Source organism: Streptomyces sp. NPDC096079 (assembly GCF_040303145.1).
Taxonomy (GTDB): Bacteria; Actinomycetota; Actinomycetes; order Streptomycetales; family Streptomycetaceae; genus Streptomyces.
The window spans coordinates 227,572-341,903 of the sequence record NZ_JBEOST010000005.1 but is presented as its reverse complement, the minus strand read 5'-3'; the positions used below and the strand labels follow the sequence as shown (position 1 = coordinate 341,903).

The 114,332-nt window shown below is 72.7% G+C and carries 96 protein-coding genes, 1 tRNA gene and 1 pseudogene (2 of these 98 only partly in view); 40 read left to right on the top strand and 58 right to left on the bottom strand.

The genetic code is table 11. The annotated features are described in order from the left end of the window. From pgi to uvrC, 12 genes are all read right to left on the bottom strand, one after another. Positions 1-674, bottom strand: the start of a protein-coding gene (gene pgi / locus ABTY59_RS13915; RefSeq protein WP_403535134.1) for a glucose-6-phosphate isomerase. Its footprint begins 988 nt before the window's first position; 674 of the gene's 1,662 nt are visible here — the first part of the coding sequence; it begins with the start codon at positions 672-674; the stop codon falls past the left edge of the window. 48 nt (positions 675-722) lie between these two features. Next, positions 723-1,940, bottom strand: a complete 1,218-nt coding sequence (locus tag ABTY59_RS13910; protein WP_352019138.1) for an MFS transporter — start codon at positions 1,938-1,940, stop codon at positions 723-725. A 135-nt stretch (positions 1,941-2,075) separates the two neighbouring features. Further along, positions 2,076-2,411 carry an RNA polymerase-binding protein RbpA gene (locus tag ABTY59_RS13905; RefSeq protein WP_078908267.1) on the bottom strand — a complete coding sequence of 112 codons (336 nt, stop codon included), beginning with the start codon at positions 2,409-2,411 and terminating at the stop codon, positions 2,076-2,078. 77 nt (positions 2,412-2,488) lie between these two features. Next, complete coding sequence (gene secG / locus ABTY59_RS13900) at positions 2,489-2,719, bottom strand: preprotein translocase subunit SecG (RefSeq protein ID WP_030205174.1); 231 nt, start codon at positions 2,717-2,719, stop codon at positions 2,489-2,491. Between the two features lie 97 nt (positions 2,720-2,816). After that, a complete protein-coding gene (gene tpiA / locus ABTY59_RS13895; RefSeq protein ID WP_352019137.1) occupies positions 2,817-3,593 on the bottom strand; it encodes a triose-phosphate isomerase in 777 nt (258 codons plus the stop codon). Positions 3,594-3,600: 7 nt separating this feature from the next. Continuing rightward, on the bottom strand, positions 3,601-4,812 hold the full coding sequence (locus ABTY59_RS13890; RefSeq protein WP_352019136.1) for a phosphoglycerate kinase: 1,212 nt from the start codon (positions 4,810-4,812) through the stop codon (positions 3,601-3,603). Positions 4,813-4,918: 106 nt separating this feature from the next. Next, positions 4,919-5,929: a type I glyceraldehyde-3-phosphate dehydrogenase gene (gap, locus tag ABTY59_RS13885; RefSeq protein WP_352019135.1), complete on the bottom strand. Its 1,011-nt coding sequence runs from the start codon at positions 5,927-5,929 to the stop codon at positions 4,919-4,921. Positions 5,930-6,146: 217 nt separating this feature from the next. Next, complete coding sequence (locus ABTY59_RS13880) at positions 6,147-9,095, bottom strand: M14 family metallopeptidase (protein WP_352019134.1); 2,949 nt, start codon at positions 9,093-9,095, stop codon at positions 6,147-6,149. 167 nt (positions 9,096-9,262) lie between these two features. After that, the gene (gene whiA, locus ABTY59_RS13875) at positions 9,263-10,252 is read right to left on the bottom strand and encodes a DNA-binding protein WhiA (RefSeq protein ID WP_030205188.1); all 990 of its coding nucleotides are present in this window, start codon (positions 10,250-10,252) and stop codon (positions 9,263-9,265) included. Further along, positions 10,243-11,277 carry a gluconeogenesis factor YvcK family protein gene (locus ABTY59_RS13870; protein WP_352019133.1) on the bottom strand — a complete coding sequence of 345 codons (1,035 nt, stop codon included), beginning with the start codon at positions 11,275-11,277 and terminating at the stop codon, positions 10,243-10,245. Before ABTY59_RS13870 ends, whiA begins: the two co-directional genes overlap by 10 nt. Beyond that, on the bottom strand, positions 11,274-12,236 hold the full coding sequence (gene rapZ, locus ABTY59_RS13865; protein WP_352019132.1) for an RNase adapter RapZ: 963 nt from the start codon (positions 12,234-12,236) through the stop codon (positions 11,274-11,276). The genes ABTY59_RS13870 and rapZ overlap by 4 nt, the downstream gene beginning before the upstream one ends. After that, positions 12,233-14,233, bottom strand: a complete 2,001-nt coding sequence (gene uvrC, locus ABTY59_RS13860; RefSeq protein WP_352019131.1) for an excinuclease ABC subunit UvrC — start codon at positions 14,231-14,233, stop codon at positions 12,233-12,235. The genes rapZ and uvrC overlap by 4 nt, the downstream gene beginning before the upstream one ends. A 58-nt stretch (positions 14,234-14,291) precedes the next feature. On the opposite strand from uvrC, the gene ABTY59_RS13855 reads away from it, so the two are divergent. Further along, a complete protein-coding gene (locus ABTY59_RS13855) occupies positions 14,292-15,044 on the top strand; it encodes an SDR family NAD(P)-dependent oxidoreductase (protein WP_352019130.1) in 753 nt (250 codons plus the stop codon). 27 nt (positions 15,045-15,071) lie between these two features. Here ABTY59_RS13855 and ABTY59_RS13850 read toward each other — a convergent pair whose 3' ends face one another. Further along, positions 15,072-15,836 (bottom strand): hypothetical protein, encoded by a 765-nt coding sequence (locus ABTY59_RS13850; protein WP_502995363.1) that lies wholly within the window; start codon positions 15,834-15,836, stop codon positions 15,072-15,074. Continuing rightward, complete coding sequence (locus ABTY59_RS13845) at positions 15,833-16,450, bottom strand: papain-like cysteine protease family protein (RefSeq protein WP_352019129.1); 618 nt, start codon at positions 16,448-16,450, stop codon at positions 15,833-15,835. Before ABTY59_RS13845 ends, ABTY59_RS13850 begins: the two co-directional genes overlap by 4 nt. 237 nt (positions 16,451-16,687) lie before the next feature. Here ABTY59_RS13845 and ABTY59_RS13840 point away from each other — a divergent pair, with 237 nt between their 5' ends. Continuing rightward, the gene (locus tag ABTY59_RS13840; protein ID WP_352019128.1) at positions 16,688-17,614 is read left to right on the top strand and encodes a hypothetical protein; all 927 of its coding nucleotides are present in this window, start codon (positions 16,688-16,690) and stop codon (positions 17,612-17,614) included. 157 nt (positions 17,615-17,771) lie between these two features. Here ABTY59_RS13840 and ABTY59_RS13835 read toward each other — a convergent pair whose 3' ends face one another. Together ABTY59_RS13835 and uvrA are read right to left on the bottom strand one after the other, a co-directional pair. Then, positions 17,772-18,212 carry a Rieske (2Fe-2S) protein gene (locus ABTY59_RS13835; RefSeq protein WP_352019127.1) on the bottom strand — a complete coding sequence of 147 codons (441 nt, stop codon included), beginning with the start codon at positions 18,210-18,212 and terminating at the stop codon, positions 17,772-17,774. A 157-nt stretch (positions 18,213-18,369) separates the two neighbouring features. Further along, positions 18,370-21,417: an excinuclease ABC subunit UvrA gene (gene uvrA / locus ABTY59_RS13830; protein WP_352019126.1), complete on the bottom strand. Its 3,048-nt coding sequence runs from the start codon at positions 21,415-21,417 to the stop codon at positions 18,370-18,372. Between the two features lie 213 nt (positions 21,418-21,630). Here uvrA and ABTY59_RS13825 point away from each other — a divergent pair, with 213 nt between their 5' ends. From ABTY59_RS13825 to ABTY59_RS13815, 3 genes are all read left to right on the top strand, one after another. Then, positions 21,631-22,320: a maleylpyruvate isomerase family mycothiol-dependent enzyme gene (locus ABTY59_RS13825; protein WP_352019125.1), complete on the top strand. Its 690-nt coding sequence runs from the start codon at positions 21,631-21,633 to the stop codon at positions 22,318-22,320. A gap of 35 nt (positions 22,321-22,355) precedes the next feature. After that, positions 22,356-23,012 carry an MBL fold metallo-hydrolase gene (locus ABTY59_RS13820; RefSeq protein WP_352019124.1) on the top strand — a complete coding sequence of 219 codons (657 nt, stop codon included), beginning with the start codon at positions 22,356-22,358 and terminating at the stop codon, positions 23,010-23,012. 129 nt (positions 23,013-23,141) lie between these two features. After that, the gene (locus ABTY59_RS13815) at positions 23,142-24,428 is read left to right on the top strand and encodes an MFS transporter (RefSeq protein WP_352019123.1); all 1,287 of its coding nucleotides are present in this window, start codon (positions 23,142-23,144) and stop codon (positions 24,426-24,428) included. A 103-nt stretch (positions 24,429-24,531) separates the two neighbouring features. On the opposite strand, the gene ABTY59_RS13810 is transcribed toward ABTY59_RS13815, so the two are convergent. From ABTY59_RS13810 to ABTY59_RS13790, 5 genes are all read right to left on the bottom strand, one after another. Then, positions 24,532-25,539, bottom strand: a complete 1,008-nt coding sequence (locus tag ABTY59_RS13810; RefSeq protein WP_352019122.1) for a TerC family protein — start codon at positions 25,537-25,539, stop codon at positions 24,532-24,534. A gap of 231 nt (positions 25,540-25,770) precedes the next feature. Then, on the bottom strand, positions 25,771-27,747 hold the full coding sequence (locus ABTY59_RS13805) for a TerD family protein (RefSeq protein WP_352019218.1): 1,977 nt from the start codon (positions 27,745-27,747) through the stop codon (positions 25,771-25,773). Positions 27,748-27,850: 103 nt separating this feature from the next. Beyond that, on the bottom strand, positions 27,851-28,429 hold the full coding sequence (locus ABTY59_RS13800) for a TerD family protein (protein ID WP_352019121.1): 579 nt from the start codon (positions 28,427-28,429) through the stop codon (positions 27,851-27,853). A gap of 152 nt (positions 28,430-28,581) precedes the next feature. Then, a complete protein-coding gene (gene uvrB, locus ABTY59_RS13795; RefSeq protein ID WP_352019120.1) occupies positions 28,582-30,720 on the bottom strand; it encodes an excinuclease ABC subunit UvrB in 2,139 nt (712 codons plus the stop codon). Between the two features lie 71 nt (positions 30,721-30,791). Beyond that, positions 30,792-31,715, bottom strand: coding sequence for an MHYT domain-containing protein (locus tag ABTY59_RS13790; protein WP_352019119.1), 924 nt, complete (start codon positions 31,713-31,715; stop codon positions 30,792-30,794). Between the two features lie 256 nt (positions 31,716-31,971). On the opposite strand from ABTY59_RS13790, the gene ABTY59_RS13785 reads away from it, so the two are divergent. Together ABTY59_RS13785 and ABTY59_RS13780 are read left to right on the top strand one after the other, a co-directional pair. Then, positions 31,972-32,550: a methylated-DNA--[protein]-cysteine S-methyltransferase gene (locus ABTY59_RS13785; RefSeq protein ID WP_352019118.1), complete on the top strand. Its 579-nt coding sequence runs from the start codon at positions 31,972-31,974 to the stop codon at positions 32,548-32,550. Between the two features lie 84 nt (positions 32,551-32,634). Beyond that, complete coding sequence (locus tag ABTY59_RS13780) at positions 32,635-33,924, top strand: MFS transporter (protein ID WP_352019117.1); 1,290 nt, start codon at positions 32,635-32,637, stop codon at positions 33,922-33,924. 82 nt (positions 33,925-34,006) lie between these two features. Here ABTY59_RS13780 and ABTY59_RS13775 read toward each other — a convergent pair whose 3' ends face one another. The 4 genes from ABTY59_RS13775 to ABTY59_RS13760 all read right to left on the bottom strand — a co-directional run bounded on the left by ABTY59_RS13775 (position 34,007) and on the right by ABTY59_RS13760 (position 38,248). Then, positions 34,007-34,987, bottom strand: coding sequence for a hypothetical protein (locus tag ABTY59_RS13775; RefSeq protein WP_352019116.1), 981 nt, complete (start codon positions 34,985-34,987; stop codon positions 34,007-34,009). Beyond that, entirely contained in the window at positions 34,984-36,249 is a 1,266-nt protein-coding gene (locus tag ABTY59_RS13770) for an MFS transporter (protein ID WP_352019115.1), read from the bottom strand. The genes ABTY59_RS13775 and ABTY59_RS13770 overlap by 4 nt, the downstream gene beginning before the upstream one ends. Then, on the bottom strand, positions 36,249-37,586 hold the full coding sequence (locus ABTY59_RS13765) for a discoidin domain-containing protein (RefSeq protein WP_352019114.1): 1,338 nt from the start codon (positions 37,584-37,586) through the stop codon (positions 36,249-36,251). Before ABTY59_RS13765 ends, ABTY59_RS13770 begins: the two co-directional genes overlap by 1 nt. Positions 37,587-37,891: 305 nt before the next feature. After that, positions 37,892-38,248 carry a cupin domain-containing protein gene (locus tag ABTY59_RS13760; protein WP_352019113.1) on the bottom strand — a complete coding sequence of 119 codons (357 nt, stop codon included), beginning with the start codon at positions 38,246-38,248 and terminating at the stop codon, positions 37,892-37,894. Positions 38,249-38,523: 275 nt separating this feature from the next. Between ABTY59_RS13760 and ABTY59_RS13755 the strand changes: the two genes are divergently transcribed. Together ABTY59_RS13755 and ABTY59_RS13750 are read left to right on the top strand one after the other, a co-directional pair. Further along, a complete protein-coding gene (locus ABTY59_RS13755; RefSeq protein ID WP_352019112.1) occupies positions 38,524-39,450 on the top strand; it encodes a pseudouridine-5'-phosphate glycosidase in 927 nt (308 codons plus the stop codon). Next, entirely contained in the window at positions 39,447-40,487 is a 1,041-nt protein-coding gene (locus ABTY59_RS13750) for a carbohydrate kinase family protein (RefSeq protein ID WP_352019111.1), read from the top strand. The genes ABTY59_RS13755 and ABTY59_RS13750 overlap by 4 nt, the downstream gene beginning before the upstream one ends. Here the strand turns inward: ABTY59_RS13750 and ABTY59_RS13745 are convergent. Further along, complete coding sequence (locus tag ABTY59_RS13745) at positions 40,484-41,119, bottom strand: nucleoside/nucleotide kinase family protein (protein ID WP_352019217.1); 636 nt, start codon at positions 41,117-41,119, stop codon at positions 40,484-40,486. The genes ABTY59_RS13750 and ABTY59_RS13745 overlap by 4 nt on opposite strands. A 106-nt stretch (positions 41,120-41,225) precedes the next feature. On the opposite strand from ABTY59_RS13745, the gene ABTY59_RS13740 reads away from it, so the two are divergent. The 3 genes from ABTY59_RS13740 to ABTY59_RS13730 are packed head-to-tail and all read left to right on the top strand — an operon-like array spanning position 41,226 to position 42,825. Further along, positions 41,226-41,642 carry a VOC family protein gene (locus tag ABTY59_RS13740; protein WP_352019110.1) on the top strand — a complete coding sequence of 139 codons (417 nt, stop codon included), beginning with the start codon at positions 41,226-41,228 and terminating at the stop codon, positions 41,640-41,642. Positions 41,643-41,695: 53 nt separating this feature from the next. Then, a complete protein-coding gene (locus ABTY59_RS13735; RefSeq protein ID WP_352019109.1) occupies positions 41,696-42,448 on the top strand; it encodes an SDR family NAD(P)-dependent oxidoreductase in 753 nt (250 codons plus the stop codon). 26 nt (positions 42,449-42,474) lie between these two features. Beyond that, on the top strand, positions 42,475-42,825 hold the full coding sequence (locus tag ABTY59_RS13730) for a MerR family transcriptional regulator (RefSeq protein WP_352019108.1): 351 nt from the start codon (positions 42,475-42,477) through the stop codon (positions 42,823-42,825). Between the two features lie 44 nt (positions 42,826-42,869). On the opposite strand, the gene ABTY59_RS13725 is transcribed toward ABTY59_RS13730, so the two are convergent. Continuing rightward, positions 42,870-43,499, bottom strand: coding sequence for a winged helix-turn-helix transcriptional regulator (locus tag ABTY59_RS13725; protein WP_352019107.1), 630 nt, complete (start codon positions 43,497-43,499; stop codon positions 42,870-42,872). A gap of 91 nt (positions 43,500-43,590) precedes the next feature. On the opposite strand from ABTY59_RS13725, the gene ABTY59_RS13720 reads away from it, so the two are divergent. From ABTY59_RS13720 to ABTY59_RS13710, 3 genes are all read left to right on the top strand, one after another. Then, positions 43,591-44,802, top strand: a complete 1,212-nt coding sequence (locus ABTY59_RS13720) for a pyridoxal phosphate-dependent aminotransferase (RefSeq protein WP_352019106.1) — start codon at positions 43,591-43,593, stop codon at positions 44,800-44,802. 68 nt (positions 44,803-44,870) lie between these two features. Further along, positions 44,871-45,329: a plasmid transfer protein KilB gene (gene kilB, locus ABTY59_RS13715; protein ID WP_352019105.1), complete on the top strand. Its 459-nt coding sequence runs from the start codon at positions 44,871-44,873 to the stop codon at positions 45,327-45,329. Between the two features lie 13 nt (positions 45,330-45,342). Further along, entirely contained in the window at positions 45,343-46,005 is a 663-nt protein-coding gene (locus tag ABTY59_RS13710; RefSeq protein WP_352019104.1) for a DUF2293 domain-containing protein, read from the top strand. An 84-nt stretch (positions 46,006-46,089) separates the two neighbouring features. On the opposite strand, the gene ABTY59_RS13705 is transcribed toward ABTY59_RS13710, so the two are convergent. From ABTY59_RS13705 to ABTY59_RS13695, 3 genes are all read right to left on the bottom strand, one after another. Then, positions 46,090-46,887 carry a chaplin gene (locus ABTY59_RS13705; protein WP_352019103.1) on the bottom strand — a complete coding sequence of 266 codons (798 nt, stop codon included), beginning with the start codon at positions 46,885-46,887 and terminating at the stop codon, positions 46,090-46,092. Positions 46,888-47,025: 138 nt separating this feature from the next. Then, complete coding sequence (locus ABTY59_RS13700; protein ID WP_352019102.1) at positions 47,026-48,306, bottom strand: SWIM zinc finger family protein; 1,281 nt, start codon at positions 48,304-48,306, stop codon at positions 47,026-47,028. Next, the gene (locus ABTY59_RS13695) at positions 48,303-51,164 is read right to left on the bottom strand and encodes an SCO1167/SCO6262 family helicase (protein ID WP_352019101.1); all 2,862 of its coding nucleotides are present in this window, start codon (positions 51,162-51,164) and stop codon (positions 48,303-48,305) included. The genes ABTY59_RS13700 and ABTY59_RS13695 overlap by 4 nt, the downstream gene beginning before the upstream one ends. A 170-nt stretch (positions 51,165-51,334) precedes the next feature. Here ABTY59_RS13695 and ABTY59_RS13690 point away from each other — a divergent pair, with 170 nt between their 5' ends. Together ABTY59_RS13690 and ABTY59_RS13685 are read left to right on the top strand one after the other, a co-directional pair. Continuing rightward, the gene (locus tag ABTY59_RS13690; RefSeq protein WP_352019100.1) at positions 51,335-51,670 is read left to right on the top strand and encodes a hypothetical protein; all 336 of its coding nucleotides are present in this window, start codon (positions 51,335-51,337) and stop codon (positions 51,668-51,670) included. 95 nt (positions 51,671-51,765) lie between these two features. Beyond that, the gene (locus tag ABTY59_RS13685; protein WP_352019099.1) at positions 51,766-52,035 is read left to right on the top strand and encodes a DUF6343 family protein; all 270 of its coding nucleotides are present in this window, start codon (positions 51,766-51,768) and stop codon (positions 52,033-52,035) included. A gap of 11 nt (positions 52,036-52,046) precedes the next feature. Here the strand turns inward: ABTY59_RS13685 and ABTY59_RS13680 are convergent, their stop codons facing one another. The 3 genes from ABTY59_RS13680 to ABTY59_RS13670 form a co-directional block, all read right to left on the bottom strand. Further along, on the bottom strand, positions 52,047-52,415 hold the full coding sequence (locus ABTY59_RS13680; RefSeq protein ID WP_352019098.1) for a tetratricopeptide repeat protein: 369 nt from the start codon (positions 52,413-52,415) through the stop codon (positions 52,047-52,049). 68 nt (positions 52,416-52,483) lie between these two features. After that, positions 52,484-53,089: a dephospho-CoA kinase gene (gene coaE, locus ABTY59_RS13675; protein ID WP_352019097.1), complete on the bottom strand. Its 606-nt coding sequence runs from the start codon at positions 53,087-53,089 to the stop codon at positions 52,484-52,486. 31 nt (positions 53,090-53,120) lie between these two features. Continuing rightward, a complete protein-coding gene (locus ABTY59_RS13670) occupies positions 53,121-54,059 on the bottom strand; it encodes a PAC2 family protein (protein WP_352019096.1) in 939 nt (312 codons plus the stop codon). Positions 54,060-54,302: 243 nt separating this feature from the next. Here ABTY59_RS13670 and ABTY59_RS13665 point away from each other — a divergent pair, with 243 nt between their 5' ends. Beyond that, entirely contained in the window at positions 54,303-55,250 is a 948-nt protein-coding gene (locus tag ABTY59_RS13665) for a right-handed parallel beta-helix repeat-containing protein (RefSeq protein WP_352019095.1), read from the top strand. An 87-nt stretch (positions 55,251-55,337) separates the two neighbouring features. Here the strand turns inward: ABTY59_RS13665 and rpsA are convergent, their stop codons facing one another. After that, positions 55,338-56,843 (bottom strand): 30S ribosomal protein S1, encoded by a 1,506-nt coding sequence (gene rpsA, locus ABTY59_RS13660; protein ID WP_030692649.1) that lies wholly within the window; start codon positions 56,841-56,843, stop codon positions 55,338-55,340. A gap of 345 nt (positions 56,844-57,188) precedes the next feature. On the opposite strand from rpsA, the gene ABTY59_RS13655 reads away from it, so the two are divergent. Together ABTY59_RS13655 and hrpB are read left to right on the top strand one after the other, a co-directional pair. Then, positions 57,189-58,028, top strand: a complete 840-nt coding sequence (locus tag ABTY59_RS13655; RefSeq protein WP_352019094.1) for a class I SAM-dependent methyltransferase — start codon at positions 57,189-57,191, stop codon at positions 58,026-58,028. A 137-nt stretch (positions 58,029-58,165) separates the two neighbouring features. Further along, positions 58,166-60,712, top strand: coding sequence for an ATP-dependent helicase HrpB (gene hrpB, locus ABTY59_RS13650; protein WP_352019093.1), 2,547 nt, complete (start codon positions 58,166-58,168; stop codon positions 60,710-60,712). Here the strand turns inward: hrpB and pgfA are convergent. The 3 genes from pgfA to ABTY59_RS13635 all read right to left on the bottom strand — a co-directional run bounded on the left by pgfA (position 60,696) and on the right by ABTY59_RS13635 (position 63,915). Further along, positions 60,696-61,691, bottom strand: coding sequence for a cell envelope lipid trafficking protein PgfA (gene pgfA, locus ABTY59_RS13645; RefSeq protein WP_352019092.1), 996 nt, complete (start codon positions 61,689-61,691; stop codon positions 60,696-60,698). The genes hrpB and pgfA overlap by 17 nt on opposite strands. A gap of 10 nt (positions 61,692-61,701) precedes the next feature. Further along, on the bottom strand, positions 61,702-61,842 hold the full coding sequence (locus tag ABTY59_RS13640; protein WP_107072740.1) for an SPW_0924 family protein: 141 nt from the start codon (positions 61,840-61,842) through the stop codon (positions 61,702-61,704). 264 nt (positions 61,843-62,106) lie between these two features. Beyond that, the gene (locus ABTY59_RS13635) at positions 62,107-63,915 is read right to left on the bottom strand and encodes a lytic transglycosylase domain-containing protein (protein ID WP_352019091.1); all 1,809 of its coding nucleotides are present in this window, start codon (positions 63,913-63,915) and stop codon (positions 62,107-62,109) included. A 230-nt stretch (positions 63,916-64,145) separates the two neighbouring features. Between ABTY59_RS13635 and ABTY59_RS13630 the strand changes: the two genes are divergently transcribed. Further along, a complete protein-coding gene (locus tag ABTY59_RS13630; RefSeq protein ID WP_352019090.1) occupies positions 64,146-65,042 on the top strand; it encodes a DUF4184 family protein in 897 nt (298 codons plus the stop codon). Positions 65,043-65,433: 391 nt separating this feature from the next. Here the strand turns inward: ABTY59_RS13630 and ABTY59_RS13625 are convergent. Beyond that, positions 65,434-65,763 (bottom strand): annotated as a pseudogene (locus ABTY59_RS13625) (serine hydrolase); the annotation flags it as partial. A gap of 497 nt (positions 65,764-66,260) precedes the next feature. Continuing rightward, the gene (gene polA, locus ABTY59_RS13620; RefSeq protein ID WP_352019089.1) at positions 66,261-68,972 is read right to left on the bottom strand and encodes a DNA polymerase I; all 2,712 of its coding nucleotides are present in this window, start codon (positions 68,970-68,972) and stop codon (positions 66,261-66,263) included. Positions 68,973-69,095: 123 nt separating this feature from the next. Between polA and ABTY59_RS13615 the strand changes: the two genes are divergently transcribed. The 7 genes from ABTY59_RS13615 (at position 69,096) to ABTY59_RS13585 (ending at position 78,476) form a co-directional block, all read left to right on the top strand. After that, positions 69,096-71,378: an FdhF/YdeP family oxidoreductase gene (locus ABTY59_RS13615; protein WP_352019088.1), complete on the top strand. Its 2,283-nt coding sequence runs from the start codon at positions 69,096-69,098 to the stop codon at positions 71,376-71,378. 63 nt (positions 71,379-71,441) lie between these two features. Further along, a complete protein-coding gene (locus ABTY59_RS13610) occupies positions 71,442-71,939 on the top strand; it encodes a PaaI family thioesterase (RefSeq protein WP_352019087.1) in 498 nt (165 codons plus the stop codon). A gap of 536 nt (positions 71,940-72,475) precedes the next feature. After that, positions 72,476-73,708: a branched-chain amino acid ABC transporter substrate-binding protein gene (locus ABTY59_RS13605; protein ID WP_352019086.1), complete on the top strand. Its 1,233-nt coding sequence runs from the start codon at positions 72,476-72,478 to the stop codon at positions 73,706-73,708. 129 nt (positions 73,709-73,837) lie between these two features. Next, entirely contained in the window at positions 73,838-74,767 is a 930-nt protein-coding gene (locus tag ABTY59_RS13600; protein ID WP_329856596.1) for a branched-chain amino acid ABC transporter permease, read from the top strand. Positions 74,768-74,772: 5 nt separating this feature from the next. After that, positions 74,773-76,605, top strand: a complete 1,833-nt coding sequence (locus tag ABTY59_RS13595; protein ID WP_352019085.1) for a branched-chain amino acid ABC transporter permease — start codon at positions 74,773-74,775, stop codon at positions 76,603-76,605. 3 nt (positions 76,606-76,608) lie between these two features. Next, the gene (locus ABTY59_RS13590) at positions 76,609-77,763 is read left to right on the top strand and encodes an ABC transporter ATP-binding protein (RefSeq protein ID WP_352019084.1); all 1,155 of its coding nucleotides are present in this window, start codon (positions 76,609-76,611) and stop codon (positions 77,761-77,763) included. Then, positions 77,760-78,476: an ABC transporter ATP-binding protein gene (locus ABTY59_RS13585; RefSeq protein WP_352019083.1), complete on the top strand. Its 717-nt coding sequence runs from the start codon at positions 77,760-77,762 to the stop codon at positions 78,474-78,476. The genes ABTY59_RS13590 and ABTY59_RS13585 overlap by 4 nt, the downstream gene beginning before the upstream one ends. A gap of 72 nt (positions 78,477-78,548) precedes the next feature. Here the strand turns inward: ABTY59_RS13585 and ABTY59_RS13580 are convergent, their stop codons facing one another. Beyond that, positions 78,549-79,202: an ANTAR domain-containing response regulator gene (locus tag ABTY59_RS13580; RefSeq protein WP_352019082.1), complete on the bottom strand. Its 654-nt coding sequence runs from the start codon at positions 79,200-79,202 to the stop codon at positions 78,549-78,551. A gap of 98 nt (positions 79,203-79,300) precedes the next feature. Here ABTY59_RS13580 and ABTY59_RS13575 point away from each other — a divergent pair. Both ABTY59_RS13575 and ABTY59_RS13570 read left to right on the top strand, forming a co-directional pair. Continuing rightward, positions 79,301-79,375 (top strand) — tRNA-Leu (locus ABTY59_RS13575). A gap of 110 nt (positions 79,376-79,485) precedes the next feature. After that, positions 79,486-80,271: a helix-turn-helix domain-containing protein gene (locus ABTY59_RS13570; RefSeq protein ID WP_352019081.1), complete on the top strand. Its 786-nt coding sequence runs from the start codon at positions 79,486-79,488 to the stop codon at positions 80,269-80,271. Between the two features lie 3 nt (positions 80,272-80,274). Here the strand turns inward: ABTY59_RS13570 and pyk are convergent, their stop codons facing one another. Together pyk and ABTY59_RS13560 are read right to left on the bottom strand one after the other, a co-directional pair. Beyond that, on the bottom strand, positions 80,275-81,702 hold the full coding sequence (pyk, locus tag ABTY59_RS13565) for a pyruvate kinase (RefSeq protein ID WP_352019080.1): 1,428 nt from the start codon (positions 81,700-81,702) through the stop codon (positions 80,275-80,277). Positions 81,703-81,848: 146 nt separating this feature from the next. Next, entirely contained in the window at positions 81,849-82,532 is a 684-nt protein-coding gene (locus ABTY59_RS13560; RefSeq protein ID WP_352019079.1) for an SIMPL domain-containing protein, read from the bottom strand. A 113-nt stretch (positions 82,533-82,645) separates the two neighbouring features. On the opposite strand from ABTY59_RS13560, the gene ABTY59_RS13555 reads away from it, so the two are divergent. Continuing rightward, on the top strand, positions 82,646-84,442 hold the full coding sequence (locus ABTY59_RS13555; RefSeq protein ID WP_352019078.1) for a bifunctional metallophosphatase/5'-nucleotidase: 1,797 nt from the start codon (positions 82,646-82,648) through the stop codon (positions 84,440-84,442). Between the two features lie 3 nt (positions 84,443-84,445). Here ABTY59_RS13555 and ABTY59_RS13550 read toward each other — a convergent pair whose 3' ends face one another. The 6 genes from ABTY59_RS13550 to ABTY59_RS13525 form a co-directional block, all read right to left on the bottom strand. Further along, entirely contained in the window at positions 84,446-85,861 is a 1,416-nt protein-coding gene (locus tag ABTY59_RS13550) for a lysine N(6)-hydroxylase/L-ornithine N(5)-oxygenase family protein (RefSeq protein WP_352019077.1), read from the bottom strand. Beyond that, positions 85,858-87,228 carry a pyridoxal phosphate-dependent decarboxylase family protein gene (locus ABTY59_RS13545; protein WP_352019076.1) on the bottom strand — a complete coding sequence of 457 codons (1,371 nt, stop codon included), beginning with the start codon at positions 87,226-87,228 and terminating at the stop codon, positions 85,858-85,860. The genes ABTY59_RS13550 and ABTY59_RS13545 overlap by 4 nt, the downstream gene beginning before the upstream one ends. A 140-nt stretch (positions 87,229-87,368) precedes the next feature. Further along, a complete protein-coding gene (gene pepN, locus ABTY59_RS13540) occupies positions 87,369-89,852 on the bottom strand; it encodes an aminopeptidase N (RefSeq protein ID WP_352019075.1) in 2,484 nt (827 codons plus the stop codon). A gap of 51 nt (positions 89,853-89,903) precedes the next feature. Continuing rightward, positions 89,904-90,890 carry an asparaginase gene (locus tag ABTY59_RS13535; protein WP_352019074.1) on the bottom strand — a complete coding sequence of 329 codons (987 nt, stop codon included), beginning with the start codon at positions 90,888-90,890 and terminating at the stop codon, positions 89,904-89,906. Then, positions 90,890-91,204, bottom strand: a complete 315-nt coding sequence (locus ABTY59_RS13530) for a chorismate mutase (protein WP_352019073.1) — start codon at positions 91,202-91,204, stop codon at positions 90,890-90,892. Before ABTY59_RS13530 ends, ABTY59_RS13535 begins: the two co-directional genes overlap by 1 nt. A gap of 11 nt (positions 91,205-91,215) precedes the next feature. Further along, positions 91,216-92,103 carry a helix-turn-helix domain-containing protein gene (locus ABTY59_RS13525; protein WP_352019072.1) on the bottom strand — a complete coding sequence of 296 codons (888 nt, stop codon included), beginning with the start codon at positions 92,101-92,103 and terminating at the stop codon, positions 91,216-91,218. Between the two features lie 82 nt (positions 92,104-92,185). Here ABTY59_RS13525 and ABTY59_RS13520 point away from each other — a divergent pair, with 82 nt between their 5' ends. Further along, positions 92,186-93,940 (top strand): glycoside hydrolase family 35 protein, encoded by a 1,755-nt coding sequence (locus tag ABTY59_RS13520; protein ID WP_352019071.1) that lies wholly within the window; start codon positions 92,186-92,188, stop codon positions 93,938-93,940. Between the two features lie 269 nt (positions 93,941-94,209). Here ABTY59_RS13520 and ABTY59_RS13515 read toward each other — a convergent pair whose 3' ends face one another. Then, positions 94,210-94,980, bottom strand: a complete 771-nt coding sequence (locus tag ABTY59_RS13515; RefSeq protein WP_352019216.1) for a S1 family peptidase — start codon at positions 94,978-94,980, stop codon at positions 94,210-94,212. 203 nt (positions 94,981-95,183) lie between these two features. Between ABTY59_RS13515 and ABTY59_RS13510 the strand changes: the two genes are divergently transcribed. Together ABTY59_RS13510 and ABTY59_RS13505 are read left to right on the top strand one after the other, a co-directional pair. After that, positions 95,184-96,068, top strand: a complete 885-nt coding sequence (locus tag ABTY59_RS13510) for a hypothetical protein (protein WP_352019070.1) — start codon at positions 95,184-95,186, stop codon at positions 96,066-96,068. 55 nt (positions 96,069-96,123) lie between these two features. Then, positions 96,124-97,593, top strand: a complete 1,470-nt coding sequence (locus tag ABTY59_RS13505; RefSeq protein WP_352019069.1) for an ankyrin repeat domain-containing protein — start codon at positions 96,124-96,126, stop codon at positions 97,591-97,593. An 11-nt stretch (positions 97,594-97,604) separates the two neighbouring features. Here ABTY59_RS13505 and ABTY59_RS13500 read toward each other — a convergent pair whose 3' ends face one another. Together ABTY59_RS13500 and ABTY59_RS13495 are read right to left on the bottom strand one after the other, a co-directional pair. Further along, positions 97,605-98,030 carry a ribonuclease domain-containing protein gene (locus tag ABTY59_RS13500; protein WP_352019068.1) on the bottom strand — a complete coding sequence of 142 codons (426 nt, stop codon included), beginning with the start codon at positions 98,028-98,030 and terminating at the stop codon, positions 97,605-97,607. 164 nt (positions 98,031-98,194) lie between these two features. Then, positions 98,195-99,577, bottom strand: coding sequence for an MFS transporter (locus ABTY59_RS13495; protein WP_352019067.1), 1,383 nt, complete (start codon positions 99,575-99,577; stop codon positions 98,195-98,197). 127 nt (positions 99,578-99,704) lie between these two features. Between ABTY59_RS13495 and ABTY59_RS13490 the strand changes: the two genes are divergently transcribed. Both ABTY59_RS13490 and ABTY59_RS13485 read left to right on the top strand, forming a co-directional pair. Continuing rightward, on the top strand, positions 99,705-100,172 hold the full coding sequence (locus tag ABTY59_RS13490) for a MarR family winged helix-turn-helix transcriptional regulator (RefSeq protein WP_352019066.1): 468 nt from the start codon (positions 99,705-99,707) through the stop codon (positions 100,170-100,172). 286 nt (positions 100,173-100,458) lie between these two features. Then, entirely contained in the window at positions 100,459-101,367 is a 909-nt protein-coding gene (locus ABTY59_RS13485; protein ID WP_352019065.1) for a tyrosine-protein phosphatase, read from the top strand. Here ABTY59_RS13485 and ABTY59_RS13480 read toward each other — a convergent pair. The 6 genes from ABTY59_RS13480 to ABTY59_RS13455 all read right to left on the bottom strand — a co-directional run bounded on the left by ABTY59_RS13480 (position 101,292) and on the right by ABTY59_RS13455 (position 106,392). Next, entirely contained in the window at positions 101,292-103,028 is a 1,737-nt protein-coding gene (locus ABTY59_RS13480; protein ID WP_352019064.1) for a DEAD/DEAH box helicase, read from the bottom strand. The two genes, ABTY59_RS13485 and ABTY59_RS13480, sit on opposite strands and share 76 nt — an antisense overlap. A gap of 273 nt (positions 103,029-103,301) precedes the next feature. Next, complete coding sequence (locus tag ABTY59_RS13475; RefSeq protein ID WP_352019063.1) at positions 103,302-103,931, bottom strand: TetR/AcrR family transcriptional regulator; 630 nt, start codon at positions 103,929-103,931, stop codon at positions 103,302-103,304. Positions 103,932-103,964: 33 nt separating this feature from the next. Beyond that, complete coding sequence (locus ABTY59_RS13470) at positions 103,965-104,486, bottom strand: pyridoxamine 5'-phosphate oxidase family protein (protein ID WP_352019062.1); 522 nt, start codon at positions 104,484-104,486, stop codon at positions 103,965-103,967. Positions 104,487-104,549: 63 nt separating this feature from the next. Then, positions 104,550-104,930, bottom strand: coding sequence for a VOC family protein (locus tag ABTY59_RS13465; RefSeq protein ID WP_352019061.1), 381 nt, complete (start codon positions 104,928-104,930; stop codon positions 104,550-104,552). Positions 104,931-105,058: 128 nt separating this feature from the next. Next, entirely contained in the window at positions 105,059-105,778 is a 720-nt protein-coding gene (locus ABTY59_RS13460; RefSeq protein WP_352019060.1) for a VWA domain-containing protein, read from the bottom strand. Further along, a complete protein-coding gene (locus ABTY59_RS13455) occupies positions 105,769-106,392 on the bottom strand; it encodes a helix-turn-helix transcriptional regulator (RefSeq protein WP_403542417.1) in 624 nt (207 codons plus the stop codon). The genes ABTY59_RS13460 and ABTY59_RS13455 overlap by 10 nt, the downstream gene beginning before the upstream one ends. Before the next feature lie 58 nt (positions 106,393-106,450). Between ABTY59_RS13455 and ABTY59_RS13450 the strand changes: the two genes are divergently transcribed. The 4 genes from ABTY59_RS13450 (at position 106,451) to ABTY59_RS13435 (ending at position 113,622) form a co-directional block, all read left to right on the top strand. Beyond that, positions 106,451-107,575, top strand: coding sequence for an LLM class flavin-dependent oxidoreductase (locus ABTY59_RS13450; RefSeq protein ID WP_352019058.1), 1,125 nt, complete (start codon positions 106,451-106,453; stop codon positions 107,573-107,575). A gap of 124 nt (positions 107,576-107,699) precedes the next feature. Beyond that, positions 107,700-112,841 (top strand): HD domain-containing protein, encoded by a 5,142-nt coding sequence (locus ABTY59_RS13445; protein ID WP_352019057.1) that lies wholly within the window; start codon positions 107,700-107,702, stop codon positions 112,839-112,841. Further along, positions 112,838-113,167: a hypothetical protein gene (locus tag ABTY59_RS13440; protein WP_352019056.1), complete on the top strand. Its 330-nt coding sequence runs from the start codon at positions 112,838-112,840 to the stop codon at positions 113,165-113,167. Before ABTY59_RS13445 ends, ABTY59_RS13440 begins: the two co-directional genes overlap by 4 nt. Then, a complete protein-coding gene (locus ABTY59_RS13435) occupies positions 113,164-113,622 on the top strand; it encodes a hypothetical protein (protein ID WP_352019055.1) in 459 nt (152 codons plus the stop codon). Before ABTY59_RS13440 ends, ABTY59_RS13435 begins: the two co-directional genes overlap by 4 nt. 97 nt (positions 113,623-113,719) lie before the next feature. On the opposite strand, the gene ABTY59_RS13430 is transcribed toward ABTY59_RS13435, so the two are convergent. After that, a protein-coding gene (locus ABTY59_RS13430) for a glutamate synthase subunit beta (protein WP_352019054.1) crosses the window boundary here: on the bottom strand, positions 113,720-114,332 show its end. Its footprint extends 848 nt past the window's final position; the window shows 613 of its 1,461 coding nt (coding positions 849-1,461); its start codon lies off the right edge, out of view; it ends in the stop codon at positions 113,720-113,722.

Here is a 114,332-nt window from a genome sequence, read left to right as displayed (position 1 = left end):
GCGTTGGTGATCGTCTCGATGGTGGTGAAGGTCTTCGAGGCGACGATGAAGAGCGTCTCGGCGGGGTCGAGGTCGCGGACCGCCTCGTGCAGGTCCGCGCCGTCGACGTTGGAGACGAAACGGAACGTCAGATCCCGTCGGGTGTAGGAGCGCAGGACCTCGTAGGCCATGGCGGGGCCGAGGTCGGAGCCGCCGATGCCGATGTTCACGACGTTCTTGACGGGCTTGCCGGTGTGGCCGGTCCACTCGCCCGCGCGCAGCTTGTCGGCGAAGGCTCCCATCTTGTCGAGGACGGCGTGGACGCCGGGGATCACGTTCTCCCCGTCGACCTCGACGACGGCTCCGCGGGGGGCGCGCAGCGCGGTGTGGAGGACCGCCCGGTCCTCGGTGGTGTTGATCTTCTCGCCACGGAACATGGCGTCGCGGAGCTCGGCGACGCCGGTGACGGCGGCGAGTTCACGCAGCAGGGTCAGCGTCTCGTCGGTGACGAGGTGCTTGGAGTAGTCCAGGTGGAGGTCGCCGACGCGCAGGGTGTCGCGGGTGCCCCGCTCGGGGTCTGCGGCGAACAGTTCGCGCAGATGGGTGTCGCCCAGCTGCTCACGGTGCTTGCCGAGGGCCGCCCACTCGGGCAGCCGGTTGAGCCTGGTACGGCCTTCGCTTGTCATCTCGGACATCGCCCACTTCTTCTCAATACTGCTTGTCTGCCCCGCTGCACCTCCAACCTAATTGATCAGGGGCGTCAACGACGCGACGGCGAGCGCGAACAGCGCCGCCGCGAGGAGGGCGGGTGTGTGCGGTCCCGGGCCGGCGGCCGCGGCGCCGCCGAGGAGGGCCCCGAGCGGGGCGCCCGCGACGGCGAGGGTGCGGAAGGCCGCCGCGATGCGGCCGAGCATGCCCTCGGGGGCACGCTCCTGCATGAGGGTCGTCTGCTGGACGTTCCACACCGTCCCCATCAGGCCGAACACCGCCATGGCCCCGATCGAGACGGCGAGGGTGGTCGCCGTCCCCATGAGGACCAGGCAGCCGGCCTGGACGGTCCCGGCGAGGAACACGGCGCGTATCCGCCCGGTCCGCTCGGCGATCCACCGGGCGAGGAGCCCTCCGGCGACGGCTCCGAGGGCGTAGGCGGTGAGGGTGGCGGCGTATCCGGCGTTCCCCGCGTGGAGGCCGTCGGTGACGTGGACGACGAGGGTCGCGATGAGGGCGCCCATGCCCACGTTGCAGAGGGTGGTGGCGACGCAGAGCCACCACAGGTGCCGGTCCGCGCGCAGGGCGGCGAGACCCTCGGCCGTCTCGGCGCGCAGCGTGGACCCGGCCGGGCGGGGCGGCCGCTCGGGGGCCCCGGTCCGCAGGGAGGCGATGAGGAGGGCGGCCAGGACGTAGGTGACGGCGTCGGCCGCGTACGGGACGGCGGGCCCGGCGAGCAGCAGGACGGGCACCGCGGGTCCGGCGAGGAGTCCGCCGGCGAGCTGCTGACCGGTCATCAGCCGGGCGTTGGCCCCGGCGAGGGTCTCGGTGGGGACGAGGGCGGGCAGCAGGGAGGTGGCCGCGTTGTCGAAGAGGGTCCCCAGGGCGGTGAGGGCGAAGGCGAGGAGCAGCAGCAGGGCGATCGTGGCGTGTCCGAGGGCGACGACGGCGGCGAAGGCGGCCACGAGTCCGCCGCGGACGAGGTCGACGGCCCACATGGCCCGCCGCTGGTCGACGCGGTCGGCGACGGCCCCGCCGAGCAGTCCGAAGAGCAGCCAGGGCAGGAAGCCGCAGGCGGTGACGGAGGCGATGAGGAGGGGGTCGTCGGTGAGCGAGGCGGCGAGCAGCGGCAGCGCGGCGGTGCGCAGCGAGTCCCCGAAGCGGGAGACCACGGCCGCGGTCCACAGGCGTCCGAAGCCGCCCCGCCAGGCGGGCGCGGCCCTGGTGCCGCCCACGGACTCCGTCGTCGCCACGGCGCCCCCTCCGGTCCGTCGGTCCCTGTCCGCACGACAGTAGGGGAGGCCACTGACAGTCCGGCGCGCGAACGGGCCCTGCCCGCGAACCGAGTTCGCGGGCAGGGCCCGTTCGTCACACCGTCACACCACGCTTCAGATCTCGCCGCGCAGTTTGGCGAGCGCCTCGGCGAGGATGGCCTCGCCGTCGGCGTCGCTGCGCCGCTCACGCACATAGGCGAGGTGGGTCTTGTACGGCTCCGTGCGCGGCGGGTCCGGCGGGTTGTCCCGGTCCTGACCTGCCGGGAAGCCGCAGCGCGGGCAGTCCCAGGTATCCGGGACCGCCGCGTCGCTGGCGAAGCTCGGCTGCGTCTCGTGCCCGTTCGAGCACCAGAAGGAGATGCGGAGGCGCGGCGCCGACTCGCCCCGCTCGGCCTCCCCCATCGGCCCCGCTCCGACCCGGCTTCCCCGGATCGCGTTGCCACTTGCCACGGTCGTAACTCCCTGCGTGATGGTGCTCGAAGATGCCCCAGTCTACGTAAGGCCCAACGCGCGTCCAGTGATTGGAGTTACCCGTCCAACTTCATCAGGAGACCAAGTACCACAATGCAGGCGAACCAGAGCAGACCGACCACGACCGTGATCCGGTCCAGGTTCCGCTCGGCGACCGAGGAGCCGCCGACGGAGGACTGCATGCCGCCTCCGAACATGTCGGAGAGGCCGCCGCCCTTCCCCTTGTGCATCAGCACGAGCAGCATCAGCAGCGCGCTGAAGACGATCAGGGCGATCGAGAACCCCATAACCACGGCTGGACCAACTTCCTCGGACTTATACGGACGGGGGCCGGGCACCTGCCCGACCCCCGCAAGGGTACGACGTAACTCCGCTACCGCATACTCACTGGTCGCGGAAGCGCGCGATCTTGACGAACTCGTCGGCGTCCAGCGCCGCGCCGCCCACCAGGGCGCCGTCGACATCCGGCTGCGCCATGATCGCGGCCACGTTGCCGGCCTTGACGGAGCCGCCGTACTGGATGCGGACCTTGTCGGCCAGCTCCTGCGAGTACAGCTCCGCGAGACGGCCGCGGATCGCCCCGCAGACCTCCTGGGCGTCCTCGGGGGTGGCGACCTCGCCGGTGCCGATCGCCCAGACGGGCTCGTACGCGATCACGATGGTCTCGGCCTGCTCGGCCGGGACGTCCTTCAGACCGCCGTCGATCTGCGCGAGGGTGTACGCGACCTGATCGCCCGCCTTGCGGATGTCCAGGCCCTCGCCGACGCAGAGGATCGGGGTGACGCCGTGCTTGAAGGCGGCCTTCACCTTGGCGTTGCAGACCTCGTCGTTCTCGGCGTGGTACTGGCGGCGCTCGGAGTGGCCGACGGCGACGTATGCGGCCTTCAGCTTGGACAGCATCAGGCCCGAGATCTCGCCGGTGTAGGCGCCGGAGTCGTGCGCCGAGATGTCCTGGGCGCCGTACTTGATCTTGAGCTTGTCGCCGTCGACCAGGGTCTGGACGGACCGCAGGTCGGTGAAGGGGACGAGGACGGCGACCTCACAGGCGTCGTAGTCCTTGTCCGTCAGGGCGAAGGCGAGCTTCTGGACGTGGGCGATGGCCTCCAGGTGGTTGAGGTTCATCTTCCAGTTGCCCGCCATCAGCGGGGTGCGGGTGGTCATAAGGGGGTCAGTCCTCCAGTGCGACGAGGCCGGGGAGCTTCTTGCCCTCGAGGTATTCGAGGGAGGCGCCGCCGCCGGTCGAGATGTGTCCGAATGCCTTCTCGTCGAAGCCCAGGGTGCGCACGGCCGCGGCGGAGTCGCCACCGCCGACCACCGTGAAGGCCGGGGAGTCGACGAGCGCCTGGGCGACGGCCTTGGTGCCCTCGGCGTAGTCGGGGTGCTCGAAGACGCCCATGGGCCCGTTCCAGAAGACGGTGCCGGCGTCGGCGAGCTTCGAGGCGTAGAGCTTACGGGTCTCCGGACCGATGTCCAGGCCCTCCTGGTCCGCCGGGATGGCCTCCGCGGCGACCGTGGTGGGGTGGGCCGGGGCCTTGGTCTTCAGGTCGGGGAACTCGGCCGAGACCAGGACGTCGACGGGGAGGACGAACTCCACGCCGCGCTCCTTGGCCCGCTCCAGGTAGCCGAGGACCGCCGGGATCTGGTCCTCCTGGAGCAGCGAGATGCCGACCTCGTGGCCCAGGGCCTTGAGGAAGGTGTACGCCATGCCGCCGCCGATGAGGATGCGGTCGGCCTTCTCCAGGAGGTGGTCGATCACGCCGAGCTTGTCGGAGACCTTGGCGCCGCCGAGCACGACCGCGTAGGGCCGCCGGACGTCGTCCGTGAGCTTCTTCAGGACGCCGACCTCGGTGGCGATGAGGTAGCCGGCGGCGTGCGGGAGGCGCGCCGGGAGGTCGAAGACCGAGGCGTGCTTGCGGTGCACGGCGCCGAAGCCGTCGCCGACGTACAGGCCGGCGAGGGCCGCCAGCTGGTCCGCGAAGGCGCCGCGCTCGGCGTCGTCCTTCGAGGTCTCGCCGGCGTTGAAGCGGAGGTTCTCGACGACGGCCACCCGGCCGTCGGCGAGGCCCGCGACGGTCGCCTGCGCGGACTCGCCGACCGTGTCGGTCGCGAAGGCCACGTCGGCGCCGAGGAGTTCACCGAGCCGCGCGGCGGCCGGGGCGAGCGAGAAGGCCGGGTCCGGGGCGCCCTTGGGACGGCCCAGGTGCGAGGCGACCACGACGCGGGCGCCCGCGTCGGCCAGCGCCTTGACCGTGGGGACGACGGCGCGGATGCGTCCGTCGTCGGTGATCCTGGTGCCTTCGAGGGGCACGTTGAGGTCGGCACGCACGAACACGCGCTTGCCTGCGACGCCGGCTTCGAGAAGCTCGTCGATCGTCTTCATCTGTTAACAGACTCCTTGGTACGCGGTGGAGCACACAAACAGGGCTCGCACAGCGCACCGTTGCGCTGCCCGAGCCCTGCTCCCATCGAAAAACCCGCCCTGAAGCTTAGAGCTGGCCGCCGACGAAGACGGTGAGGTCGACGAGACGGTTGGAGTAGCCCCACTCGTTGTCGTACCAGCCGAGGATCTTGACCGTGTTGCCTTCCTGGACCATCGTCAGGGAGGCGTCGAAGGTGCACGACGCCGGGTCGCTGACGATGTCCGAGGAGACGATCGGGTCCTCGGTGTAGAACAGGATGCCCTTCAGGTCGCCGTCGTCGGCGGCCTTCTTGAACGCGGCGTTGACCTCGTCCTTGGTGACCTCGCGGTCGAGGGTGACGACGAGGTCGGTGGCCGAACCGGTCGGGACCGGGACGCGCATCGCGATGCCGTCGAGCTTGCCCTTGAGCTGCGGCAGGACCAGGGCGGTGGCCTTGGCGGCGCCCGTCGTGGTCGGGATGATGTTCTCCGCGGCGGCGCGGGCGCGGCGCAGGTCCTTGTGCGGGAAGTCCAGGATGCGCTGGTCGTTGGTGTACGCGTGGACCGTCGTCATGAGGCCCTTGACGATGCCGAAGTTCTCGTCGAGGACCTTGGCCATCGGCGCGACGCAGTTCGTGGTGCAGGACGCGTTCGAGATGACGTCGTGCTTCGCCGGCTCGTACTTGTCCTGGTTGACGCCCATGACGATGGTGATGTCCTCGTCGGTGGCCGGAGCCGAGATGAGGACCTTCTTGGCGCCGCCGGCGAGGTGCTTCGCGGCATCGGCCTTCTTGGTGAAGATGCCGGTCGACTCGATGACGATGTCGACGCCCAGGTCGCCCCAGGGGATGTCGGCCGGGTCGCGCTCGGACAGCACCTTGATGGTGTGACCGTCGACGGTGATGGTGTCGGCGGTGTGGGACACCTCGGCCTTGAGGCGGCCCAGGATGGTGTCGTACTTCAGCAGGTGGGCCGTGGTCGCGGTGTCACCCAGGTCGTTGACGGCCACGACCTCGATCGCCGCACCCTGCTCAAGGAGCGCGCGGAAATAGTTCCGGCCGATGCGGCCAAAGCCGTTGATGCCTACGCGGATCGTCACGAACCGATCTCCTCGTTAGGAACGCCGGTGTATCGACGCCGGCGAGATTTTTGTTTTTTGGGATGTCCCCGACCGCTTACGACCCTACCTCCCCGGCCGCCCCCGGGTGACATCCCGCGCAGCCGGACGAGCCCGGAAAGTGAGGGAGAACGGCCGGCGACCCGCACCTACCAACGGGTACGGGCCGCCATGGGACCTTTGTCCCCACTACTCTCCGTCAGCGCCGGAGCACCGCGAGGGCGCGGCCGAGGAGCCGTGCGCGCTCCGCCGTGCCGGGCACGTGCTCCAGGCCGAAGCCGAGGAGGACGGTGTCGCGGGTGGTGACCGCCGCCTGGGAGTGGAAGAGCGCTCCGGAGCGCGTCCAGTCGGTGGTGTTGCCGGGGCTGCCGGCCGGGGCGCCCGGCGTGGACCAGGCGCCGAGGGAGGTCTCGAAGCCCTCGGACTCGGTGCCGGTCCCGGTGACGAGCCGGGTGTCGTCGACGAAGGCGCCCATCTCTCCCGTGCCGGGGTCGGAGACGTACGAGAGGGCGAGCTCGACCTTCCGGCCGGCCCAGGGGCTCAGGTCGACGGAGGCCTGCCGCCAGCCGTTGGAGGGGCCGGTGAAGGCGTTCCAGGAGCCGGTGGTGCCGGTGGGCGCGCAGCCGTCCTCGCCGACGGTGAGGTAGTGGGCGAGGAAGGGGTGGCCGCGGACGTAGTAGCCCTCTCCGCAGTCGGCCGGGGGCGTGGCGGAGGTGCCGCCGTTGAGGTCGGGCAGGGTGGTCCAGTCGTCCTGGCCGACGGTGTGCGCCTCGATGACGAGGTTGTCGTAGCCGGGCTCGGTGTCGTAGCTGACCTGGAAGTCCAGGCGCGGCCCCGAAGCGGCGGCGACGCCGGTGAGGTCGACGGTCCTGGCGAGCCGGGCCCAGGTGTCGTCGGCGTGCTTGACGGCCGCGAAGGTGGAGCCCTCGGCGGGTTCGAAGGGGGTGCGGACGCCCGGGTAGTCGCCGGCGGAGGCGCTGCTCGCGAACTGCGGGAAGTCCTTCGGCTTCAGGGTGTCCGAGGTGACGGTGTACGCGCCCGCGTTGTCCAGCGGGTTGGCGTCGGCGGCGCCGAGGCTCGCGCCGGTGCCCGCGAACGCGCCCGTGCCGCTGAAGGCGGGCGGGTTCTTGAGGCCCGCGCGGTGGTAGGCGCCGAGGTAGTACTGGGCGAAGTCGTTGGTCTCCGCGAGTCCGACCTCGGTGAGTCCGCCGGACTTCTCGCCGGCGTTGACGAGCTTGCCGCCCTCGTTGAGGTAGGCGCGGACGGCCAGCTGGGCGGCGCCGTCGGGGCGCTCGGCGCCGGTGTACCAGACGACGGTGCGGAAGTGGGAGAGCACGCCGAGGGCGTCCGGGGCGCCCTGGGTGGCGACGTCCCACACGGCGGCCCCGCGCTTGTTGTCGGCGAGCGCCTTCACGTACGCGGCGGTGTGCCGGGCGGCGGTGGTGCCGCCCTCGTCGGCGAGGACGAGCACGTCGCCGCGCGGGCGCTCGGCCACCTTGTACGTGAAGGGGGCGGAGGCGGTGGCCCGGCCCTCCCGGGTGCGGGCGGTGAACCAGACCTCGACGGAGTCGCCCGGACGGGCGCCCTCGACCTCGGCCCGGTACTCGTCGAAGTAGAGGTTGTCGTCGCCGCCGTAGGTCTCGCCGCCCTTCCAGGCCTCCAGGCCCTCGCTGTGGGTGCGGCCGCCGTTGATCCGGTACTTCAGGGTCTTGGCGCGCAGCGACTTGCGGGCGGTGACGGCGACCTCCTGCTCCTCGCCGCGGGCGTAGGAGGTGGCGAAGGTCTTGGGGGTGAGGTCGGGGGCGTCGATGCCGACCGGGGAGACGGGCCGGTCCGGGTGGGCGGTGGTCTCGGCGACGGCGAGCGCGAAGGGGACGTTCTTGGCGAACTCGGCCTGGATCAGCTTCTCGTCGTCCGGGAAGGTGAAGACGGAGGCGCAGTCGCCCGGGTTCCACGCGTCGTTCGGGTCGACGCGGGAGGCGGTGGCGCAGGTCGACATCTCCGGGGTGAACATCTGCATCCCGTTGACGTTGGCGGCGTGTCCGTCCGCCTCGCCGTTGGTGATGTACAGCTCCGAGGAGACCTGCGGGCGGTAGCCGGGCACGGCGGAGTTCTGCGGGGTGCCGGCGAGGGCCTTGAGGGCCACGTCGTCGGGGGTGTCGGTGGCGACCTGCCAGCCCACGCCGTACAGCAACAGCTGCGCGGCCGAGTGGTAGTTGACGCCGTACGCGAAGCCGATGCGCTTCTGGAAGGCGTCCAGGGCCCTGGTCTCGGGCTCCGACATGGCGGTCTTGCCGCGGAAGGTCTCGTCCGCCGGGTCGGGGGACGAGCCCTCGTTGTCGTAGCCCCACTTGTAGGCGAAGTTGCGGTTGAGGTCGACGCCGTCGCCGTCGCCGATCTTCCCGTCGCCGTCGTTGTCGCGGAGGTTCTTCCGCCACTGCCGGTGGGCGGGGTCGGCGTGCGTGTAGTCGTAGCCGTCGGGGTTGGCGGAGAGCACGAACCACAGCTCGGTCGTGTCGACGATCCGGGTGATCCGCGGGTCCTTGCCGTAGTTGTCGAGGAAGTGGTGCATCAGCCGGCGGGTCATCTCCGGGGTGATCCACTCGCGCGCGTGCTGGTTCGACATGTACAGCGTGGCGGGCTTCGAGCCGTCCTTGACGCGCTGGGCGCCCTTGGTCAGCTTGAGGGCGAGGATGTCCTGCCCCTTGAGGGTCTTGCCGAGGGAGACGACCTTGGTCAGCCCGGGGTCGGCCCGCGCGGTGTCCAGGATCTCCTGCTTGAGGCCGTTCGGGCCGCCGTACGGGCGGAAGACGCCGTCCCCGGCCGCGGCGACCCGCTTCTCGGCCTGGGCGCCGATGCTGTGCTCGGTGATCTCGACGCCCTGGCCGCGCAGCCGCCCGGCCTGCCGGGCGGTGAGGAAGAGCTCGACCGTCGCGGAGCCCTTGGCCGGGACGCGCTCGGTGAGTTCATGGGCGTCGGCGCCGGCGTCGAGGAGCAGGGGCACCTGCTCCTGGCTGACCTGGGCACGCCACACGGAGAGGCCGCCGCCGTCCCGGTCGTTCGGCTGCGCTCCGGCGACGGGTGCCGCCGCCACTCCGGCGATCAGCAGTGAAGCCGCGGCGAGGATCGATCTCGCTCTGCGTCTCATGAGCCCCCCTTGCTGTTGTCTGTCACGAAGGCGAACAGACGCCAGGCTCTTGGGCACTCATGGGCCTGTCAAGGGTGCCTCGCGGGTGTACGAGAAAAGCTGCCGGTGCCTCAGAAAGGCACCGGCAGCCCGGAGTTCACGCTTCCGTACGACTCTCCCGTACGGGCTCAGCCGACGAGGCTGTCGTCCAGCTCCTCCGTCAGGTTGGACTCGGTCCCGGGGATCCCCAGGTCCTGCGCCCGCTTGTCGGCCATCGCGAGCAGCCGGCGGATCCGGCCGGCCACCGCGTCCTTGGTCAGCGGCGGGTCGGCGAGCGCGCCCAGCTCCTCCAGGGAGGCCTGCTTGTGCTCCATGCGCAGCCGCCCGGCCGCGGCGAGGTGCTCGGGCACCTCCTCGCCGAGGATCTCCAGGGCGCGCTGCACCCGGGCCCCCGCGGCGACGGCGGCACGGGCCGAGCGGCGCAGGTTGGCGTCGTCGAAGTTGGCCAGGCGGTTGGCGGTGGCGCGGACCTCGCGCCGCATCCGCCGCTCCTCCCAGGCGAGCACCGACTCGTGCGCGCCGAGCCGGGTCAGCAGGGCGCCGATCGCGTCGCCGTCACGGACGACGACCCGGTCCACGCCGCGCACCTCGCGGGCCTTCGCCGCGATGGAGAGCCGACGGGCCGCGCCGACCAGGGCGAGGGCGGCCTCCGGTCCCGGGCAGGTCACCTCCAGGGAGGAGGAGCGTCCGGGCTCGGTCAGCGAACCGTGGGCGAGGAACGCGCCCCGCCAGGCCGCCTCGGCGTCGCAGGTCGCGCCCGAGACCACCTGCGGGGGGAGGCCCCGGATGGGCCGGCCGCGGCCGTCCACGAGACCCGTCTGCCGGGCCAGCTGGTCGCCGCCCGCCACCACCCGCACCACGAAGCGCGAGCCGCGCCGCAGACCGCCGGGGGCCATCACGATCAGCTCGGAGCTGTGCCCGAAGATCTCCAGGATGTCCCGCTTGAGGCGGCGGGCCGCCATCGCCGTGTCCAGCTCCGCCTCGATCACGATGCGCCCGCTCACCAGGTGCAGCCCGCCCGCGAACCGCAGGATCGACGAGACCTCTGCCTTCCTGCAGCAGGTCCGGGTGACGGGAAGCCGGGAGATCTCGTCCTTCACCGCTGCCGTCATCGCCATGGGCCGATCCTTCCATGCATCCGAAAAATACGGTCGTACGCGGCGGCCAACAGCTCCGGGTCATGCTTCGCGGAGCCGTCGGGCCGGGCCACCGGCGCCAGCTCGACCGCCGCACCGAGCCGCTTGGCGGCGTCGGCGAGGGGCTCCCGGGCTGACACGTCGGGCACGGCGGCCTCGTCGGCCAGCACCACGTCCAGGGCGAGTTTAGGGGCGTGTCGTCCCAAAACCTCCAAATGACGCTGCGGGGAGAAGCCCTCGGTTTCTCCGGGCTGCGGCGCGAGGTTCAGCGAGAGGACCTTCCGGGCCTTCGTCTCGACCAGGGCGTCGAGGAGCTCGGGGACCAGGAGGTGCGGGATCACCGAGGAGAACCAGGAGCCGGGACCGAGGACCACCCAGTCCGCGTCCAGGACCGCCGCGACCGCCTCCGGCACGGCCGGCGGGTCGTGCGGCACCAGGTGCACGGACTGCACCTCGCCCGGGGTGAGTGCCACGGTCGCCTGGCCCGCCACGGTGTCCACGTCGTCCGGACGCTCCGGGTCGTGCCCCTTGACCAGCGCCTGGAGCTCCAGGGGCACGGCCGACATGGGCAGCACCCGGCCCTGGGCACCGAGCAGCCGGCCGACCAGGTCGAGGGCCTGCACGGGGTCGCCGAGCTGCTCCCAGAGCGCGACGATCAGCAGGTTGCCCACGGCGTGGCCGTTGATCTCGCCCTTGGACTGGAAGCGGTGCTGGATGACCCGGGCCCAGGTCTGGCCCCAGTCGTCGTCGCCGCAGAGCGCGGCGAGCGCCTTGCGCAGGTCGCCCGGGGGGAGCACGCCGAGCTCCTCCCGGAGCCGGCCGCTGGAGCCCCCGTCGTCGGCGACGGTGACCACGGCGGTGAGGTCGCCGGTGATCCGGCGCAGCGCGGCGAGGGAGGCCGACAGGCCCATGCCGCCGCCGAGCGCGACCACCTTCGGCTGGGCGCCGCGCCTGCGGAGCGTACGCCGCACCGAGAGGGTGGACGTACGCCGACGGTACGGCTTCACTCGCGCCCCATGTCCCGGTGGACGACGACGGTCTCGACCCCTTCGGAGGCCAGGCGGGCGGCGAGGCGCTCGGCGGTGGCGACGGAGCGGTGCTTGCCGCCCGTGCAGCCCACGGCGATGGTCACGTACCGCTTGCCCTCGCGGCGGTAGCCCGCGGCGATCAGCTGGAGCAGCTCGGTGTAGCGGTCCAGGAACTCCTTGGCACCGGGCTGGTTGTAGACGTAGTTCGACACCTCCTCGTTGAGGCCGGTGAAGGGGCGCAGCTCGGGGACCCAGTGCGGGTTCGGCAGGAAGCGCATGTCGACGACGAGGTCGGCGTCGACCGGCAGGCCGTACTTGAAGCCGAAGGACATCACGGTGGCCCTGAGCTCGGGCTCCTCGTCGCCGGCGAACTGGGCGTCCATCTTGGCGCGCAGCTCGTGGACGTTCAGGCTGGAGGTGTCGATCACCAGGTCGGCGTCGCCGCGCAGCTCGCGCAGCAGGTCGCGCTCGGCGGCGATGCCGTCGGTGATGCGGCCGTCGCCCTGGAGCGGGTGCGGCCTGCGGACCGACTCGAAGCGCCGGACCAGGGCCTCGTCGGAGGACTCCAGGAAGACGATCCGGCGGGTGACCTGCTTGGCGTCCAGGTCGGCGAGGGACTCCCGGAGGTTGTCGAAGAACTGCCGGCCGCGGACGTCGACGACGACGGCGATCCGCGCGACGTTGCCCTGGGAGCGGGCGCCGAGCTCCACCATGGTGGGGATCAGCGCGGGCGGCAGGTTGTCCACGACGAACCAGCCGAGGTCCTCCAGACACTTCGCCGCGGTGGACCGGCCGGCTCCGGACATGCCGGAGATGATCACCAGCTCGGGAATGGCCGCCTCGGCGCCGTTGTCGCCGGGGGTCTCCTTCGTGCCCGTACTCACGTGTCCTGCTCCGTCTTCTCGGTCGTGCTCGTCGTGCGTGTGGTGCTCGGTCATGCGGTGGCGCCCCCGTCGTCTTCCATGATCTCTCCTGTGGCCGTGTTCACGGCGGGTGCGGCGGGGGCCGCCTGGGCCAGGGCCACGGCGACCGCCTCCGCGGTCTTCCGGCCGAAGCCGGGGACCTCACAGATCTGCTCGATTGTCGCCTGCCGCAGCCGCTTCACCGAGCCGAAATGCTTGATCAAGGCCTGCTTGCGCGCGTCGCCGAGGCCGGGGACGGCGTCGAGCGGGCTGGTCCGGAGGCGTTTGGTCCGCTTGGACCGCTGGTAGCGGATGGCGAAGTCGTGAGCCGTGTCACGCACCCGCTGGAGCAGATAGAGGCCCTCGCTGGAGCGGGGCAGCACCACGGGGTCGTCCTCGCCGGGCAGCCAGACCTCCTCCAGGCGTTTGGCGAGGCCGCAGACCGCGACGTCGTCGATGCCGAGCTCGTCGAGGGCGCGGCGGGCCGCCGCGACCTGCGGCTGCCCGCCGTCGACGACGACGAGCTGCGGCGGGTAGGCGAAGCGCTTGGGCCGCCCGTCGTCCTGGGCGTCGTCGACGGGGACCTCGCCGCCGGCCTCCCCCTCCGCGAGGGCGCCCCACTCCCCCGTGCGGTCCTTCTCGGCCAGGTAGCGCTTGAAGCGCCGGCTGATCACCTCGTGCATGGACCGGACGTCGTCCTGGCCCTCGAAGCCCTTGATCTGGAAGCGGCGGTACTCGCTCTTGCGGGGCAGCCCGTCCTCGAAGACGACCATCGAGGCGACGACGTCCTCGCCCTGGAGGTGCGAGATGTCGAAGCACTCGATCCGCAGCGGCGCCGAGTCCAGGTCCAGGGCCTCGGCGATCTCCTCCAGGGCCCGCGAGCGGGTGGTGAGGTCGCTGGCCCGCTTGGTCTTGTGCAGCACGAGCGCCTGCTGGGCGTTGCGCGCGACCGTCTCCATCAGGTCCTTCTTGTCGCCGCGCTGCGGCACGCGCAGCGAGACGAGGGAGCCGCGGCGGCCGGAGAGCCAGGCCGAGACCGCCTCCGTGTCCTCGGGGAGCGCCGGGACCAGGACCTCCTTGGGGACCGCGTCGCCGCTCTCCTCGCCGTACAGCTGCTGGAGCGCGTGCTCCACGAGTCCCGCCGTGTCGACGGCCTCGACCTTGTCCGTGACCCAGCCGCGCTGGCCCCGGACGCGTCCGCCGCGCACGTGGAAGATCTGGACGGCGGCCTCCAGCTCGTCCTCGGCGAGGGCGATCAGGTCCGCGTCGGTGGCGTCGGCGAGGACCACCGCGTTCTTCTCCATGGCCTTGCGGAGGGCCTCTATGTCGTCGCGGAGCCGGGCGGCCTTCTCGTACTCCATGTCCTCGGCCGCGACCATCATCTGCTTCTCGAGCCGGCGGATGTACGTGCCGGTGCGGCCGGCCATGAAGTCGCTGAAGTCCTCCGCCAGTTCGCGGTGCTCCTCGGGCGTGACGCGGCCGACGCAGGGCGCCGAGCACTTGCCGATGTAGCCGAGGAGGCAGGGCCGTCCGGCGGAGGCCGCGTTCCGGAAGACGCCCGCCGAGCACGTCCGGACGGGGAACACCCGCAGCATCAGGTCGACGGTCTCGCGGATCGCCCACGCGTGCGCGTACGGCCCGAAGTAGCGCACGCCCTTCTTCTTGTGGCCGCGCATGACCTGGACGCGCGGGAACTCCTCGTTCATCGTGACGGCGAGGTAGGGATAGCTCTTGTCGTCCCGGTACTTCACGTTGAACCGGGGGTCGAACTCCTTGATCCAGGAGTACTCCAGCTGCAGCGCCTCGACCTCGGTGGACACCACCGTCCACTCCACGGAGGCGGCCGTCGTCACCATGGTGGCCGTGCGCGGGTGCAGGCTCGCGAGCGGCTGGAAGTAGTTCGCCAGCCGCTGGCGCAGGGACTTCGCCTTCCCGACGTAGATCACCCGACGGTGCTCGTCGCGGAACTTGTAGACCCCCGGGGAGTCGGGGATCTGCCCCGGCTTGGGGCGGTAGCTGGAGGGGTCTGCCATGTTCCCCACCCTACTGGCGGACACCGACACTCAGAGCGGGCACGCTCGTTGGCCGGGCATGGCTCAGGACACTTCAGGACGGCTGGCGGACCGGGTGTGCGTGATCACCGGCGCGGCGAGCGGGATCGGCCGGGCGACGACGGAACGCTTCCTGCGGGAGGGGGCTCGGGTGGTGGCCGCGGACGTCGACGCGGACCGCCTCGCGACCCTCGGGGGCGTGACCCCGGTGGTCGGCGACGTCTCCCGGGAGGAGGACGCGCGGCGGATGATCGGCACGGCGGTGGAGCGCTTCGGACGGCTGGACGTCCTGGTGGCGAACGCGGGCGTGATCCCGCTGCTCTCCGTCACCGAGGCGGAGGGCTCGGACTTCGACCGGGTGATGGCCGTCGACGGCCGCGGCATGTTCCTGACCTGCAAGTACGCCATCGAGGCCATGCTCGTCTCGGGCGGCGGGGCCATCGTGTGCACCTCGTCGATCTCGGGCGTGGCCGGCCAGGCCCGGCAGGCGGTCTACGGTCCGGCGAAGTTCGTGGCGACGGGGCTGACGAAGCACCTGGCGGTGGAGTGGGCCGCGCGCGGCATCCGCGTCAACGCGGTCGCGCCCGGCACGATCGAGACCGAGCGGGTGGTCGCCGCGCGCGGGGAGCCGGGCGGCCCCGAGTACCTCGCGGAGGTCCTCGGGGCCCACCCGATGCGCCGCTTCGGCACCCCGGAGGAGGTGGCGGCGGCGATCCTGTTCCTGTCCTCGGACGAGGCGTCCTTCATCACGGGCGCGGTACTGGCCGTGGACGGGGGTTATCTGGCGCAGTAAGGCGTCCGTGTCCTGGGTGTCCGTGTCCTAGGCGAGCGGGTCGGCGCGTCGGGAGCGGCGGCGGCGTACCAGCACCGTGGCCGCGAGGCCCAGCGCCACCAGCCCCGCGCCCGCCGTCATCGTGCCGCCCCTCGCGGCCTCGGGCGCCGGCGCGGACACCTCGTACCCCCCGGCCGCCCCCTTCCGCGCGTACGCGGAGCCCGGCAGCTTGTCGCCGTACGCCCGGGCGACCCGCTCCCGGTACGCCGCGAGGGTCGTCCCGTCGCGGCCGACGGCGCGTACCGCGTCCTCGTCCAGCGGCAGCACCTTCGTGCCCTTCTGGACGTACCACGCGTCGATCTGCGGCTCGCGGAAGACGAGACCGCCGCCGCCCTGCTCGGCGTAGCGGATCTCGTCGTCGCCGGTGGCGATGTTCACCACCTGCCAGCCGCCCGGCTGCTTCACCGTCCACAGCGAGGCCTTCTGTCCGTCCGAGGCGACGGCCCTGCTCGCGCGGAACTCGACGCGGGCGACCGGCGCACCGGGCTTTCCGGCGACGAAGTCCGGGGAGAGGATCCGTACCGGCACGGAGGCGCCTTCGACGCGCGGCGCGGCCGCCGTGCGGGCGAGGGCGCCGTCGCGGGCGAAGAACCGGGACAGGGTGTCCAGGGTCTGCGGCGCGGAGGCGGCCTTCTCGGGGGTCGGTGCGGGCGGGAGCCCCTCGGCGGCGGACGCCGGGAGCGCCCCGAGGGCGACGAGCGTGGTCAGCAGGCCGATCGCGGCGGCGGTCCGTGGGGTCCTCATCGTCGTCACGCCCCGATCCGGTAGAGCGAGTGGGTCCAGGAGAACGAGCTGTTGTCGACGTACCAGGCGTGCGAGGCCCAGTTGTAGCGGTCGCTGGAGGGCCAGGGGTCGCCCCAGTAGACCCAGCTGTCGGCGTCGTCGTAGCCGTAGATCACGTGCATGTGGCCGCCGCCGCTCGACCACTGGATGCGCGTCTCCACGGGCCGGTCGGCGTTGATCTCGGTCTGGACGGTCGAGTAGCGCAGCCAGCCGTCGACGTACGAGCCGGGGCTGATGCCGGCCCAGCTCAGTCCGGTCTGGACGTTGCCGAGCGTGGCCTGCCAGTTGGGGCAGTCGTAGCCCTGCCGGCGGTCGAAGGCGGCGTTGCAGAACTGGTTCTGGCTGTAGTTCCGGCCGTACCAGGTGGCGATGGTGTTGCCGCTGGCCGCCCAGCACCAGTTGGTCTTCTGCTGGGCCTGCATGGTGATGTTCAGGCGCTTGGAGGCGAGGGCGGAGTCCGCGCCGGCGGGCGCGGGGACGGCGACGGGTGCGGCGGGCGCCGCGGTGGCGGTGGCGGCGGTCGTGGGGACGAGGAAGAGGGCGGCAGCGGCGAGTGCCGCGAGCTTCGTCTTGCTTCTGCGCATCGCGTTCCTCCCAGGGGTGGGGGGGTGGGGATGTGGGGGGTGGAGGATCGCGTCCGGACGCTGGTCAGGAGCATCGGCCGTTGTCCGGAACGGGTCAACACGCTTCAATGCGGGGTGACATCGGACTGTGAACGGTGTGACCCGGGTGTGAACGGACACCCACGGCCCACCTGCCCGCGCTCCCCACGCGGCACGACGGTCCGTGCCCCCACCGTGAACGTTCACTGAGGAGTCCTCGTGAGCCCCACCGAGGCCGATCTGGCGCAGTTGCTGCACACCGGTCCCTTCCATCTGGCGCTGCGCACCGCGCTGGCCGTGCGCGGGCTGCCGCTCCAGCGGGTCCAGCACCATCTCGCGCACCGGGGCGTCAAGGTCGGGGTGACGAGCCTGAGCTACTGGCAGCAGGGCGCCCGCCGTCCGCAGCGGCCGGAGTCGCTGAAGGCCGTCCGGGCCCTGGAGGAGGTGCTCCAGCTGCCCGGGAACTCACTGCTGCGGCTGCTGACGGGAGACACCGCCCGTTCCGATGTGGAGCGCCCGGCGGGCCGCTCGTACCGCTCGCTCGTGGAGGCCTCCGGCTCGGTCGAGGAACTGCTCGCGGAGCTGGAGTCCCCGGCGGACGGCGGGCTGCACACGGTGGGGCACCACGAGCGGGTGCGGATCGGGGCGGCGCGGGAGCTGGTGGGGCGGGAGTCGCAGCACGTGGTGCGGGCGCACCGGGACGGTGTGGACCGCTACCTCGCCATCCACCACGGGGACCCGGGCTGCGACCCGTCCCGGGTGGTGGTGCGGGCGGTGGAGAACTGCCGGACGGGGCGGGTGCGGTGGCACGCGGGGACGGGCGTGCTGGTCGCTGAGCTGCTCTTCGACGCGCGGCTGCGGGCCGGGGACACGTACCTGTTCTCGTACGGCTTCGAGGACGGTACGGCGGGGCCGAGCGGGGAGTACGTGCGCGGGTTCAGCTTCGGGGGCGGACAGTACGTGCTCCAGGTCCGCTTCGACGAGGCGGCGCTCCCGGTGCGGTGCCGGAGGTTCGCGCAGGCCTCGGCGGGGGCGCCGCGCGGCGGCCGCGCGGAGCTGACCCTGAGCGGCCGGCACCGCACGGTGCACGTCGTGGAGCAGGGGGTACGCCCGGGGATCCTGGGGATCGACTGGGACTGGGCGTGAGGCGTGGGGAACCGGGGGCGGGCCCTGAGGACCCGGGCGGCGCACGTCCGTCTGAGGGGAACCGGGGGCGGGCCCTGAGGACCCGGGCGGCGCACGTCCGTCTCAGGGACCCTGGGGCGGGCCCTGAGGACCCGGGCCTGGGCCCCGGAGCGAGGCCTCAGGCCTTGGGGGCCGCCGCCTCGGGGCCTGCGACCAGCTTGCCGTCCTCGACGCGGATCGGGACCTCGGGGAGCGGGACGGTGGCGGGGCCGTGGAGCGCCTTGCCGGTCGTCACGTCGAAGCGGCTCCCGTGGCAGGGGCAGTTGCCCTCGTTCTCCTCGACCTTGTCGAGGACGCAGCCGGCGTGGGTGCACTGGGCGCTGAAGGCCTTGTACTGGCCCTTGGCCGGGCAGCTGACGACGAGCCGCTGCTCGCGGTAGAGCTTGGAGCCGCCGACCGGGACCTCGTCGGGGGCGCCGAGCGCGACGGGGGCGGTCGGGGTCGGGACCTGGGCGTGGCCGAGCTTGGACTCGGTGGAGCAGGCGGCGACGCCCAGCCCTGCGGCTCCGGCGAGCGCCGCGCCCTTCAGTACGGTGCGGCGGCTGGACTGGCCGGACATGAGCGCTCCACGGTGAGATCGGGGACAAGACACCCCAGGGGTGACCGAACCGACGATACCGGCGGCCCCTCCCGCGCCTTCGGGCGGGCCCGGAGCCTCGCACGGGCCCCTCGCGCGGGTGCCGGGCAGGGCCCCCGTCGGGGGCCCTGCCGGGACCTCACGCCTTGCGGGTCCGGGCCGTGGCCTTCTTGGCGGTGGCCTTGGCCGCGGTGGCCCGCTTCGCCGTCGCCTTCGTGGCCGTCGCCTCGGTGGCGGCCTGCTTCGTGACGGCCTTCTTCGCGGCGGCCTTCCTGGCCGGGGCCTTCGCCGCCTTCCTGGTGCCGCGCGCCGCCGGAATCGTCCCGGCGGCGTCGCTGATCCGCTCGGCGCCGAGGATCTCGCGGAGGAACTTGCCGGTGTGGCTCGCCGGGACCGAGGCGACCTCCTCGGGGGTGCCCTCGGCGACCACCAGACCGCCGCCGCTGCCGCCTTCGGGGCCCATGTCCACGACCCAGTCCGCGGTCTTGATGACATCGAGGTTGTGCTCGATGACGATCACCGAGTTGCCCTTGTCGACCAGGTTGGACAGGACCTTGATCAGCTTCGAGATGTCCTCGAAGTGGAGGCCCGTGGTCGGCTCGTCGAGCACGTAGACCGTGCGGCCCGTCGAGCGCTTCTGGAGCTCGGAGGCGAGCTTGACGCGCTGCGCCTCGCCGCCGGAGAGCGTCGGCGCCGACTGGCCGAGGCGGACGTATCCGAGTCCGACCTCGTTGAGCGTGCGCAGGTGCCGGGCGATGGTCGGGACGGCCTCGAAGAAGTCGAGGGCCTCCTCGATCGGCATGTTCAGGACTTCGGCGATGGACTTGCCCTTGTAGTGGACCTCCAGGGTCTCCCGGTTGTACCGGTCGCCGTGGCAGACCTCGCACGGGACGTAGACGTCCGGGAGGAAGTTCATCTCGATCTTGATCGTGCCGTCGCCGGAGCAGTTCTCGCAGCGGCCGCCCTTGACGTTGAAGGAGAAGCGGCCGGGCAGGTAGCCCCGGACCTTGGCCTCCATCGTCTCCGCGAAGAGCTTGCGGACGTGGTCGAAGACGCCGGTGTACGTCGCCGGGTTCGACCGCGGGGTGCGGCCGATCGGGGACTGGTCGACGTGCACGACCTTGTCGACGAGGTCGTCGCCGTCCACGCGCGTGTGGCGTCCGGGCACCGACTTGGCGCCGTTCAGCTCGCGCGCCAGGTGCGTGTAGAGGATGTCGTTGACCAGGGTCGACTTGCCGGAGCCGGAGACTCCGGTGACCGCGGTGAGGACGCCCAGCGGGAAGGAGACGTCGATGTCCCGCAGGTTGTTCTCGCGGGCCCCGTGCACGGTCAGCCGGCGGCCGGGGTCGACCGGGCGCCGGATGTCCGGGGTGGCGATCACCCTGCGGCCGGACAGGTACTGCCCGGTCATCGACTCCTCGTTGGCGAGGAGCTCCTTCAGGGAGCCGGAGTGGACGACCTTGCCGCCGTGCTCGCCGGCGCCCGGGCCGATGTCGACGACCCAGTCGGCGACCTTGATGGTGTCCTCGTCGTGCTCGACGACGATGAGCGTGTTGCCCATGTCCCGGAGCCGGACCAGCGTCTCGATCAGCCGGTGGTTGTCGCGCTGGTGGAGACCGATGGACGGCTCGTCGAGCACGTAGAGCACGCCGACCAGGCCGGAGCCGATCTGGGTGGCGAGCCGGATGCGCTGGGCCTCGCCGCCGGAGAGGGTGCCCGCCGCCCGGTTGAGCGAGAGGTAGTCGAGGCCGACGTCGACGAGGAAGCGCAGTCGCTCGTTGACCTCCTTGAGGACCCGCTCGGCGATCTTCTTGTCCCGGGCGTTGAGCGTGAGGCGGGAGAGGAACTCGGCGCAGTCGCTGATCGACATCGCGGAGACCTCGGCGATGGACCGGTCCATGACCGTGACCGCGAGGACGATCGGCTTGAGGCGGGTGCCCTCGCAGGTGGGGCAGGGCACCTCGCGCATGTAGCCCTCGAAGCGCTCGCGGCTGGAGTCGCTCTCCGCCTCGGTGTGCCGCCGCTTCACGAAGGAGACGGCGCCCTCGAAGGCCGGGGTGGTGTACGCCCGCTCGCGTCCGTACCGGTTCCGGTAGCGGACCTCGACCTGGGTCTTGTGGCCGTGCATCAGGGCCTTCTTGGCGCGCTGCGGCAGTCCGGCGTACGGGATGTCCGTGCGGAAGCCGAGGGCCTGGGAGAGTCCGCCGATGAGCCGGCCGAAGTACTCCTTGGTGTGGCCGTGCGACCAGGGGTGGATGGCGCCCTCGTCGAGGGACTTGTCCTCGTCGGGGACGATCAGCTCCGGGTCGACCTCCATGCGCGTGCCGATGCCGGTGCAGTCCGGGCAGGCGCCGAAGGGCGAGTTGAAGGAGAAGGAGCGGGGCTCCAGCTCCTCGAACGACAGGTCGTCGTACGGGCAGTAGAGGTGCTCCGAGTACATCTTCTCGCGCTCGGGGTCGTCCTCCGCGAGGTCGACGAAGTCGAGCACGACCATGCCGCCGGAGAGCCCGAGCGCGGTCTCGACGGAGTCGGTGAGCCGGCGCTTGGCGCTGTCCTTCACGGTGAGGCGGTCGACGACCACCTCGATCGTGTGCTTCTCCTGCTTCTTCAGCGTCGGCGGCTCGCTGAGCTGGATCGTCTGGCCGTCGACCCGGGCGCGGCTGTAGCCCTTGGTCTGGAGGTCGGCGAAGAGGTCGACGAACTCGCCCTTGCGCTCGCGCACGAGCGGGGAGAGCACCTGGAAGCGGCTGCCCTCGGGGAGCTCCAGGACCTTGTCGACGATGGCCTGCGGCGACTGGCGGGAGATGGGGCGGCGGCACTCGGGACAGTGCGGCTTGCCGATGCGGGCGAAGAGCAGGCGGAGGTAGTCGTAGACCTCCGTGATGGTGCCGACCGTCGAGCGCGGGTTGCGCGAGGTCGACTTCTGGTCGATGGAGACGGCGGGCGAGAGGCCCTCGATGAAGTCGACGTCCGGCTTGTCCATCTGGCCGAGGAACTGCCGGGCGTACGAGGAGAGCGACTCGACGTACCGGCGCTGCCCCTCGGCGAAGATCGTGTCGAACGCGAGGGAGGACTTGCCCGACCCCGAGAGCCCGGTGAAGACGATGAGGGAGTCACGCGGGAGGTCGAGCGAGACGTTCTTGAGGTTGTGCTCGCGAGCGCCACGGACGATGAGACGGTCGGCCACGCCGGTCCGCACCTTTCTTGAGAGAGCGGATGTCCTGACACACCCAACAACCAAGGATGCCGGATGCTTCCGTCGAGCCTATAGCACGCACATTCGATTTCCGTCCGTCCCGAGACCGCTTCACCCGAACGAGTGGCGGCGCGGGAGCCCTCGGGACCCCTCGGGCCCGGGGGCTCTGGCCCGACGGGCCCGGCACCCCCTAGGGTCGGCGCCATGATCGACCACGAACTCGACCTTGCTTCCGTGCGTGAGGCGACCGACCGTCTCCTCGCCGCAGTCGCCTCCTGGGACAACGCGGCGGCGGCCGAGCCGTCACGGCTTCCCGGCTGGACCCGCGGCCATGTGCTCGCCCACGTGGCCCGCAACGCCGACGCCCTGGTGAACGTCCTCCAGGGCCTTCCCATGTACGCCGACGCCGCCACCCGCGACGCCGACATCGCGCGCGACGCCGGCCGCCCGCTCGACGTCCACCTCGCCGACCTGCGCGGGAGCGGCGACCGCTTCCAGGCCGTCGGCGCCGAGCCGGCCGACTGGAGCCGCACGGTCGAACTCCGCAACGGGGTCACCGACAGCGCCTCGCGGATCCCGTTCCGCCGCTGGGTGGAGGTGGCGCTGCACCACGTCGACCTCGGCGTCGGCTACGAGCTGGAGGACCTGCCCGAGGAGTTCGTCCGCCGCGAGATCGACTTCCTGACGGAGCGGTTCACGGGCAACGCGGCCGTGCCGCCGGTCCGGGTCCTGGCCGAGGACGGCACCGGCAGCTGGACCACCGGCTCCGCCGAGGGCTCCGGGGTGACCGTCAGCGGTTCCTCCCCCGAGCTCCTCGGCTGGCTCGCGGGCCGTCGCGACGGCTCCGCCCTGAAGACCGAGGGCGGCCCCCTGCCGGAGCTTCCGCCGCTGTAGCCGCCACCGTCACCCCTCGGGGCTAGTCTGAGGCCATGACGTACAGCGGAGTGGTGAAGGTCGGCGGACCGGCGGACGTGCACGAGCTGACGGACCTGATGATCTCGAAGGTCGCGGTCGGCCCGATGGACAACAACGCGTATCTGCTGCGCTGCCGGGCGACCGGCGAGCAGCTGCTGATCGACGCGGCGAACGAGGCCGGGACGCTCCTCACGCTGATCGGTGACGACGGCATCACGGCCGTCGTCACCACCCACCGGCACGGCGACCACTGGCAGGCCCTGGAGGAGGTCGTCGCCGCCACCGGCGCCCGGACGTACGCGGGCGCGTACGACGCGGAGGGCATCCCCGTCCCCACCGACGTGCCCGTCGAGGACGGCGACACGATCCGGGTGGGCCGGGTCGAGCTGACCGCGCGCCGCCTGGTCGGGCACACCCCCGGCTCGATCGCCCTGGTCTACGACGACCCGCACGGCCACCCCCACGTCTTCACCGGCGACTGCCTCTTCCCGGGCGGCGTGGGCAACACCTGGAAGGACCCGGAGGCCTTCGCGAGCCTGATCCACGACGTGGAGACCAAGCTCTTCGCGGTCCTCCCCGACGAGTCCTGGATCTACCCCGGCCACGGCAAGGACACCACGCTCGGTGACGAGCGCCCGCAGCTGGCGGCCTGGCGCGAGCGCGGCTGGTGATCCCCGGCGCGCACCCTGCGAGCTGCGCGCCTCCGCACGCCCCCGTAACCCGGACGGCGGCGGGGTAGTTGGCGCCACATGCGCCAAAGTCACCCTCCGTCGCCGTCCCCGACGCGCTCCACCCCTTCGATGGCTCGGCTCGCCGCGGCCTCGCTCGTCGGCACCGCCATCGAGTTCTTCGACTTCTTCGTCTACGGGACCGCCGCCGCCCTCGTCCTCGGGCCGCTCTTCTTCCCCACCTTCTCGCCGCTCGTCGGCACCCTGGCCGCCTTCGGCACCTTCGCCGCCGGATTCCTCGCCCGCCCCCTGGGCTCGATGCTCTTCGGTCACGTCGGCGACCGGTACGGCCGGCGACCGGTCCTCTTCGCCTCGCTGCTCCTGACCGGCTGCGCCACGGTCGCGGTCGGCTTCGTCCCCACGTACGCGACGCTCGGCATCGCCGCCCCCGTACTCCTGCTCACGCTCCGCTTCCTGCAGGGGCTCGGACTGGGCGGCGAGTGGGGCGGGGCGGTCCTCCTCACCGCCGAGCACGCCCCCGCGCACCGGCGCGCGCTGTGGTCGAGCTTCCCCCAGATCGGGCCGTCGATCGGCTTCCTCCTGGCGAACGGCGTGATGCTGGCGCTCACCGCCGGACTGAGCGACGCGGAGTTCCGCGCCTGGGGCTGGCGGGTGCCGTTCTGGGCGGCGGGGGTACTGGCGCTGGCCGGGCTGCTGCTGCGCTCCTCGCTCGCGGAGACCCCCCAGTTCGAGGAGCTGTCCGCCGCCGGGCGCCGCGCGGGCGCCCCGCTGGCCGAGGTGGTCCGCGACCACTGGCGGCTCCTGCTGCTGACGGCCGGGGCGCTGGCCGTCGGGTACGCCGTCTTCTACACGGTCTCCACCTGGGCGCTGGCCTACGGCACCGAGCGGCTCGGGGTGAGCAGCACCGTGATGCTGGGCTGTGTGATGGCGGCGGTGGCGGTCATGGGGGTGGCGACCCCGTTCGTCGCCCTCCTGGGCGACCGCTGGGGCCGCCGTCCGCTCTGCCTGGCGGGATGCGCGGCCTCCGCGCTCTGGATGTTCCCGATGGTGGCCCTGCTGCACACCGCCCGGCCGCCGCTGATGTTCCTCGGGTTCCTGGGCGCGCTGCTGGCCTTCATCACGATGTTCGCGGTGATCGCCGCGTACCTCCCGGAGCTGTACGAGCCCCGGGTCCGCTGCACCGGTGCCGCGGTCGGCTACAACCTGGCGGGGGTCCTGGGCGGCGCGCTGACGCCCCTCGTCGCCACGGCGCTGTCCGAGGGCGGCTCCGGCCCGCCCTGGGGCGTCGCGGCGTACCTCACCCTGGTCGCCCTGGTGAGCCTCGGCTGCTTCGCCCTGCTCCCCGAGACCCTGCCGGGCCGGGCCGAGCGGCCGGCACCGGAGCCGGCGGCCGTCTGAGACCGCCGCGGCCCCCGGGGGTCCGCGCACGGCCTCCCGGGTCCCCGTACGGCGACGGCCGACCGGTGGGGATCCGGTCGGCCGTCGGTGTGCGGAAGGCGCGTCAGGCCTCGACGCTGTCCTTCGGGGTCTCCTCCGGGGCGGCCGGGGTCGCGGCCGCCTCGCGCTGCGCCTGCTTCCTGGAGGCGATCAGGCTGGTGATGGTCGTGATGACCAGGACACCGCCGATGAACGCCAGCGAGAACGGGATGGTGATCTCCGGGACGTGCACCCCGGACTCGTGCAGCGCGTGCAGCACGAGCTTCACGCCGATGAAGCCGAGGATCACCGACAGGCCGTAGCTGAGGTGGACCAGCTTCTTGAGCAGGCCGCCGATCAGGAAGTACAGCTGCCGCAGACCCATGAGGGCGAAGGCGTTGGCCGTGAAGACGATGTACGGGTCCTGGGTGAGGCCGAAGATCGCCGGGATGGAGTCGAGGGCGAAGAGGATGTCGGTGGTGCCGATGGCCAGCATGACGACCATCAGCGGGGTCATGATCCGCTTGCCGTTGTTGACGATGAAGAGCTTGGTGCCGTGGTAGCGGTCGGCGACGCCGAACCTCTTCTCGGCCATCTTGAGGAGACGGTTCTCCTCCCAGTCGTCCTCCTCCTCGTCGGAGCGCGCCTCCTGGATGAGCTTCCAGGCGGTGTAGATCAGGAACGCGCCGAAGATGTAGAACACCCAGGAGAAGCTCGCGATGATCGCGGCGCCCGCGGCGATGAAGATCGTGCGGAGCACCAGGGCGATCACCACGCCCACGAGGAGCACGCGCTGCTGGAGGTGCGAGGGGACCGCGAACTTCGCCATGATCAGGACGAAGACGAAGAGGTTGTCGACGCTGAGCGACTTCTCGGTGACGTAGCCCGCGAAGAACTCGCCCGACGCCTGGCTGTTGCCGAACACCAGCAGGCCGAGTCCGAAGAGCACGGCCAGCACGATCCAGACGACCGTCCAGATTCCGGCTTCCTTGACCGACACGTCATGGGGCTTGCGCCCGATGAAGAAGTCGGCACCGATCAGGGCAGCGAGACCGAGAATGGTCACTACCCACAGGGTGATTGAAACGTCCACTGCGCCTCCGGCGTCGTACGGCTACTGATCAGCGTCGTCGCTGCCGGAGGTCTCTTCCACCCGGGCGACGGACGGGCCGCCGGGCCGACGCCCCGGGATCGGATCGATGATGATCCGTCCGTATTGACGGGTACGCCGCGCAATGGGGAGTACTCCCCTCCGCACCAAGAAGACTACCCGAAAGACCAAGAGAAGGTAAAGAGAAGGGTAAAGAGCCTCCAAAACCCCAGGTCAGAGAGGCTTTGCCGAACGAGCGGCCGCCACCTGGCCCAGCACCTGGCGAAGGACCGAGCTGCCCGGCGGAAGCAGCGGCGGCTCGTACGACCAGGCGTGCCCGACCCAGGGATCGGCCAGGTGGTCGTCGGGCACGGGAGTGAGCCGGAGCAGCGAACGCCACAGCGGGTCCAGCAGCGGCCCGTACGCCGACGCGTCCTCCCGGTCCGCGACCATCAGCAGATGCACGCCGACCGACGGGCCCTCGTCCGCGAGGTAACGCAGCCGGGTGACGGCCCGGTCGTCGAAGCCGTGCGGGAAGTCGTGCACGACCAGGAGCTGCCGGGCCGCGTCCAGGCCCGGCGGCAGCGCGTCCGCCGCGCCGCCCCGCACGGCCATCTGCAGCAGGTCGACCCGCTCCGTCAGCTGCTCCAGGACGGCCGAGACGCCGGCGGCTCCCCGGGCGGGCGGGGCGACGACCCCCGTGTCCACGAGCGGTGCGAGGGCCGCGGCGCCCGCGCCGGCCGCGTCGGCCACGTGCACGGTGAACTCGCCGGCCGGATGCGCCGCGACGAGCCGCGCCGCGTGCGCCACCGCGCAGTCCAGGGCGAGCCGCCGCAGCTCCACCTCGTCCAGCAGCGCGGCCGCCTCCGAGCGGCCGCGGCCGGAGTCCACCCACAGCCCGCGCTCCAGCGGCAGCCGGACGAGCATGGGGATCCGCAGGTCGGACCGCTCGGGAAGGTGGAGGTCGCCGAGCCGGACGGCCATCGGCTCCTCGTCGGGGACGCGGTACGCGTGCCAGACGGGGTTGTCCCAGCGGGCGTAGGCGACGGGCAGCGCCGGCTCGACCACCTCGGACTCGGCGGCGAGCTGGGCGAGGTCCCGGTCCAGGACCTGCCGGGCGCGCTCCACGAGCTCGTCGTGCCGGGCGCGCGCGGCGGCCCGCGCGGCGTCGTTCGTGCCGTCCGCGCGGGCGCGGTAGTCGGTGAGCGTCTCGTCGAGCTCCCGGTCGAGCCGGGACTCGGCGAAGTCGCAGGCGCTGCGATAGGCGGCGGCGGTACGGGCCAGGTCCTCGAACATGCCCCACACCTGGTTGTAGAGCCGCTCGTCCATGGACCAGCCCGAGGCGTCCCCGGCGACGGGCACGGGCGGCGCCTGCCGGGGCTCGGGAGCGGGGGCGGCGGCGGCCGCCCGGCGCCGTGGGTGGGCGTAGCTGATGGGCCCGCCGGAGCCGGCCGCGGCCCCGGCGACGGGCGCGGGGTCCGGTACGGGCGGGGGCGTCGGACCGGCGACGGGCGTGGGGTCCGGTACGGGCGGCGGCGTCGGCCCGGCGACGGGCGGGGGCGTCGGGTCCTGCCCAGGCGTGGGCGTCGGGTCCTGGGCGGGTGCCGTCGGCTGGTGGACGCGCTCCGTCTGGGGGACGCGGGCCGGCGGGGCCTCGACCGGCCGGTCCCGCTCGGGCGCCACGGCCGCCAGGATCGACCCGGCGAGGTCCGCGGCGCGCTCCAGGCCCTGGTCACCGAGCAGGGCGGCGAGCCCGCCCTCGTACCCCTGGCCCACGGCACGGACCTTCCAGGCGCCCTGGCGGCGGTACAGCTCCAGGGCCACGACGGCGGACTCCCGGTCGAGGCCGGTGAGGGTGTAGCTGGCGATCTCGGTGCCGTCGGCGCCGACGACGGCGACGAACGGGGCGGCGAGGGCCCCGAAGCGGGCGCCGGCGGCGGTCAGCACGAGCAGGACCGAGATCCGGTGGACGGCGTCGGGGACCGCGTCCAGGTCGACGGCGAACCGGTGGTCGGCGGCGGCCCCGGCCGGCACCTCGACACCGGGGAGGGCGGGCGCGCCGGGGTGGGCGATCCACTCCGCGCCGGCGACCCGGCCCTGTTCGTCGCCGAGGGTGGCTCCGGCGAGGACGGGGGACCCGGCGGACACCCGGATCTCCAGTCGGGTCTCGGGCAGGGGGTGGTTCTGCCCACGGACCAGCTCGGCCGTCATCGTCTCTGTCCCCTCGGTGCTTCCTGGTGCGGTCACGTTCATGCGGACAGCTCCCGGTGGCCTGGTGCCTCCGGGAGCTGTGGGTGTGCCCTGACTGGCCCGTCTACAGGTGCGGCAGGATGGCCGGCATCAGGTCCTGGAAGGTGCGGCCGTTGGCCGGGTTGCCCAGGGCGGTCATCTGCCAGCCGGAGCCGACCCGGTGCACCTTCGCCATGATCTGCGCGGTGTAGTTGCCGCCGCCGTCGAGGGTGTAGCGCGCGAGCTCCTGCCCGTTCGACTCGTCGACGATCCGGCAGAAGGCGTTCTGCACCTCCTGGAACGTCTGGCCGGTGAAGGAGTTCACCGTGAAGACGATCTGGTCGATGTGGACCGGCACGCGCTCCAGGTCCACGAGGATCGCCTCGTCGTCGCCGCCCTGTCCCGCGCCGCCCACCAGGTTGTCACCGGTGTGCTTGACCGAGCCGTCGTCGCTGACCAGGTGACGGAAGAAGACCACGTCGACCGGCTGCTTCTCGGCGAAGAGGACGGCCGAGGCGTCCAGGTCGATCTCCCGGGTGCGCGAGCCGAAGAGGCCGCGGCGCGGCGCCGCCTGCCAGCCGAGACCCATCCGCACCTGGCTGAGGCTTCCCCCGCCCCTCTTCTCCAGGCTGATGGCCTGACCCTTGGTCATGTTGACCGACACGCGTTTGCCCCTCTCGTTGGCGTTTCCCCCGCGCCCGGTGTCCGGTGCGTGCGGTTGTCGAGCACCCTACGCAGCGGCACCGACACCGAGGAGACACGGTCCGGTTTTGTGTCGGTCTTGCAACACACCGGACCGCCCTCGCGCGCCTCGGATCAGGCGAGTCCCGCCTCCTTCATCTGGCGCAGCTCCTTCTTCAGCTCCCCCACCTCGTCGCGGAGCCGGGCCGCCACCTCGAACTGCAGCTCGGCGGCGGCGGCGCGCATCCGGTCGGTCATCTCCTCGATGATCGCGGCCAGTTCGGTGGCCGGCCGGTCGCCGAGCTCGACGGTGGACCCCGCCTTGCCGCCCTTGCCCCTGGCGGTGGGGCCGTGCGCGGCGAGCGAGGGCACGGGGGCCTTCGCGCCCTTGCCCTCCTTGCCCTGCCGGTAGCCGGTGCCGAGCAGTTCCTCGGTGTCGATCTCCTCGCGCGCGATGGTCGCGACGATGTCGTTGATCTTCTTGCGGAGCGGCTGCGGGTCGATGCCGTGCTCCGTGTTGTACGCGATCTGCTTCTCGCGGCGCCGGTTGGTCTCGTCGATGGCCTGCTCCATCGCCGGGGTGATCCGGTCCGCGTACATGTGGACCTGGCCGGACACGTTGCGCGCGGCGCGGCCGATGGTCTGGATGAGGGAGGTCCCGGAGCGCAGGAAGCCCTGCTTGTCGGCGTCGAGGATGGCGACGAGGGACACCTCGGGCAGGTCGAGGCCCTCCCGGAGGAGGTTGATGCCGACGAGGACGTCGTACTCTCCGGCGCGCAGTTCCCGGAGGAGCTCGATGCGGCGCAGGGTGTCGACGTCGCTGTGCAGATAGCGCACCTGGATGCCGAGCTCCAGGAAGTAGTCGGTGAGGTCCTCGGCCATCTTCTTGGTGAGCGTGGTGACGAGGACCCGCTCGTCGCGCTCGGCGCGCAGCCGGATCTCGTGGACGAGGTCGTCGATCTGTCCCTCGGTGGGCTTGACCACGACCTCGGGGTCGACCAGTCCGGTGGGGCGGATGATCTGCTCGACGAAGCCGTCGCCGCGCGAGAGTTCGTAGGTGCCGGGGGTCGCGGAGAGGTAGACGGTCTGGCCGATCCGCTCCTGGAACTCCTCCCACTTCAGCGGGCGGTTGTCGAGGGCGGAGGGGAGCCGGAAGCCGTGGTCGACCAGGGTTCGCTTGCGGGAGGCGTCACCCTCGTACATCGCGCCGATCTGCGGCACGGTGACGTGCGACTCGTCGATGACGAGGAGGAAGTCCTCGGGGAAGTAGTCGAGGAGGGTGTTGGGCGCGGAGCCGGGCTCGCGGCCGTCGAAGTGCATCGAGTAGTTCTCGATGCCGGAGCAGGAGCCGATCTGCCGCATCATCTCGATGTCGTACGTGGTGCGCATCCGCAGGCGCTGGGACTCCAGGTGCTTGCCCTGCTTGTCGAGCTCGGCGAGACGGACCTCCAGCTCGCGCTCGATGTCGTTGATCGCCCGCTCCATGCGCTCGGGGCCCGCGACGTAGTGGCTGGCGGGGAAGACGTACAGCTCGCGGTCCTCGCTGATGACCTCGCCGGTGAGCGGGTGGAGGGTGGAGAGGGCCTCGATCTCGTCGCCGAACATCTCGATGCGGACGGCGAGCTCCTCGTACACCGGGAAGATCTCGATGGTGTCGCCGCGCACCCGGAAGGTGCCGCGGGTGAACGCCAGGTCGTTCCGGGTGTACTGGATGTCGACGAAGCGGCGGAGCAGCTGGTCGCGGTCGATCTCCTCGCCGACCTTGAGGGGGACCATCCGGTCCACGTACTCCTGGGGCGTGCCGAGGCCGTAGATGCAGGAGACGGAGGCGACCACGACGACGTCCCGGCGGGTCAGCAGGGAGTTCGTCGCGGAGTGGCGCAGCCGCTCCACCTCCTCGTTGATGGAGGAGTCCTTCTCGATGTAGGTGTCCGACTGCGGGACGTACGCCTCGGGCTGGTAGTAGTCGTAGTACGAGACGAAGTACTCGACGGCGTTGTTCGGCAGGAGCTCGCGGAACTCGTTCGCCAGCTGGGCGGCCAGCGTCTTGTTCGGCGCCATCACCAGGGTGGGGCGCTGGAGCTTCTCGATCATCCACGCGGTGGTCGCCGACTTGCCGGTGCCGGTGGCACCGAGGAGCACGACGTCCTTCTCGCCCGCGCGGACGCGCCGCTCGAGGTCGGCGATGGCGGTCGGCTGGTCGCCGCTGGGCTTGTACTCACTGACGACCTCGAAGGGCGCCACCGAACGTTCGATCTTGGAAACGGGCCGCATGGAACCACCGTACGACCCGGCACTGACAGTCGGGCGGTGATCGGCTCACCGCCCGCTCTCCGTCCGGCCCGTCACCAGTCCTGGGAGCGGTGTCCGCCGCGCGGGACGCTCCTGCGGGCGGCCCGTCCGCCGGCCCGTCCCGCGGGGCGCCCGGCGGGGCGTGAGGTCCAGTTGGCGGGCTCTCCGTAGGACGGTACGTGGCGCGGGGCGGGCACGCCGGGGCGGTGCGGGGCCCGGGCGGCGGGCCGCTGCCAGTCCGGGTCGCCCATCACGAGCAGCGGGTCGAACATGACGACGACGGCGGCCAGGATCAGGAAGACCGCCGGGCCGATCAGCATGGGCAGGAGCAGGGAGGTGGCGGTGTCCCCGGTCCCGGAGCGGGCCCCGGTCCCGTGCAGGTGGACGCTGACGGCGGCCATGGCGGTGTAGTGCATGCCGCTCACGGCGCCGCCCATCACCAGGCTCGCGCCGAGACTGGCCAGGAAACCGTGGACGGAGACGGCCGCCCAGAGGGCCGCCGTGGCGGCCACGACGGCGATGACCACGGAGAGGGCGACGGTGAGCGTGTCGTACTCGATCCGGCCCTGCAGACGCATCCCGGCCATGCCGAGGTAGTGCATGGTGGCGACGCCGAGGCCGGTGATGGTGCCGCCGGTGACCAGGGTGAGGGCGGTCGCCCCGCGGTAGCCGACGATGAAGATGCCGATGCCGACCATGAGGACGGCGACGCCGAGGCTGGCGAAGGTGAGGGGGCGGTCGTACTCGACGGGCGCCTGCTGGACGGAGAAGCCCATCATCGCGATGAAGTGCATCGTCCAGATGCCGGTGCCGATCGAGGTGGCGCCGAGGGCGAGCCAGCCCGCCTTGAAGGTGTCCCGGTGACGGAGCGATCTCGTGGTGCACCTCAGTCCGAGGGCGCCGCCGAGGCAGGCCATGAGAAAGGCGGCCACGGGCGTGACGAGCCCGTAGCTGAATCCGTCGACCGTGCCCTGCATGAGCGTGTGTCCTCCACCCGTGGTGCAACGTCGTCCGAAAACAGTCGGTACCGCTGGGTAGTACTACCGGGGCGAGATTATGGCGCGCGGGGGGCGCGGCGACCATGTGACCGGGGAATTTCCATGCGCGAGACCGGAGCGAGACCGCGCCGTGACCTCGGTGACGGTTCCGCCCGCGGTGATCGGCGGCCCCCGGCCGTTGGCCGGGGGCCGTCCCAGGGCCGCGTTGTCGGTGGCGGGTCGTACCGTGGGCGGCATGGACATCGACACGGGGGCGGAAGCGGGGGCGGCGGGGCCCGAGCGGGCCGGCGCGGTGGAGTGGACGGTCGTGGGGAGCGCCATCGGACCGCTCTTCCTCGCCGCGACCGGGCGCGGTCTCGTGCAGGTCGGGTTCCACGCCGATCCGGCCCGGCGGGAGCGGATGCTCGACCGGCTGGCGGGACAGCTCGGCGCGGAGCCGGTGGAGAGCGCCTCGGGGCGGCTCGCGGAGGTGATACGGCGGCTCGACCGGTACTTCGCGGGCGAGCCGGACGCTCTCGACCTCCCGCTGGACTGGTCCCTGACGACGGGCTTCAACCGGCAGGTGCTGCGCGAACTGGCGGCGGGCGTGCCGTACGGCACGGTCGTGGGGTACGGGGAGCTGGCGCGGCGCGTGGGGCAGCCGGGCGCGGCGCAGGCGGTCGGGGCGGCGATGGGCGCCAATCCGCTGCCGGTGGTGGTGCCGTGCCACCGGGTGGTGGAGAGCGACGGAGGCCTCGGCGGCTTCGGGGGCGGTCTGGAGACGAAGAGACAGCTGCTGGCCCTGGAGGGCGTGCTGCCCGCGCCGCTCTTCTGAGCGCCCCGCGGCGCGCGCTTCCGCGGGACGTCGGAGCAGGAGGCGGCGTTCCCATCAGATGGGACGGCTGGCACACTCACGTAAGTGACACATACCCCCAGTGCCCCTGACGCCACCGTGCCCGGCCACATAGCGGCCCCCGTCACCCCCGCCGAGCTGCCCGCACTGCGCCGGCGCGTCCAGGCCGGGCTGATCGCCACCCAGATCCTGGGAGGCCTCGGCATCGCCATCGGCTTCGCCCTCGCCGCCGTCCTGGCGAGGGACGTGAGCGGCACCGAGGCACTGTCCGGTCTCGCGTCCACGGCGTCGGTGGCCGGTTCCGCCCTGCTGGCCATGCCTCTGGCCACCCTGATGACCCGGCGGGGGCGCCGGGTGGGCCTCGTCCTGGCGTATCTCCTCGCGGCCGCGGGCGCGGGAGTGGTGGTGCTCGGCGCGGTCCTCGGGAACTTCCCCCTCCTGCTCGTCGGGCTCCTCGGCTTCGGCGCCGGTTCCTCGGCGAACCTCGCGGCCCGCTTCGCCGCCGCCGACCTGGCCGAGCCGGACCGCAGGGCGCGGGCCATCTCCACGGTGGTCTGGGCGACCACGATCGGCGCGGTGCTGGGTCCGAACGTGGCGGCGCCCGCCGGGAAGAGCGTCTCGGGCCTCGGCATCCCCGCCGCCGCAGGCCCGTTCGTCTGGGCCGCGGGCGTCTTCGTGCTCGCCGCCGCCGTGGTGGCCGTGCTGCTGCGCCCGGACCCGCTGCTCACGGCCCGCGCGCTGGACGCCGCCGCGGGCGAGGCGCCGGAGGGCCGCTCCCTGCGGGCCGGTCTCGACGCCGTACGGAAGTCCCCGCGGGCCCGGATCGCGCTGGTCACCATCGCCGGCTCGCACACCGCCATGGTCTCGATCATGTCGATGACCCCGGTGGCGCTCACCCATCACGGCGCCGACATCCAGCTGGTCGGACTCGTGATCAGCGGGCACATCACGGGGATGTACGCCTTCTCGCCCCTGATGGGCTGGCTGTCCGACCGTCTCGGCCGGCTCGCGGTGATCGGGCTGGCGGTGGGGCTGATCGGCACGGCGGCGCTCATCGCGGGCACGGCGGGACCGTCCCACGGCCGCACCGCCCTGGGTCTCTTCGTCCTCGGCCTCGGCTGGTCGGCGGGCCTCGTCTCGGGTTCGGCGCTGCTCACCGACTCGGTGCCGCAGGCCGCACGGGCCGCCGTCCAGGGGCTCTCCGACTTCGTGATGAACACCGCCGCCGGGGTCGGAGGCCTCGCGGCGGGCCTGATCGTCGCGCAGGCGGGCTACGGCCCGCTGAACGCGATCGCCGCGTGCCTGCTCCTGCCCATGGCGGCACTCGCCCTCCGGGGCGCCCTCCGGAAGGCCTGACCGGACGGGACGGACGCGCCCTCCGAAGGCCTGACCGGACGGGACGGACGCGCCCGGAACGCCCGGTCAGGCCCCGCCGGGATCAGCGTGGTGCCGCCGGGGACGAGGCTCCGGCGGCCAGCCGCGAGGGGGCGCCGGTCCCGTCGGCCGGCACCGACCAGACCGCGCCCCCGTACCCGTAAGCGAGGGTGTGCTCGTCCGTCCACAGCGCCTGGTCGTCGATGCCGCGCCGCTCGGCGACGGGGTGCTCGCGTCCGGTGGCCAGGTCGTACACGTACAGCCGCCAGGGTTCGCGCGGTCCGTCCGACACGCGCTTCTTGAAGGCGATCCGCGTTCCGTCCGGGGAGAGCGAGGGGCATTCGACGTTCTCCCGCAGGGCGCGGGCCGACCAGTTCCGCATGTCACCCTCCACGAGACGGGTGCGGCCGCCCGTCGAGACCGTGGCGTAGAAGCGGTTGTCGTCGGAGGCGAAGCTGACGCCCCAGTAGTTGACGTCGGGGGCGTGGTGACGGCGGCCGTCGAGGGTGAGCGGGATCTGCTCGATGTTCTTCACCAGATAGCCGGTGCGCAGGTCGAGGATCGAGGTGCGGGTGGAGAAGGCCGAGCGGGCGTAGGAGTCGCCGGTGGCGAACATCGTCCAGGACAGCATGCGCCCCGAGGCGGAGACCCTGGCCCGGCTGGGGATGCCCGGCAGGCCGATGCGGCGCACCTCCCGCAGCCGCCGGTCGAGCACGAGGACGTACGAGCGGGCGGGGACGCCCGGCCGCCGCTGGAGGCAGAGCGCCGTGCCCCCGGCGGCGTGGAAGCGGTCGCAGGAGGGGCCGCCGGTCACCCGGCCGCCGGGCGCGGCGGGGTCCACGCGTGCGACGCGCCCGCTCGCGGTGTCCCGGACGTAGAGCGCCCCGGTCGCGCCGTCGAGGGTGAAGCCGGGGTCGGCGGTCCCGGCGGTGGCGGTCCGCCCGGAGGCGGCCCGCAGGGTGTAGGCGGTGGCTCCGCCGCCGAGCAGCAGGAGGGCGAGGACGAGGATCGCCGCACGCGCGCGCGTGGAGACGGTGGTGTTCATGTCCGTTTCCCTTCGGGGTTCGGCCCGGTCGGCAGCAGCCGGGCGGCGGCGCACAGGGCCGCCGCGAGGACCAGGAGCGCCGCCACGAGGGCCGTCTCCGGTCCGCTCGCCGTCCAGACGGCGCCGAAGGCGACGGCGGCGCCGAGCCGGGCGAGTGCCTGCGCGGTCTGGACGACGGCCAGGCCGCCGCCCTCACGTCCCTCGGCGAGGAACGGTCCGGCGAGGGCCATGAGGACGCCGTCGGTCGCGGCGTAGAAGACCCCGAGCAGCACCAGGACGCCCACGAGGGCCGCCGGGCCCGGCACTGGGGCCAGGAGCAGCCCGTAGGCGAGGAGCAGGGCCCCGTGCCCGTACAGGAACGGCCCGCGGCGCCCGAGGCGGTCGGCGAGGCGGCCCGCGGGGACGGCGAGCAGCAGATAGACGCCGGCCGCGCCGAGCGGCAGGAACGGGAACCAGGTGGGGTCGAACGCGAGGCGTCGCTGGAGCAGCAGGTAGAGGAAGGAGTCGCCGACGGTGGCGGCGCCGAGGAGGGCGGCGCAGAGCACGATCCGGCGGTACCCGGGCGAGCTCCGAAGGGCCGCGAGCAGCGACCCGCGCGCGCGTGGCGCTCCCGTCGGCCCCGGCGGGACGGGCCGGTCGCGGCGGCCGGGGACGAACAGCACCCACAGCAGCACGCCGAACGCGCCCGCGCAGAAGCTGACGGCGAAGACGGCCTCGTACGCGTCGGCCGTGGCCCACAGCAGCGCGAAGGCGGCGAGGGGTCCGAGGAGGGCGCCGGTGGTGTCCATGGCGCGGTGGGTGCCGAAGGCGCGGCCCAGGTCCTCGGGCGGGCTGTGCAGGACGATGAGGGCGTCGCGCGGGGCGGTGCGGACGCCCTTGCCCAGCTTGTCGGCGGCGAGCGCCCCGGCGATCCAGCCGGTCGCCCCGCCCGCGAGGAGGAGGCCGAGCCGGGAGCAGGCCGAGAGGGTGTAGCCGAGTCCGCCGACCTGTTTGTGGCGGCCGCCGCGGTCCGCGGTGGCGCCGCCGAGGAGCCGTACGAGCGCGGTGGCGCCGGTGGAGAGCCCGTCGAGGAGACCGAACTGCAGCGGGGAGAGGCCGAGTCCGAGGACCAGGTAGAGCGGCAGGACGGCGGTCACCATCTCGGAGGAGACGTCGGTGACGAGGCTGACCGTGCCGAGGGCGAGGACGGTGCCCGGGACGCGCCGCCGGACCCCCGAGGGGGTGGGCGGCGCGTCGCGGCGACCGGTGGTCGCGAGGTACATCAGTGGCAGGTGTAGGTCGGGCCGGAGTCCTTGACCTGGTCGTCGGTGCCGACGTACTGCCAGGTGTAGGTGGTGTCGGTGAGGTCCAGCTTCAGGACGCCGTAGGTGCCGCTGATCCGCTTCTGGCTGTTGGGCTGGACGGTCTCGATGTCGTAGGGCTCGGCGCCGCCCATGCCGCCGACGATCTCGACGATGCCGTCGGCGGTGGCCCGCCCGCTCGGGTCCTGCGGGGCGAAGCGCTCGTAGTGGTGGTCGTGCCCGTTGAGGACGAGGTCGGCCTTGGCCCCGTAGAGGATCTGCCAGACGGGCTTGGAGACGGGGTCGTTGCCGTGGCCGCCGGAGGAGTACAGCGGGTGGTGGAAGTAGGCGGCGACGCAGCCCTTGGTGTTGCGCGCGAGGTCGTCCTTCAGCCACTGGATCTGCGCGGCGTCGTCGAAGGAGTTGGAGTCGAGGGCGACGAAGTGCCAGTTGCCCTGGTCGTAGCTGTAGTAGGACTTGCCCTGCGGGTAGGCGATCGCCCCGAAGTACGACTTGTAGCCGGCGAGCGGTCCCGCCGGGTCGTAGGTCTCGTGGTTGCCGGGGACGGGCCGGGTCTTCGCCTTGAAGGCGCCCCAGCTCTTGTCGTAGTAGGCGCGGAAGTCGGAGAGCAGGGCGTCGTCGTACTGGTTGTCGCCCATCGTCAGGTAGAAGGACGGCGCGATCCGCTGGGCCAGGGCCGCGGTCTTGGGGTGGGCGCAGGAGCTGCTGGAGGCGGTGCACTGGGCGGCGATGTCGCCGGCGGCGACGACGGTGAAGGCGCCGCCGGGCGTGGGAGTGGTGGAGGTGGTGCCGTAGACCTCCACGGTGTAGAGCGAGTAGCCGTACGAGGTGCCGCGGGCGGTGCCGTAGACGCGCAGGTAGCGGCCGGTGCCGGTGAGTCCGGTCCAGTCGTCCGTGGCCCCGTTGCCCGCGGTCTCGGTGGCGAGCCGGGTCCAGGTGGTGCCGTCGGCGGAGATCTCGACGCGGTAGGCCTTGGCGTAGGCGGCCTCCCAGACGAGCTTGACGCGGGAGACGGTGGCCGAGGGGCCGAGGTCGACGCGGATCCACTGCGGGTCGGAGCCCTCGGCGCTGGCCCAGCGGGTGGTGGCGTTGCCGTCGAAGGCCTTCTCCGGGCCGAAGGTGCTGTCCTCGACGGAGGAGGAGGTGGCCGGCCTGCCCTGGGAGATCAGGGTGTCGGCGGCCGCTCCGGCGCGGTCGGGGAGGGCGAGCAGGAGTCCGCCGACGAGCAGCAGCACGGCGGCGAGGACGAGGCGCGGGCGGTCGGTGGGGCGGGGTGGGGCGGAGGCGAACAGGCGCATACCTGGGCTCCCTGGCCTGAGGGGTCGGCGAGAGCTGGACACCGGTGCGGGGCACCACGGCCGCGCCGCCGACCGGGGCGCCCGTGCCCCGGGTGCGGGCACGGGCGACCGGCCGGGTGGCGATTCGGGCGCCACGCGGCGGGGTGGTGCTCGGCGGCCGGGTCAGAGCTCTCACTGAGCGCGTCACGCCCCGGGGGTGGGGCGCCGCGCCAAGCCGCTGCCGGGGACAGTAGCGGACAGGAAGGTTTCCTACCAGACCTCGGAAGCCGGGACGCCGGGCCCCGCGCCGACTGTTCACCCGGGGTTCAGAGACTGATGTGGTACGCCTTGCGCAGGGTCTCGTGCACGGTCCACGTCGTCCGGTCGCCCTCCCTCAGCACGCACGCGTCGCCGGGGCCGATCTCCAGGGTGGCGCCGCCCTCGACGGCGACGGTCGCGCGCCCGGAGACCACCACGAAGAGCTCGTTGGCCTCGGTGTCGGTGACGACGCCGGGCGTGATCTGCCAGATGCCGCGCAGCTGCTTGCCGTCGGCCGACTCCCACAGCACCTTGCCCGTCACCTCGGGCGTGCCGGAGACGATCTGGCCGGGGTCGAGGGGCTCGGCCTCCAGCTCCGCGTCGGGGATGTGCACGGCGAAGGAAGGCAGGTCATGAGTCGTCATGGGCGGTGACTGTAGCCGGGCTCCGAGAGGATTCCGAGGCCGGGATCGCCTGGAACAACAGCCTCCGTTTCGGCTCCCACCAGGAGCGATACCGAAGGTCGTCCCCGGCGACGAAATCCGCACCGGCCCTCGGGCGCAGTGCCCCAAGGGCCCCCGGGCCACCCCCGGCACCGCCGCCCGCCGGTCCGTCACGGATTCCGCAGCGGTCTCCCGGCGTGTGGCAGGAGGTCGCCAACGAGGTTTGCGGGCCCGGTGATCGCGCCAAGGAATGGGGCATGTCCACACAGGTGTCCGAAGAGGTACGGGAAGCGCTCCACGAGGGCCGGCCCGTCGTCGCGCTGGAATCGACGCTCATCGCCCACGGCCTGCCGCGCCCGCGCAACCTCGCCGTGGCCGAGGAGCTGGAGGAGTCGGTACGGGCCGGGGGCGCCGTCCCCGCCACGATCGCGGTGGTCGACGGCACGGCCAGAGTCGGCCTCGACCGGGCGGCGCTGACCCGGATCGCCGAGGACCCGTCGGTGCGGAAGCTGGGCCATCGCGATCTGGCCCCGGCCCTGGCGACCGGGGCGACCGGGGCGACGACGGTCTCGGCGACGGCCTGGCTGGCGGACGCGGCGGGCATACGGGTGTTCGCGACGGGCGGGCTCGGCGGAGTGCACCGCGAGTGGCGCGAGACGCAGGACGAGTCCGCCGACCTGCGGCTGCTCGCCCGGGTCGGGATCACCGTGGTGTGCGCCGGGGTCAAGTCGATCCTCGACGTGCCCGCGACGCTCCAGCGCCTGGAGACCCTGGGCGTGACCGTCGTCGGCTACGGCACGGAGCGCTTCCCCGGCTTCTACCTCTCCTCCTCGGGCGAGCCCGTCGACTGGACCCTGCGCACCCCGGCGGAGGTGGCCGGGGTCATACGGGCCCAGGACGCCCTGGACGGACCCCGCGCCGCGCTCGTCGTGGCGAACCCGGTGCCGGTGGCGGAGCAGCTGGATCCCGCGCTGCACGACCGGGTGCTCGCGCGGGGCCTCGCCGAGGTGCGGGAGAAGGGCGTCACCGGGCAGGCGGTGACCCCGTTCCTCCTGGAGTACCTGATGGTGCACACGGAAGGGGCGTCCCTGGAGGCCAACCTCGCGGCGGTACGGGGCAATGTGCGGCTCGCGGCGCGCATCGCGGGAGCGTACGCGTCGGCGTCCGGCGCGGACGGCCGGTGACCCGCGCCGGGGCCGCGCTGCTCGTCGTCGGGGACGTGGTCACGGACGTCGTCGCCCGGCACCCGACCCCGTTGGCGCCCGCCACGGACACGGCGGCGGAGATCCGCACCCTCCCCGGCGGCGCCGGGGCCAACGCGGCCTGCTGGGCGGCGCGTTCGGGCCACGGCGAGGTGCGGATGCTCGGACGGGTGGGGACGGACGCGGCCGGCTGGCACGAGCGGGCGCTGCGGAGGGCGGGCGTGCGCCCCCTGCTCGTCCCCGACCCGGAGGCGGCGACGGCCACGGTGATCGCGCTCGTCGACGGCTCGGCGGAGCGCACCTTCCTGACGGACAGCGGGGCCGCGCTGCGCCTCTCCCCCGCCGACTGGTCGCCGGGGCTCCTCGACGGCGTCGCCCGGCTGCACCTCTCGGGGTACCTGTTCTTCGCCTCGACGAGCCGCGAGACGGCCCGCCGGGCGCTGCGGGACGCGCGGGAAGCGGGTGTCCCGGTGAGCGTGGACCCGGCGTCGGCGGGGTTCCTCGCGGAGCTGGGCGCGGACCGGTTCCTCGCGGCGGCGGAGGGCGCCGAGACGCTGCTGCCCAACGCCGACGAGGCCCGGCACCTCACGGGGTGCGGAGAACCGGAGTCGGCCGCGGCGGAGTTGAGCCGGCGGTTCCCGCTGGTCGTGGTCACGCTCGGCGCGGCGGGTGCCCTGGTCGCCGAGGGCGGCGCGGTCACCGCGCGGGTGCCGGCGCCACCGGTGCTGCCGGTGGACTCGACGGGCGCGGGCGACGCGTTCACGGGGGCGTTCCTGGCGGCGCGGCTCGCGGGAGCGGACGCGGCGGGAGCCGCCGCGGCGGGCTGCCGAGCGGGCGCGGAGGCGGTCACCACCGTGGGCGGCAGACCCGCGTCGGCGCCGGAATCACCGGGGGACCCGGAGCACCTGGACGCCCGGGGGGGCCTGGACGCCCCGGAGGACCTGGAGGCCTCGGCGGACCTGGAAGCCTCGGAGGACCTAGAGGCCTCGGCGGACCCTGATCCGAAAGGCAGGCCCTAGGTCCGCAGGCCCGTCCAGGCCGGGTGGCGCGGGTCGTCGGCGCGCACCACGGCGTCCGCCGCCTCGGTGGGGTCGACCTCCGCCTCGTACCGGGCGAAGGCGGGCAGCGTCCAGGCCTCCCCCGTGCGCCGCGCGAGGGCGGCGGGCGAGAGCCGCAGGTGCACGGTGAGGTCGAAGGGGAACCAGTGGCCGAGCAGGAAGGGACCGTGCAGCACCAGCACCCCGCGCGGCGGCAGCGTGACGTACGGGCTGCGGGTCGCGCGGTCCGTGGCCGGGTCCCACAGGTCGGGCAGGACGCGCCCGGTGCCGCCGGGTTCCAGCGGGCCGAACACCTCCCGCCACAGGGCCCCGGTGTCGGTCCACCCGCTGTAGTACGCGTCGGGGTCCCGCTTCCCGTACTCGAACCGGAGGGAGGCGGGCCGCAGGAAGCCGCCGGTGCCGACGACGTGGACCGCGCGCCCGCGGGTGCGCAGCGCCTCGGCGAGGAGTCCTGCGAGCTCGTCGCCGGGCGCGGCGGGCGGCCCGTCGATGCCCACCTTGAGCCAGGAGTCGCCCCCCGCGGCGGGGGACGCGTCGAGGTGGCCGGCGAGCGCCTCCGCCAACCGGTCCCAGGTGATCGCCTCGTATCGCATCCCGCTCATCCTGCCCGTCGCTCCCCTGACGTGTACCGGCTGACACCCACCGCATTACGGTGACCTGGCCGTGCGACCGTACGGCACCGCCGGAGGAGAGGTCCGCATGAGTCCGCGCCAGGAAGCACTTCCCTACGGGACCACGGAGGCGACGACGCCCTTCGGTCTCGGACTGCACCACGTGCAGCTCTCGCTGCCGCCGGGCGAGGAGGACGTGTGCCGCGGCTTCTACGTGGACGTGCTCGGCATGACCGAGATCCGGAAGCCGCCGGTCCTGGCGGCGCGCGGCGGCCTGTGGGTGCGCTCGGACGCGCTGGAGATCCATCTGGGCGTCGAGGAGGACTTCCGGCCGGCCCGCAAGGGGCACCCGGGCATCCTGGTCGGCGACATCGACGGGCTGGCCGCGCGGCTGGCCGGCCAGGGCGTCGAGGTGACCTGGGACGACGACTTCCCCGGCCACCGGCGCTTCTACGTCGCGGACTGCCACGGGAACCGGCTCGAGTTCCTCCGCCCGCAGAGCTGATCGCGCGTCACGGCTTGACCTTGTCACTGGCGTCACGGTTCGACGATCGCCCCATGGACACCACCACACCCACCAGGGTCGTCGTCGTCACCGGCGCCGGCACCGGCATCGGCCGGGCCACCGCGCGCTCCTTCGCCGGACAGGGGGCCACGGTCGTCGCCGTCGGCCGCAGGGCGGAGCCGCTGCGGGAGACGGCCGAGGGGCACCCGGGCATCCACCCGTTCACCGCCGACGTCACGGGGGACGGCGCGCCCGAGGAGATCGTCCGCTCCGTGCTGACGGCACACGGCCGGCTCGACGTCCTGGTCAACAACGCCGGGATCTCCACGGGCGGCCCGCTCGGCACCCTCGGCCGTTCCGTGATCGGCCCGCTCCTGGAGACGAACCTCGTCGCCCCGGTCCTGCTGACGCAGGCGGCCGTCCCCGCGCTCCGGGAGAGCCGGGGCGTCGTCGTGAACGTCACGACGACGATCGGCCAGCGCGGCTGGCCCGCCAACTCCGTCTATCCGGCGACCAAGAGCGCCCTGGAGACCCTGACCCGCTGCTGGGCGGTGGAGCTCGCGCCGGCCGGCGTCCGGGTCGTGGCGGTCGCGCCCGGCGCGATCGAGACGCCGATCGCGGACCACATGGGCCTCTCGCCCGAGCAGCGGGAGGCCGTCCGGTCCTGGCAGCTCGCGCACACCCCGCTGGGACGCATCGGCCGGCCCGAGGAGGTCGCCTGGGCGATCACCGCGCTCGCCGCCCCGGACGCCGCGTTCCTGACGGGCACCGTGCTGCCCGTGGACGGCGGCGCGCTGGTCGCGTGATACCACTGCGCGAGGAGGTGGCGTCCTTGCGCATCGGTGAACTGGCCCGGCGGACCGGGGTGTCGGCCCGCGCGCTGCGGCACTACGAGCAGGCGGGGCTGATCGCGTCCGTCCGCGCGGCCAACGGGTACCGGTCGTACGAGGAGACCGCGGTCGTGCGGGTGGCGAACATCCGGTACCTGCTGGACGCGGGCTTCACCCTGGACGACGTGTCCGCCTTCCGCACCTGCCTGGACGGGGACGTCTCCGCGGTCCCGCCGTCCCCCCGCGCGCTGGAGATCGCCCGCGAGCGGCTCGCCGTGATCGACGCGCGCATCGCGGCGCAGACGGCGGCCCGCGACCGTCTGGCGAAGGCCTTGGCCGCGCGGTCCTCCTGAGGGCGACGGCCCTTGCGGGGCCGCCAGGGCGCCATCGCCCGGGTTCAGGCCGGCACGCCCGCCGGCGCGACCCCTTCGAGTGCGGCGCGGCCCGACGCGACCGCCTCGCCCAGTGTCAGCTCCCCCGTGGCGAGGGCCCGGCAGGTCGCCGTGTCGGTCCGCAGCCGGGCATCGGGGGCCGTCACGCCTCCGTCCCCGTAGGACACACCGCCGTCGACCTCGATGCGTACGTGGAACTCGCCCTCGTCGAGGGTTACTTGGACGACTCCCGGACCGAGCTCCGCGAGGGCGTCGAGGAGCGGGATCGCGTACCAGTGGGCCCGGACGGCGTCGGTGGGCCGGGGCTCCCCGAGGTCGGGCGCGCCCCAGGCGGCGAGGGTGCGCAGCACGGGCAGCAGTTCGCGTCCGCGCGGGGTGAGTTCGTACACGGACGCCGAGGCGGGCGGGGGCAGCCGGCGCCGGGTGGCGAGTCCGGCGCCCTCCATGTCCTTGAGGCGGCCGGCGAGCATGTCGGTGCTGACGCCGGGCAGGTCGGCGTGGAGGTCGGTGTAGCGGCGCGGCCCGGCGAGGAGTTCGCGGACGACGAGCAGGGTCCAGCGGTCGCCGACGAGGTCGAGGGCGCGCGCGGCGGCGCAGTGCTGGTCGTAGCTGCGGCGGCGTGGCTGACGTGGCATGCGACGCAGTCTAGACATGTTGTTGGACTTTCCAAGCTCGAACTTGGTAAAACCAAGCATCACTGATTCCGGGGACCTGGGGAGGTCGGACATGGAGTTCCGGCAGTCGAGCAAGCTGAGCGAGGTCTGCTACGAGATCCGCGGCCCGGTGATCGAGCACGCCAACGCGCTGGAGGAGGCCGGCCACAGCGTCCTGCGCCTCAACACCGGCAACCCGGCGCTCTTCGGCTTCGAGGCCCCCGAGGAGATCGTCCAGGACATGATCCGGATGCTCCCCAAGGCCCACGGCTACACCGACTCGCGCGGCATCCTCTCCGCCCGGCGCGCGGTCGCCCAGCGCTACCAGTCCATGGGCCTGCCGGACGTGGACGTCGACGACATCTACCTCGGCAACGGCGTGTCCGAACTGATCTCCATGGCCGTCCAGGCCCTCCTGGAGGACGGTGACGAGGTCCTCGTACCCGCCCCCGACTACCCGCTGTGGACGGCGGTGATCACGCTGGCGGGCGGCAAGCCCGTGCACTACCTGTGCGACGAGTCCGCCGACTGGTACCCGGACCTCGACGACATGGCGTCGAAGATCACCGACCGCACCAAGGCCGTCGTCGTCATCAACCCCAACAACCCCACCGGCGCGGTCTACCCGAAGGAGGTCCTGGACGGCATCTTCGAACTCGCCCGCCGCCACGGCCTGATGGTCCTCGCCGACGAGATCTACGACCAGATCGTCTACGACGAGGTCGTCCACCACCCCGCCGCCTCCCTCGCCCCCGACCTCGTCGTCCTCACCTTCGGCGGGCTCTCCAAGACCTACCGCGTCGCGGGCTTCCGCTCCGGCTGGCTGGTGGTCACCGGGCCGAAGCAGCACGCGAGGAACTACCTGGAGGGCCTCACCATGCTGGCCTCCATGCGGCTCTGCCCCAACGCCCCCGCCCAGTACGCCATCCAGGCCGCGCTCGGCGGGCGGCAGTCGATCCACGAACTGTGCGCCCCGGGCGGCCGGCTGCGCGAACAGCGCGACCGGGCCTGGGAGAAGCTCAACGAGATCCCCGGCGTCTCCTGCGTGAAGCCGAAGGGCGCCCTGTACGCCTTCCCGCGCCTCGACCCCGCCGTGCACCGGATCCACGACGACGAGAAGTTCGTCCTCGACCTGCTCCTGCGGGAGAAGATCCAGGTCGTGCAGGGCACCGGTTTCAACTGGCCGCGCCCGGACCACTTCCGCATCCTGACCCTGCCCTACGCCGACGACCTCGACGCCGCGATCAGCCGCATCGGCCGATTCCTGAGCGGCTACCGGCAGTGACGTCCACCCCCTCGTGCTGTCATGATCTACGGGTCGGAGGGCCGAGGGAATCGGGAGGGCGACCGGTCATGGATGCGGCGCTGATAGCCGTGGTGGGAACCCTGTTGGGCGTCGTCTTCACGCACTGGTTCCAGGGGCGGGCCACCGAGCGCACGGCCGCCCTCGCCCGCACCGAACAGCTCCGGCAGGAACGGATCTCGACCTACAGCGCCTTCGCGGGCGCGGTCGTCGACTACCGGCACAGCCAGAACGACCGCTGGTTCCGGGCGCGTCGGCAGCCCGGCTCGGAGGAGGCGGAGGAGTCCCGGCACGCCTCCTACCGGCAGCGCACCGCCGCCCGGCAGGCCCTCTTCCGCGTCCAGCTGGTCTGCGAGGACCCGGAGGTGCGACGGCTCGCCGAGGCGGCGTTCGTGGACTCCCACTGCATGCACGAGGCCGTCGACGAGGCGGACCGCGCCCGCCGCTCGCAGCAGGCGAAGGAGGCGCTCGCCGTGTTCATCGCCGCCGCCGCTCCCGGCGTCCGCTGATCGGGGGCCCGCCGTGGACCTCGTCGCGCCCGTCGTCGTCGAACCGCTCAGGCGCCGCCGCTGCTCGGAATGTCGCCAGGGGCCGCTGGAACGGATGATCGTCGAGTTCAACGCACCGGTCTGCCTGGACTGCGCCGATCTCGGCCATCTCGTCTTCCTGCGCCGGGGCGACACGGCGCTCACCCGCCGCGCCAGGGAGGCCAGCACCCTCTGGGCCGTCGTCGTACGGCACAACCGGCGCCGCACCCGGTACGAACGCCAGGGCCTGCTCGTCGAGGAGGCCGCCCTCGCCGAGGCGGAGCGGGCCTGCCTGGCGGACGAGGAGGCCCGGGCCGCGCGACGGGCCCGGGACGCGGCGCGGCGGTCCGCCCTCGACGCCGAGATCACCGAGGTCCTCCGGGCGGAGATCCTGCGGCTGTTCCCGTCCTGCCCGGCGGACCGGGCCACGGAGATCGCCGTCCACGCCTCGGCGAAGGGCAGCGGACGGGTGGGGCGGACGGCCGCCGGCCGCTCGCTCGACCGCGGCGCGGTCACCGCCGCGGTACGAGCCTCCGTACGGCACGTGGACACGCCGTACGACTCCCTGCTGATGCAGGGGATCCCCCGGCACCAGGCCCGGACGAGGATCGCGCCCGCCATCGAGGCGGTGCTCCGGACCTGGCGCGAGAGCGGCTGAACCACGGGCGGCCGGGAGCGGGGCTGACGGCTCGGGCGTCAGCCCGCGTCGCCCCGGCCGCGCGGGGGCCGGGGGGGCCGACCCTCAGGCCTGGTCGCCGGTGCGACGTCCCCGGCGGTAGAGCAGCGCGCCGCCGAGGAGCAGCGCCGCGCTCGCGGAAGCGGCGTATCCCGTGGCGTCCGAGCCCGTGGAGGCCAGCGAGGCCGTGCTCGTCTCACCCTGCGGCGCGGGCGCCGGGGCGGGCGGGGTCACGGTCTCGGCCTGCGGCACCGGCACGTTCCGCACGGGGGTCTGCGGGCGGGGCGTCGGCGTCTCGATCGGCTGCTCGGGCTTGGCCGGGCCGTTCACCGAGGTGTTGCCGACGGCCGGGTTGCCGATGCCGACCACGTTGACCGAGTTCCCGCTGAGGTTCACGGGGAGGTCGATGGGCAGCTGGAGGCCGTTCCCGGAGAGGACGCCCGGGGATCCCTCGGCGTGGGTCTCGGCGGTGGACCCGCCGCCGTTGGAGGAAGCGCCCCCGTGGGAGCCACCGCCGTGGGAGCCGCCGGCCTGCTCGCCGCCGCGCGGGGTGCCGGGCTGGTCCTTGTGGGCGTGGCCACCGCCCTTCTCGTCCCCGTAGCCCCCGGTCTCGGGTGCGGCGGAGCGGTTGGCACAACTGTTGCCCGCGGCCGGGTTGAGCAGCCCGACGACGTTGACCGTGTTGCCGCAGACGTTGACCGGCACGTGCACCGGGAGCTGAATCGTGTTGCCGGAACCGACTCCCGGCGAACCGACGGCGGCGCCCTGCGCACCGGCGTCGGCGTGCGCGGCGCCCGCCGAGAGGGCGAGCGCTCCGCCCGTGACCAACAGTGTGGCCAGACCACTTCGGCGAATCTGCCTCATGGCTTCCTGCCTTCCGGAGGTGTACACGGGCAAGCGCCCGTACCGGAATCAACGCGACAAACCTGCGTGCCGGATCCAGCCGTTGACGGGTTTCACTCCATCGAGTGGGACTCCGTTCGAGTGTCGGGTCAACTCCCGTCAGCGCCCGAGCAGATCGGTGAGGGCGCCGACCGGGTCCGGGTCGGGGGCTCCGCGCGGCCACCAGTCCTCGCGTCCGGCGTCCGACTCGTATCCGTACCAGAGACCGTCCCGGCCGAGCCGGAGCTGGAGGGAGTCCCCGGAGAGCCGGTTGCGCCAGGGGCGCAGCGACGGGAAGTCGGCGGCGATCAGCGCGGGTCTGGCCCGGTCGAAAGGACCGGCGGGCGGATCCCAGGGCTCTTCGAGGACCGCGAGGCCCGCCGCGCCGCCCTGCCGCCAGGCGGCGACCGCGCGGGCCAGGTCCGTGGGGGTGCGGTCCAGGGCGTACGCCAGGTCCCGGTAGAGCGCGCGGGAGGAGGCGGTCAGTCCCGAACCGGGGTGTGCGGCGGCCAGCCGGACCGCGTCCTGCCAGGGCGTGAGCGCGGCGACCGGGTCGTGGCCGGTGGCCAGGAAGGCGTGGGCGCGGGCGGCGGCCTCGGTGGCGAGCAGGTCGAGGGCGAGCGGATCGGGGGCGTGGGGGTCCGGCGGGAAGACCGGGGGGCGGCCTGGCCGGTCCGGGACCGGCAGCTCGGGCGGCAGCGGCAGCAGCCCGGCACCGGTGGCCGCGTCGATCGCGATCCGGGCGGGGACCGTCGGCATCGGCGGGGCTGCGGCACCCGTCTCCGCGGCGCTCCGGGCGGCGTTGCGCCGGGTGAGCTCGGCGAGGAGTTCCTGCTCCCCGCGGCCGCGCATCAGGAAGAGGACGAAGGGGTCCTCGTCGAGGAGGCGGGCGGCCTGGTAGCAGAGGGCCGCGGCGTGCTTGCAGGGGTAGCCGTCGTCCGGGCAGGAGCAGTCGGGGACGAGGTCGCCCGGCGCGGGCAGCAGTCCGGTGACGGCCTCCAGGGCGTGCGGCACGTCCTTGTCGAGGAGGGCGGCGATGTGGTCGGGGCGGGCGGCGGCCTCGTCGAGGAACCGCTCCCAGCCGTCGTCGTCGAGGGTCCGCATCCTGATCTCGGTGCGGTACGGGCGGGGCCGGCTGCCGTGCACATAGGCCACGACCCGGCCGGGGGTGACCGTGATCGCGTCGACGTGGCCGCGTCCCGCGTACGTCTTGCCGCGCGCGAGCCGCGCCGGGTCGAGGGCGGTGGACTCCAGGGCGGTCACCCAGGCGTTCCCCCACCAGGAGGCGGCGAACCGGCCGTCGGACGCCGAGCGCGGGGCGACCTGCGGGAAGCTGCGGCGGCGGTCGTCGTGGCGGGGGGCGGCGCCCCGTGCGCCGCGCGCGCCCCGGGGGTGGTTCACGAGGGCCTCCTCAGGGACACCAGGTCGGCGAGCTCCCGGTCGGTGAGTTCGGTGAGGGCGGCCTCTCCCGAGCCGAGGACGGCGTCGGCCAGGGCCCGCTTGGCGCGGAGCATCTCGGCGATGCGGTCTTCGACGGTCCCCTCGGCGACGAGCCGGTGGACCTGGACCGGCTGGGTCTGGCCGATGCGGTAGGCACGGTCGGTGGCCTGCTCCTCCACCGCCGGGTTCCACCAGCGGTCGTAGTGGACGACATGGCCGGCCCGGGTGAGGTTGAGGCCGGTGCCCGCGGCCTTCAGGGAGAGCAGGAAGACCGGGACCTCACCGGCCTGGAAGCGGTCGACCATCCGCTCCCGCTCGGCCACCGGGGTGCCGCCGTGCAGGAGTTGGGCGGGGATGCCGCGCGCGGCGAGGTGGTCGGCGAGGAGCCGCGCCATCGACACGTACTGGGTGAAGACGAGCACGGACCCGTCCTCCGCGAGGATCGTGTCGAGGAGCTCGTCGAGCAGGGCGAGCTTTCCCGAGCGCGCGGCGAGCCGCGCGGTGCCGCCGCCGCGCGGTGCCTGCTCCTTGAGGTACTGCGCGGGGTGGTTGCAGATCTGCTTGAGCGAGGTCAGGAGGCTCATGACGAGCCCCCGGCGGGCCATGCCCTCGGCTCCTTCGATCCGTGTCATGGTCTCGCGGACGACCGCCTCGTAGAGCGAGGCCTGTTCCCGGGTGAGGGCGACGGGATGGTCGGACTCCGTCTTGGGCGGCAGTTCGGGGACGATGCCGGGATCGGACTTGCGGCGGCGCAGCAGGAAGGGGCGCACGAGCCGGGCGAGCCGCTCGACGGCCTGCTCGTGCTCGATCTCCTCGTGGTTCTCCACGGCGCGGGCGTGCCGGGAGCGGAAGGCCTTGAGCGGGCCGAGGAGACCGGGGGTGGTCCAGTCGAGGAGCGCCCAGAGCTCGGAGAGGTTGTTCTCCACGGGGGTGCCGGTGAGGGCGACCCTGGCGGGTGCGGGGATCTCGCGGAGCGCCTTGGCGGTCGCGGAGAACGGGTTCTTGACGTGCTGTGCCTCGTCGGCGACGACCATCCCCCACTCCCGCTCGGCCAGCCGGGCGGCGCTGGTGCGCAGGGTGCCGTAGGTGGTGAGGACGAAGCCGCCCTCGGTGCCGTCGAGGTCGCGGTCGGTGCCGTGGAAGCGCCGGACGGGCACGTCGGGGGCGAACTTCCGCACCTCCCGCTGCCAGTTCCCGAGGAGGGAGGCCGGGCAGACCACGAGCGTGGGGGCGCGCCGGGCGCGGCGGAGGTGGAGGGCGATGAGGGTGACGGTCTTGCCGAGCCCCATGTCGTCGGCGAGGCAGCCGCCGAGCCCGAGCGAGGTCATCAGGTCCAGCCAGGCGAGGCCGCGCAGCTGGTAGTCGCGGAGGGTGGCGGTGAGGCCCGGTGGGGCCTGCACGTCCTCGGGGCCGGCCAGGAGCCGGTCGCGGAGCGCGGCGAGGGCCCCGACGGGGACGGCGGGGACGGACTCGCCCTCCACCTCGGCGGTGCCGGTGAGGGCGGCGGCGAGGGCGTCGACCGGTTCGAGCAGGCCGAGTTCCCGCTTGCGGGCCTTGCGGACGAGCGCGGGATCGACGACCACCCACTGGTCACGGAGGCGCACGACGGGCCGGTGGGCCTCGGCCAGGAGGTCCATCTCGCGCTCGGTGAGCGGATCGCCGTCGAGGGCCAGCTGCCAGTTGAACCGCAGGAGCTCGTCGCTGTCGAAGAAGGAGGTGCCGTCGGTGGCGGAGCCGGGCGCCGCCTGGGCGGGGCGGACGACCGCCGAGGCGCTGAGCGAGCGGGCGAGCTCGCGCGGCCAGTGCAGGGCGACCCCGGCGTCGGCGAGCCGGGCGGCGGCCGGGCCGAGCAGCTCGTACAGCTCGTCCTCGGTGACGGCGAGGACGTCGGGCACGTCCCGCTCCAGGAGCCGGGTGAGCGGGGTCCACACGCGGGCGGCCCGGCGCAGGGCGAGGACGGCGTCGATCCGGGCGCGGGGCCCGAAGTGCTCCCCGTCCCCGGCCCACAGGTCCGCGGCGTCGATGACGAGGGTCGGGTCGGCGAGGCTGTGGATCTGGAGGAGCGCGGCGGCGGCGTGCCGCTCCCCCTCGGTCCGCTCCCCCGCTCGCGCGTCGTCGGTGCCGGCCGTGGTGTCGAAGAGTTCGTACGGGGACAGGTCGAGGCGGAGCGAGACCCGCACCCCCGCGTCCATCCCGGCCGCCGCCTCGGCGGCCCAGGCCCGCGCGCGGGGCAGGTGCTGGGGTGCACGCGCGGCGAACGGCGCGCCGACCGCGTGGGCGGCGGCCGGGGTGCGGGGCAGCGTGTCGGCGACGGCGTCGAGGAAGGCCCGCACGAGGGCCTCGGGCTCGGGCAGCCGCAGCGGGCCCCGTGCGGCGACCGGCACGGCGTACCCCTCGTACGGCAGGGCGGCCGCGACAGCCCGCAGATGGGCGATGTCCTCGGCGTCCAGGGGGCCGGCCCGCCAGGCGTCGAGGTCGTCGGCGGTCAGTCCCGGCAGCAGCCGCCCGCGTGCGGCGAGGTGCAGGGCGTGCAGGGCGGCGGCGCCCCAGGCGGCGGTCGCGGGGTGGGCGGCCGGGTGGTGGCGGGCCGCGACGAGGTGCGGCAGGGCGGCGGCGACGGGCAGGGTCACGGCGGGCACGGACCTGCCCCGGGCGCCGCTGCCGTGCCGGCGGGCCACGGTCAGCTCGACCCGCTCCGCCCCGCTCGGCCCGGGGTCCGGCAGCTCACCGCCGTCGGGGGCCCAGAAGGCGACCCGGCCGTCCCGGGGAAGGGCGGCGGGCAGGAAGACGGCGGCGCCGGTCGTCCAGGTGTGTGCCACGGCTCCGCTCTCCTCCCGCTGTCCGGCGATTCCCCACTGGACCTCCGACCTTACGGGTGGGGTCTGACAACGGGCGCGGGGCCGTTCCCCCGGGCGGCCCAACAGCGGATGACAGGGGTCGCCGCCGGCGGGATGGTGGCCTGAAACGACCCGACAGAAGAGGATCCGCCATGTCCGTTCGCCGGCGTCTCACGACCGCCACAGGGGCCGTGCTGCTCACTCTCGCCGTCGCCGGCTGCTCGGGCCTCGGCCGCACCGCCGTGGGCACGATCAAGTCCGAGACGCAGCACAGGTTCGTGGTGACCGTGACGAGTCCCCTGGTGAAGGGCTGCCACCGCCTGCCGCCCTCGGGCGTGACCAGGGTCGAGAACAACGCCCTGACCGACATCATCATGTACCGGACCCGCAACTGCGACGGTCCGAACTCCATCTATGTCCCCACCAACTCCGCGAACTGGATCGCCCCGGACACCCTGCCCTGGCGTAGCTACAGCGTCGTGCACTGAGCGGCCGCCCGGGCCTCCCGGCAGCCGTTCCGTTTCCCTCGACCCGGGTCCATGCTGGAAGTGACCCCGGGGCCCCGAGGGGAGGTGCGACCGTCATGCGGACCGGGAACGAGCCGGCGAACGCGCGGAGCGCGCTGCGCCTGCGGTTCTGGCTGAGCCTGTGGGGACTGCTCTGGGCCGCCTTCGGGACGACCGTGTTCTCGCTGGTGGGGCGCCCCGGCTGGGCGGCGGCCTGCGGGGTGCTGTTCCTGGTGGTCGCGGTCGACATGACGGTGGTGCTGCACCACATCCACCGGGGCCCGCACTGGCAGCCGGGCCGGAGCATCCCCCCGTACGAACCCGATCACGGCGGCACGGGCCGCTGACGGCCGCCCGCTCAGTTCCGGGTGTCGAAGCCCGCCGCCCGGAGGTACTCGGGCTTCGGGTCGAGCGCCGCGGCGAGGCGGAAGTGCCGCATGGCCTGGGCGGTCAGTCCCGAGCGCTCGAAGGTGCGGCCGAGCGCGAAGTGGGCGAAGGCGTTGTCCGGCTCGCGCTCCAGGACCAGCTCGAACTCCAGCTGCGCCGGACGGAGCTGCGCGGCGGCGAAGAACGCCCGGGCGCGCAGCAGACGCGCCGCGGTGTTCTCGGGGTGGGCGGCGATCACCGAGTCCAGCAGCTTCACGGCCCCGCGAGGGTCCCGCGCGGCCAGCAGGTGCTCGGCGGCGCGGAAGTCGATGACGTGCGTTTCCGGGTTGCTGTCGGCCACGTTGGCATCCTTCCCCTCGATCGGGTGGTTGAACACCGTACCCGGGCGGGGCATTCCGCCGGCCCCCTCTAGGGGGTGCCGTGGGCCCGGCGCTCCAGCTCGTCCCACACCTTCCGCACCTGCGGCTCCAGCGCGTCGAGCGGGCCGTCGTTGTCGATCACGAGGTCGGCGACGGCGAGCCGCTGCGCGCGCGTGGCCTGGGCCCCCATGCGGGCCTCGGCCTCGGGCGCCGCCATCCCCCGGAGCCGTACGAGCCGGTCGAGCTGTGTCTCGGGGGACGCGTCGACGACCACGACCAGGTCGTACAGCGGCGCGAGCCCGTTCTCGGTGAGCAGGGGTACGTCGTGGACGACGACGTCCCCGGCGCCCGCGCGGCTCTCCAGCTCCGCCGACCGGGCCCCGACCAGCGGGTGCACGAGGGCGTTGAGGGTGGCCAGGCGCTCGGGGTCGGCGAACACGATCGAGCCGAGCTTCGGCCGGTCGAGCGTGCCCTCCGGGGTGAGGACGCCGTCGCCGAAGGCCGCGACGACGGCCGCAAGCCCCGGGGTGCCGGGCTCGACGACCTCGCGGGCGATCCGGTCCGCGTCGATCAGCACGGCTCCGTACGAGACGAGCAGCCGTGACACTTCGCTCTTGCCGGCGCCGATCCCGCCGGTCAGGCCCACCTTCAGCATGAGCGGCAGCTTAGGGCCTGCCCCGCGGAGGCTAGGCGTCGCCCTCCCGCTCCGCGAGGAAGCGCTCGAACTCACGGCCGAGCTCGTCGGCCGACGGCAGGTCGACCGGCTCGGCCACCAGGCTGCCGCGCGTCTCGGCGCCGGCGACCGCGTCGTACTGGTGCTCAAGGCCCTGGACCAGCGAGACGAGCTCCTCGTCGCCCTCGCCGATCTGACGGTCGATCTCGGTCTGGGTGCGCCGGGCCTCGGTCCGCAGCGCGTGGGCGACGCCCGGGAGGACGAGACCGGTGGCGGCGGTGACGGCCTCCAGCGCGGTCAGGGCGGCGTCCGGGTAAGGGGACCGGGCCACGTAGTGCGGGACGTGGGCGGCGACGCCGAGGGTGTCGTGACCCGCTTCGGTGAGCCGGAACTCGATGAGGGACTCGGCGCTGCCGGGCACCTGGGCCTCGTCGAAGGGGCTGCGGTGCCCGGGCATGAGGTCGGTGCGGCTGCCGTGCGGGGTGAGGCCGACCGGGCGGGTGTGCGGCACGCCCATGGGGATGCCGTGGAAGTTGACGGAGAGGCGCACCCCGAGGCGCTCCACGATCTGCCGGACGGCGACGGCGAACCGCTCCCACTCCACGTCCGGCTCCGGTCCGGAGAGGACGAGGAAGGGCGCGCCGGTGGCGTCCTGCACCAGACGGACCTCGATGGACGGCGTCTCGTACGCGCTCCAGCGGTCGCGCCGGAAGGTCAGCAGCGGGCGGCGGGCGCGGTAGTCCACGAGCCGGTCGTGGTCGAAGCGGGCCACCAGCTGGTGCGGGAGGGTGTCGAGCAGCCCGTCGACGATCTGCTCGCCGGTCTCGCCCGCGTCGATGTACCCGTCGAAGTGGTACAGCATGACGAGCCCGGCCGACTCCTGCGCCAGGGCCAGGTCGACGACGGCCACACCCTTCGGGTCCCATTCGTACAAATCCTGGGGATCAAGCACGATTACCGCTCCTCCTCGTGTTCTCTCTGGGAACGTCTCGGGTGCCACGGCCATTCCCGGGTCGCACGCGTTCCGGCGCGTCGGAGCGCGCGGATTTCCGGCACATCACGGCCATTGGTCCAGACCTTGACATGGCCGCGCCCCCTCCCTACCGTCTCGGGACAGCATCGCGTTCAGCATCTCGACCTCTGTGCACATACAGGAACTCCTCCTGCCCCACTCGCTGCCCGGAAGGCAACCACCATGCGCACCCGAACGCTGCTCCTCCCTCTGCTCCCGGCGCTCCTCGCCGTCCCCCTCGCCACGACCCCGGCGGTCGCGGCCACCGTCGAGGTCTCCACCGCGGCCCAGCTCAAGACGGCGCTCGCCAACGCCCGGCCCGGCGACACGATCCACCTCGCGGACGGTACGTACACCGGCAACTTCAAGGCCACGACGCCGGGCACCGCGTCCGCCCGGATCACCCTGACCGGCTCCCCGCGCGCGGTGCTCACGGCGGGCGGGGGCTACGGGCTGCACCTCAACGGCGCGTCGTACTGGACGGTCGGGGGGATCACGGTGACCGGCGGACAGAAGGGGATCATGGCCGACGCCGCGAACGGCGTGGTGATCGACGGGGTGACCGTGCACGACCTGGACATGGAGGGCGTGCACTTCCGCAATTCCAGCAGGAACGGGGTCGTCAGGAACTCGCGGATCTACGACACCGGGAACGACGGCCGGGGCATGGGCGAGGGGGTGTACGTCGGCACCGCCGGAAACCTCTCCGACCGGAGCGACGACGCACAGATCCTGAACAACGTCATCGGGCCGGACGTCGGCGGCGAGAGCGTGGACATCAAGGAGGGCACGACGGGGGCGAGGATCGTCGGCAACACCTTCGACGGGCGCGGGCTGACCGGCGCCAACTACGACGACTCCTGGGTCGACGTGAAGGGCAACGGTGTCCTCGTGGCGGACAACACCGGCGTCAACACGACGAACAACGGCTTCGAGACCCACACCCAGCAGAGCGGCTGGGGCTGCGGCACGGTCTTCCGGGGCAACCGCTCGGATCTGACCGGCGCGACCGGTGATCGGCGACTCGCGATCAACGTCACCCACCAGAGCGCCGACTGCACGACCACCGTGTACGCCTCCAACACGGTGACCGGCGGCAACGGGCTGACGAACATCGCCGTCACCCCCTGACGGAGGCCGGAGAACGGCCGAGGCCCGCTCCCCCGAAGGGGAACGGGCCTCGGTTCGCTAGCGGCTAGCGCTCAGCGGCGAGCCTGTTCAGCTCTGGCCGCCGGCGAGCTTCTCGCGGAGGGCGGCGAGCGCCTCGTCCGACGCCAGGGCGCCGGAGTTGTCGTCCGACTCCGAGGAGTACGAACCACCCGAGATGCCCGCACCGGCGTTGCCGGCGGCCGGGGCGGCAGCACCCTCGGCAGCGGCGGCCTCGTCGGCCTCGCGGGACTTGATGACCTGAGCCTGGTGCTGCTCGAAGCGAGCCTGCGCCTCGGCGTACTGGGTCTCCCAGGCCTCGCGCTGCGCCTCGTAGCCCTCGAGCCAGTCGTTGGTCTCGGGGTCGAAGCCCTCGGGGTAGATGTAGTTGCCCTGGTCGTCGTAGGACGCGGCCATGCCGTACAGGGTCGGGTCGAACTCGACCGAGGCCGGGTCGGCACCGAAGGACTCGTTGGCCTGCTTCAGCGAGAGGCTGATGCGACGACGCTCGAGGTCGATGTCGATGACCTTGACGAAGATCTCGTCGTTGACCTGGACGACCTGCTCCGGGATCTCCACGTGGCGCTCGGCCAGCTCGGAGATGTGGACCAGACCCTCGATGCCCTCGTCCACGCGGACGAACGCACCGAACGGAACCAGCTTGGTGACCTTACCCGGGACGACCTGACCGATCTGGTGGGTCCGGGCGAACTGCTGCCACGGGTCCTCCTGCGTCGCCTTCAGCGACAGGGAGACACGCTCGCGGTCCATGTCGACGTCGAGAACCTCGACGGTGACCTCCTGGCCGACCTCGACAACCTCGGAGGGGTGGTCGATGTGCTTCCAGGACAGCTCGGAGACGTGCACGAGGCCGTCGACGCCACCCAGGTCCACGAAGGCACCGAAGTTGACGATCGAGGACACGACGCCGGAGCGGACCTGACCCTTCTGGAGGGTCGTGAGGAAGGTCTGGCGAACCTCGGACTGGGTCTGCTCCAGCCAGGCGCGGCGGGACAGGACCACGTTGTTGCGGTTCTTGTCCAGCTCGATGATCTTCGCCTCGAGCTCCTTGCCCACGTAGGGCTGGAGGTCGCGGACGCGACGCATCTCGACCAGGGAGGCCGGGAGGAAGCCGCGGAGGCCGATGTCGAGGATGAGACCACCCTTGACGACCTCGATGACGGTACCGGTGACGATGCCGTCCTCTTCCTTGATCTTCTCGATGGTGCCCCAGGCGCGCTCGTACTGGGCACGCTTCTTCGAGAGGATCAGGCGGCCTTCCTTGTCCTCCTTCTGGAGAACCAGGGCCTCGATCTCGTCGCCGACCTTGACGACCTCGTTCGGGTCGACGTCGTGCTTGATCGAGAGCTCGCGGCTCGGGATGACACCTTCGGTCTTGTAACCGATGTCGAGCAGGACCTCGTCCCGGTCGACCTTCACGATGACGCCGTCGACGATGTCGCCGTCGTTGAAGTACTTGATCGTCTCGTCGATCGCGGCGAGGAAGGCTTCCTCGTTACCGATGTCGTTGACCGCAACCTGCGGGGTGGTGGCGGTGGTCTCGGTGCTGCTCGTCATGTGGGAAAGGGCTCCGGTTACGGACAGAAAGTCGTAGGTACTGCTACGCCGAGAGCCCGTATCGCACCAAGAAGCCGGACAGCAATGAAGCGCCCTTCCGCGAACGGGAGGGAACCTCGAAAACCGAGGGGACATACAACAGGTGCGAGCGCGGCCTGCTCCGTCTGAGGCGCGCAGGCCCGCAGCGCAACCTTTAGCATACGGGGGCGGCCGGACAGGGTCAATGCGCGAAGCGCGCACCCGGGGCAGATCCCCTCAATTCCGGCACCAGTCATGGCCCTTGCGCCCTCAGGGCGGGGGTGCGCCGCACGGCGGCACTGAGCGCAAACTACATCGGCGGGCGAGATGAACCAAGAGTACGGACACGAAGACGCGGTCGACGGGGACGCCGACGAGGCCGAGGCGACCCGGCGTGACGCCGGGGAAGCGGAGAGCAGCCGGGCGAGCCGCGGCTGGTGGGACCGGAACGCCGACGAGTACCAGAGCGACCACGGTTCCTTCCTCGGCGACGACCGGTTCGTGTGGGGCCCGGAGGGACTCGACGAGGCCGAGGCCGGGCTCCTCGGGCCCGCCGCCTCGCTGAAGGGCCTCGACGTCCTGGAGATCGGCGCGGGCGCGGCGCAGTGCTCGCGCTGGCTGGCGGCGCAGGGGGCGCGGCCCGTGGCCCTCGACCTCTCGCACCGGCAGCTCCAGCACGCGCTGCGGATCGGCGGGGAGGTGCCGCTGGTGGAGGCGGACGCGGGGGTGCTGCCCTTTCGGGACGGCTCCTTCGACCTGGCGTGCTCGGCGTACGGGGCGGTGCCGTTCGTCGCGGACCCGGTGCGGGTCTTCCGCGAGGTGCGCCGGGTGCTGCGGCCGGGCGGCCGCTGGGTCTTCTCGGTGACGCACCCGGTCCGCTGGGCGTTCCCGGACGAGCCGGGCCCCGAGGGCCTCTCGGTCGCCGCCTCGTACTTCGACCGCACGCCGTACGTCGAGCAGGACGAGCAGGGGCGGGCGGTGTACGTGGAGCACCACCGGACCATCGGGGACCGGGTGCGCGACGTGGTGGCCGGCGGCTTCCGGCTGGTGGATCTGGTGGAGCCGGAGTGGCCCGCCTGGAACAGCCAGGAGTGGGGCGGCTGGTCCCCGCTGCGGGGCAACCTGATCCCGGGCACGGCGATCTTCGTCTGCGAGCGGGACGGATAGCTCCGCCCGGACGGGACGGATAGCTCCGCTCGGACGAGACCGGTAGCTCCGATCGGACGGGACCGATAGTCCTACTTATGGAGGGCCCTGTGGATAACAGGGCCCTCCCTTTTCTTCGCACGTACGAGACTGAGTGCGTGATCCGAAACGACGCACTCGACCGTCTCCCCGTCCGCCATGCCGTCCCCGAGCTGCTCAGCGCGCTCGCGGAGCGCGGTGCGGCGGTGCTCTCCGCTCCTCCCGGCACCGGCAAGACGACGCTGGTGCCGCTGGCGCTGGCCGGGCTCATAGGGGACGGGCCGGAGCGCCGGGTGCTCGTGGCCGAGCCGCGGAGGATGGCGGTGCGGGCGGCGGCCCGGCGGATGGCGTGGCTGCTCGGCGAGGAGGTCGGCGGCGCGGTCGGCTTCTCGGTGCGCGGCGAGCGCCGGGCGGGTCCCGCGACCCGGGTCGAGGTGGTGACCACGGGCGTCCTCCTCCAGCGGCTCCAGCGCGATCCGGAGCTGGCGGGCGTGGACGTGGTGCTGCTCGACGAGTGCCACGAGCGGCACCTCGACGCCGACACGGCGATGGCCTTCCTGGTGGACGTGCGGGCGGCGCTGCGGCCGGAGCTGAAGCTGATCGCCGCGTCGGCGACCAGTGACGCCGCGGCCTGGGCGGACCTGCTCACGGTCCTGGACGGGAGCGGGCCCGCGCCGGTGGTGCGGAGCAAGGGCGAGGGCCACAGCTGCCGGGTCTTCTTCGCGGAGCCGCCCCCGGGCGTCCGGCCCGCGCACGGCACCTGGGTGGATCCGGCGCTGCTGCGTCACGTGGCGGCGACGGTACGGCTCGCGATGGAGCGCCACGAAGGGGACGTGCTCTGCTTCCTGCCGGGCACGGGGGAGATCGCGCGGACGGCCGGCCTGCTGGCCGGCGTCGACGCCGAGGTGCTGCAGCTGCACGGCCGCGCGCCTGCGGCGGTGCAGGACGCGGTGCTGCGCGGCGCGGAGCCGGGCGGACGGCGCAGGGTGGTGCTCGCGACCTCGGTGGCGGAGTCCAGTCTGACGGTGCCGGGGGTGCGGATCGTCGTGGACTCGGGTCTCGCGAGGGAGCCGCGCATGGACCACGCCCGGGGACTGGGCTCGCTGGCGACGGTGACGGTGTCCGAGGCGACGGCGACCCAGCGGCTCGGTCGCGCGGGCCGTGAGGCCTTCGGCTTCGTGTACCGGTGCTGGGCGGAGGCGAGCGACGGCGGCAGGCCGCGCTTCCCCTCGCCGGAGATCAAGGTCGCCGACCTGGCGGACTTCGCCCTGCGGGCCGCCTGCTGGGGGGACCCGACGGCGACGGGGCTCGCGCTGCTCGACGCGCCGCCGGCCGGGGCGATGGCGGCCGCCCGCGCGGTGCTCGGGTCGATCGGCGCCGTGGACGGGGACGGCCGGGCCACGGAGCGGGGCGTGCGGATGTCCCGGCTCGGACTGCACCCCCGATTGGGGCGCGCGCTCCTGGACGGTGCGCCCGAGGTCGGGGTCCGGCGGGCGGCGGAGGTCGTGGCGCTGATCGGCGAGGAGCCGCCGCGCGACTACGGGGACGATCTGGTGGCGGCCTGGCGTGCGGCGCGTCAGGGCTCCGACGGGTACGGTGCGCGCTGGCGGGCGGAGGCGCGCCGCCTGGAGCGGTCCGCGGGCGAGGCGCTGGGCGGGGGCGGGGCGGCCGCGGGGCAGGCGGGGGACGACCTGGCGGCCGGGCTCGTGACGGCGCTGGCGTTCCCGGAGCGGGTGGCCAGGGCCCGGGAGCAGGGCGGCTATCTGATGGTGTCGGGGAGCGGGGCGCGTCTCGCCGAGGGGTCCGGGCTGCGGTCGAGCCCGTGGCTCGCCGTGGCGGTGGCGGACCGGACCGCGCGGGACGCCACGGCGCGGGTGCGGCTCGCGGCCGTGGTGGACGAGTCCGTGGCGTGCCGGGCGGCCGGGCATCTGCGGAGCACGGGCGAGGAGGTCCACTGGGAGGACGGGGACGTGGTCGCCCGGTCCGTGGACCGACTGGGCGCGGTCGAGCTGACGGTCCGGCCCCTGGGCGCGGGGGCCGAGCCGGCGCTGGTGCGGGAGGCGGTGCTCGACGGTCTGCGGCGTGAGGGGACCGGGCTGCTGCGGTGGCGCCGGGAGGCGTCGGAGCTGCGGGAGCGGCTCGCGTTTCTCCACCGGGAGCTCGGGGAGCCGTGGCCGGACGTGTCGGAGGGGGCGCTCGTCGAGCGGGCCGGGGAGTGGCTGGAGCCGGAGCTGTCGCGGGCGTCGCGGCGGGCGGATCTGGGGCGGATCGACGCCGGGGAGGCGCTGCGGCGGTTGCTGCCCTGGGCGTCGGGCGAGGGCGCCCGGCTGGACGAGCTGGCGCCGGAGCGGATCGAGGTGCCGAGCGGTTCGCGGATACGGGTCGAGTACGGGGGCGAGCGGCCGGTGCTGGCGGTGAAGCTCCAGGAGATGTTCGGTCTGGCCGAGACGCCCCGGGTGGCGGGGGTGCCGGTGCTCGTCCATCTCCTCTCCCCCGCCGGGCGGCCCGCGGCGGTCACGGCGGACCTGGCGTCGTTCTGGCGGGACGGCTACCGCGCGGTGCGGGCGGAGCTTCGGGGGCGCTATCCGAAGCACCCGTGGCCGGAGGATCCGGCCACGGCGGTGCCGACCCGGCACACCAGCGCCCGGCTCAGAGGGGAGCGCTGACCGGGGTCGGGGCGGGGGCGGCGGGCGGTTCCGGCTCGGGGCGGCGCGAGCGGGCCTCCAGCCAGAGGGCGAGGGCGAGGAGGAGGAGAGCGAGGAAGGTGAGGGTCCACGGGATGTAGGAGACGAGCATGAGGACCATGAGGCGGTTGGCGGAGACCATCTCGCCGATGCTCTCCAGGTAGTCCTCGCGCATCTTCACGTGGCCCGCGAAGACGGTGAGGGTGTCCTGCCCCATCAGCGCCTTGGCGTTGCGGAGCTCCTCCTTGTGGATCTCCTCGCCGTTGACGGGGGCTCCGGTGACGGGCTCGATCCAGAACATGCGCTTGGTCGTGTACCAGCGGGTGAGGCCCGAGTCGGCGAGGATCTTGGGGGTGATGCCCTTGACCGGCATGGTCTTGGGCATGGGGACCTTGGTCCAGGGGATGGTCTGCTCGAAGTAGTAGACCTCCATGCCGCGGAAGGTTTGGGTGCCCTTGTAGTGGATGGGGGCCGAGGTGCGGGTCTGGGCGTCGAAGTACTGGTAGTCGCGCTTCTCGGTGAGGAAGGGGAACTTGAACTCGATGCCCTCGCGCCGGACCGGGTCGCCGTCGACCGACTCACCGGTGGCGTGGACGGGGTCCTGGGTGTGGGCGTCGAAGATGTACCGCTCCGGGACCTGGGAGACCATCTTGCCGTCGGGCCCGGTCACGTAGGCGAGGGCGTCCCAGACGACGACGTCGCGCCCGGCGTCGCGCTCGATGCGCCGCGACTCCTCCACGTTGCCCTTGAGGGTCTGGATGATCGTGATCTTGTCGACCTGCTCGGCCTTGAGCGTGGAGTAGTTGAGGAGGGTCGCGGGCCGCGCCTCCAGAACGGTGTCCTGGTACTGGTTCGCCGGGATCTTCGCCAGGCGGGGGAAGGCGTACCAGCGCAGGGTGGGGGCCATCGCGGCGCAGAAGACGGCGAGGGCGAGGAGGACGAGGCTGGCTCGGCGGCGCACGGTCGGCCCCCTACTTCTTGGGGCCGGGATCGGCGGTCAGCAGGGGCTTGGGCGAGGTGGGCCCGTCGGGCGGCAGATCGACCACGGAGAGGAGCAGGACGAAGAGGAGGACTGGGGCGAGTCCGATGGCGGCGGCGACGAGGGCGCGCATGGTCGGCCTCCCGGGATGCGATCTGATAGGTCGTCAGGGCGGGGGCACCGTAGCAACGCGGCCGTGAGATGAGAACACGTCGCACCCGGGTAACAGCGAAGCGCCGCCCCCGCGTCCGGTGCGGACGGAGGGGCGGCGCGGAGACGGAGGCCCGGCGGGTCCCGGGCGGTCAGGCCCAGGGCCCGGCAGGTCCCGGGGCGGTCAGGCCCAAGACCCCGTGGATCCCGGGCGGTCAGGCCCGGGGCCCGGTGGGTCCCGGGGCGGTCAGGTCGAGGGGGAGGAGCTGGGCGAGGGGCTTGCCTCGGGTGTGCCGCTGCCGGAGGGCGTCGGCTCGGGGGTCGTCCCCGGGTCCGGCGTCGCGGGCGCGGTGACCGTGAGGTCGACGAAGGTGGTGCCGCCGCCGGGCGCGGTGAGCTTGAGGTAGAACGTGCCCGCCGTGGTGCCGGCGAGGAGGTCGCCCGGCTCGAAGGTGAGCAGCCCGTTCGTCCCGGTCTTGAGGGTGACGGTACGGACCGTGGTGCCGTCGGCGCTCTTGAAGGAGGGGCCCTCGGTGGCCGCCTGGGCGTCCGTCTTGGAGGTGACGATGACCGCGGTGACGAGGACGCCGGGGGCGAGGGCGCCCTTGTCGGTGGCCTTCACCTCGACCTGCTGCGCGAAGGAGGTGCCGGTCGTCGCCGACAGCGGGTCGCCGGCGACGCGGGTGAGGGTGTCGGCCTGGCGCTCCGTGACGGTCGCGGCGAAGTCGGCCGCGGCCAGGGTGGCGCGGCCCACGACGGTGGCCCGCACGGTGAAGGAGCCCGTCTTCTCGCCGGCCCGGAGGGCGGGCGAGGTGGCGAGGCCGGTCGTCCCGGTGCTGATGGTGGCGCTGGTGCCGCCGCCGACGAAGCGGGTGTCGGTGGTCCCGACGATCTCGAAGCGGATGCTCACGCCGGCGACCGGCTTGCCCGAGGCGTCGAACGCTCCGACGCGGGGGGCTCCCGTGAAGGCGCTGCCGGTGGTCGCGGTGAGCTTCTGGTTGGCCACGACCGTGAGCCGAGTGACCTTGGCGGATGCCGGGAGGCTGGGCGGCGTCACCGGCGGGGTGACCGGGGGCTTGGTGGGGACGGTCGGGGGCTTGACCGTCCCGGGGCGGTTCTCCGAGGGCTTCGGCTTCGGGGTCCCCGGCGTCGGGGTCGGCGTCGTGGGGACCGTCGGGAGCGGCGTGGTGGGACGGTTGCCGCCCAGGTTGCCGTCGTCGCTGCGGTCGACCGGCAGCACGCCCGTGCCGTCCGGGACCTGGTGGGTGCCGCGCTGGTAGAAGGAGACCCAGGACAGGACCGTGTTCAGGTACTCCTGCGAGTGGTTGTAGCTGAGGATCGCGGCGTCGAGGTCGGCCTTCAGCGCGAGGTCGCGGTCGTTGGCGCAGAGGTAGAGGCCGGCGGCCTGCGCCGCGTCGTAGATGTTGTTCGGGTCCTTCTTCCCGTCGCTGTTGGCGTCCTGGCCCCAGGTGGCCCAGGTGGACGGGATGAACTGCATCGGGCCGACGGCCCGGTCGTGGACCTTGTCGCCGTCGTAGGCGCCGCCGTCGGTGTCGGTGATGTTGGCGAAGCCGTTGCCGTTGAGGGCGGGCCCGAGGATCGCCGGCGATGCCGTGCCGTTGGCGTCGACCCTGCCGCCGCGCGCCTGGCCGGACTCGACCTTGCCGATGCCCGCGAGCAGCTGCCACGGAAGGTTGCAGCCGGGGTCGGTCGAGCGTATCGACAGTTCGGCGCGCTTGTAGGCGGAGTAGACGGACGCGGGTATGCCGGCCTCGGCCGGTCCGGCGATGACCGGCAGATGGGGGCTCACCCCGGGCACGTTGGGCGGGTTCAGCGGCGGCAGGTCCGTGTAGTACGGGTCGTCGCCCGTCGCGGAGTCGCCCCGGGACGGCGGTGCCGTGTCGCCCGCGCCGATCGCGTGGTCCCCACCCGTGTTGTCCGCGGCCGGCGGCATCGCCTCCGGTGCCTGCGAGGCGGCGAGCGCGGCGACCGCCGCGGCCATCACGACACCACTGGTGGCTCCCTTGCGCAGCCGGTGGCCGATGTGCGCTGCCATTCCGTCGTCCCCTCCCGATCGACGCGGCCGCACGCTCCCCGCGTGAAACCTCTGGCGACCCTATGCCAACTCCGGACCGGCGAGTACCGGCTCCTGACCGTGTTTCACGGTTTCGTCACCTCTTGGCCGCCTGCCGACCAGCTGAGTCCGGGAACCGATCAGAGGGTCCCCGCCCTCTTGCACTCCGGCCGACCGCGCCCTGCGATCACCGGACCCTGGGGGGACTCCCGTTGCCGTTCACGCTGAGCCACGCCGCCGCCGTGCTGCCCGCGCTGCGCGCGAACGGAACCGCGCGGGGACCGCTGGTCGCGTCCGCGCTCGTCGCCGGTTCGTTCTCGCCCGACATGACCTACTTCGCCGCGACCGCGGTCCCCGGCGCGATGGAACTCGGTGACATCACCCACTCCCCCCTCGGGATCGTCACGGCGGACGTGCTGATCACCGTCGGGCTGCTGGCCCTGTGGCTGACCGTGCGCGAGCCGCTCGTCGCGCTGCTGCCCGCCCGGTGGCGGGGCAGGGTGTACGGGCTCGTCCGGGGCCGTCCGTGGCGCGAGCGGCACCCGGGCGCTTTCGTCGGCTGGTTCTGCCTCTCGGCGATCCTCGGCGCCACGACCCACGTGGTGTGGGACTCCTTCACGCACCTCGACCGCTGGGGCACCCGCGCGATCCCGTTCCTCGGCGAGGTCGTGGCCGGCTTCCCCGTCTACCTCTACGCGCAGTACGGCGGTTCGGCGCTGGCCCTGGGACTGCTGGGCTGGTGTACGGCGCGGGCGCTGCGCGGGGCCCCGGAGGCGGAGCCGCCGTCCCGGTTCCGGGCGCCGGACCGGCGTGGGCGGCTCCTCGCCGCGGGGCTGATCGGCGGCTGCGTCCTGGCCGGGGTCGCCCACCGGGTGCTGCGCTGGGCCGCGTACTGGGGCTGGGACCGGATCGAGACGCCCCTGGACGTCATCCCGACGGCCTGCTTCGGCGCCGGCTCGGGGCTCGCCGTCGGGCTCGTGCTGTACGGGACGGGGGCGCGGCTCCTCGGATCACCGCGGGCCCGGACGACGCCCCCGGCCACTCCGGTCCGTCAGGGGCTCGCGGACCCGGCCGGTCCGCCGGAGCGCTCCCGTCAGGGATCTCGCTGATCCTCTCCGGCGGGGTGAAGTCGCGGGCCGCGGTGCCGCCCGAGAGCCTGCGGTGCACGGCGAGGGCGACGCTCTCCAGGGTGCGGACGCCGTACCGCATGGTGGGGTTGTCGTGGCTGAGGAGGACGATCCGGTAGTCGAGAGCGGGGCGCGCCCCACCGGTGTCCGTGTCGCTGCCCGCGCCCGCGCCGGTGTCGGTGCCCGTGCCCGTGCCCCTGTCGCTGCCCGCGCCCGCGCCGGTGCCGGTGCCGGTGCCGGTGCCGGTGCCCGTGCCCCGGTCGCTGCCCGCGCCCGTGCCCGTGCCCGTGTCGTTGCCCTGCTCCGTGCCCGCCCCCGTGTCGGTGTCCCTCTCCTCGGCCGAGTCCGTCGCGTCCTTCGCCGCGCGCACGACGCCGACGCTGTGGACGCGCCAGGCGTGGGTCGCGCGGGGCAGCCAGCCGTTCTTGAGGTGGACCTTGACCGCGCGGGGCGCGCCGGCGGAGACGCCCCAGGCCTGTTCCCTGACGACCTGCCCCATCAGGGACAGGGCCTCGGTGCGCCGGGAGACCGCGGCGAGGAGGGCGAGCTGGTCGCGTGCGGTCGTGCGGGTGAGCCCCCAGTAGCGGTCGTGGCCGAGGACGGTGTCCCGGGCGCCGGCCTCCCGCAGCACCCTGTTCAGCCGGGCGCGGGACAGTCCGTCCCACAGCTGGGTGGCGGCGGTGTTGTCGGAGCGGGTGATCATCGCCTTGAGCCGCCGCGACTCCTGCCGGGTGGGCGTGCGTCCCAGCTCCTCCGCGCGCCCGAGGACGGCCTGCATGATCAGGACCTTGGCGATGCTGGCGGAGTCGTACGCGAGGGTGTCGGTCAGTCCGCAGCGCAGGCCGCGCCCCGGGTCGTGGATCGCGAGGGAGACCGTGCTCTTCCGGCCCTTGAGCGCGGCGGCGATGTCCCGGGACAGCCGAGCGGCGAGGGCGGGCTCACGGGACGAGGTGCAGAGTACGGGCGCGGGGCGCGTCGTGTGCGCGTGGGCGGGATGGGGCCAGGCGGGGACCGACGCGCTGAGGAGGGCGGCGAGGAGGGCGCAGCTGGGGAGGAGCGGGGGGCGGCGCGTGATCATGTCCCCCAGTGTCGGGAGCGGCGCGGCGGGGCCGCCCCTTCGACTGGTCCACCTGGCGCACGCCCACGCCCGTGCGGGCGCCACCCACCACGGGCGTGGGCGCCGCCCAGCACGGGGTGGCGTCAGTGTGCCGCCGAGTCCCAGTTCGGGCCCACGCCCACCGAGACGTCCAGGGGGGCGCGGAGGTCGGCGGCGGCCGACATCTGCTCGCGGAGCAGGGCCTCGACCTGCTCGCGCTCGCCCGGGGCGAGTTCGAGCACGATTTCGTCGTGGACCTGGAGGAGCATCCGGGAGGCGAGGCCCGCCGCGGTCAGTGCCCGGTCGACGTTCAGCATGGCGACCTTGACGATGTCGGCGGCCGTGCCCTGGATGGGGGCGTTGAGCGCCATCCGCTCGGCGGCCTCGCGACGCTGCCGGTTGTCGCTGTTGAGGTCCGGCAGGTAGCGGCGGCGGCCCAGCATCGTCTCGGTGTACCCGGTGGCGCGGGCCTCGTCGACGACGCGCCGCAGGTAGTCCCGCACTCCGCCGAAGCGCTCGAAGTAGGTGTCCATCAGGCCGCGGGCCTCGCCCGGGTCGATGCTCAGCTGCTGCGAGAGGCCGAACGCCGAGAGGCCGTAGGCCAGGCCGTACGACATGGCCTTGATCTTGCGGCGCATCTCCGCGTCGACGGCGGACCGCTCGACGCCGAAGACCTGGGAGGCGACGGTGGTGTGGAGGTCCTCGCCGGAGGTGAACGCCTCGATGAGGCCCTCGTCCTCGGAGAGGTGGGCCATGACGCGCAGCTCGATCTGGCTGTAGTCGGCGGTCATGAGGGCCTCGAAGCCCTCGCCGACGACGAAGCCGTGCCGGATGGCGCGGCCCTCGTCCGTCCGCACCGGCACGTTCTGCAGGTTGGGGTCGGTCGAGGAGAGGCGGCCGGTCGCGGCCACGGTCTGGCTGAAGGTGGTGTGGATGCGGCCGTCGGCGGCGACGGTCTTGATCAGGCCCTCGACGGTGGAGCGCAGGCGGGCCTGCTCGCGGTGACGGAGCATGATCACCGGCAGGTCGTGCTCGGTCTGGCCGGCCAGCCAGGCGAGCGCGTCGGCGTCCGTCGTGTACCCGGTCTTGGTCTTCTTGGTCTTCGGCAGGTTCAGCTCGCCGAAGAAGACCTCCTGGAGCTGCTTGGGCGAGCCGAGGTTGAACTCGTGGCCGACGGAGGCGTGGGCCTCCTTCACGGCCTGCTGCACGGCGCCGGCGAACTGCAGCTCCATGGCCTCCAGGTGGTCGCGGTCGGCGGCGATGCCGTGGCGCTCCAGCCGGGCGAGGAGCGCGGAGGTGGGGAGCTCGACCTGGTGGAGGAGCTCGCGGGCGCCGACCTCGCCGAGCCGCTCCTCGAAGGCCCCGCCGAGGTCGAGGACGGCCCGGGCCTGGCTCATGAGGGCTTCGGCCTCCGCGGTGTCGTCGGCGCCGAAGGCGAGCTGGCCGTCGGCGGCGGCGGCCGGGGCGAGCTCCCGGTGGAGGTACTCGACGGAGAGCGCGTCGAGGGCGAAGGAGCGCCGGCCGGGCTTGACGAGGTAGGCGGCGAGGGCGGTGTCCATGGTGACGCCCGCGACGCTCCACCCGTGCTCGGGGAAGACCCGCATGGCGCCCTTGGCGTTGTGCATGGTCTTCGGCCGCTCGGGGTCGGAGATCCAGGCGGCCCAGGCCTGCTCGTCGGCCTCGTCGAGGGCGCTGGGGTCGAACCAGGCGGCGGCTCCGCCGGCGGCGGCGAGGGCGACCTCGCCGACGCTCCCGGTGCCGAGGGCCCAGCTGTCGACGGTGGCGATGCCGAGGGGCTCGGTGCCGTGCTCGGCGAGCCAGGGGGCGAGCTCGCCGGCGCCGAGGACGGTGAAGTCGAGCTCGACGCCCGCGGCGGGGGCGGGCGGGGCCTCTTCCTCGGCGCCGGGGTCGACGGCGAGGAGCCGCTCGCGCAGCGAGGGGTTGCGGATCTCCAGGGTGTCGAGGACGAGGGCGACGGCCGTGCGGTCGTAAGGCTCGCGGGCGAGCTCCGTCACGGTCTTCGGCAGTTCGACGTCCCGGACCATCTCGGTGAGACGGCGGTTGAGCTTGACCGACTCCAGGTGGTCGCGGAGGTTCTGCCCGGCCTTGCCCTTGACCTCGTCCGCGCGCTCGACGAGCTCCGCGAAGGAGCCGAACTGGTTGATCCACTTGGCGGCGGTCTTCTCGCCGACGCCGGGGATGCTCGGCAGGTTGTCGGACGGGTCGCCGCGCAGGGCGGCGAAGTCGGGGTACTGCGAGGGGCTCAGTCCGTACTTCTCCTGGACCTTCTCCGGGGTGTAGTGGGTCACCTCGGAGACGCCCTTGATGGGGTAGATCACGGTGGTCCGGTCGGAGACCAGCTGGAAGGAGTCCCGGTCGCCGGTGAAGATCAGGACGTCGAAGCCCGCGGCCTCGGCCTGGGTGGCGAGGGTCGCGATGATGTCGTCGGCCTCGAAGCCGTCGACGGCGAAGCGCGGCACCCGCATCGCGTCGAGGAGCTCGCCGATCAGCTCGACCTGCCCCTTGAACTCGTCGGGGGTCTTCGAGCGGTTCGCCTTGTACTCCGGGAACTCCTCGGACCGCCAGGTCTTGCGGGACACGTCGAACGCGACCGCGAAGTGCGTGGGGGCCTCGTCGCGCAGCGTGTTCGCCAGCATCGAGGCGAACCCGTAGATCGCGTTCGTCGGCTGTCCGGTCGCGGTGGTGAAGTTCTCCGCGGGCAGCGCGAAGAACGCCCGGTACGCGAGCGAGTGCCCGTCCATGAGGAGCAGGCGGGGGCGGGTGTCTGCGGGGTTCTTCGATGCTGTCTCGGCCACGGGACGATCCTGCCACGGCCCACTGACAATCCCGTCCACACCGGTCGGGGTGCCGGGCTGTCCGTGCCGCGTGACAGGATCGTCGGACGTACGCCGCAGTCATATCGCTCAAGGGAGAGCGCGATGGTCAGCAAGCCGCCTGCCGGAGACCCGGTCCAGGACGCACCGCAGGTCACGCCGCCGCAGCACGCCGCCGCCGGCCTGCCCGCCATCGGGCACACCCTGCGGATCGCGCAGGAGCAGATGGGTCTGCGGCGCACGGCGCGGACCCTGCTCAAGGTCAATCAGAAGGACGGCTTCGACTGTCCGGGCTGCGCCTGGCCCGAGGGCGACAAGCGGCACGTGGCGGAGTTCTGCGAGAACGGCGCGAAGGCGGTGGCCGAGGAGGCGACGCTGCGCCGGGTCACCCCGGAGTTCTTCGCCGCGCACCCGGTGGCCGACCTGGCGGACCGCAGCGGGTACTGGCTGGGCCAGCAGGGCCGCATCACGGAGCCGATGCTGCTCCCGGAGGGCGGCGAGCGGTACGAGCCGGTGACCTGGGAGCGGGCGTTCGCGATCATCGCGGAGGAGCTGCGGGCCCTGGCCTCCCCCGACGAGGCGCTCTTCTACACCTCGGGGCGGACGAGCAACGAGGCGGCGTTCCTGCTCCAGCTCTTCGCCCGCGAGTTCGGCACGAACAACCTGCCGGACTGCTCCAACATGTGTCACGAGTCCTCGGGCTCGGCGCTGACGGAGACGATCGGGATCGGCAAGGGCAGTGTGTCCCTGGAGGACCTGCACCGGGCGGACCTGATCATCGTGGCCGGGCAGAACCCGGGGACGAACCATCCGCGCATGCTGTCGGCCCTGGAGAAGGCGAAGGCCTCGGGCGCGCGGATCATCTCGGTGAACCCGCTGCCGGAGGCGGGCCTGGAGCGCTTCAAGAACCCGCAGACCCCGCAGGGCATGCTGAAGGGCGCGGCGCTCACGGACCTCTTCCTGCAGATCCGGATCGGCGGCGACCAGGCGCTCTTCCGCCTCCTGAACAAGCTGGTCCTGGAGACGGCCGGGGCGGTCGACGAGGAGTTCGTACGCGAACACACCCACGGTTACGAGGAGTTCGCGGCGGCGGCGAAGGCGGCCGACTGGGACGAGACGCTCGCCGCGACCGGTCTCGAGCGCGCGGAGATAGAGCGCGCCCTGGAGATGGTGCTGGCCTCCGAGCGGACGATCGTCTGCTGGGCGATGGGCCTGACGCAGCACAAGCACTCGGTGCCCACCATCCGCGAGGTGGTCAACCTCCTTCTCCTCCGGGGGAACATCGGCCGGCCGGGCGCGGGCGTGTGCCCGGTGCGCGGCCATTCGAACGTGCAGGGCGACCGCACGATGGGCATCTTCGAGCGCCCCGCGCCGGCGTTCCTCGACGCCCTGGACAAGGAGTTCGGGATCGTCTCGCCGCGCCACCACGGCTTCGACGTGGTGCGCTCGATCCAGGCGCTGCGCGACGGCGAGGCGAAGGTGTTCTTCGCGATGGGCGGCAACTTCGTGGGGGCGACGCCGGACACGGAGGTGACGGAGGCGGCCATGCGGAACGCGCGCCTGACCGTGCACGTGTCGACGAAGCTGAACCGCTCGCACGCGGTGACGGGCCGGCGGGCGCTGATCCTGCCGACGCTCGGCCGCACCGACAAGGACACGCAGAAGAGCGGCCGGCAGTTCGTGACGGTCGAGGACTCGATGAGCCTGGTGCACGCCTCCCGGGGCAATCTGCCGCCGGCGAGCCCGCACCTGCTGTCGGAGCCGGCGATCGTGGCGCGGATGGCGCGGGCCGTCCTCGGCGACGGATCGGCCACGCCCTGGGAGGAGTTCGAGGCCGACTACGCCCGGATCCGGGACCGCATCGCGCGCGTGGTGCCCGGTTTCCAGGACTTCAACGCCCGTCTGGCGGCGAGCCCGGGCGGCTTCGCGCTGCCGCACGCCCCGCGGGACGAGCGCCGCTTCCCGACGAAGACCGGCAAGGCCAACTTCACGGCCGCGCCCGTGGAGTACCCGAGGGTGCCCGAGGGGCGGCTGCTGCTGCAGACGCTGCGCTCGCACGACCAGTACAACACCACGATCTACGGCCTGGACGACCGCTACCGGGGGATCAGGGGCGGCCGCAGGGTGGTGCTCGTGCACCCGGAGGACGCGGCGGCGTTCGGCCTCGCGGACGGGGCGTACACGGATCTGGTGAGCGAGTGGACGGACGGCTCAGAGCGGCGGGCGCCCGGCTTCCGGGTGGTGCACTACCCGACGTCCCGGGGGTGCGCGGCGGCGTACTACCCGGAGACGAACGTCCTGGTCCCGCTGGAGTCGACGGCGGACATCAGCAACACCCCCGCGAGCAAGTCCGTGATCGTGCGTCTGGAACAATCACAGTCCGCCTAAGCGTTTGCTCAGGCGGTCGCGATCGCGACAGACAGCCGTACGAAGACGAACGGAGCCGGGCCCATGGGTGAGCAGCAGCACGTGAAGTTCCCGCAGGAGGTCATCGACGAGTACGCGGCGCTGGGCGTCGACCTCCCGGCGCTCTTCTCGGCCGGGCACCTGGGGAACCGGATGGGCGTGCAGATCCTGGAGGCCTCGGCCGACCGGGTCGTCGGCACGATGCCGGTGGAGGGCAACACCCAGCCGTACGGGCTGCTGCACGGCGGCGCCTCCGCGGTGCTCGCCGAGACGCTGGGCTCCGTCGGTTCGATGCTGCACGGCGGGGTCTCGAAGATCGCCGTCGGCGTCGACCTGAACTGCACCCACCACCGCGGGGTGCGGAGCGGCCTGGTGACCGGCGTCGCGACCCCGGTGCACCGGGGGCGGACCACCGCCACGTACGAGATCGTGATCAGCGACGAGCAGGGCAAGCGGGTCTGTTCGGCGCGGCTGACCTGCCTGCTGCGCGACGTCACCGCGAAGGACGCGGGCAACCTTCCGGAGGCGGGCGCGGGAGCCTGACGCGCGACCGGGCGAACCACGAAGGGGCGGCACCCACGGGTGCCGCCCCTTCGCGCGTTCACCCGCCGTCCCCGCCACCCCCTGGTTTTCCTCACTCTCCGTGATCTTCGCACGATGTGGAAAGGGGGGCGGCGGGTGAGCCGTTCCGTCCGCTCAGGTTTCTGCCGTTGTCCGATATCCGGAGAGTCGAACGGGTGGTGCGACAGGACCAAGATTCGCTCAAGCCCCTTAGCGGAACTGCGCGTTCTCAGTATGTGAACACTGCAATACAGACCCCTATGCCCCGGTTTTCCCATCCGACGCGCACACTCTTTCCCCGTCGGCATAACAAGACAGTCACATCCTGACCTCGCCGCTCCCCGACCCTCCCCACCTGCGCTTAGAGTCACCGCCAGTCACCGCGCCGCCGGGCGCGTCCTACTGCACGGCCCTGTACCAACCCAGTACGGCCCGGCGTACCAAAACGGCACCCCTCGCTCCGCAGCTTCACGGCACCGCCTCATTCCGAGGGGGCCGCGCCAGGGAAAGGACCCTTCGTGCGAAACCGTTCGTTGCTCATACTCACCACCGCGGTCACCGCGGGAGCGCTCACGCTCACCGCCTGTGGTTCGCGTGACGACAAGGGCGGCGCCGAGAACGGGGACAACGGCAACGTCACCGTCACCATCGGTCTCGACGCGCCCCTCACGGGTGAGCTGTCCGCCCTCGGCCTCGGCATCAAGAACTCCGCCGACCTCGCGGTCAAGACGGCCAACAAGAAGGCCTACGTCAAGGGCGTGACGTTCAAGCTGGAGACCCTGGACGACCAGGCGCAGCCCTCCGCCGGCCAGCAGAACGCCACCAAGTTCGTCGCCGACAAGGCCGTCCTCGGCGTCGTCGGCCCGCTGAACTCCTCGGTGTCCGAGTCGATGCAGAAGGTCTTCGACGACGCCAAGCTGGTGCAGGTCTCCCCGGCCAACACCAACCCGTCCCTGAGCCAGGGCGCCAACTGGGCCACCGGTGACAAGAAGCGCGGCTACGCGGCGTACTTCCGCACCGCGACCACGGACGCCATCCAGGGCCCGTTCGCCGCGCAGTACGTCGTCAAGGAGGCCAAGAAGACCAAGGCCTTCATCATCGACGACAAGAAGACCTACGGCGCCGGCCTCGCGGGCACCTTCAAGGGCGAGTTCGAGAAGCTCGGCGGCAAGGTCCTCGGCACCGAGCACATCAACCCCGACACCAAGGACTTCTCCGCGGTCGCGACCAAGGTGAAGAGCTCCGGCGCCGACGTCGTCTACTACGGTGGCGAGTACCCGGCCGCCGGCCCGCTGGCCAAGCAGATCAAGGAGGCCGGCGCGAAGGTCACCGTCGTCGGCGGCGACGCGATCTTCAGCCCCGAGTACGTCAAGCTCGCGGGCGCCCCGGCGGCCGAGGGCGACATCGCCACCTCCGTCGGTTCGCCGATCGAGACCCTCCCGTCGGCCAAGGACTTCCTGGCCAACTACAAGGCCGAGGGCTACAAGGAGGCCTACGAGGCCTACGGCGGCTACGCGTACGACTCGACCTGGGCCATCATCGAGGCCGTCAAGAAGGCCGTCGAGGGCAACGGTGGCAAGGTCCCGGAGCGCGCCAAGGTCGTCGAGGCCATGCAGAGCGTCTCCTTCGAGGGCGTGACCGGCAAGGTCGCCTTCGACGAGTTCGGTGACACCACCAACAAGCAGCTGACCGTCTACAAGGTCACGGGCGGCGCCTTCAAGCCGGTCAAGTCCGGCACCTTCGGCGGCTGATCCCCAGCACCCCGTTTCCTGACACTCAGCACCACCCAGCACCACTCAGCACCACTTTCACCGCGCGGGGGGCCGCACCAGGCGCCCCGCGCGGTGTCACATCCGTCGAAAGTCTCGGAGGACAATGCGGTGAACGAACTGCCGCAGCAGCTGGTCAACGGCCTGCTACTGGGATCCATGTACGGGCTCGTCGCCGTCGGCTACACGATGGTCTACGGCATCGTCCAGCTCATCAACTTCGCCCACGGCGAGATCTTCATGACCGGCGGCTTCGGGGCGCTCACGGTCTGGCTCATCCTGCCCGGCGGCACCAGCATGTGGGTCGCGCTGCCCGTCATGCTCATCGGTGCCGTGCTCGTCGCGACCACCATAGCCATCGGGGCGGAACGGTTCGCCTACCGCCCGCTGCGCGGTGGCCCCCGTCTCGCCCCGCTCATCACGGCCATCGGTCTCTCGCTCGCCCTGCAGTACGCGGTGTGGGTGTGGTACCCCGAGGCGAAGTCCGCCCGGACCTTCCCGCAGATCCCCGGCGGCCCGATCGAGCTCGGCCCCGTCACCATCCAGACCGGCGACGTCTTCCTCCTGATCGCCGCCCCGATCTGCATGGCCGTCCTCGCCTTCTTCGTCATGCGGACCCGCGTCGGCCGCGGCATGCAGGCCACGGCGCAGGACCCGGACACCGCGAAGCTCATGGGCGTCAACACCGACCGCATCATCGTGATCGCGTTCGCCCTCGGTGCCGCGATGGCCGCCGTCGGCGCCGTCGCCTACGGCCTCAAGTACGGCGTCGTCGACTACAAGATGGGCTTCCTCCTCGGACTCAAGGCCTTCACGGCCGCCGTCCTCGGCGGCATCGGCAACATCTACGGAGCCATGATCGGCGGAGTGGTCCTCGGCATCGCCGAGACCATGGCGACGGCGTACATCAGCCACATCCCCGGTATGGATCAGCTCGGCGGCCAGTCCTGGGCCGACGTCTGGGCCTTCGTACTCCTCATCGTCGTACTCCTCGCCCGGCCACAAGGCCTCCTCGGCGAGCGCGTCGCGGACAGGGCGTGAGCACCATGACCACCATCTCCGAGAACACGACGGCGCCCGCGGCGCCCGAGCCGACCGCGGCAACCGGTCTCATCGGCTTCGTGCCGGCCCGGATCGCCCGCGCCCTCACCCTGAGCGGCGGCGCCCTCACCGTCGCCGGCTGCTTCCTCAGCTGGACCTGGACGTCCACGTTCCCCGGCGACCTCACGTTTTACGGCTCGCCCGCCGGCCTCCAGATGCAGGTCCTGGTCCTGGGCCTGCTCACCGTCCTCTTCGCCCTCTCGTCGTACGGCGTCAAGGGCACCCGCTGGCTGACCCCGGCCGGCGGCGACGCGGCCCTCAAGGTCGCCGCACTCGCCACCTTCGGCACCACCTGGTTCACCGTCGGCGCCATCAGCGTCGAACTCGGCGGCCCGGTCAACCTGGAGCCGGGCGGCGCCGTCGTCGCACTCTCCGCCCTGCTCACCCTCGTCGGCGCCCTCGCCCTCCCCTTCGAGCGGCCCAAGACGCTGCCCGTGGACCCCGAGGACACCGGCTGGGACCAGTTCAAGCACCGCGCCGGCAACGGCTGGACCAACTTCAAGGCGGCCTTCGCCACCACCGGTCCGGTGCGCCGACTGCCCACGATGCACTCCTCCCTCGAAATCCTGATCATCGCGGGCGTCCTCGCCGTGGCGCTCGGCGTCTTCACCTACGGTGTCGGCACCGAGTACGACGAGCTGTTCCTCGGCTTCCTGATCACCGCCGGCCTCGGCTTCGCCGCCGTCAGCAAGTCCGGCCTCATGGCGCAGGCCACGCAGCTCACCGGCAAGCACCAGAACCTGTCCATCGCCGGCGCGTTCACCGCCGCGGCGCTCTTCCCCTTCACCCAGACCGACGACCAGTACGCGACGCTCGGCGTCTACATCCTGATCTTCGCCACGGTCGCCCTGGGCCTGAACATCGTCGTCGGCCTCGCCGGCCTCCTCGACCTCGGCTACGTCGCCTTCCTCGGCGTCGGCGCCTACGCGGCGGCCCTCGTCTCGGGCGCCCCGACCTCCCCCTTCGGCGTGCACTTCCCCTTCTGGGCCGCCATCCTGGTCGGCGCGGGAGCCTCCCTGGTCTTCGGCGTCCTCATCGGCGCCCCGACCCTGCGCCTGCGCGGCGACTACCTCGCCATCGTCACGCTCGGCTTCGGTGAGATCTTCCGCATCGCGGTGATGAACACCGACGGCACCTCCGGCCCCGACATCACCAACGGCTCCAACGGCATCGCGTCCATCCCGAACCTGAGCATGTTCGGGTTCGACTTCGGCGCCGAGCACTCGATCGCCGGCTTCACCATCGGCCGCTTCGCGAACTACTTCTTCCTGATGCTGCTGATCATGGCGGTCGTCGTGCTGGTCTTCCGCCGCAGCGGCAACTCCCGCATCGGCCGCGCCTGGGTCGCCATCCGCGAGGACGAGACCGCGGCGCTCGCCATGGGCATCAACGGCTTCCGGGTCAAGCTCATCGCCTTCGCGCTGGGCGCCTCGCTCGCCGGCCTCGCCGGCACCGTGCAGGCCCACGTCACCTACACGGTGACCCCGGAGCAGTACCTCTTCGCCGGACCCATCCCGCCCAACTCCGCCTTCCTGCTCGCGGCCGTCGTCCTCGGCGGCATGGGCACCATGAGCGGCCCCCTGGTCGGCGCGTCCCTGCTCTTCCTCATCCCGAACAAGCTCCAGTTCATGGGCGAGTACCAGCTCTTCGCCTTCGGCGTCGCGCTCATCCTCCTCATGCGCTTCCGCCCGGAGGGCATCATCGCCAACCGGCGCAACCAGCTGGAGTTCCACGAGAAGGACGAGACGCCCGCCACGCTCGCCAAGGCAGGTGCCTGAACCATGACGACCACCACCAACCAGGCAGAGACGGCCACGGAGACGGCCGCCGGCACACCCGTGCTCGACGCACGCGGGGTCACCATGCGCTTCGGCGGCCTCACCGCCGTGCGCGACGTGAACCTCACCGTGAACAGCGGCGAGATCGTCGGTCTCATCGGCCCCAACGGCGCCGGCAAGACCACCTTCTTCAACTGCCTCACCGGCCTCTACATCCCCACCGAGGGAGAGGTCCGGTACAAGGGCAAGGTCCTGCCGCCCACGTCCTTCAAGGTCACCGACGCGGGCATCGCCCGGACGTTCCAGAACATCCGGCTCTTCCACAACATGACCGTCCTGGAGAACGTCCTCGTCGGACGGCACACCCGGATGAAGCAGGGCCTCTGGGCCGCGCTGCTCCGCCTGCCCGGCTTCAAGAAGACCGAGGCCGAGGCCGAGCAGCGGGCCATGGAGCTCCTGGAGTTCATCGGTCTCCAGGACAAGGCGCAGCACCTCGCCAAGAACCTCCCGTACGGAGAGCAGCGCAAGCTGGAGATCGCCCGCGCCCTCGCGAGCGACCCCGGCCTGATCCTGCTCGACGAGCCCACCGCCGGCATGAACCCGCAGGAGACGCGGGCGGCGGAGGAACTCATCTTCAAGATCCGGGACATGGGCGTCGCCGTGCTCGTCATCGAGCACGACATGCGCTTCATCTTCAACCTCTGCGACCGGGTCGCCGTGCTGGTCCAGGGCCAGAAGCTGATCGAGGGCGACAGCGCGACCGTCCAGGGCGACGAGCGCGTCATCGCCGCGTACCTGGGCGAGCCGGTCGAGTCGGAGACGGCCCCCGCGCCGGCTGCGGCGGCCGAGGAAGCCGACGCGGCCGAGGAGGCCGAGGAGGCCGAGGAGGCCGAGGAGGCCGAGGAGGCCGAGGAGGCCGAGGAGGCCGAGGAGGCCGAGGAGGCCGAGGAGGCCGAGGAGACCCCCGAGGCCGACGAGACCCCTGAGGCCGACGCGGACGACTCGGACGACGAGACCGACGAGGCCCCGGCAGACGCGGACGACTCGGACGCCGCCCCCTCCGGGGAGACCGCCGAGGAGACCGCCGAGGAGACCGCCGAGGCACCCTCGGAGGACACCAAGCACGACCCTGCTTCGGGCAAGGAGAACGACGCATGACCGCACTGCTCGAAGTCGAGGACCTGCGCGTCGCCTACGGAAAGATCGAGGCCGTCAAGGGCATCTCCTTCTCCGTCGACGCCGGTGAGGTCGTCACCCTCATCGGCACGAACGGCGCCGGGAAGACCACCACCCTGAGGACCCTCTCCGGACTCCTCAAGCCGGTCGGCGGCCAGATCAAGTTCGAGGGCAAGTCCCTCCGCAAGATCCCCGCGCACAAGATCGTCTCGCTGGGCCTGGCCCACTCCCCCGAGGGCCGGCACATCTTCCCCCGGATGACGATCGAGGAGAACCTCCTCCTCGGCGCCTTCCTCCGGAAGGACAGCGCCGGCATCTCCAAGGACGTCCAGCGCGCCTACGACCTCTTCCCGATCCTGGGCGAGCGTCGCAAGCAGGCCGCGGGCACTCTCTCCGGCGGTGAGCAGCAGATGCTCGCGATGGGCCGGGCGCTGATGTCGCAGCCGAAGCTGCTCATGCTCGACGAGCCCTCGATGGGTCTCTCGCCGATCATGATGCAGAAGATCATGGCGACGATCGCCGAGCTGAAGGCCCAGGGCACCACGATCCTGCTCGTCGAGCAGAACGCCCAGGCCGCGCTCGCCCTCGCGGACCAGGGTCACGTCATGGAGATCGGCAAGATCGTGCTCTCGGGCACGGGGCAGAACCTGCTCCACGACGAGTCCGTCCGCAAGGCGTACCTCGGCGAGGACTGAGCCCCTCGAACGGAAGGCCCGCCCCACAGAGCCGTGGGGCGGGCCTTCTCGCGTACGGGGCGGGGGCGGCGGCTACTGCCCCTTGGCCGCCTTCTTCTCCTCGGCGTCCTCGATGACGGCCTCGGCGACCTGCTGCATCGACATGCGGCGGTCCATGGAGGTCTTCTGGATCCAGCGGAAGGCCGCCGGCTCCGTCAGGCCGTACTGGGTCTGGAGGATCGACTTGGCGCGGTCGACGAGCTTGCGGGTCTCCAGGCGCTGGGAGAGGTCGGCGACCTCCTTCTCCAGGGCGCGGAGCTCGGCGAAGCGGGAGACGGCCATCTCGATGGCCGGGACCACGTCGCTCTTGCTGAAGGGCTTCACCAGGTACGCCATGGCGCCGGCGTCCCGGGCGCGCTCGACGAGCTCGCGCTGCGAGAAGGCGGTCAGCATGAGGACCGGGGCGATGGACTCGCCGGCGATCTTCTCGGCGGCGGAGATGCCGTCGAGGACGGGCATCTTCACGTCGAGGATGACGAGGTCGGGGCGGTGCTCGCGGGCGAGCTCGACGGCCTTGGCGCCGTCCCCGGCCTCACCGACGACCGTGTAGCCCTCTTCTTCCAGCATCTCTTTGAGGTCGAGGCGGATGAGGGCCTCGTCCTCGGCGATGACGACGCGGGTCGTCAGCGGCGGGACGTGCGACGCCTCGGCGTCGTCGGCGGGCTGGGGCGACTCGGGGGCGGTCACGGGGGCTCCTCGTTGCGGGGCAAGCACTGCTCCCCTGAGCCTACCCAGCTCCTGTAATGTGGTGCCCCACAGGGGCGGTAGCTCCCTCAGTTTCTAAGGCCCCAGTACTCCAACTGGTCAGAGAGGCCGCTCTCAAACAGCGGACAGTGTGGGTTCGAATCCCACCTGGGGCACTTTTCCTTCGATTCCAAGGCCGAGCAGCCGCCGAGTGATCGTCACCCACACGCGTGAACTCCCCCGAATGGCCCGCGGACTCGCAGCCGCACCAGGCAGCGTCGGCCGCATGTACGACATCGGAACGCGCCAACGAGCACTCACCCTTCTGCGAAGCGGTGCGAAGAACGCGGCGGTCGCCCGGACCCTGAACATCCCGTCCGGCACGATCAGCGCCTGGAAACACGCGGACCTCGCGAGGCGCGGCGAATGCCCCGGCAGGGTCTACCGCCCCCTCTGCCCGCGGTGCGACGGACGCGGGCTCGATGAAGCGGCGTACGCGTATCTTCTCGGGCTGTACCTCGGTGACGGGCACATCAGTCACCCCCCGCAGCACCGGGTGCCGAGCCTGAGGATCACCCTCGACGACGCGTGGCCCGGGGTGCAGCAGGAGGCCATGTCAGCCGTACGTACGGTGTTCCCGGACAACGCGGCCTCCTGGGCACGGAAGATCGGGTGTCGCGACGTCAAGGTGTACTCCAAGCACCTGACCTGCCTCTTCCCGCAGCACGGTCCCGGCAGAAAGCACGAGCGGCTCATCGCGCTCGAAGCCTGGCAGCGGGAGATCGTCGAGCGGCACCCATGGGACTTCATCCGAGGGCTCGTCCACTCCGACGGGAGCCGGATCACGAACTGGACGACGCGGCTCATCGGCGGCGAGCGGAAGCGGTACGAGTACCCCCGCTACTTCTTCACCAACACCTCGGACGACATCACGCGGCTGTACACCGACACGCTGGACCGTGTCGGTGTGACCTGGCGGAGCAGGCGCCGGGCCACCGGGGCACAGGATATCTCCGTCGCCCGCAAGGCATCCGTCGCCCTCATGGACCTGCACGTCGGCCCCAAGCACTGACCCCTACGACAGCGGCTCGCCGATGTGGTGCACGCGGACCAGGTTCGTCGAGCCCGCGACGCCCGGTGGGGAGCCCGCCGTGATGACCACGATGTCGCCCGGGCGGCAGCGGCCGATGCGCAGCAGTTCCTCGTCGACCTGGGCCACCATCGCGTCCGTGGAGTCCACGTGCGGGCCGAGGAAGGTCTCGACGCCCCAGGTGAGGTTGAGCTGCGAACGGGTCGCCGGGTCCGGGGTGAAGGCGAGCAGCGGGATCGGCGAGCGGTAGCGGGAGAGCCGCCTGACGGTGTCGCCGGACTGGGTGAAGGCCACGAGGAACTTGGCGCCCAGGAAGTCGCCCATCTCGGCGGCCGCGCGGGCCACGGCGCCGCCCTGGGTCCGGGGCTTGTTCCGGTCGGTGAGGGGCGGGAGGCCCTTGGCGAGGACGTCCTCCTCGGCGGCCTCCACGATGCGGCTCATGGTGCGGACGGTCTCGATCGGGTGGCGTCCGACGCTGGTCTCGCCGGAGAGCATCACGGCGTCGGTGCCGTCGATGACCGCGTTCGCCACGTCGCTCGCCTCGGCGCGCGTGGGGCGGGAGTTGTCGATCATCGAGTCGAGCATCTGGGTGGCGACGATGACCGGCTTGGCGTTGCGCTTGGCCAGCTTCACCGCGCGCTTCTGGACGATCGGCACCTGCTCCAGGGGCATCTCGACGCCGAGGTCGCCGCGGGCGACCATGATGCCGTCGAAGGCGGCGACGATCTCGTCGATGTTCTCGACGGCCTGGGGCTTCTCGATCTTGGCGATGACGGGGAGCCGGCGGCCCTCCTCGTCCATGATGCGGTGCACGTCGTCGATGTCCCGGGCGCTGCGGACGAAGGAGAGGGCGACGACGTCGGCGCCGATGCGCAGCGCCCAGCGCAGGTCCTCGATGTCCTTCTCGGAGAGGGCGGGGACGGAGACCGCGACGCCGGGCAGGTTGAGGCCCTTGTGGTCGGAGACCATGCCGCCCTCGATCACCCGGGTGTGCACGCGGGGGCCGTCGACGGAGGCGACTTCGAGGGTGACGCGGCCGTCGTCGACGAGGATGCGCTCGCCGGGGGTCACGTCGTCCGCGAGGCCGGAGTAGGTCGTCCCGCAGCAGTGGCGGTCGCCTTCCATGGGTTCGACGGTGATGGTGAACTCGTCGCCGCGTTCAAGGAGTACGGGCCCTTCGCGGAAGCGGCCGAGGCGGATCTTCGGGCCTTGAAGGTCGGCGAGGACTCCGACGCTTCGGCCGGTCTCGTCGGCGGCTTCGCGCACGTGCTGGTAGCGCTTCTCGTGGTCGGCATAGCTGCCGTGGCTGAGGTTGAAGCGGGCCACGTCCATTCCGGCCTCGATCAACGCCTTGATCTGGTCGTATGTTTCGGTGGCGGGCCCAAGGGTACAAACGATTTTCGCTCGGCGCATAAGGCGAGCCTAGGCCTTACCGACCAGTAGGAAATTGGCTCGGCATGACTACTCAACAACCTTTCCGTGAAAGGTTGTTGACAAGTCTTGAATCTGTGCGCGGGCGTGCTCCGATGAGCGAATTTCGCGCCCCTCGGGGGCTCGTCTCAGAGTGCGGGCGCCCGCATCGTGAACCGCGCCACGACCTCGGCCGTCACCGTCTGCCGCTGCGGTTCGAGGTCCAGCGGGGGCGCCTCGCCCGCCGCCTCCGCCGCGAAGGCCACCGGCGCCGCGCCGAACCCGCCGCGCCGCGTCATCGGGGGGAGGTCGAGGCCCGCGTCCGACAGTTCGAGGAGTGAGGAGAGCGAGGTGCCGAGGGCCTCCGCGTAGGCGCGCGCCCGCTGCACGGCCTCGGCGACGGCGAGCCGGCGCGCCTCCGCGTACGCCGGGGACGCAGGCCGCAGCTCCCACCAGGGTCCGTCGACGCTCGTCATCTCCAGGTCGGCGAGCCGTGTCACCAGCTCGCCGAGCGCGGTGAAGTCGGTGAGCTCCGCCGCGACCCGCACCCGGCCCGTATAGGCGTGCACGCGCTCGCCGCGCCCCTTCCGGGTGAGCTCGGGGGCGAGCGACAGGCTTCCCGTCTCGACCTTCTCGACCGCGTCGCCGAGCGCCTTGACCAGGTCGAGCACCCGTGTGTTGCGACGGGTCAGGTCGGCGAGCGTCTCGGCGCGGTCCGTGCCGCGCGCGGAGACGGTCACCCAGATCCGGGCGAACTCCGGGTCGACCTCCAGGCTCCCCTCGCCACGCACCGTCACCTGCGGCGCGTCGGGGGTGGGGTGTGGCTGTGTCATGTCGAACACTTTCCCACTCCGTAACCCGAAAGGTCTGTTGCGACGGTCGGGTCTGAGCCAGAATCTACGCGCGTTGTGCGCCATGACAGCGCCGAACTTAGGGGAGAGAACACATGCCGCTGAACCGCCGGGCCTTCTTGGAGAGCTCCGCCGCCGTAGGAGCCGGAGCCGCCCTCACCGCCGGGGTCGCCGCCCCCGCCGAGGCCCACCAGGCCCGCCCCCGGCCGGCCAAGCGGTACTCGTTCACCGTGATGGGCACCACCGACCTGCACGGCAACGTCTTCAACTGGGACTACTTCACGGACAAGGAGTTCGACGACAAGGCCCACAACGACGTCGGCCTGGCCAAGATCTCCACCCTGGTCGACCAGGTCCGCGCGGCGAAGGGCCGCCGCAACACCCTGCTCATCGACGCCGGCGACACCATCCAGGGCACCCAGCTGTCCTACTACTACGCCAAGGTCGACCCGATCACCGCGCACCACGGCCCCGTCCACCCGATGGCCCAGGCCATGAACGCCATCGGGTACGACGCCGCCGCGCTCGGCAACCACGAGTTCAACTACGGCATCCCGGTGCTCCGCAAGTTCGAGCAGCAGTGCGACTTCCCGCTGCTCGGCGCCAACGCGCTCGACGCCAAGACCCTGCGCCCGGCCTTCGCCCCGTACAGCATGCACTGCCTGCGCACCCCGCACGGCAGGGACGTCAAGGTCGCGGTCCTGGGCCTGACCAACCCGGGCATCGCCATCTGGGACAAGGCGAACGTCACCGGCAAGATGGTCTTCCCCGGCCTGGAGGAGCAGGCCGCGAAGTGGGTGCCGAAGCTGCGCTCCATGGGCGCCGACGTCGTGGTCGTCTCGGCGCACTCCGGCTCCAGCGGCACCTCCTCGTACGGCGACCAGCTCCCGTACGTCGAGAACGCGGCCGGGCTCGTCGCGGAGCAGGTGCCGGGCATCGACGCGATCCTCGTCGGCCACGCCCACACCGAGATCCCCGAGTACCGGGTGAAGAACAAGCAGACCGGCAAGGACGTCGTCCTGTCCGAGCCGCTGAAGTGGGGCCAGCGCCTCACCCTCTTCGACTTCGACCTGGTGTGGGAGAAGGGCCGCTGGGTCGTCGAGAAGGTCGGCGCGCAGGTCCTCAACTCCAACACGGTCGCCGAGGACCCCGAGATCACCGGGCTCCTCTCGGACGAGCACAAGAAGGTCGTCGCCTACGTCAACCAGGTCATCGGCACCTCCACGGCCGCCATGACCACGGCCGACGCGCCGTGGAAGGACGAGCCGATCATCGACCTGATCAACGTCGTCCAGGCCGAGACCGTGAAGGCCGCGCTCGCGGGCGGCGCGTACGCCGCGCTGCCGGTGCTCTCGCAGGCCTCCTGCTTCTCGCGCACGGCCCGGATCCCGGCCGGCGAGATCAGCATCAAGGACGCCGCCGGGCTCTACCCCTTCGAGAACACCCTGGAGGCGCGTCTCCTGACGGGTGCCCAGCTCAAGGACTACCTGGAGTACTCGGCGAAGTACTACGTGCAGACCCCGGCGGGTGCGCCCGTCGACACCTCGAAGCTCACGAACGCGGACGCCACGCCGGACTACAACTACGACGCCGTGTCCGGTCTGACGTACGACATCGACATCGCCAAGCCGGTCGGGCAGCGGATCGTCGGACTGTCCTTCGAGGGCAAGCCGCTCGACCCGGCGGCGACGTTCGTCCTCGCGGTCAACAACTACCGGGCGAGCGGCGGCGGCGCGTTCCCGCACGTCGCCGGCGCCCAGCAGCTGTGGGCGAACTCGGACGAGATCCGCAACACCATCATCCAGTGGGTGAAGGCCAAGGGCACGGTCGACCCGGGCGCCTTCGCGTCGGTGGACTGGAAGCTGACCCGGGACGGCGTCCCGGTCTTCTAGCGGTCACACGTTCTGCGTGAGGGGCGTCAGCCTCCGGTCCTGGGCCGGAACGGCCGGCGCCTCTCGCGTCTCCAGACCGAAGCGGGTGAAGGCGGTGCGGCGGGGCAGCGGGTACGGCTCCTTCCCGGTGACCGAGTTGAGGATGGTCGCGCTGCGCCAGGCCGCGAGGCCGAGGTCCGGGGCGCCGACGCCGTGGGTGTGGCGCTCGGCGTTCTGGACGTACACGGAGCCGGTGACGGAGGGGTCGAGGACCAGGCGGTACCGCTCGTCGATCCGGGGGCGCCCGGCGGAGTCGTGCCGCAGGTACGGGTCGAGGCCGGCCAGCATCCGGCCCACCGGGCGCTCCCGGTAGCCCGTCGCCAGGACGACGGCGTCGGTGGTGAGCCGGGAGCGGCTGCCCTCCTGGACGTGCTCCAGGTGCAGTTCGACCTGGGTCGTGGCGACCCTTCCGGCGGTGCGGACCCGGACGCCGGGGGTGAGGACGGCGTCGGGCCAGCCGCCGTGCAGGGTCCGGCGGTAGAGCTCGTCGTGGATGGCGGCGATGGTGTCCGCGTCGATGCCCTTGTGCAGCTGCCACTGCCGGGGCATCAGCTCGCCGCGGACCGGCTCGGGCAGGGCGTGGAAGTACCGGGTGTAGTCGGGAGTGAAGTGCTCCAGGCCCAGCTTGGAGTACTCCATGGGGGCGAAGGCCTCGGTGCGGGCGAGCCAGTGGATCCGCTCGGCCCCGGCGGGACGGGCCCGGAGCAGGTCGAGGAAGACCTCGGCGCCGGACTGGCCGGATCCGATGACGGTGACGTGCTTGGCGCGCAGCAGCGTCTCGCGGTGGGTCAGGTAGTCGGCGGAGTGGATCACCGGGACGCCGGGGGCGTCGGCGAGCGGGCGGAGCGGCTCGGGGACGTACGGTTCGGTGCCGACGCCGAGGACGACGTTCCGGGCGTAGGAGCGGCCGAGGGCCTCGGCCTCGCCGTCCGGGTCGAGCTGGGTGAAGTCCACCTCGAACAGGCGCCGCTCGGGGTTCCAGCGGACGGAGTCCACCTGGTGGCCGAAGCGCAGGCCGGGCAGCCGCTCGCTGACCCAGCGGCAGTAGGCGTCGTACTCGGCGCGCTGGATGTGGAACTTCTCGGCGAAGTAGAAGGGGAAGAGGCGCTCGCGGCTCTTCAGGTAGTTGAGGAAGGTCCAGGGGCTGGCGGGGTCGGCGAGCGTCACCAGATCGGCCAGGAAGGGGACCTGGAGGGTGGCGCCGTCGAGGAGGAGCCCGGGGTGCCAGCGGAAGGCCGGCCGCTGCTCGTAGAAGGTGGCGGCGAGGCCGCCGGGGACGCCGTCCGCGAGGGCGGCGAGGGAGAGGTTGAAGGGGCCGATGCCGACGCCCACCAGGTCGTGGGGTTGGTCGGGGTCCTGCGGGGGGGTGCTGCCGGTCATCGGTGCGCGCTGCCTTCCACGAGGGTGAGGATCCGGGCGAGGTCGCCGCGGGTGGTGTGGGGGTTGAGCAGGGTGGCCTTGAGCCAGAGGCGTCCGTCGGCCGCGGCGCGGCCGAGGACCGCGGTGCCGTCGGCGAGGAGGGTGCGGCGGATCGCCGCGACGGCTTCGTCGGTGGCGCCGGTGGGACGGAAGAGGACGGTCGTGAGGGTGGGCCGGTCCTTGAGGTCGAGGCCGGGGGCCTTCTCCACCAGATCGGCGAGGTCCTGGGCGAGCTCCATGCAGGTGTCGACGAGCGCGCCGAGGCCGGTGCGGCCGAGGGCCCGGAGGGTGACGGCGGTCTTGAGGACGTCGGGGCGGCGGGTGGTCCGCAGGGAGCGGCCGAGGAGGTCGGGGAGGCCTGCCTCGGTGTCGTCGTCGGCGTTGAGGTAGTCGGCGGTGTGGCCGAGGGCGGCGAGGTCGTCGGTGTCGCGGACGGCGAGGAGTCCCGCCGCGGCGGGCTGCCAGCCGAGTTTGTGCAGGTCGGCGGTGACGGTACGGGCCCGGTCGAGGCCGTCGAGGAGTGCGCGGTGCGTACGGCTGAAGAGGACGGGGCCGCCGTACGCGGCGTCCACGTGGAGCTCCGCGCCGTGGGCCGCGCAGGCCTCGGCGATCGCGGGGAGGGGGTCGATCAGGCCCTCGTCGGTGGTGCCGGCGGTGGCGGCGACGAGGACGGGCCCTTGTTGCCCGGCCAGGGCCTCGGCGAGGACGGCAGGGTCCGTCGTGCCGCGCGGGGTGGGCACGACGACCGGCTCGGGCAGGCCGAGGAGCCAGGCGGCGCGGCGGAAGGAGTGGTGGGCGTTGGCCCCGACGACGCTCCGCAGCCCCGGGCCGTGCCGCTCCCGGGCCAGGAGCAGCGCGAGCTGGTTGGACTCGGTGCCGCCGGTCGTGACGAGCGCGTCGGGGTGCGGGGCCTCCGGGAAGACCTCGGCGGCGAGCGCCGCGGTGACCGCGGCCTCCAGCGCGGAGGCGGCGGGCGCCTGGTCCCAGGAGTCCATGGACGGGTTCAGCGCGGAGGCGGCGAGATCGGCGGCGACGGCGAGCGCGAGGGGCGGGGTGTGGAGGTGCGCGGCGCACAGGGGGTGGGCGGGATCGGCGGCGCCCTCGGCCAGAGCCCGCACGACGGTCCGGAGGGCCTCGTGGGGTGTGGTGCCGGTGTCGGGGAGTACGGCTCCGAGCCCCGCCATCCGCCGGGCCACGGCCTCCGGGCCCCCTGCGGGCAGCGGCCCGCCCCTGACCTCGGCCCCCTCCCGCAGGGCGTCGAGGACGGTGCCCAGGAGACGGCTCAGGGCGGTGGGGTCGGCGGCGAGGGGCGGGGGTGCGGCACGCATGGACGACAGGGTGGCGGGTGGCGGGGTGCCCTGTCCGGGGAGTCGCGGGTTGTGACCCGAACGGGGGACGCGGCGCCCCGCCGTTGCGGGCATGCGTGCCACGGGCGGTGCCCACGCGTCCGTGTGGGCACCGCCTCGACTCAGCCGCGTACCCGCAGCGCCCTGCGCAGGTCGTCGAGCTGGTCGACGAGCTTGCGGTGGAGGGCCGGGATCATGGTGTCGTCCGCGAGGTGGGCCTCGCCCACGGCCAGGGAGTCGGCGTCGACCGCGTACGCGGGGAAGGCGTAGCGTCCCGCGGCCTCGGCCATGGCGGGGCCCCGGCGGTCGCCGAGCGCGACGGCCGCCTCGTAGAAGCGCGGCACGTACTCCCGTACCAGATCGGCCTGTTCGGGCTGCCAGAAGCCCTGGGCGGTGGCGGTGAAGAGGTAGTTGGAGAGGTCGTCGGAGTCGAAGAGCGCCGACCAGGCCGCGGCCTTCGCCTCCGGGTCCGGGAGGGCGGCGCGGCAGCGGGCGGCGCCCTCCTGGCCGGTGGCGCTCGGGTCCCGCTCCAGTTCGGCGGCGATCGCGGTCTCGTCGGTGGCGCCGAGGACCGCGAGGCGGGCGAGGATGCGCCAGCGCAGCTCGGGGTCGAGCTCCGGGCCGCCGTGGACGGTGCCCTCGTCGAGCCAGGAGGCGATCTTGTCGGGGGTGGTGGCGCCGTCGACGCAGGCGCGGACGGCGGTGAGGCGGAGGCCCGGCTCCTCGCCGTCCTCGGTGCGGCGCAGCAGGGCGCGGGCGATCTCGCCGATGGTGGCGAGGGCTGCCGGGCGCTCCTCGGGGGCCGTGTACCGGTCGGCGATCTGGGTGCGGGCGAAGCCGAGGACGCCCTGGACCAGGGCGAGTTCGGCCTCCTCGGGAAGGTGTGCGAGGGCGACGGCGAGGTAGTCGGCGGGGGCGAGTTCGCCGTCGCGGACCATGTCGCGCAGGGCGTTCCAGACGACGGCCCGGGTGACGGGGTCGGGGATGCGGGAGAGGCCGCGCAGGACGGATTCCTGGGACACCTCGTCGAAGCGGAGCTTGGCGTAGGTGAGGTCGCCGTCGTTGAGGACGACGAGGGCGGGGCGCGGGCCGGTCAGTTCGGCGGGCGCCTCCTGGGGGACGTCGAGCTCGCGGCGCTCGCGGAGGGCGAGTTCGCCGTCGGGCTGCCGGTCGTAGACGCCGACGGCGATCCGGTGCGGGCGGCTGCCGTCGCGGTCGACGTGGAGCCGCCACTGGGTGCCCTCGCCTTCGAGGCGGGGGGTGAGGGTGTCGACGCCGGTGGTGCGGAGCCACTGCTCGGCCCAGGCGTGGACGTCGCGGTCGGTGGCGGCGGCCAGGTTGTCGATGAAGTCGGCGAGGGTGGCGTTGCCGAACTTGTGGCGCTTGAAGTGGATGTTGATGCCGGCGAGGAAGTCCTTCTCGCCGAGCCAGGCGACGAGCTGGCGCAGGGCGGAGGCGCCCTTGGCGTAGGAGATGCCGTCGAAGTTGAGGAGCGCGGAGGCGGTGTCGGGGACGGCTTCCGGGTCGGGGGCGACGGGGTGGGTGGAGGGGCGCTGGTCCGCCTCGTACCCCCAGGACTTGCGGGTGACGCCGAAGTCGATCCAGGTGTCGGGGAAGAGGTCGGAGCAGGCCTCGTTGACGGTCTGGTATCCCATGTACTCGGCGAAGGACTCGTTCAGCCAGATGTCGTCCCACCAGCGCAGGGTGACGAGGTCGCCGAACCACATGTGGGCCATCTCGTGGGCGATGACCATGGCGCGGGTCTGCCGCTCGGTGACGGTGACGGCGGAGCGGAAGACGAACTCGTCGCGGAAGGTGACGAGTCCGGGGTTCTCCATGGCGCCGGCGTTGAACTCGGGGACGAAGGCCTGGTCGTACGAGTCGAAGGGGTAGGGCTCGTCGAACTTCTCGTGGTAGCGGTCGTAGCAGGCCTTGGTGACGGCGAGGATCTCGTCGGCGTCGGCGTCGAGGTGGGCGGCGAGGGAGCGGCGGCAGTGGATGCCGAAGGGCAGTCCGGCGTGCTCGGTGCGGACGGTGTGCCAGGGGCCGGCGGCGACGCAGACGAAGTAGGTGGAGAGCAGCGGGGTGGGCGCGGCCTGCCAGCGGCCGTCGGGCTGCTGCTCGGTGATGCCGTTGGAGAGGACGGTCCAGCCCTCGGGCGCCTTGACGCTCAGTTCGAAGACGGCCTTCAGGTCGGGCTGGTCGAAGGCGGCGAAGACGCGCTGGACGTCCTCCATGAACAGCTGGGTGTAGACGTACGACTCGCCGTCGGTGGGGTCGGTGAAGCGGTGCATGCCCTCGCCGGTGCGGGAGTACCGCATGGTGGTGCTGACGCGCAGGGTGTGCTCGCCCTCGGTGAGGCTGAGCGGGAGCCGGTTGCCGTCGAGGGTGGTGACGTCGAGGGGCTCGCCGTCGAGGAGTGCGGAGCGGAGGGTCTCGGGCTTGAGTTCGACGAAGGTGTCCCCCGCGGCGCGGGCCGTGAAGCGGATGAGGCTGCGGGACCCGAAGGTCTCGTCGCCGGTGGTGAGGTCGAGGTCCACGCGGTAGTGGTGGACGTCGAGGAGCTGGGCACGGGTCTGCGCTTCGTCGCGCGTCAGTACGGACATGGGTCCTATGCTGCCCGATCGCTCCGGCCCGGGGCAGGGGGTGTACGCGGCTCAGGCCAGGCCGGAACCGTTCAGGTGGGCGAAGGCGGCGGTGATGCGGGGGCGGTCGTAGCCGTGGGGTCCGGCGGCGCCGCTGGAGATCAGGGTGTGGAGCAGGATCCGGGCCTTGGCGGGGTCGAGCGGGCCGGCGGGGATCAGTCCGTGGTGCAGCAGGTCGTACTCGGAGCCGGGGCTGCGGTAGGTGTCCGTGAGGGTCGCGCCGCCGCCGGTGCGGGAGGCGAGGACGACGGGGATGCGCCGGGCGAGGTCGGCGAGGGGTTCGACGAGCGGTGCGGGGGCGTGGCCGGCGCCGAAGGCGGCGACGACGAGGCCCTGGAAGCGGTCGTCGACGGCGTCGAGGAGTTCGCCGCGGTCGCCGAGGGAGAGGGTCACCAGGGCGACGCGTACGGAGGGGTCGAGGGTCAGCGCGCAGAGCCGGGTGGGTGCGGCGGGGCGGAGCAGGATCCGGGGTTCGCCCTCGACGACGGCGCCGATCGGTCCGGCGCCGGGTGAGGCGAAGGTGGCGACGGAGGTGGTGTGGGTCTTGCGGGCGAGGCGGGCGGCGTGGATCTCGTCGGCGAGGACGACGAGGACGCCGAGGTTCCGGCAGGCGGGGTCTGCTGCGACGGCGAGCGCGGCGGCGAGGTTGGCGGGGCCGTCGGCGCCGGGCAGGTCGGGGCGGCGCATGGCGCCGGTGACGGCGATCGGCTGTTCGGTGGTGCAGAGCAGGTCGAGGAGGAACGCGGTCTCCTCCAGGGTGTCGGTGCCCTGGACGACGACCACGCCGGAGCCGTCGGCGACGGCCCCCCGTACCTCGTCGGCGAGGGCCGCGAGGTCCTCGAAGGAGAGGGTGGAGCTGGGGATGCGGCGGAAGTCGCGCAGGACGACGTCCTCGGGGGCTCCGAGCCCGGCGAGGACCTCCTGGCCGGTCATGCGGGCGGCGTCACCGCCTCGGGCGGAGATGGTGCCTCCGAGGGTGAAGACCGTGACGCGGCCCATCAGCGTGCTCCGTCCGCAATCGTCTCGTGGTGCCGGATGACCTCGGCGATGATGAAGTTGAGGAGCTTCTCCGCGAAGGCCGGGTCCAGTTTCGCGCTCTCGGCGAGTTCCCGCAGCCGGGCGATCTGGCGGGCCTCGCGGGCGGGGTCGGCGGGCGGGAGCTGGTGCTCGGCCTTGAGGACGCCGACCTGCTGGGTGCACTTGAAGCGCTCGGCGAGCATGTGCACGACCGCGGCGTCGATGTTGTCGATGCTTTCGCGCAGCCGGGTCAGCTCGGCGGTGACGGTCGGGTCGATGTCGCTGGAGTCGCTCATGATCTGCGAGCTTAGACGGATCTCGGGGGGATCGTGGGCGGGTGTTCGGGATCCGGAACGCTGGTGCTCCAGCCGCCGTGCACGGACCGTCCCTGCTGCTCACGGAACCGGATGGGCGCGGTGCCGACCCGGCGGGTGAACAGCCGGGAGAAGTAGGCGGGGTCGTCGTAGCCGACGCGGCGGGCGACGGCGGCGACGGGCAGCTCGGTGGCGGCGAGGAGTTCCTTGGCGCGGCCGAGGCGGATGGTGAGCAGGTAGTCCTTGGGGCTGCACCCGGCGGCGCGGCGGACGGCGGTGCGCAGCTCGGCGGCGGTCATGCCGTGGCGGGTGGCGTGCTCGGCGACGGAGAGCGGCTGGAAGGCGTCGCGGGCGAGCGCGGTGAGGACGGGGTCGCCGTCGGCGTTGGTGTCGGCGCGGGCGCGGCGCAGGGCGACGAGCAGCTCGTGGACGGCGGCGCCGGTCTCGACCTCCAGGAGGGGGTTGCCGGGGCGGGCGGCGCGGGCGATGCGGCCGATGGCTGCGCGGGCGGGGGCGGCGTCGGAGAGGGGGACGACGGGCCGGTCGGGCTCGATGTAGCCGAGTTCGGTGTAGGTGGCGGTGGCGGGTCCGGTGAAGTCGACGAAGGCCTCGTCCCAGCCGGTGCCGGGGTCGGCGGAGTAGTGGTGGGGGGTGCCGGGGGTGAGCCAGAGGAGGGCGGGGGCGGTGACGGTGGTGCGGCGGCCGTCGGCGCCCCGGTACCAGCCGCTGCCGGCGGAGACGACGACGGCGACGTGGTGGTCGAGGGTGCGCGGGCCGACGGTGGGAAGGGTGCCGTGCTGGAGTCCGACGCCGAGGCAGACGAGGCCGAGGCGGTGGTGGACGGGGCTGGGCGTGAAGTAGCGCATCCAGGTGTGGTACATGCCGCGGGGCCTTCCGTAACGTCCAAACTGCGACGATCTTTGTCCATGGACCGCCCCGCCGCCAGAGGGTGAGGGTGAGGCCATGAGCACGTTCGCTGTGGGTGACGAGGACTTTCTGCTCGACGGGCGGCCGGTGCGCCTCCTCTCGGGGGCGCTGCACTACTTCCGGGTGCACGAGGGGCACTGGGAGCACCGGCTGGGGATGCTGCGGGCGATGGGCCTCGACTGTGTCGAGACGTACGTCCCGTGGAACCTGCACGAGCCGGAGCCCGGCCGGTACGCGGACGTGGACGCGCTCGGCCGGTTCCTGGACGCGGTGGGGCGGGCCGGGATGCGGGCGATCGTGCGCCCGGGTCCGTACATCTGCGCCGAGTGGGAGAACGGCGGGCTTCCGCACTGGCTGACCGGGCCGCTGGGGCGGCGGGTGCGGAGCCTCGATCCGGAGTTCCTGGCGCCGGTGGAGGCCTGGTTCCGGCGGCTGCTCCCGCAGGTGGTGGAGCGGCAGGTCGACCGGGGCGGGCCGGTGGTCCTGGTGCAGGTGGAGAACGAGTACGGGAGTTACGGGAGCGACCTGGCGTATCTGGAGTGGGTGGCGGAGCTGCTGCGGGGCTGCGGGGTGAGCGTGCCGCTGTTCACCTCGGACGGTCCCGAGGACCACATGCTCACGGGCGGTTCGGTGCCGGGGGTGCTCGCGACGGCGAACTTCGGCTCGGGGGCGCGGGAGGGCTTCGCGACGCTGCGGCGGCACCGGCCGTCGGGGCCGCTGATGTGCATGGAGTTCTGGTGCGGTTGGTTCGACCACTGGGGCACGGAGCACGCGGTGCGGGGCGCGGCGGACGCGGCGGCGGCGCTGCGGGAGATCCTGGAGTGCGGGGCCTCGGTCAACGTATACATGGCGCACGGCGGGACGAACGTCGCGGGCTGGGCGGGCGCGAACCGGGACGGCGAGCTGCACGACGGTCCGCTGCGGCCGACGGTGACCTCGTACGACTACGACGCGCCGGTGGACGAGGCGGGGCGGCCGACGGAGAAGTTCTGGGCCTTCCGGGAGGTGCTCGCCGCGTACGCGGACGGGCCGCTGCCGGAGCTTCCGGAGCCGCCGGCCCGGCTCGGGGCGCCGGTGTCGGGCGGGCTCGACGGCTGGGCTCCGCTGGACGCGGTCCTGGAGGTCCTCGGCGGCGAGGAGTCGGTGACGCCGGTGCCGCCGACGTTCGAGGAGCTGGGCGTGGACCGGGGCCTGGTCCGCTACCGGGTGGCGGTGCCGGGTCCGCGGCAGCCGTACCCGCTGGGGGTGACGGGGCTGCGGGACCGTGCGGTGGTGTACGTCGACGGGCGGCCGGCGGGGGTCCTCGACACCTCGGAGGGGGAGGACGTGGTGCTGCCCGAGCCGGTGGCGGGTCCGGCGCTCGTGGACCTGTGGGTGGAGTCGCTGGGCCGGGTCAACTACGGGCCTCGGCTCGCGGAGCCCAAGGGCATCACCGGCGGCGTACGGCACGAGCGGCAGTATCTGCACGGGGTACGGGCCCGGGGCCTGCGGCTGGACGCCTTCGAGGCGGCGGCGGTCGGCAAGGTGCCCTTCGGGCCGGTCTCGGGCGGCCCGGGCCTGGGCCGGGGGACGCTCGACGTGACGGGCGCGGGCGACGCGTGGCTGCGGCTGCCGGGCTCGACCCGGGGCTTCGTGTGGGTGAACGGCTCCTGCCTGGGCCGCTACTGGGCGGCCGGCCCGCAGGAGGCCCTGTTCGTGCCGGGCCCGGTGCTGCGGGAGGGCGCGAACGAGGTGTGGGTCCTGGAGCTGGAGGGCGGGGCGCCGTCGGGGGTGGAGCTGGAGGTGCTGTGAGACGGGGGCACCGCGCGCGGAGGAGCCGGATGCGCCGGGTGAGGCGGCGGGGCGCCGCGCGCGGAGGAGCCGGACGGCCCGGTGAGGCGGCGGGGCGCCGCGCGCGGAGGAGCCGGACCGCCCGGTGAGACGGCGGGGCGCCGCGCGCGGAGGAGCCGGATGTGCCGGGCCGTCCTGGGAGACGGCGGGTGCCCCGGAGCCGAGGCCGCTCCGGGGCACGTTCGGCGGGGGCGCGGCCGTGCGGCCGCGCGCCCGTCAGCGGTGCGCCGCTACAGCGTGGCGGCCGCGGAGGTGATGGCGGAGGCGAAGGTCGAGACCTCCGTGTAGACGCCGGGGTAGCCGGCGCGGGCGCAGCCCTCGCCCCAGCTCACGATGCCGACCTGGACCCAGGCCCCGGCGTTGTCCTTGCGGAACATGGGGCCGCCGGAGTCGCCCTGGCAGGTGTCGACCCCGCCCTGGCTGTAGCCGGCGCAGATCTCCTCGGCCGGCACGAGGTCGCTGCCGTAGGAGGCCTGGCAGGAGGCGTCGGAGACGAACGGGACGTTCGCCTTGAGCAGGTAGCGCTGCTGCGCCCCGCCCTCGCGGGCGGCGCCCCAGCCGGCGACCGTGAAGGTGCCGCTGTTGTACGCGGTGGTGTTGGCGATCTTGAGGTTGGGCAGCGAGGTGATGGGGCTGGCGAGCTTGATCAGGGCCCAGTCCTTGCCCTGGCCGTTGTAGCCGGGGGCCTGGAGGACCTTGGTCGACTTGACCTTGATGGCGCTGCTCGACTGGAGGTCCACGACTCCGGCGGTGGCGGTGATGCTGGTGTTGTTGCCGGAGCCGCTCACACAGTGGGCGGCGGTGAGGACGATCTGAGGGGTGATCAGGGAGCCGCCGCAGCCCATGGAGAGCCTGACCATCCAGGGGAACTCGCCCTGGGCGGCGCGGGTGCCTCCGACGACGGGGGCCGGGGCGGCGGAGGCGGTGGTGGTGGGCTGGAGGCTGACGGCCGCCAGGACGACGGCGCCGGCGGCTGCCAGCTTCTGGAGGGCACGGACCATGCGGTTCTGCTTCACGTGTCTTCCTTCTCTCGTGGGGGGTCGGTCTCGACGGGCGGTGCCGGGCGGGCGGGGACCCACCGCAATGACATGCGCTCGTCAAGGCATGTCCGGATTATGGACAGCGCTCAACTGCCGCCACAAGAAAGCCTTTTCGGCCAGATCCGGTGGAGGGACCGTACAGTGGAAACGAGGGGGGATCCGGCATGCCGAACCGACATGAGGCCGACCGTGTCATCCACGGCTACCCGCACCGCGCCACCGTGCGGGCCTCGCTCAGTGCGCTCTACCGCCGCCTCTCCCCCGACGGAGTGCACCGCTACCCCGTCAGCGTGACCGCCGACGACGTGGCCCTCGGCGACGACGAGGACCTGCACCTCGGCACCCAGCGGGTGGCCGGCGCCCTCGTCCGGCACCTGCGGCTGCCCGAGGCGCGCGTCGTGGTGAGCTTCCGCCCGATGGAGTACGCGGCGGCCGTCGAGCTCACGGCCGGACCCGAGTACTTCGTGGAGCTCAACGACCGGTTCCGGACCCGCCGCAGGGACATCGGCGCCGCCCTCGCCCACGAGATCACCCATGTGCTGCTGCACCGGCTCGGCCTCGGCTTCCCCTCGACCGCCGAGAACGAGGTGCTCACCGACGTGACCACCGCCTATCTGGGCGCCGGCTGGCTGCTGCTCGACGCCTACCGGAGGGACGGCGTCGAGAGCCAGAAGCTCGGCTACCTCACCCCGGAGGAGTTCGGCTACGTCCTCGCCAAGCGGGCCGAGGTCTTCGGCGAGGACCCCTCCCCGTGGTTCACCAGCGCGGTGGCGTACGACGCATGGGTACGGGGCCGGGCCGAGGCCGCCCGCGACCGCGCCGCCCCGCCGCTCGCCGCGGCCGGCTGGGCCGAGCGCCGCCGCTACGCCGCGCAACGCCGCCGGGGCCGGGCCGCCGAGGACGCCCCGTACGCCCTCACGGGCGGGACCCCGGCGACCGGCGTCTCCTTCCCCTGCCCGGTCTGCCTCCAGCGCCTCAGGATCCCCACGGGACGCTCCCTGCGGGCCCGGTGCGGGGTGTGCGGGTCGGTCCTGGAGTGCGCCTCCTGACCGTCCCGCGCGAATCGATTTGCGCCATCGGGCGACGGCGCGTCAGGGTCGGGGCATGAGCACGTTGTTCGACGCGATCCGGGACGGCGATCAGGACGGGGCCGTGCGGGTCCTGCGGGGCGGGGCGGACCCCGAGGGGCGGGAGGACGGGGAGACCGCGCTGTACCGGGCCGCCGTCGGCGACGAGGCCGGGATCGTGCGGGTGCTGCTCGCCGCCGGGGCCGACCCCGGCCGGGGCAGCGGCGCGGACGGCGGCGACCTGCCGCTGTGCGGGGCGGCCTGCGGCGGGCACACCGAGGTGGTCCGGGCGCTGCTGGCCGCGGGCGCGCGGGCCGACCAGGAGGAGGCGTACGGCTTCACCGCCCTCGCCTGGGCGCTGCGCCTCGGGCACGCCGACACGGCCCGGGTCCTCCTGGAGCACGGCGCCGACCCTGACCGTCCTGGCCCCGACGGGCTCCTCCCGCTCGTCGCGGCCGCGCGGCGCGGCTCCACCGGCTGTGTGCGGGCGCTCCTCGACCACGGGGCGCGGGCCCGGGAGGCCGCGTTGCGGGAGGCCCGGCGGTGGATCGGCGCGGACATCGCGGCCGAGCTGCGGCGCGGGCTCGTCGCGGGGAACGAGGGCGGGCAGACGTACGAGGCGGTCGTGCGACGGGTCCGGGAGGACGGTGGGATCACGGTCGTCGTCGAACTGCTGCGGGAGGACGGGGCGCCGGGGCGGGGCGACGACCGGCAGACGGGTCACGCGGCGATCGCGACGCTCCTGGAGGCCTCGCTCGGCCGGCGTACCCCGCACGAGGAGCTGGCGGCGCGGGCGCTGCGCTGCGGCGACCCCGAGCTCGACGACTGGACGACGGCGGTGGCCGAGCTGGTGGGCCGGGCCGACGAGGAGACCTTCGTGGCGGCGGCCGGGTGGTGCGCGTACCGCGATCCGCTCCGCAGGGCCCTCGGTGCGCGGGTGCTCGGCGCGCTGCCCGGTTTCGGTCCGGGCGCGGTCCCGGTGCTGCGGCGGCTCGCGGCGGAGGCGGTGCCGCCGGCGCGGGAGCCGTCGCTGTCGGCGGCGCTCGCGCTCGGGGAGTGCGGGGACGCGACGGCCGTGCCCGAACTGCTCGCTGTGGCGGGGCATCCGGACGCGTCGGTGCGCCGGGCGGTCGCGGCGGCGCTCGCGGGGATCGTGCCCGCCGGGCACGTCGAGGCGCTCGGGGTGCTGCTGGGGCTGAGCCGGGACGGCGACGCCCGGGTGCGGGACTGGGCGACGCTGGCGCTCGCCGAGCTGCCCGACGACACCCCGCTCGTACGGGAGGGGCTCGCCGAGCGGCTCGGGGACGCCGATCCGGAGACGGCGGCGGAGGCGGCGCGCGGCCTGGCGATCCGTCAGGATCCGCGCGCCGTGGACGCGCTGGCGGCGATCCTCGCGGACGGGGAGGCCGAGGGGGCGCCGCGCGAGACGGCCCTCGCCGCCCTGGAGCACGTCCACGACCCGCGGGTGAGGACCCGCCTGGAGTGGACGACCCCGCGCCGGGGCTGACCGGTGGGTGGTCAGCAGGCGTAGTCGACGAGGTCGAACGTGGCGTAGTGGTCGGAGGTGTAGTAGTCCTCGTCGGTCGCGCGCCCGGTGACGATCCGGCGGGCCCCGCGGGTGGGGACGCCCGGGGTCTTGACCGTGTACTCGTGGTAGTAGCCGAGGGAGTGGGCGGGCAGGACGCCCTCCCGGTTCTGGAAGACGACCCCGTCCTGGCTGTACGGGAAGGGGCCGCCGGCGTCGATGAGCCGCAGGGTGTCGTACGCCTGGGTGGGCAGGTCCGAGTAGCAGACGTCGCCGAAGGACGCGGCCGTCGCGCCCGAGGAGACGACGGCGACGGGCGCGGGGGCCGGTGCGGCGGTGGCGGGGGCGCCGAGGAGGAGGGAGGAGAGGAGGGCGGTGGCGACACCGCCGGCGAGGGTGAATCGAGGGGGGATGCGCATGGCAGCGATGATGACGCGCGTAGAACCCCGTCCGGAACCCCGACGCCTGTCAATTCCACGGACGTTAACCGCATCCTCCCCGACGTGAGGATCCCGTGGAGAGGATCCCGCGGACGTGCGCGCCGGGCCGTTTCCGGGCCCGGCGCGCGGTCCGTGAGGGAGCGTCACCTCGCGCCGGCCGGGAGCCGCAGGCTCAGGACGGCGGCACCCGCGTAGGCCGCGAGGACCCAGGGCATGGCGGCGGCGAGGGAGAGGTCCGCGAAGTACGCGGTGCCGATGGCGGCCGCGCCGAGGGCGCCGCCGAACTGCTGGGCGGTGGAGAAGACGCCGGAGGCTCCGCCCGCGAGTTCGGCGGGGGCGGCCGACAGGACGATGCCGACGAGCGGGACGACGAGGAGGCCGAGTCCGGCGCCCGCGACGGCGAGGCCGGGCGCGAGGGGCCAGGCGCCGGTGTGGACGGGGGCCGCGGCGACCATCGCGTACCAGACCCAGCCGTAGCCGCCCGCCATGAGCAGGGCGCCGGCGGTGGGGACGTACCGGCCGAGCTTGGCGGCGAGGGGTTCGGCGGCGGGCGCCGTGAGGAAGCCGCCGACCGAGAAGGCGGCCATGAGGACGCCCGCCTGGGTCGGGGTGTAGCCCTGGCCGCCCTGCAGCCAGATCGCGAGGACCAGGAAGAAGCCCTGCATGCCGAGGGAGAAGAGCAGCTGCACGGCGAGGCCGTAGGAGAAGGCCGGGGTGGTGAAGACGCGCCGGGGCAGCACCGAGCCGCGCACGGCGACCCCGGTCACCGCCAGGGCTCCGGCCGCGAGGAGGCCCCAGCCCCAGAGCGGCCAGCCCCAGCCGCGGCCCTGGACGAGGGGCAGGACGACGGCGACGAGTCCGGCGGCGAGGACGAGGCTGCCGAGCAGCGGGGGCCGGGCGGCGGCGCGCTCCTTGGTGTCGGGGACGAGGACGACGGCGGCGGCGAGCGTGAGGACGGCGACGGGCACGTTGACGAGGAAGACGCTGCGCCAGCCGAGCCCGAGGAGGTCCGCGTCGGTGAGGACCCCGCCGAGCAGCAGTCCGATCGCGGAGGCGAAGCCGGCCACCGCTCCGTACATCCCGAAGACCTTGCCCCGGTCCTTGCCCCGGAAGAGGCTCTGGAAGGAGCCGAGCACCTGCGGCATGAGGACGGCGGCGGCGACGCCCTGCACCGCGCGGGCGGCGATCAGCTGGCCGGGGGTCTGGGCGAGGCCGCAGGCGAGGCTGGCGAGGCCGAAGCCGGCGGTGCCGGCGAGGAAGAGCCTCTTGCGGCCGTAGCGGTCGCCGAGCCGGCCGGCGACGACGAGGGTCGCGGCGAAGCCCAGGAGGTAGGCGGAGACGGTCCACTGGAGGGCGCTCTCGGAGGCGCCGAGGCCCTGCCCGAGGGAGGGCAGGGCGACGTTGACGATGGTGACGTCCACCAGGTCCATGAGGGCCGCGGTCATCATCACGACGGCGGCGGCCCAGCGGCGGGGATGGACGGTGGACGGGTCGCCGGTGGCGGCGGTCGTGACGGTCGTGGACATCGCGGCCCTCTCCCTCGTGCCAGGGTTTATTTCGTTCGGGCGAACGAAATAAACCCTGGCATGAGAGACCCCGTGATCACAAGTCTTTCGTTCGGCCGAACGAAATGAATTTTGCTAGGCTTCCGCCATGAGCGAGCAGGACCAGGAACGGGGCGCCGCCATCGCCGCCCTCACCGCCGCCGGCCGGGACTCCAGCGCCGCCTCCGTCGCCTTCCACTCGGCGATCGCGGCCCAGCAGGACCTGGGCGCCACCGAGACGAAGACCCTCGACCTGCTCGAACGGCACGGCCCCCTCACCGCCAAGGAGCTGGCCGAGCACTCGGGGCTGGCCCCCGCCTCCGTCACGGGTCTCGTCGACCGACTGGAGCGCAAGGGATTCGTACGCAGGGTGAAGCACCCGACGGACAAGCGCCGGGTGCTCGTCGAGCCCCGGCCGGAGAAGCTGGCGGAGCTCGCCCCGCTCTTCGACGACTGGGCGCGCGAGGTGCACGAGCTCTACGAGGAGTTCACGACCGAGGAGCTGGCGACGGTCACCCGCTTCCTGACGGGCGCGACCGCGCGCCAGCGCGCCGCCACCAAACGCCTCGCGGAGTAACCGGCCCGACCGGGCGTGACCCTGGGCGGGATGCCGGGCGCGACCCCGTGCACAAGGCCGTGCGCGACCCCTGACGCGAGCCGTGCGCGACCGCCGGCGCGGCACCGCGTGCCGCACACCCCTCCCGTTCGGCCCCCGCGGCTGCTACGTTCCTCGCCAACACCCGCCTAACTAACGTTAGGTGGAAGAGGCCCCGCGGGCCCGTCCGCCCACGGCTGTCCCACCCGAGTCCGTCAGCCGCACGGCCCTCCGCCGTGCGTCCGTCAGTCCGTAAGGGAGCCCAGCCATGCCCCTGTCCCGCCGCGCACTGCTCACCACCGGCGGTGCCGCCGCCCTGCTCACGGTCCTGCCCACGGAGGCGAGCGCCCGCCCCCACCCCCGTGTCCGCGCCGCGAACACGATCCGGCAGATCCCGCTCCAGGGCGCGGTCAACGTCCGCGATCTCGGCGGGTACGTCACCTACGACGGCGCCCGGGTCCGGCACGGCCTCGCCTACCGCGGCGACCACCTCGCCAAGCTCACCGACGCCGACCTCACCACCCTCGCCGGGCTCGGCCTCGGCACCGTGGTCGACCTGCGGATCCCGCTGGAGGTCGGGAACGACGGGGCCGACCGGCTGCCCGCGGGCCCGGCCCGCATCGCCCGGCCCGTGACCGACAACGGCCTGTTCGGGCGGCTGATGGCCGCCATCGGCTCCCGGGACCCGGTGCTCCAGGAGCAGATGCTCGGCGGCGGGAAGGCCGCCGCCTTCATGCGCGAGGTGTACCGCACCTTCGTCACCGACGCCGCGAACCGGGCCGCCCTCGCGGCCACCCTGCGGGACCTCGCCGATCCGCGCCGGGGGCCGCTGCTCCTGCACTGCACCTCCGGCAAGGACCGGACCGGCTGGACGAGCTGGCTCCTGCTCACCCTGCTCGGCGTGCCCGAGAGCTCCGCCCGCGCGGACTACCTGGCCTCCAACACCTTCCGCGCCGCCTACGACGCCCGGGTGCGGGACGGCCTGAAGCAGGGCGGGCTCATGCAGAACCCGGAGCTGATCGTGCCGCTCCAGGAGGTACGGACCGAGTACCTGGACACCGCCCTGGACCAGGTCCGCACCTCGTACGGCAGCGTCTTCCGCTACGTGTCGGTCGGCCTCGGCCTGGAGCTGCGGGAACTCGCGGCGCTCCGCGAACGGCTGGTGCCGGGCGCCTGACGCCCGCCCCGGCCGCCACCGGCCGCCGCACCGCGCCCGGCGCCCGCACCGGAGCCGGAGCCCCGGCCCGAGCCGGACCCGCGGCCCGCTCCGGACGCGGCGGCGGAACCCCGGCCCGCGCCCGTCGCGGCGCCGGAGCCCCGGCCGGCGGACCCGGCGGACCCGCGGCCACCGGACGTGCCGGAGCCGCGGCCCGAGGCCGTCGTCGCCGTGCCCGTACCGCCGCTTCCCGCACCGGAACCGGCCGGGCGGCGCCGGCGGCGGGAGCCGCCCGTGCCGCCGGCCTCCGCCGCCTTGCGCGGCGGGGTCGGCTGCGGGGTCTCGATGACGACGGGGACGCCCGAGGGCTCCCGGGCGCCGGTGAGCTCGGCGAGCTCCTCGTCACTGGACTTGATCTGCGCCGTCCGGGGGCTGATGCCCGCGTTCGACATCAGCCGGCCCATGTCCCGCTTCTGCTCGGGCAGGACCAGCGTGAAGACGCTGCCGGACTCGCCGGCGCGGGCCGTGCGGCCGCCCCGGTGCAGATAGTCCTTGTGGTCGATCGGCGGGTCGACGTTCACGACCATGTCGAGGTCGTCGACGTGGATGCCGCGGGCCGCCACGTTCGTCGCGACGAGCGTGGTGACCTGACCGGTCTTGAACTGGTCCAGGGTCCGGTTGCGCTGCGGCTGCGAGCGGCCGCCGTGCAGCCCCGAGGCCCGCACGCCGTTGGCGAGGAGCCGCTTGACCAGCCGGTCCACGGACCGCTTGGTGTCCATGAAGAGGATCGTCCGGCCGTCGCGGGCCGCGATCCGCAGCGTGACGGCCTTCTTGTCGGTCTCGTCCTGCACGTACAGGAGGTGGTGCTCCATCGTGGTCACGGCGCCGGCCGAGGGGTCGACGGAGTGCACGACCGGGTCGTCCAGGAACATCTTGACCAGCCGGTCGATGTTCCGGTCCAGGGTCGCCGAGAACAGCAGCCGCTGCCCCTCCGGCTCGACCTGCTTGAGCAGCTTCGTGACCTGCGGCAGGAAGCCCATGTCGGCCATCTGGTCGGCCTCGTCGAGGACGGTGACGGCGACCTGGTCGAGACGGCAGTCGCCGCGCTCGATGAGGTCGTGGAGCCGGCCGGGCGTGGCGATGAGGACCTCGGCGCCGCGCCGCAGGGACGAGGACTGGCGGGAGATCGACATGCCGCCGACGACCGTGGTGATCCGCAGCCGCAGCGCGGAGGCGTACGGGGTGAGGGCGTCGGTGACCTGCTGGGCGAGCTCGCGGGTCGGCACCAGGACCAGCGCGAGGGGCGCGGTCGGCTCGGCCCGGCGGCCGGCGGTGCGGGCCAGGAGCGCGAGCCCGAAGGCGAGGGTCTTGCCGGAGCCGGTGCGCCCCCGGCCGAGGACGTCGCGGCCGGCGATCGAGTTCGGGAGGGTCGCGGCCTGGATCGGGAAGGGCTCGGTGACGCCCTGCTCGGTGAGCGTCCGCAGCAGCGCGGCCGGCATGTCCAGGTCCTCGAAGGAGGCCACGGCCGGCAGCGCGGGCGTCACCGTCTCCGGCGGAGTGAACTCCTGCGGCGGCGGGGGCGCGGCGGGACGACGGCCGCCGCGGGGGCCCTTCGGCTGGGACGTGGACTTCGCCTGGGCGGTGCGGGGGCCTCGCCTCTGGGAACGTTCGGAGCGGGTCATTCGTGCCTTCCTGGCCGGTGCGCGGCACAGCCGGGGCCCGCACCTGCGCGATGCGGGCCCCGGCTGTGCCACCCGGAACACGCGGTACGGGCCCCGGCTGTCTCTCCCGGAACACGCGGTACGGGCTCCGGCTGTCTCTCCCGGAACACGCGACTCGGTCCCGGATGTCTCTACCGGGACAATAGTGCGCCTCAGGACCTTCCCGCCCCGACCCCCCGTTCCCCGGCTCCCCCGCTTCCCCGCTCCGCGGGCTACCGCCCGGGACCGGGTGGGCTACCGCCCGGGACCGCGGACGGCGATCCCGTCCAGGACCATCGACAGGTACTGGCGGGCGATCTCCTCCGGGCTGTGCTGTCCGCCCGGCCGGTACCAGGACGCGGCGACCCAGACGGTGTCGCGCACGAAGCGGTAGGTGAGCCGGACGTCGAGGTCGGCACGGAAGACCCCGGCGGCCACACCGCGCTCCAGGGTGCCGAGCCAGGCCTTCTCGAACTTTCGCTGCGACTCGGTGAGGTAGCCGAAGCGGGGCTCGTCGACGAGGTGCTGGGACTCCTTCTGGTAGATGGCGACGGCGGCGCGGTGCCGGTCGATCTCCCGGAAGGACTCCGTGACCAGGGCCTCGATGGTCTCGCGCGGGCCGAGACCGGCGTCGAGGACGGCGTCGTACCCCTCCCACAGCTCGTTCAGGAAGGTGGAGAGGATCTCGTCCAGCATCGACTCCTTGGAGTCGAAGTGGTAGTAGAGGCTGCCGGCGAGCATCCCGGCGGCGTCCGCGATCTTGCGGACGGTGGTCGCGTTGTACCCCTGGGCGGCGAAGACCTCGGCCGCCGTGTCCAGGAGTTCACGACGCCGCTCGGGCCCCCCGCTCAGCTGGGTCTTCTTCTTGCTTGCAGTGTTCGGCACGTGACCATTCTGGTCCCACCCGCGCCGGCCCGGTCACGCTCGGGTCTCCTCGCGGGGCGGGCTGTCGTCGTTGCCGCGCCGGATCGTCCGTGTGGGGCGCCCCGGCGCCCAGCTGCGGAAGACGATCTCCTCGCCGTCCACCCAGGTCCGTACGACCTCGGTCGGCTCCACCCGGAACAGGTGGAAGGGCTGCGGCTCGCCCGCCTCGGCCGCGTAGCGGTCCAGGGCGTCCGGATCGGTGATCTCGACCGCCCGCCCGGAGATCCGGACGTCGCCGCCGCCCATGTCGGTGCCGGCTCCGGGGTTGGCGAGCAGCGCGAGGCGGGGGTCGCGGCGCAGGTCGAGCGCCTTGCGGGAGTTCGGCATCATGCCGAGCCAGAGCTCGCCGTCGCGGAAGCCGGCCTCGATGCCGCTCAGCCGGGGCGAGCCGTCCTTGCGCAGGGTGGCGAGGGCGTGGTGGGTGTACTGCCCGAAGCGCTCCCGCACGGTCGCGGCGAAGTCGGGTTCGGCGGCCTCGAAGGCCGACCAGGTGGTTCCGGTTCCGGTGTCTCCCATGGATCCAGGAAACACCGGATACCCGACAGCCACCGTCCGGATTGCTCCGGACTCATGGGGAGGTCAGGCGGTCGCCGCGCGCTCCGCCTTGCTGCGCTCCACGCAGAACTCGTTGCCCTCCGGGTCGCGCAGGGTCGCCCAGCCGGTGCCGTCCGGGTTCCGGTGGTCCTCGAAGAGCGTGGCGCCGAGGCCGAGCAGCCGCTCGACCTCCTCGTCACGGGTGCGGTCCTGGGGCTGGAGGTCGAGGTGGACGCGGTTCTTCACCGTCTTGCCCTCGGGGACCTGGATGAAGAGGAGCCCGGCCCCGGCGGACTCGACGAGCGCCTCCGGGTCGCCGGGCTTGTCGTCGTCGGAGACCTGTGAGTCGAGGACCTTCGCCCAGAAGGTCGCCAGGGCGTAGGCGTCGGCACAGTCGATCGTCGTGTGGCGTACGAGAGAACTCATGGCGTCATGATCGCGCGCGCCCCGACCGCGGGCCACCGGTTTTGCCGGGCCCGGCCGGCGGCCTCCGGCTCAGGACCGGCCCGACCGCGGGCCACCGGTTTTGCCGGGCCCGGCCGGTGGCCTCCGGCTCAGGACCGTACGACGCCCTGGGCGCGGGCCGCGGCGAGCCAGGCGGGGAACTCGGAGACGAGCCTGTCGTACAGCTCGGCGTCCGGGACCCGGCTCGGGTCCTGGCCCGCGTGGAAGAAGCCGGCGTTGTCGAGGGGCCGCTTCGCCGGCACGTCGAGCTCGTCGAGGCGGCGCAGGAAGTCGAACTGCCGGCTGCCCGGGTCGCCGAAGCCGATGAACTGCCAGAAGATCGGCAGCCGGGCGGCCTTGCAGACGTACCGTTCGGCGGCGAGCTTGTTGATCGGCCCTCCGTCGGTCTGGAAGACGACGAGCGCGGGCGCGGTGGAGCCACTGTCCAGGTAGTGGTCGATGACGGCGTCCATGGCGAGGTGGTAGCTCGTCTTCCCCATGTGGCCGAGGGCGGCGACGATCCGGTCGATCCTGCCGACGTGGTCGTCGAGGCGGATGTCGGTCTCGGCGTCGATGTCCGTGGAGAAGAAGACGACCGGCACCCGGCCGTCGTCGTCGAGGTGCGCGGAGAGCCCGAGGACCCGGTCGGCCAGGGCCTGCACGGCGCCGCTGCGGTAGTACGGCTTCATGGACCCCGAGTAGTCGACGACGAGGTAGACGGCGACCCGCCGGCCGTCCATCCCGTTCCGTCGCAGCGAGGCCCCCGCCTCCTTGTAGGGCCCGACGAGCGCGGGCGCGGTCTCCTCGATCTTCCGCAGACTCAGTGCCATTTCTCCTGCTCCCCCTCCAACCGCTCGATGTCCGCGAGCATGGCGTCGGCCAGGTCGCGTTCGGCCCTGTGGTAGCGCTCGGCCCAGACCAGCGTCAGCCGTGGGTACGCCCAGGCCTCGTCGGCCCCCGCGTCCGCCACGTCCGCCTCGGCGCGGCGCCGCATCCGCTCCGCGTAGTCCCGGTGCGCGGCCAGGATCTCGCGCATCCGCGCGGGTTCGAGGAGGTGTCCGAGCCAGAGGCGGAGCATCGGCGCGTGCTTGAGGACGGGCGGGTCGAGGGGGGCCGTGCGCGCCCAGGTGCGGACGGCGTCGAGGCCCTCGTCGGTGATGAGGTAGACGCGTTTGTCGCGGGTGCCGGCCTCGGGGGCGACGAGCCGCGAGGTGGCGTACCCGTGGCTCTCCAGGCGCTTCAGCTCGGCGTAGACCTGGCTGAAGGAGGGACTCCAGTAGAAGAGGCCGAGGGATCGGTCGGACCACTTCTTGACGTCGTAGCCGGACAACTCCCGTCCGTGGGAGAGCAGTCCGAGCACCGCCCAGCTGGTCGCGGGAAGCCCTGGCACGCTCTCTCGGTCCACCACGGACGGCAGTCTACGGCCCTTCCCCCCTGGACCCATGCCTGCTAGAAGTATTTCGATTAGGCATAGTGCACGCCTGCCCCGGGAGGAGCGTCCCGTGAAGTTCTCCATGATCTTCGAAGCGCAGCTCGTCGACCCGACCCCCGACCGCGAGCACCAGGTCCTCCACGACTGCGTCGAACAGGCCGTCCTCGCCGAGGAGATGGGCTTCGACCGGATCTGGGCGGTCGAGCACCACTCCCTCGTCCAGTACGCCCACATGAGCGCGTCCGAGATCTTCCTGACCTGGGTCGCCGCCCGCACCCGGACCATCCGCGTCGGCCACGGCGTGGTCACCATGCCCTTCGGCTACCAGCACCCGGTCCGGGTCGCCGAACGCGCCGCGATGCTCGACGTGCTCTCCGGCGGCCGGGTCGACGTGGGCGCGGGCCGGGGCGCGACCCGCCAGGAGACCCGGATGTTCGGCGTACGTCCGGAGGACACCCGCCCGCAGACCGAGGAGGCCCTGCGGATCTTCGCCGCGGCCTGGCGGGAACCGGAGTTCGAGTGGCACGGGACCCTGGACATCGGCCCCGGCGCGGTCCTGCCCCGCCCCGTACAGACACCGCATCCGCCGCTGTTCATGGCCTGCTCGCAGCACGAGTCCCTCCGGCAGGCCGCCGAACTCGGCATCGGCGCGCTCGTGATGGGCTTCGCGGGCGCCGACGACGTCCGTGCGATGCGCGCGGCGTACGACGAGGCCATCGCCGCCAGGGACGGGTCGCGGTTCGTCTCCACGGAGGTCAACGACCACTTCTCCGCCCTCTGCCCGACGGTCGTCCTGGACGACCCGGCCCGCGCCCTCCGCCTCGGCACCCGGGGCCAGCGCTTCTTCGCCGAGTCGATCGCCCACTGGTACGGCGGCGCGCCCGCGCCCACGGGCTACGCGGAGGACGAGGACCACACGGGGGCGCTGGACGAGCAGCGGCAGAAGCTGATCGCCCGACTGCACGAGGCGGACATCCCGGCCCGCCCGGTCGACACCGGCACGTACAACACCGACCACGCCTACGGGGACGCGACGACGGCGCTCGCCTACGTGGAGCGGCTCCGGGAGATCGGCGTGGACGAGGTGATGTGCCTGATCCAGATGGGCACGGTCCCCCAGGAGGCCTGCCTGGAGACGATCCGGCAGTGGGGGGAGCACGTGATCCCGCGGTTCCGGGAGCCCGGGAAGGCGTGACCGGCCTGAACGGCGGAGTCGCGGCGGGGACGGGCGCGGCCGGCGGCCGGGGACGACGCCGGCACGGCCCGTGTCTGGAATCATGATGCTCCCGGGGCGCAGGACAAGGGAGTTGGGGGCACGGGTGAGCTCGACGACGGTGACGACGGAAGCGTCCCAGGGCACCGAGGAAGAGCCGGCCGGCAGGCGCCGGGCCCTCCTCATCGGCATCCGGGACGTCGACCACCTGGCCCGGCACCCACGCCTCGCCGCGCTCTACGCGCCCCTGGAGTGCGTCGACGGGGACGTGCGGCGCATCGAGGAGGCCCTGCGGGCCTCGCAGTACGAGGTGAGCACCCTGCGCCCGGGCCACCCGGACGAGGAGCGCCGCACGACGACCAAAGAGGTGATCGGGCAGACGATCGAGGACTTCCTGTCCACGTGCCTCCCGGGCGACACCGCCCTCGTCTACGTGTCCGGTCACGGCGTCGTGATCGACGGCCGCGACTACCTCCTCCCCTCGAACGCCACCCACCACCCCGACGGCACCCTCAACTCACGGATGCTCATCGAGACGAGCGCCCCCGTCCTCCTCTACGGGCTCCCGCAGGGCGTGACCGTGGTGGTCTGTCTGGACACGTGCCGCACGGACGTCCCCGGCACCGCGCCCAAGCTCGCCAAGCCGCTGGTGGGCGACGAGTACGAGAACGTCGTCTGGCTCCGTGCCGCCAGCCGGGACCAGTCGGCGTTCGCCGACCCCGAGCGGGGCAGCTACTTCGGCCTCGCCCTGGCCACGGCCCTGTCGCCGTCCCGACCGCCTCAGACCCTGGGCGAGGTCTACTCCTCCGTCCAGGGCCGCGTCGCCTGGCTCACCGAACGGCTCGCCGACCAGCCGACCGTCGAGCTCCTCGCCCCCGCGGGGCGCGAGTCCTGGGCACGGGAACTGCCCCTGTGCCGGGGATCGCAGGAGACCCTCCGCTGGACGCACGTCATCGAGAACGCCGCCCTGTGGAAGCACACGTCCGGAACCGAGGCCGCCCGCCTCCGGGTCCGGGAGAGCCTCTGCGAACTCGCCGCCGAGGTCGCACGGAGCCGGGTCGACAGGGAGGCACCGGTCTCCACCCCCTGGCACGACCCCGGCTATCCCGAGCGGGTGGTCCACATGCTCGGCCGGCTCGTCGAGGGGGCCCGCCTCGGACCGCGCGAGCTCCTCTCCCCCGCCGAGACGGCCACCCTGCTCGCCGCGCCGCTGCTGCACGAGGGCGTCGTCGCCATCACCCTGAGCGAGTTGGAGCGGCTCCGACCGGACCGGCTCGACCAGTGGGACGAGACACGCGGCGAGGACCCCGCGCGCGACGAGGACCGTCAGGTGTGCGAGGACACCGCTGACGTCTGCCGCGCCCACTCGCGCGTGAACCTGGCCGCCGAGGCCCTGCGGCGTCGCCATCTGACCGACGCCGTCACCGCCGCCGACCACTGGCTGCGGCACCGCTTCATCGCCGACTGGGACCGGCTCTGGGACCCCGAGGACGGCTACCCGGCCGTCGGTGCGCTGCTCCGCAAGGTGGTCGAGGCCGTTTCGGCCGGGGCGGAGGGCACCGCGCCACGGGCCTCCGACGTCGACCAGGCGGTCCGCCGCGTCCTGCCCCACATGACGGTCGAGCCCGGGTCGAGCCCCCGCATCGACGAATCCGACAGCCCCGCGTGGAGCCGGAGCGGCCGCCCCGTCCCCGGCAACCTCTGGCGCGACGAGGAGCTGGCCGGTCTCCTGTGGCTGTCGGCTCTGCTCGCCGCCGACCCGCGCCGGATGTCCAGCGTGCTCGTCGACCACCTGGGCGCGCACCGACCGCTCACGGCCAAGGCCGTGGTCGACGCGCTCGGCGGCCTCGGCTGGGACGAGATGTTCCCGGACGGCACGAAGACGTACGCGCTCCGCCTCACCTGCCCGCACCCGGCACTGCACTCCGCGCTCGAGGAGCTGGCGGCGACGGCGGACGGCTCCGTGCGGACCCGCCACCGCAAGTGGCAGGAGGCCGGACGCACGGCGCCCGACCTGCTGAGGGGACTGCCCCGCCGGGTGACCACCCAGTTCCTGAATCCGGTCGCCCGCACGTACACCAAACCCCTCGAACGCTTCCGTCTCGCCGAGGACGAGATCCGCCCCCTGCTCATGGGGACCCAGCTGTACGGCGACCGGATGCTCGCCGTCCGCGAGCTGTACCAGAACGCGCTCGACGCGTGCCGCTACCGGCAGCTGCGCGTCACGTACGGCCGGAAGCGGGAGCGCTACCACGGCCCGGACAGCGCTCCCGAGATCCACTTCCTCCAGGCGTACGACGGTGACCGCCTGTACATCGAGTGCAGCGACAACGGCGCCGGGATGAGCCGGGACAAGCTCACGTCGATGTTCGCGCGCGCCGGCAAGCGGTACGAGCAGGATCCCGACTTCGTCCAGGAGCGTCGCAACTGGCGACGGGCGGGGATGGACCCCACCCCTTTCAACAGCCGTTTCGGCATCGGCGTCTTCAGCTACTTCATGCTGGCCGAGGAGGTCACGGTCAGCACGGCCGCCATCGACCAGCACGGCAACCGTGACCACGCGGTCCAGCCCTTGGAGGCCACGGTCCAGTCGGGCTCCGGCCTGCTCCAGATCCTGGAGACCCACGGGGGCCCCACGCACGGCGGAACAGCCGTACGGCTCTACCTGAGCGCGGAGGACGACGAAGAGGATCCGCCGTCGGTGGTGGAGACGCTGCGGCGGCTGCTCTGGGTGAGCGACTTCCGGGTCACGGCGGAGGAGCGCGGGCGCGACGGGAAGCAGATCGGCTGGGCGGAGTGGAACCCGGGTGTTCTCCAGGCCGCCGAGGGCCGGGCCAGGGAATGGCACCGGGACCCGGTCAGCACCGGGACCGGCACGGGAAGCTGGATCGTGCAGGGAAGGGGACAGCTCCTCCTCGACGGCATCGTCATGGAGGAGGCACCCGCCGTCCACGGGTACGTCTTCAACCTGCGGGCGAGGCACCGCCCCGTACCGAGCGTCAACCGCAACTCGCTGCTCTCGTACGACACGAAGGGCGTGCAGGACGAGCTCCTCCGCGCCGTTCCCGACGCCGCAGGCAGTCTCAAGGAGGTGTCCATGCGGTGGCTGTGGCAGCTGGTGGAGCAAGAGCCCCGGCTCACCGTCCAGCTGTTCGAGCACCTGCCACACGACGCGACGGGGTTCCTGGCCACCACGTCCCGCGAGCACACGCCGTCCACCGCGTCCCTGTCCCTGCGACGAACCGGCGTGCTCCTCGTGGACAGCGACCAGCTGCGGTACACGCAAGCCGTACAGCCCTGGCTGACCGGCGGATCGGCAGAGGGGGTGGTGCTGCAGAAGTGGCGTCGGACGATGCTGGGGGTCGCAGAGCGCAGAGGTCAGTCGTTCGCGCCCGTCGGCTACCCCGAAGCCGCCGGCATTGACGCCCTGCTCTTCTCCGTTGATTCGTACGAAGGCGGCTGGGGCGCCGCGCTCCGGGCCGCGGCGATGGCGGAGATCCCCCTGGCACACAGTGTGCGGGCGCTCCGCAGGTACGCCATCACCGGTGCTCGCGTCCCCGTGGTGGAGAACATCGCGGAGCTGAGGAACATGGGGACACCCGCCCTGACGATGCTGGACCTCCACCGTGCCTACAAGGAGGTCACGTCCAGGAAAGCCCGCCGTCCGGCCTCCCACGCGCCGCTCCTCGCCGTGGCGGCCCGCCATGACGTGGCCCCGTCCCGGCTCCTGCCCGACCTGCGCGCCCTGATGCGCCTCGGGATCGCGATCCCGGACATCGAAGGCCTGGGCTCGGCGAACCTGAACAGGAAACCTCTCTCCTCCGAAGTCGCCCTCCTCGCGACGCGCGACGGGGACATGCGGGAGTGGCACGCCGGTGAGGTGCACCCCGTAGACCTCCTCATGCGCGCGCCCCTGCCCTCACAGCGCCGCCAGCTGTTCGACAAGCTGGACGCGCTGGCCCCGTTCGGCTTCTCTCGAAATGAAGCGGTGTCCGAGGAGACGTTCGATCACCCGCCCCTCGACTTCTTCGAAGAGCGGCTGCTGTCGGTCGACCTCGACGGCAGGTCTCCATGGCTGCCCAGCGGCCACCTGACAATGGAGCAGCTCGTCCATCGCGCCGCCACCGTGGGACGCCCTCTCGGCGAGGTGGCGAACGTGATCGACGGCCTCTCTGCCGTCACCGGCGTGACCGCACCCGCGATCCCGGTGTCCTGTCTGGCCTGGATCCCCGCGCCATGGATCAACTCGGCAGGTACCGACACCTTCCTGGGCTGGAGCCTTCTCTACGACGCGAGCGATCAGCCCAATCCTCCTGCTCCGGAGGAATTCCGGCGGGAGCTCGGCTTCATCGAGACATGTGGCTGCCTGTCGGGCCCCGTGGACCTGCTGGAGGAGCAGTACCGCGACCTTTCGCCTCTGCTCAGGGATCTTCTGCCGTTCTTCCTCGCCCCATGGTCGGACTACGCCTGCAGACGAGAGCTCGAAGAGGGAACCGTCGGCGTTCCGCTGCTGCTGAACCTCGCGGCGGATCGCAAGATCACACTCGCCGAGGCCCTAGACCGGTTGGCCCAGGCGGACATCCGCCTTCCACTCCGACTTCCGGAGATCCTCCCCGATCAAGCCGCGGGCCTGGCGCCCGGCCGGACGGAAGTCGCCCGACTCACCCAGCCCGCCGAGGACTCGGGACTCGTGTTCAAGCCCCAGCTGACTCCGCAGGACGTCCTCTTCGTAGCCAAAGCTCGCCTGTCCAACCTCGGTGATGCCGCAGCGTCCCTCGACGCCTACCGCTGCCTCGGCGCCCCCGCCCTCCCCGGCTCGGGGATCGTCACCGGGGCTCTAGCCGCGCTCGAGCCCACCGACTTCGACCTGGCGGCCTTCGACGACGGGCTTCTCGGGCCCGGGATGCTCGGTCCGCTCGAACTGGTCCTGGTGGCCGGTCGCTTCGGGTGGACGCTCGGGGAGACGTACGACCGGTACGCACCCTTCGCGGCGCTGGGGCTCCACGTGACGACGCCCGAACCCGTCGGCACGGAGAGGGAGATCGTGCCCGGCTGGGCCGATGTCATCGTTCTCACCGAGCAGTTGACCGGACGCTCCCCCGCCATCGCGGGAACCGTCAGCTCCGAGCACGTCGTTCTCTGTGCCGAGGAGACGGAGCGGTCCGGGGAGGACGTCCTGGAACTGCTGCGGCTCTACGCCCGACTGTTCGAGCTCGACCTTTCCGCATCCGGAGGAACCCGCCCATGAGCTCCGCCAGGCCCTACACCGTGACGAGGCGCCCACTGCACCAGCCGCTGACCACCTTCCTCTGGGAGGTCTCGCACGGTCCGACGGAGGTCGTGGCCACTGGCGAGTGCCCCGAGTGCCGGTGTGTGACCACGCGCCGGTGGGAGGAGTACCAGCACGTGTCCAAGGGGCCCGCCTCAGGCTGGTGGAAGGACTTCGACAACGGGGAGCCCAAGCGGGTGCACTGCCACTGCACGAGCTGGCACGTGGATCGCCCCTCCCACGTCCGGAACGGCTGCGGAGCCCAGTTCTACCTCGCGATGCCGCCACAGGGGCTGTCGCTGTGAGCGCTCACGACTTCACCGAGGACGAGCTTGACGACGCGTACAGCCGGGTGCTGGCTATGGCGACACCGCCGGAGCAGCTGAGGATCGCCCGGCAGCAGGCGGAGGGGTACCGGAACTTCCTGACCTCGATCACCGGGCTGCTCACCGTCGTCTTCGTACTGAAGGGCCAGGAGAACCTGAGCAAGATGACCACCGGCCCGCGCTGGTGGGTGATCGGCCTCCTCGCGAGCGGGTTCCTGCTGCTCCTGGTGGGGTCCTGGATGATGGTCTCGGCCGTCCATGAGAAGCCGGGCCGGATGCAGGTCTCCGACGCGAAGCTGCTCCTCGTGTACGAGCGGACCCGCGCGAAGGCCGTCCGCCGCATGACCGGCTGGGCCCGCTGGATGGGATTGTTCGGCGTCGTCGCGGTGTCCGCGGCCTCCCTCGTCACCTGGATCTGGCCCGGGAAGAGCTGAGAACGCACCGCAGCACCTCCCAGGCGTCCGGTCGGGGACATTCGGGAGGTGCTGCGCTCAGTTCCGCACGTCGTTGTACGGGACGTTCTCGGGGCCGTCAGACCGTCAGGGCACGGTCCGTCGGGCGGATCGGGGCCGGCAGGGAGCTGGCGCCCGTCAGGTAGCGGTCCACTCCGCGGGCGGCCGAGCGGCCCTCCGCGATGGCCCAGACGATGAGGGACTGGCCGCGGCCGGCGTCGCCGGCGACGAACACGCCGTCGACGTTGGTGGCGAAGTCCGCGTCACGGGCGATGTTGCCCCGTTCGTCCAGGTCCAGACCGAACTGGGCGACCAGGCCGTTCTCCACGTCCGTGCCGGTGAAGCCCATCGCGAGCGTGACCAGCTGGGCGGGGATCTTCCGCTCCGTTCCCGGCTTCTGGGTCAGCTTGCCGTCGACGAACTCGACCTCGACGAGGTGGAGGAACTGGACGTTGCCGTCCTCGTCGCCCTCGAAGTGGGTGGTGGAGACGGAGTAGACCCGCTCGCCGCCCTCCTCGTGCGCCGAGGTGACCTTGTAGAGCATGGGGAAGGTCGGCCAGGGCTGGCCCGCCGCCCGCTCGTCGCCCGGCTTCGGCATGATCTCCAGCTGCGTGACCGAGGCCGCGCCCTGGCGGTGCGCCGTGCCGACGCAGTCCGCTCCGGTGTCGCCGCCGCCGATGACCACGACGTGC

Coding starts and splice junctions, on each gene's coding strand:
- ABTY59_RS13520 (WP_352019071.1), top strand. CDS start 92,186: ATGAGCACGTTCGCTGTGGGTGACGAGGACTTTCTGCTCGACGGGCGG.
- kilB (WP_352019105.1), top strand. CDS start 44,871: ATGGATGCGGCGCTGATAGCCGTGGTGGGAACCCTGTTGGGCGTCGTC.
- ABTY59_RS13690 (WP_352019100.1), top strand. CDS start 51,335: ATGTCCGTTCGCCGGCGTCTCACGACCGCCACAGGGGCCGTGCTGCTC.
- ABTY59_RS13835 (WP_352019127.1), bottom strand. CDS start 18,212: ATGTCCGGCCAGTCCAGCCGCCGCACCGTACTGAAGGGCGCGGCGCTC.
- ABTY59_RS13755 (WP_352019112.1), top strand. CDS start 38,524: ATGTCCACACAGGTGTCCGAAGAGGTACGGGAAGCGCTCCACGAGGGC.
- ABTY59_RS13555 (WP_352019078.1), top strand. CDS start 82,646: ATGCCGCTGAACCGCCGGGCCTTCTTGGAGAGCTCCGCCGCCGTAGGA.
- ABTY59_RS13805 (WP_352019218.1), bottom strand. CDS start 27,747: ATGACGGCCGAGCTGGTCCGTGGGCAGAACCACCCCCTGCCCGAGACC.
- ABTY59_RS13585 (WP_352019083.1), top strand. CDS start 77,760: ATGACCGCACTGCTCGAAGTCGAGGACCTGCGCGTCGCCTACGGAAAG.
- whiA (WP_030205188.1), bottom strand. CDS start 10,252: ATGGCGATGACGGCAGCGGTGAAGGACGAGATCTCCCGGCTTCCCGTC.
- ABTY59_RS13775 (WP_352019116.1), bottom strand. CDS start 34,987: ATGAACACCACCGTCTCCACGCGCGCGCGTGCGGCGATCCTCGTCCTC.
- ABTY59_RS13725 (WP_352019107.1), bottom strand. CDS start 43,499: ATGCCACGTCAGCCACGCCGCCGCAGCTACGACCAGCACTGCGCCGCC.
- ABTY59_RS13855 (WP_352019130.1), top strand. CDS start 14,292: ATGGCTCAGGACACTTCAGGACGGCTGGCGGACCGGGTGTGCGTGATC.
- ABTY59_RS13440 (WP_352019056.1), top strand. CDS start 112,838: ATGAGCTCCGCCAGGCCCTACACCGTGACGAGGCGCCCACTGCACCAG.
- pyk (WP_352019080.1), bottom strand. CDS start 81,702: ATGCGCCGAGCGAAAATCGTTTGTACCCTTGGGCCCGCCACCGAAACA.
- ABTY59_RS13845 (WP_352019129.1), bottom strand. CDS start 16,450: ATGCGCAGAAGCAAGACGAAGCTCGCGGCACTCGCCGCTGCCGCCCTC.
- secG (WP_030205174.1), bottom strand. CDS start 2,719: ATGGGGTTCTCGATCGCCCTGATCGTCTTCAGCGCGCTGCTGATGCTG.
- ABTY59_RS13505 (WP_352019069.1), top strand. CDS start 96,124: ATGAGCACGTTGTTCGACGCGATCCGGGACGGCGATCAGGACGGGGCC.
- ABTY59_RS13720 (WP_352019106.1), top strand. CDS start 43,591: ATGGAGTTCCGGCAGTCGAGCAAGCTGAGCGAGGTCTGCTACGAGATC.
- ABTY59_RS13535 (WP_352019074.1), bottom strand. CDS start 90,890: ATGGGCCGCGTCACGGTCTTCACCCTCGGAGGCACCATCTCCGCCCGA.
- ABTY59_RS13765 (WP_352019114.1), bottom strand. CDS start 37,586: ATGCGCCTGTTCGCCTCCGCCCCACCCCGCCCCACCGACCGCCCGCGC.
- tpiA (WP_352019137.1), bottom strand. CDS start 3,593: ATGACCACCCGCACCCCGCTGATGGCGGGCAACTGGAAGATGAACCTC.
- ABTY59_RS13455 (WP_403542417.1), bottom strand. CDS start 106,392: ATGGGTCCAGGGGGGAAGGGCCGTAGACTGCCGTCCGTGGTGGACCGA.
- ABTY59_RS13815 (WP_352019123.1), top strand. CDS start 23,142: ATGGCTCGGCTCGCCGCGGCCTCGCTCGTCGGCACCGCCATCGAGTTC.
- rapZ (WP_352019132.1), bottom strand. CDS start 12,236: ATGACCGAGCACCACACGCACGACGAGCACGACCGAGAAGACGGAGCA.
- ABTY59_RS13745 (WP_352019217.1), bottom strand. CDS start 41,119: ATGCGATACGAGGCGATCACCTGGGACCGGTTGGCGGAGGCGCTCGCC.
- rpsA (WP_030692649.1), bottom strand. CDS start 56,843: ATGACGAGCAGCACCGAGACCACCGCCACCACCCCGCAGGTTGCGGTC.
- ABTY59_RS13545 (WP_352019076.1), bottom strand. CDS start 87,228: ATGCGTGCCGCACCCCCGCCCCTCGCCGCCGACCCCACCGCCCTGAGC.
- uvrC (WP_352019131.1), bottom strand. CDS start 14,233: ATGGCAGACCCCTCCAGCTACCGCCCCAAGCCGGGGCAGATCCCCGAC.
- ABTY59_RS13570 (WP_352019081.1), top strand. CDS start 79,486: ATGTACGACATCGGAACGCGCCAACGAGCACTCACCCTTCTGCGAAGC.
- ABTY59_RS13500 (WP_352019068.1), bottom strand. CDS start 98,030: ATGCGCATCCCCCCTCGATTCACCCTCGCCGGCGGTGTCGCCACCGCC.
- ABTY59_RS13550 (WP_352019077.1), bottom strand. CDS start 85,861: ATGACCGGCAGCACCCCCCCGCAGGACCCCGACCAACCCCACGACCTG.
- ABTY59_RS13525 (WP_352019072.1), bottom strand. CDS start 92,103: ATGTACCACACCTGGATGCGCTACTTCACGCCCAGCCCCGTCCACCAC.
- ABTY59_RS13590 (WP_352019084.1), top strand. CDS start 76,609: ATGACGACCACCACCAACCAGGCAGAGACGGCCACGGAGACGGCCGCC.
- ABTY59_RS13770 (WP_352019115.1), bottom strand. CDS start 36,249: ATGTACCTCGCGACCACCGGTCGCCGCGACGCGCCGCCCACCCCCTCG.
- ABTY59_RS13615 (WP_352019088.1), top strand. CDS start 69,096: ATGGTCAGCAAGCCGCCTGCCGGAGACCCGGTCCAGGACGCACCGCAG.
- ABTY59_RS13665 (WP_352019095.1), top strand. CDS start 54,303: ATGCGCACCCGAACGCTGCTCCTCCCTCTGCTCCCGGCGCTCCTCGCC.
- ABTY59_RS13595 (WP_352019085.1), top strand. CDS start 74,773: ATGACCACCATCTCCGAGAACACGACGGCGCCCGCGGCGCCCGAGCCG.
- ABTY59_RS13640 (WP_107072740.1), bottom strand. CDS start 61,842: ATGCGCGCCCTCGTCGCCGCCGCCATCGGACTCGCCCCAGTCCTCCTC.
- uvrB (WP_352019120.1), bottom strand. CDS start 30,720: ATGCGGCCCGTTTCCAAGATCGAACGTTCGGTGGCGCCCTTCGAGGTC.
- ABTY59_RS13735 (WP_352019109.1), top strand. CDS start 41,696: ATGGACACCACCACACCCACCAGGGTCGTCGTCGTCACCGGCGCCGGC.
- pepN (WP_352019075.1), bottom strand. CDS start 89,852: ATGTCCGTACTGACGCGCGACGAAGCGCAGACCCGTGCCCAGCTCCTC.
- ABTY59_RS13740 (WP_352019110.1), top strand. CDS start 41,226: ATGAGTCCGCGCCAGGAAGCACTTCCCTACGGGACCACGGAGGCGACG.
- ABTY59_RS13495 (WP_352019067.1), bottom strand. CDS start 99,577: ATGTCCACGACCGTCACGACCGCCGCCACCGGCGACCCGTCCACCGTC.
- ABTY59_RS13470 (WP_352019062.1), bottom strand. CDS start 104,486: ATGGGAGACACCGGAACCGGAACCACCTGGTCGGCCTTCGAGGCCGCC.
- coaE (WP_352019097.1), bottom strand. CDS start 53,089: ATGCTGAAGGTGGGCCTGACCGGCGGGATCGGCGCCGGCAAGAGCGAA.
- ABTY59_RS13490 (WP_352019066.1), top strand. CDS start 99,705: ATGAGCGAGCAGGACCAGGAACGGGGCGCCGCCATCGCCGCCCTCACC.
- ABTY59_RS13610 (WP_352019087.1), top strand. CDS start 71,442: ATGGGTGAGCAGCAGCACGTGAAGTTCCCGCAGGAGGTCATCGACGAG.
- ABTY59_RS13785 (WP_352019118.1), top strand. CDS start 31,972: ATGGACATCGACACGGGGGCGGAAGCGGGGGCGGCGGGGCCCGAGCGG.
- ABTY59_RS13530 (WP_352019073.1), bottom strand. CDS start 91,204: ATGAGCGACTCCAGCGACATCGACCCGACCGTCACCGCCGAGCTGACC.
- ABTY59_RS13515 (WP_352019216.1), bottom strand. CDS start 94,980: ATGGTCCGTGCCCTCCAGAAGCTGGCAGCCGCCGGCGCCGTCGTCCTG.
- ABTY59_RS13880 (WP_352019134.1), bottom strand. CDS start 9,095: ATGAGACGCAGAGCGAGATCGATCCTCGCCGCGGCTTCACTGCTGATC.
- ABTY59_RS13705 (WP_352019103.1), bottom strand. CDS start 46,887: ATGAGGCAGATTCGCCGAAGTGGTCTGGCCACACTGTTGGTCACGGGC.
- ABTY59_RS13760 (WP_352019113.1), bottom strand. CDS start 38,248: ATGACGACTCATGACCTGCCTTCCTTCGCCGTGCACATCCCCGACGCG.
- ABTY59_RS13655 (WP_352019094.1), top strand. CDS start 57,189: ATGAACCAAGAGTACGGACACGAAGACGCGGTCGACGGGGACGCCGAC.
- ABTY59_RS13825 (WP_352019125.1), top strand. CDS start 21,631: ATGATCGACCACGAACTCGACCTTGCTTCCGTGCGTGAGGCGACCGAC.
- ABTY59_RS13685 (WP_352019099.1), top strand. CDS start 51,766: ATGCGGACCGGGAACGAGCCGGCGAACGCGCGGAGCGCGCTGCGCCTG.
- ABTY59_RS13890 (WP_352019136.1), bottom strand. CDS start 4,812: ATGAAGACGATCGACGAGCTTCTCGAAGCCGGCGTCGCAGGCAAGCGC.
- ABTY59_RS13635 (WP_352019091.1), bottom strand. CDS start 63,915: ATGGCAGCGCACATCGGCCACCGGCTGCGCAAGGGAGCCACCAGTGGT.
- ABTY59_RS13480 (WP_352019064.1), bottom strand. CDS start 103,028: ATGACCCGCTCCGAACGTTCCCAGAGGCGAGGCCCCCGCACCGCCCAG.
- ABTY59_RS13560 (WP_352019079.1), bottom strand. CDS start 82,532: ATGACACAGCCACACCCCACCCCCGACGCGCCGCAGGTGACGGTGCGT.
- ABTY59_RS13790 (WP_352019119.1), bottom strand. CDS start 31,715: ATGCAGGGCACGGTCGACGGATTCAGCTACGGGCTCGTCACGCCCGTG.
- ABTY59_RS13460 (WP_352019060.1), bottom strand. CDS start 105,778: ATGGCACTGAGTCTGCGGAAGATCGAGGAGACCGCGCCCGCGCTCGTC.
- ABTY59_RS13820 (WP_352019124.1), top strand. CDS start 22,356: ATGACGTACAGCGGAGTGGTGAAGGTCGGCGGACCGGCGGACGTGCAC.
- ABTY59_RS13465 (WP_352019061.1), bottom strand. CDS start 104,930: ATGAGTTCTCTCGTACGCCACACGACGATCGACTGTGCCGACGCCTAC.
- ABTY59_RS13485 (WP_352019065.1), top strand. CDS start 100,459: ATGCCCCTGTCCCGCCGCGCACTGCTCACCACCGGCGGTGCCGCCGCC.
- ABTY59_RS13510 (WP_352019070.1), top strand. CDS start 95,184: ATGCCGAACCGACATGAGGCCGACCGTGTCATCCACGGCTACCCGCAC.